The 90,103-nt window shown below is 46.2% G+C and carries 76 protein-coding genes, 1 other RNA gene, 1 pseudogene and 1 riboswitch; of the genes and pseudogenes, 27 read left to right on the top strand and 51 right to left on the bottom strand.

The window, feature by feature from the left end; translation table 11 throughout:
- Nucleotides 1-837: IS3 family transposase (locus tag SOHN41_RS01625; RefSeq protein WP_139058312.1), on the top strand; the 837-nt coding region annotated here is incomplete at its 5' end.
- A 62-nt stretch (nucleotides 838-899) separates the two neighbouring features.
- On the opposite strand, the gene lgt is transcribed toward SOHN41_RS01625, so the two are convergent.
- From lgt to SOHN41_RS01605, 4 genes are all read right to left on the bottom strand, one after another.
- Nucleotides 900-1,679 (bottom strand): prolipoprotein diacylglyceryl transferase, encoded by a 780-nt coding sequence (gene lgt / locus SOHN41_RS01620; protein WP_007644851.1) that lies wholly within the window; start codon nucleotides 1,677-1,679, stop codon nucleotides 900-902.
- Between the two features lie 191 nt (nucleotides 1,680-1,870).
- Nucleotides 1,871-2,353, bottom strand: coding sequence for a cupin domain-containing protein (locus SOHN41_RS01615; protein ID WP_007644849.1), 483 nt, complete (start codon nucleotides 2,351-2,353; stop codon nucleotides 1,871-1,873).
- 127 nt (nucleotides 2,354-2,480) lie between these two features.
- On the bottom strand, nucleotides 2,481-4,661 hold the full coding sequence (locus SOHN41_RS01610; protein ID WP_007644846.1) for an OsmC domain/YcaO domain-containing protein: 2,181 nt from the start codon (nucleotides 4,659-4,661) through the stop codon (nucleotides 2,481-2,483).
- A 178-nt stretch (nucleotides 4,662-4,839) separates the two neighbouring features.
- The gene (locus SOHN41_RS01605) at nucleotides 4,840-5,082 is read right to left on the bottom strand and encodes a hypothetical protein (protein WP_007644844.1); all 243 of its coding nucleotides are present in this window, start codon (nucleotides 5,080-5,082) and stop codon (nucleotides 4,840-4,842) included.
- Between the two features lie 279 nt (nucleotides 5,083-5,361).
- Here SOHN41_RS01605 and SOHN41_RS01600 point away from each other — a divergent pair, with 279 nt between their 5' ends.
- From SOHN41_RS01600 to SOHN41_RS01590, 3 genes are all read left to right on the top strand, one after another.
- Nucleotides 5,362-6,054, top strand: a complete 693-nt coding sequence (locus SOHN41_RS01600; protein WP_007644842.1) for a hypothetical protein — start codon at nucleotides 5,362-5,364, stop codon at nucleotides 6,052-6,054.
- Nucleotides 6,055-6,101: 47 nt separating this feature from the next.
- Entirely contained in the window at nucleotides 6,102-7,046 is a 945-nt protein-coding gene (locus SOHN41_RS01595; protein WP_007644841.1) for a hypothetical protein, read from the top strand.
- A gap of 130 nt (nucleotides 7,047-7,176) precedes the next feature.
- A complete protein-coding gene (locus SOHN41_RS01590) occupies nucleotides 7,177-7,422 on the top strand; it encodes a DUF3297 family protein (protein ID WP_007644840.1) in 246 nt (81 codons plus the stop codon).
- Between the two features lie 91 nt (nucleotides 7,423-7,513).
- Here SOHN41_RS01590 and thrS read toward each other — a convergent pair whose 3' ends face one another.
- The gene (gene thrS, locus SOHN41_RS01585; RefSeq protein ID WP_272941513.1) at nucleotides 7,514-8,713 is read right to left on the bottom strand and encodes a threonine--tRNA ligase; all 1,200 of its coding nucleotides are present in this window, start codon (nucleotides 8,711-8,713) and stop codon (nucleotides 7,514-7,516) included.
- A 947-nt stretch (nucleotides 8,714-9,660) separates the two neighbouring features.
- On the opposite strand from thrS, the gene SOHN41_RS01580 reads away from it, so the two are divergent.
- Nucleotides 9,661-10,518 (top strand): DNA adenine methylase, encoded by an 858-nt coding sequence (locus SOHN41_RS01580; protein ID WP_007644838.1) that lies wholly within the window; start codon nucleotides 9,661-9,663, stop codon nucleotides 10,516-10,518.
- 16 nt (nucleotides 10,519-10,534) lie between these two features.
- On the opposite strand, the gene SOHN41_RS01575 is transcribed toward SOHN41_RS01580, so the two are convergent.
- The 8 genes and pseudogenes from SOHN41_RS01575 to SOHN41_RS01540 form a co-directional block, all read right to left on the bottom strand.
- A complete protein-coding gene (locus tag SOHN41_RS01575) occupies nucleotides 10,535-11,914 on the bottom strand; it encodes a DNA double-strand break repair nuclease NurA (RefSeq protein WP_007644837.1) in 1,380 nt (459 codons plus the stop codon).
- A 3-nt stretch (nucleotides 11,915-11,917) separates the two neighbouring features.
- Complete coding sequence (locus SOHN41_RS01570; protein WP_007644835.1) at nucleotides 11,918-13,990, bottom strand: ATP-binding protein; 2,073 nt, start codon at nucleotides 13,988-13,990, stop codon at nucleotides 11,918-11,920.
- Nucleotides 13,991-14,615: 625 nt separating this feature from the next.
- Nucleotides 14,616-17,504: an aminomethyl-transferring glycine dehydrogenase gene (gcvP, locus tag SOHN41_RS01565; RefSeq protein WP_007644827.1), complete on the bottom strand. Its 2,889-nt coding sequence runs from the start codon at nucleotides 17,502-17,504 to the stop codon at nucleotides 14,616-14,618.
- Between the two features lie 122 nt (nucleotides 17,505-17,626).
- Nucleotides 17,627-18,016, bottom strand: a complete 390-nt coding sequence (gene gcvH / locus SOHN41_RS01560; RefSeq protein WP_007644826.1) for a glycine cleavage system protein GcvH — start codon at nucleotides 18,014-18,016, stop codon at nucleotides 17,627-17,629.
- Nucleotides 18,017-18,041: 25 nt separating this feature from the next.
- Nucleotides 18,042-19,136, bottom strand: coding sequence for a glycine cleavage system aminomethyltransferase GcvT (gene gcvT, locus SOHN41_RS01555; RefSeq protein ID WP_007644824.1), 1,095 nt, complete (start codon nucleotides 19,134-19,136; stop codon nucleotides 18,042-18,044).
- A gap of 397 nt (nucleotides 19,137-19,533) precedes the next feature.
- A pseudogene (locus SOHN41_RS01550) lies at nucleotides 19,534-20,756 on the bottom strand (FAD-dependent oxidoreductase).
- 42 nt (nucleotides 20,757-20,798) lie between these two features.
- A complete protein-coding gene (gene ubiH, locus SOHN41_RS01545; RefSeq protein WP_007644821.1) occupies nucleotides 20,799-22,022 on the bottom strand; it encodes a 2-octaprenyl-6-methoxyphenyl hydroxylase in 1,224 nt (407 codons plus the stop codon).
- 120 nt (nucleotides 22,023-22,142) lie between these two features.
- Nucleotides 22,143-22,718 (bottom strand): UPF0149 family protein, encoded by a 576-nt coding sequence (locus SOHN41_RS01540; RefSeq protein ID WP_007644819.1) that lies wholly within the window; start codon nucleotides 22,716-22,718, stop codon nucleotides 22,143-22,145.
- Nucleotides 22,719-22,953: 235 nt separating this feature from the next.
- Here SOHN41_RS01540 and SOHN41_RS01535 point away from each other — a divergent pair, with 235 nt between their 5' ends.
- The 3 genes from SOHN41_RS01535 to SOHN41_RS01530 all read left to right on the top strand — a co-directional run bounded on the left by SOHN41_RS01535 (nucleotide 22,954) and on the right by SOHN41_RS01530 (nucleotide 24,211).
- A complete protein-coding gene (locus SOHN41_RS01535) occupies nucleotides 22,954-23,256 on the top strand; it encodes a cell division protein ZapA (protein ID WP_007644817.1) in 303 nt (100 codons plus the stop codon).
- A gap of 117 nt (nucleotides 23,257-23,373) precedes the next feature.
- Nucleotides 23,374-23,554, top strand: a non-coding RNA gene (gene ssrS, locus SOHN41_RS19700) — 6S RNA.
- Nucleotides 23,555-23,563: 9 nt separating this feature from the next.
- Entirely contained in the window at nucleotides 23,564-24,211 is a 648-nt protein-coding gene (locus tag SOHN41_RS01530) for a 5-formyltetrahydrofolate cyclo-ligase (RefSeq protein ID WP_037457803.1), read from the top strand.
- A 94-nt stretch (nucleotides 24,212-24,305) separates the two neighbouring features.
- Here the strand turns inward: SOHN41_RS01530 and folM are convergent, their stop codons facing one another.
- Nucleotides 24,306-25,052 (bottom strand): dihydromonapterin reductase, encoded by a 747-nt coding sequence (gene folM / locus SOHN41_RS01525; RefSeq protein ID WP_007644811.1) that lies wholly within the window; start codon nucleotides 25,050-25,052, stop codon nucleotides 24,306-24,308.
- Between the two features lie 267 nt (nucleotides 25,053-25,319).
- On the opposite strand from folM, the gene SOHN41_RS01520 reads away from it, so the two are divergent.
- On the top strand, nucleotides 25,320-25,718 hold the full coding sequence (locus SOHN41_RS01520; RefSeq protein ID WP_007644804.1) for a thiol-disulfide oxidoreductase DCC family protein: 399 nt from the start codon (nucleotides 25,320-25,322) through the stop codon (nucleotides 25,716-25,718).
- 81 nt (nucleotides 25,719-25,799) lie between these two features.
- Here SOHN41_RS01520 and mdh read toward each other — a convergent pair whose 3' ends face one another.
- The gene (mdh, locus tag SOHN41_RS01515; protein WP_007644795.1) at nucleotides 25,800-26,735 is read right to left on the bottom strand and encodes a malate dehydrogenase; all 936 of its coding nucleotides are present in this window, start codon (nucleotides 26,733-26,735) and stop codon (nucleotides 25,800-25,802) included.
- Between the two features lie 294 nt (nucleotides 26,736-27,029).
- On the opposite strand from mdh, the gene argR reads away from it, so the two are divergent.
- Nucleotides 27,030-27,500: a transcriptional regulator ArgR gene (gene argR, locus SOHN41_RS01510; protein ID WP_006080175.1), complete on the top strand. Its 471-nt coding sequence runs from the start codon at nucleotides 27,030-27,032 to the stop codon at nucleotides 27,498-27,500.
- Nucleotides 27,501-27,647: 147 nt separating this feature from the next.
- Here argR and SOHN41_RS01505 read toward each other — a convergent pair whose 3' ends face one another.
- Nucleotides 27,648-28,280: an NAD(P)-dependent oxidoreductase gene (locus SOHN41_RS01505; protein ID WP_007644787.1), complete on the bottom strand. Its 633-nt coding sequence runs from the start codon at nucleotides 28,278-28,280 to the stop codon at nucleotides 27,648-27,650.
- 105 nt (nucleotides 28,281-28,385) lie between these two features.
- On the opposite strand from SOHN41_RS01505, the gene SOHN41_RS01500 reads away from it, so the two are divergent.
- A complete protein-coding gene (locus SOHN41_RS01500) occupies nucleotides 28,386-29,288 on the top strand; it encodes a LysR family transcriptional regulator (RefSeq protein ID WP_007644785.1) in 903 nt (300 codons plus the stop codon).
- Between the two features lie 78 nt (nucleotides 29,289-29,366).
- Here SOHN41_RS01500 and SOHN41_RS01495 read toward each other — a convergent pair whose 3' ends face one another.
- The 5 genes from SOHN41_RS01495 to SOHN41_RS01475 form a co-directional block, all read right to left on the bottom strand.
- Complete coding sequence (locus SOHN41_RS01495; protein ID WP_007644783.1) at nucleotides 29,367-30,302, bottom strand: Dyp-type peroxidase; 936 nt, start codon at nucleotides 30,300-30,302, stop codon at nucleotides 29,367-29,369.
- Between the two features lie 228 nt (nucleotides 30,303-30,530).
- Entirely contained in the window at nucleotides 30,531-32,243 is a 1,713-nt protein-coding gene (gene ggt, locus SOHN41_RS01490; protein ID WP_007644781.1) for a gamma-glutamyltransferase, read from the bottom strand.
- 142 nt (nucleotides 32,244-32,385) lie between these two features.
- The gene (locus SOHN41_RS01485; protein ID WP_007644779.1) at nucleotides 32,386-33,435 is read right to left on the bottom strand and encodes an ABC transporter ATP-binding protein; all 1,050 of its coding nucleotides are present in this window, start codon (nucleotides 33,433-33,435) and stop codon (nucleotides 32,386-32,388) included.
- On the bottom strand, nucleotides 33,435-35,066 hold the full coding sequence (locus SOHN41_RS01480; RefSeq protein ID WP_007644778.1) for an ABC transporter permease: 1,632 nt from the start codon (nucleotides 35,064-35,066) through the stop codon (nucleotides 33,435-33,437). The genes SOHN41_RS01485 and SOHN41_RS01480 overlap by 1 nt, the downstream gene beginning before the upstream one ends.
- 83 nt (nucleotides 35,067-35,149) lie before the next feature.
- Nucleotides 35,150-36,157, bottom strand: a complete 1,008-nt coding sequence (locus SOHN41_RS01475; protein ID WP_007644776.1) for a Fe(3+) ABC transporter substrate-binding protein — start codon at nucleotides 36,155-36,157, stop codon at nucleotides 35,150-35,152.
- Between the two features lie 219 nt (nucleotides 36,158-36,376).
- On the opposite strand from SOHN41_RS01475, the gene SOHN41_RS01470 reads away from it, so the two are divergent.
- Nucleotides 36,377-36,799 (top strand): hypothetical protein, encoded by a 423-nt coding sequence (locus SOHN41_RS01470; protein ID WP_007644774.1) that lies wholly within the window; start codon nucleotides 36,377-36,379, stop codon nucleotides 36,797-36,799.
- 14 nt (nucleotides 36,800-36,813) lie between these two features.
- Here SOHN41_RS01470 and SOHN41_RS01465 read toward each other — a convergent pair whose 3' ends face one another.
- The 3 genes from SOHN41_RS01465 to SOHN41_RS01455 all read right to left on the bottom strand — a co-directional run bounded on the left by SOHN41_RS01465 (nucleotide 36,814) and on the right by SOHN41_RS01455 (nucleotide 38,941).
- Entirely contained in the window at nucleotides 36,814-37,410 is a 597-nt protein-coding gene (locus tag SOHN41_RS01465) for a glutathione S-transferase N-terminal domain-containing protein (protein ID WP_007644773.1), read from the bottom strand.
- Between the two features lie 43 nt (nucleotides 37,411-37,453).
- Complete coding sequence (locus SOHN41_RS01460) at nucleotides 37,454-38,203, bottom strand: ferredoxin--NADP reductase (RefSeq protein WP_007644772.1); 750 nt, start codon at nucleotides 38,201-38,203, stop codon at nucleotides 37,454-37,456.
- Nucleotides 38,204-38,314: 111 nt separating this feature from the next.
- Nucleotides 38,315-38,941 (bottom strand): DUF5610 domain-containing protein, encoded by a 627-nt coding sequence (locus SOHN41_RS01455; protein WP_007644771.1) that lies wholly within the window; start codon nucleotides 38,939-38,941, stop codon nucleotides 38,315-38,317.
- Nucleotides 38,942-39,119: 178 nt separating this feature from the next.
- Between SOHN41_RS01455 and SOHN41_RS01450 the strand changes: the two genes are divergently transcribed.
- From SOHN41_RS01450 to SOHN41_RS01440, 3 genes are all read left to right on the top strand, one after another.
- Nucleotides 39,120-39,725: a histidine phosphatase family protein gene (locus SOHN41_RS01450; RefSeq protein ID WP_007644770.1), complete on the top strand. Its 606-nt coding sequence runs from the start codon at nucleotides 39,120-39,122 to the stop codon at nucleotides 39,723-39,725.
- An 11-nt stretch (nucleotides 39,726-39,736) separates the two neighbouring features.
- Entirely contained in the window at nucleotides 39,737-41,227 is a 1,491-nt protein-coding gene (locus SOHN41_RS01445) for an FMN-binding glutamate synthase family protein (protein WP_007644769.1), read from the top strand.
- A gap of 149 nt (nucleotides 41,228-41,376) precedes the next feature.
- Nucleotides 41,377-41,583: a hypothetical protein gene (locus SOHN41_RS01440; protein WP_007644768.1), complete on the top strand. Its 207-nt coding sequence runs from the start codon at nucleotides 41,377-41,379 to the stop codon at nucleotides 41,581-41,583.
- Between the two features lie 64 nt (nucleotides 41,584-41,647).
- Here the strand turns inward: SOHN41_RS01440 and SOHN41_RS01435 are convergent, their stop codons facing one another.
- Together SOHN41_RS01435 and SOHN41_RS01430 are read right to left on the bottom strand one after the other, a co-directional pair.
- Complete coding sequence (locus tag SOHN41_RS01435) at nucleotides 41,648-41,902, bottom strand: hypothetical protein (RefSeq protein WP_007644767.1); 255 nt, start codon at nucleotides 41,900-41,902, stop codon at nucleotides 41,648-41,650.
- Between the two features lie 71 nt (nucleotides 41,903-41,973).
- Entirely contained in the window at nucleotides 41,974-43,770 is a 1,797-nt protein-coding gene (locus SOHN41_RS01430; protein ID WP_007644753.1) for an ABCB family ABC transporter ATP-binding protein/permease, read from the bottom strand.
- A gap of 435 nt (nucleotides 43,771-44,205) precedes the next feature.
- On the opposite strand from SOHN41_RS01430, the gene SOHN41_RS01425 reads away from it, so the two are divergent.
- Entirely contained in the window at nucleotides 44,206-44,382 is a 177-nt protein-coding gene (locus SOHN41_RS01425) for a hypothetical protein (RefSeq protein WP_007644750.1), read from the top strand.
- Nucleotides 44,383-44,446: 64 nt separating this feature from the next.
- Here SOHN41_RS01425 and aroG read toward each other — a convergent pair whose 3' ends face one another.
- The 5 genes from aroG to SOHN41_RS01400 all read right to left on the bottom strand — a co-directional run bounded on the left by aroG (nucleotide 44,447) and on the right by SOHN41_RS01400 (nucleotide 49,249).
- Nucleotides 44,447-45,514 (bottom strand): 3-deoxy-7-phosphoheptulonate synthase AroG, encoded by a 1,068-nt coding sequence (gene aroG / locus SOHN41_RS01420; protein WP_007644748.1) that lies wholly within the window; start codon nucleotides 45,512-45,514, stop codon nucleotides 44,447-44,449.
- Nucleotides 45,515-45,850: 336 nt separating this feature from the next.
- Nucleotides 45,851-47,041: a tetratricopeptide repeat protein gene (locus SOHN41_RS01415; protein WP_007644746.1), complete on the bottom strand. Its 1,191-nt coding sequence runs from the start codon at nucleotides 47,039-47,041 to the stop codon at nucleotides 45,851-45,853.
- A gap of 156 nt (nucleotides 47,042-47,197) precedes the next feature.
- Nucleotides 47,198-47,491 (bottom strand): hypothetical protein, encoded by a 294-nt coding sequence (locus SOHN41_RS01410; protein WP_086017335.1) that lies wholly within the window; start codon nucleotides 47,489-47,491, stop codon nucleotides 47,198-47,200.
- Nucleotides 47,492-47,649: 158 nt separating this feature from the next.
- Complete coding sequence (locus tag SOHN41_RS01405) at nucleotides 47,650-48,900, bottom strand: ammonium transporter (RefSeq protein WP_007644742.1); 1,251 nt, start codon at nucleotides 48,898-48,900, stop codon at nucleotides 47,650-47,652.
- A gap of 10 nt (nucleotides 48,901-48,910) precedes the next feature.
- Complete coding sequence (locus tag SOHN41_RS01400) at nucleotides 48,911-49,249, bottom strand: P-II family nitrogen regulator (protein WP_006080143.1); 339 nt, start codon at nucleotides 49,247-49,249, stop codon at nucleotides 48,911-48,913.
- A 299-nt stretch (nucleotides 49,250-49,548) separates the two neighbouring features.
- Between SOHN41_RS01400 and SOHN41_RS01395 the strand changes: the two genes are divergently transcribed.
- The gene (locus SOHN41_RS01395; protein ID WP_007644725.1) at nucleotides 49,549-50,091 is read left to right on the top strand and encodes a hydrolase; all 543 of its coding nucleotides are present in this window, start codon (nucleotides 49,549-49,551) and stop codon (nucleotides 50,089-50,091) included.
- Between the two features lie 91 nt (nucleotides 50,092-50,182).
- Here the strand turns inward: SOHN41_RS01395 and nrfA are convergent, their stop codons facing one another.
- On the bottom strand, nucleotides 50,183-51,586 hold the full coding sequence (gene nrfA, locus SOHN41_RS01390; protein WP_007644723.1) for an ammonia-forming nitrite reductase cytochrome c552 subunit: 1,404 nt from the start codon (nucleotides 51,584-51,586) through the stop codon (nucleotides 50,183-50,185).
- A 240-nt stretch (nucleotides 51,587-51,826) separates the two neighbouring features.
- On the opposite strand from nrfA, the gene narQ reads away from it, so the two are divergent.
- Complete coding sequence (gene narQ / locus SOHN41_RS01385; protein WP_037457815.1) at nucleotides 51,827-53,635, top strand: nitrate/nitrite two-component system sensor histidine kinase NarQ; 1,809 nt, start codon at nucleotides 51,827-51,829, stop codon at nucleotides 53,633-53,635.
- Nucleotides 53,628-54,257 carry a response regulator gene (locus SOHN41_RS01380; protein ID WP_007644719.1) on the top strand — a complete coding sequence of 210 codons (630 nt, stop codon included), beginning with the start codon at nucleotides 53,628-53,630 and terminating at the stop codon, nucleotides 54,255-54,257. Before narQ ends, SOHN41_RS01380 begins: the two co-directional genes overlap by 8 nt.
- 92 nt (nucleotides 54,258-54,349) lie before the next feature.
- On the opposite strand, the gene SOHN41_RS01375 is transcribed toward SOHN41_RS01380, so the two are convergent.
- Nucleotides 54,350-54,724, bottom strand: coding sequence for a YacL family protein (locus SOHN41_RS01375; RefSeq protein WP_007644717.1), 375 nt, complete (start codon nucleotides 54,722-54,724; stop codon nucleotides 54,350-54,352).
- Between the two features lie 197 nt (nucleotides 54,725-54,921).
- Between SOHN41_RS01375 and SOHN41_RS01370 the strand changes: the two genes are divergently transcribed.
- Entirely contained in the window at nucleotides 54,922-55,887 is a 966-nt protein-coding gene (locus SOHN41_RS01370; protein WP_007644716.1) for a zinc transporter ZntB, read from the top strand.
- Between the two features lie 55 nt (nucleotides 55,888-55,942).
- Here the strand turns inward: SOHN41_RS01370 and SOHN41_RS01365 are convergent, their stop codons facing one another.
- The 3 genes from SOHN41_RS01365 to SOHN41_RS01355 all read right to left on the bottom strand — a co-directional run bounded on the left by SOHN41_RS01365 (nucleotide 55,943) and on the right by SOHN41_RS01355 (nucleotide 59,286).
- Nucleotides 55,943-57,064, bottom strand: coding sequence for a succinylglutamate desuccinylase/aspartoacylase family protein (locus tag SOHN41_RS01365; RefSeq protein ID WP_007644714.1), 1,122 nt, complete (start codon nucleotides 57,062-57,064; stop codon nucleotides 55,943-55,945).
- Between the two features lies 1 nt (nucleotide 57,065).
- Nucleotides 57,066-58,421 carry a lysine-sensitive aspartokinase 3 gene (gene lysC / locus SOHN41_RS01360; RefSeq protein ID WP_007644712.1) on the bottom strand — a complete coding sequence of 452 codons (1,356 nt, stop codon included), beginning with the start codon at nucleotides 58,419-58,421 and terminating at the stop codon, nucleotides 57,066-57,068.
- A 150-nt stretch (nucleotides 58,422-58,571) separates the two neighbouring features.
- Nucleotides 58,572-58,746: riboswitch (Lysine riboswitch) on the bottom strand.
- 105 nt (nucleotides 58,747-58,851) lie between these two features.
- Nucleotides 58,852-59,286 (bottom strand): DUF3293 domain-containing protein, encoded by a 435-nt coding sequence (locus tag SOHN41_RS01355; RefSeq protein WP_007644697.1) that lies wholly within the window; start codon nucleotides 59,284-59,286, stop codon nucleotides 58,852-58,854.
- 586 nt (nucleotides 59,287-59,872) lie between these two features.
- On the opposite strand from SOHN41_RS01355, the gene arcA reads away from it, so the two are divergent.
- Entirely contained in the window at nucleotides 59,873-60,589 is a 717-nt protein-coding gene (arcA, locus tag SOHN41_RS01350; RefSeq protein WP_007644695.1) for a two-component system response regulator ArcA, read from the top strand.
- 173 nt (nucleotides 60,590-60,762) lie between these two features.
- On the opposite strand, the gene SOHN41_RS01345 is transcribed toward arcA, so the two are convergent.
- On the bottom strand, nucleotides 60,763-63,078 hold the full coding sequence (locus tag SOHN41_RS01345) for a S9 family peptidase (RefSeq protein ID WP_007644670.1): 2,316 nt from the start codon (nucleotides 63,076-63,078) through the stop codon (nucleotides 60,763-60,765).
- A gap of 254 nt (nucleotides 63,079-63,332) precedes the next feature.
- Between SOHN41_RS01345 and SOHN41_RS01340 the strand changes: the two genes are divergently transcribed.
- The 3 genes from SOHN41_RS01340 to SOHN41_RS01330 all read left to right on the top strand — a co-directional run bounded on the left by SOHN41_RS01340 (nucleotide 63,333) and on the right by SOHN41_RS01330 (nucleotide 67,041).
- Nucleotides 63,333-64,325, top strand: coding sequence for a class 1 fructose-bisphosphatase (locus SOHN41_RS01340; RefSeq protein ID WP_007644668.1), 993 nt, complete (start codon nucleotides 63,333-63,335; stop codon nucleotides 64,323-64,325).
- An 819-nt stretch (nucleotides 64,326-65,144) separates the two neighbouring features.
- Nucleotides 65,145-65,987, top strand: coding sequence for a hypothetical protein (locus tag SOHN41_RS19560; RefSeq protein WP_139058307.1), 843 nt, complete (start codon nucleotides 65,145-65,147; stop codon nucleotides 65,985-65,987).
- Between the two features lie 16 nt (nucleotides 65,988-66,003).
- Nucleotides 66,004-67,041 (top strand): hypothetical protein, encoded by a 1,038-nt coding sequence (locus tag SOHN41_RS01330; protein ID WP_007644665.1) that lies wholly within the window; start codon nucleotides 66,004-66,006, stop codon nucleotides 67,039-67,041.
- A 567-nt stretch (nucleotides 67,042-67,608) separates the two neighbouring features.
- Here SOHN41_RS01330 and SOHN41_RS01325 read toward each other — a convergent pair.
- The gene (locus SOHN41_RS01325; RefSeq protein ID WP_007644664.1) at nucleotides 67,609-68,178 is read right to left on the bottom strand and encodes a DUF7010 family protein; all 570 of its coding nucleotides are present in this window, start codon (nucleotides 68,176-68,178) and stop codon (nucleotides 67,609-67,611) included.
- A gap of 379 nt (nucleotides 68,179-68,557) precedes the next feature.
- On the opposite strand from SOHN41_RS01325, the gene SOHN41_RS01320 reads away from it, so the two are divergent.
- Together SOHN41_RS01320 and SOHN41_RS01315 are read left to right on the top strand one after the other, a co-directional pair.
- Nucleotides 68,558-69,046 (top strand): TIGR00645 family protein, encoded by a 489-nt coding sequence (locus SOHN41_RS01320; RefSeq protein WP_007644663.1) that lies wholly within the window; start codon nucleotides 68,558-68,560, stop codon nucleotides 69,044-69,046.
- 397 nt (nucleotides 69,047-69,443) lie between these two features.
- On the top strand, nucleotides 69,444-69,914 hold the full coding sequence (locus SOHN41_RS01315) for a hypothetical protein (protein ID WP_007644661.1): 471 nt from the start codon (nucleotides 69,444-69,446) through the stop codon (nucleotides 69,912-69,914).
- An 80-nt stretch (nucleotides 69,915-69,994) separates the two neighbouring features.
- Here the strand turns inward: SOHN41_RS01315 and SOHN41_RS01310 are convergent, their stop codons facing one another.
- The 13 genes from SOHN41_RS01310 to nudF all read right to left on the bottom strand — a co-directional run bounded on the left by SOHN41_RS01310 (nucleotide 69,995) and on the right by nudF (nucleotide 88,520).
- Nucleotides 69,995-71,701 (bottom strand): methyl-accepting chemotaxis protein, encoded by a 1,707-nt coding sequence (locus tag SOHN41_RS01310; RefSeq protein WP_007644660.1) that lies wholly within the window; start codon nucleotides 71,699-71,701, stop codon nucleotides 69,995-69,997.
- A gap of 323 nt (nucleotides 71,702-72,024) precedes the next feature.
- On the bottom strand, nucleotides 72,025-73,269 hold the full coding sequence (locus tag SOHN41_RS01305; protein WP_007644659.1) for a dicarboxylate/amino acid:cation symporter: 1,245 nt from the start codon (nucleotides 73,267-73,269) through the stop codon (nucleotides 72,025-72,027).
- Between the two features lie 402 nt (nucleotides 73,270-73,671).
- The gene (locus SOHN41_RS01300; RefSeq protein ID WP_007644658.1) at nucleotides 73,672-74,544 is read right to left on the bottom strand and encodes a DUF7281 domain-containing protein; all 873 of its coding nucleotides are present in this window, start codon (nucleotides 74,542-74,544) and stop codon (nucleotides 73,672-73,674) included.
- Nucleotides 74,532-75,752 (bottom strand): hypothetical protein, encoded by a 1,221-nt coding sequence (locus SOHN41_RS01295; RefSeq protein WP_007644657.1) that lies wholly within the window; start codon nucleotides 75,750-75,752, stop codon nucleotides 74,532-74,534. Before SOHN41_RS01295 ends, SOHN41_RS01300 begins: the two co-directional genes overlap by 13 nt.
- 48 nt (nucleotides 75,753-75,800) lie before the next feature.
- Nucleotides 75,801-76,454, bottom strand: a complete 654-nt coding sequence (locus SOHN41_RS01290; protein WP_037457810.1) for a hypothetical protein — start codon at nucleotides 76,452-76,454, stop codon at nucleotides 75,801-75,803.
- Nucleotides 76,455-76,462: 8 nt separating this feature from the next.
- Nucleotides 76,463-80,137 (bottom strand): ATP-binding protein, encoded by a 3,675-nt coding sequence (locus SOHN41_RS01285; RefSeq protein WP_037457795.1) that lies wholly within the window; start codon nucleotides 80,135-80,137, stop codon nucleotides 76,463-76,465.
- A gap of 429 nt (nucleotides 80,138-80,566) precedes the next feature.
- Nucleotides 80,567-82,843, bottom strand: coding sequence for a DNA topoisomerase IV subunit A (parC, locus tag SOHN41_RS01280; protein WP_007644650.1), 2,277 nt, complete (start codon nucleotides 82,841-82,843; stop codon nucleotides 80,567-80,569).
- Nucleotides 82,836-84,011 carry a PQQ-dependent sugar dehydrogenase gene (locus tag SOHN41_RS01275; RefSeq protein WP_007644648.1) on the bottom strand — a complete coding sequence of 392 codons (1,176 nt, stop codon included), beginning with the start codon at nucleotides 84,009-84,011 and terminating at the stop codon, nucleotides 82,836-82,838. The genes parC and SOHN41_RS01275 overlap by 8 nt, the downstream gene beginning before the upstream one ends.
- 52 nt (nucleotides 84,012-84,063) lie before the next feature.
- Nucleotides 84,064-85,950, bottom strand: a complete 1,887-nt coding sequence (parE, locus tag SOHN41_RS01270; protein ID WP_007644646.1) for a DNA topoisomerase IV subunit B — start codon at nucleotides 85,948-85,950, stop codon at nucleotides 84,064-84,066.
- Nucleotides 85,951-86,006: 56 nt separating this feature from the next.
- On the bottom strand, nucleotides 86,007-86,582 hold the full coding sequence (locus tag SOHN41_RS01265) for a YqiA/YcfP family alpha/beta fold hydrolase (RefSeq protein WP_007644644.1): 576 nt from the start codon (nucleotides 86,580-86,582) through the stop codon (nucleotides 86,007-86,009).
- Nucleotides 86,583-86,608: 26 nt separating this feature from the next.
- Nucleotides 86,609-87,448 (bottom strand): 3',5'-cyclic-AMP phosphodiesterase, encoded by an 840-nt coding sequence (gene cpdA, locus SOHN41_RS01260; protein WP_007644637.1) that lies wholly within the window; start codon nucleotides 87,446-87,448, stop codon nucleotides 86,609-86,611.
- 15 nt (nucleotides 87,449-87,463) lie between these two features.
- On the bottom strand, nucleotides 87,464-87,904 hold the full coding sequence (locus SOHN41_RS01255) for a DUF1249 domain-containing protein (RefSeq protein WP_007644636.1): 441 nt from the start codon (nucleotides 87,902-87,904) through the stop codon (nucleotides 87,464-87,466).
- 13 nt (nucleotides 87,905-87,917) lie between these two features.
- On the bottom strand, nucleotides 87,918-88,520 hold the full coding sequence (nudF, locus tag SOHN41_RS01250) for an ADP-ribose diphosphatase (RefSeq protein ID WP_007644635.1): 603 nt from the start codon (nucleotides 88,518-88,520) through the stop codon (nucleotides 87,918-87,920).
- 243 nt (nucleotides 88,521-88,763) lie between these two features.
- On the opposite strand from nudF, the gene tolC reads away from it, so the two are divergent.
- Nucleotides 88,764-90,071: an outer membrane channel protein TolC gene (tolC, locus tag SOHN41_RS01245; RefSeq protein WP_007644633.1), complete on the top strand. Its 1,308-nt coding sequence runs from the start codon at nucleotides 88,764-88,766 to the stop codon at nucleotides 90,069-90,071.
- The last annotated feature ends 32 nt before the right edge of the window (nucleotides 90,072-90,103 follow it).

Below are 90,103 nucleotides of genomic sequence, written 5' to 3'. Positions count from 1 at the left end.
AAAGCCATTGAGGCGAAAGACATCACGGGATTAACCGTGACCAAGGCGTGTCGCTATTTGGGGATGTCGCGCCAAGCTTACTATCAGCAAGGCGCTCGCCAGCAGAGGCAAGCTCTGCATGATTCAAGCGTGCTGCACTTTGTCCGCCATGCACGTCTGAGCCAGCCGCGCATCGGTTGTCGAAAGCTGAAATACTTGATGGCGCAACACGCCTTGTCGATAGGTCGAGATAAGCTGTTTACCCTGCTGCGCGTGCATCGGCTATTGGTTGCAACCAAGCGTGCATATCATCGCACCACGAACAGTCATCATCGGTTTCGTTGCCATCCTAATTTACTGAAATCAGGGTATAAAGCGACCAAGCCGGAGCAGTTATGGGTGGCAGATATCACCTACTTACCGACGCAACGCGGTGAAAGTTACCTGAGTTTGATAACGGATGCCTACTCACGCAAAATCGTGGGCTTCCATGTGGCAGATAATATGCGCACGGCGTCGGTGAAACAGGCGTTTACACAAGCACTTAAGCAGCGGCGTGGAGCAGAAGCGTTAATTCATCATTCGGACAGGGGCTCGCAGTACTGCTCGGATGAATATCAGCAACTGCATCGACAATATGGTGTCCGATGTTCAATGACCGATGGTTATGACTGCTATCAAAATGCCCTCGCAGAGCGGGTTAACGGCATCCTCAAAAACGAGTATTTACTGAGCCAACCCAAGGATTTAAGGGAGGCGAGGAAAATGGTTGCAGAGTCGGTGGCGATATATAATCGCAAACGGCCGCATCTGGCCTTAAAATACAAAACGCCCGATGAAGTACATCAGGCGTTTTAAAGGAAATAAGTGTCAACTTATTTCAGGACTAGACACTTGCTCTTATACCAATCCCATTAAACTTAGGCGCGCTTGTTTCGATACGCCAAGAACAATAGGACTATCCCTACGGCTAAGAAAGGTAGGCTGAGAAGTTGCCCCGCACTTAAGATAGTTTCAGCATAGGCCGCTTGGCTGACTTTAATCGATTCAATCGCAATGCGCGCACTAAATACCGACACCAGAAACAGGCCAAAGATTGCGCCATGCTTTTGTTTAACTTGAGTAAAACTATAAATGGCATACAGGCCAATAAAGATAGCTAAGTAGGCAAAAGCCTCATAGAGCTGCGCCGGATGCCTTGGCAGCATATCAACACGGGCAAAAATGATCCCCCACGGCTGGGTGGTTGGCTCACCTAAAATTTCCGAATTGGCAAAGTTGGCCATACGCACAAAAAAGCCAAAAATGGCCGTGGCAATCGCCAACCGATCCAATAGAAACAGGAAAGGGAGTTTCACTTTACGCTGATAGTAGTAAAGCGCCAGAATCGCCCCTAAACCGCCACCATGGCTGGCTAGTCCGCCTTCCCAAATCGCCAAAATCTTAAGCGGATGGGAGAAGTAATAGCCGGGATCGTAAAAAATACAATGGGCCAGTCTGGCGCCAACAATGATGCCAACCACACAATAAATCAATAGATTATCAAGGGATTCAAGGTCGAGCCCCTCCTTGATATAAATCCGCTTCATCACCTGAAAACCAGCGGTGATAGCCACGGCAAACAAGACTCCATACCAATGTATTTTGAGGCCCATAAACGAGACCAATACAGGATCGAGTTCCCACACTAAGTGTTCCAAATTCAATTACTCCATAACACTTGGTACATAGAGGTACACTAAAAGGCCTGTTTTACGTGGTTAAATGCCAATAGACAAGCCCCATTTAGCCACGGCGCCTAATCATTCAACAGCGTCGGGCGAAGGTTAACGCAACAACTGTAAATGCAACCGCTGTTAACACATCTGTAGCTAACATCAGTGCATTAAGTTTAATCACGCTCACTTTTACTCAGGCGCAGAATAATATCCCTATGCAGGGGATATTGCGCTAATAAATGTTCTTGGCTAAATAACTCAAAGTCATCGAAGGTAAAACCGGGCGATACCATACAACCTACCAGTGAAAACCCTGGCTGATTCATGGCCGAACCGAAAATACAGCCCTTAGGCACTAAAAATTGTGGCCGCTCGCCCGCAGCCAAATCTAAGCCTAATTGCGCCGTTGTCAGCTCTCCCTCGGGGGAAATCATATAGATAGTCAACGATTGGCCCGCATGGAAATACCACATCTCGTCGGCCGTGAGTCGATGAAAATGTGACACTTCGCCCGTTCGCAGTAAAAAATAAATGCTGCTCCAGAGGGCACGAGTCGAGTCGTGCTGCATAGCGGAGCGGTAGGAAGATCGATAATAGCCCCCCTCGATATGCTGCTCTAATTCTAAAAGCGTAATAAAATCATCGGCTGTGTGCATACTAAAAACCTAAATAGAAATAACATCCTAGGAACGAGTTCCTCAGTGTACTCGAAACTCAACCATTAAAAAGCGAACCCTTAGGTCCGCTTTTAGTGCAATATTTCAGTAAAATCACTGCGTTAGTTTACAGTTTTGCCCTTCGAGCCTGATGCAGTTTCTTATAGCTTTCAATTAACCTTAGGTGTGGCTCAATCCCTTCGAGCTGCATGCTGGTCTTAGTTAAACCGCTGAAACGCACTTTGCCAGTAACGCTGCCGACCACTTGTTCCATCACTTCCTCGCCAAACATGCGGGTAAAGTTATGGCTAAAGTCTTCGAGCGCTAAGTCTTCATCAAGCGTGACTTCCAGCACCGCACTCATCGCTTGGTAGAACAGGTTGCGCTTCACGGTATTGTCGTTAAATTGCAGGAACTCACCGACCAGTTCGAGTGCCTCTTCCTGTTCGCCAAGCGCTAGATAAATCAGGATCTTAAGTTCGATAATGGTCAACTTACCCCAAACGGTGTTTTCATCGAAGACGATGCCAATCAGGGTGCGAATATCGGTGTAGTTATCGAGCTGACTCTCCTCTAAACGATTCACTAAACTGACCAATTGCTTGGTGCTTAAGGAATGCAGATTCAGAATATCTTCACGGTAAGCCAGTGCCTTGTTGGTGTTATCCCAAATCAAGTCTTCAACTGGATAAACCTCTGAGTAATCAGGGACTAAAATTCGGCAAGCCGAAGCATCTAGGTCAGTAAACTCGGCGATATACGCCTCTTTACCTAGGTCCTCTAAGATACCAAATAACCGATCCGCTTCCTCTTCGTTGGTGCCCGAAAAATCCCATTCGCAGAACTCATAGTCATGCTTGCTGCTAAAGAAGCGCCAGGAGATCACCCCCGTTGAGTCGATAAAGTGCTCGACAAAGTTTTCAGGCTCACTCACCGCCATGCTGTTAAAGGTCGGTTTTGGCACATCGTTTAAGCCTTCGAAGCTGCGGCCCTGTAGCAACTCGGTTAAGCTGCGCTCCAGTGCCACTTCAAAGCTTGGGTGGGCACCGAATGAAGCGAATACACCGCCGGTTTTGGGGTTCATTAGGGTCACACACATCACAGGGAACTGGCCGCCGAGGGAGGCATCCTTCACTACCACAGGGAAGCCCTGCTCCTCTAAGCCTTTAATGCCAGCAAGAATACTGGGGTATTTTTCTAACACTGCCATTGGCACGTCTGGCAGCACAATTTCCTGCTCGATAATTTGGCGTTTAACCGCGCGCTCGAAAATTTCCGATAAGCATTGTACATGGGCTTCGTTAAGGTTATTCCCCGCGCTCATGCCATTGCTTAAGAATAGGTTTTCAATCAGGTTCGATGGAAAATACACAGTCTCGCCATCGGATTTACGCTTGTATGGAATCGCACAGATACCACGGTCGATATTGCCCGAGTTAGTGTCGATCAAATGCGAGCCGCATAGCTCCTCATCGGGGTTGTAAATCTCGAGGCAGTAGTCATCTAACAGGCCCGCTGGCAAAGCGTCATCTTCCTCTAACGCAAACCATTTTTCATTGGGATAATGCACAAATTCGCTATTGGCGATTTCAGTACCAAAGAATTGATCGTTATAGAAAAAGTTGTTATTTAACCGCTCGATAAACTCACCGAGGGCCGAGCACAACGCGCTCTCTTTAGTCGCGCCTTTACCATTGGTGAAACACATGGGCGATGCGGCGTCGCGGATATGCAGTGACCAAACATTCGGCACAATATTGCGCCAGGATGAGATTTCAATCTTCATTCCGAGCTTGGCGAGCATGGCCGTCATATTGGCAATAGTTTGCTCCAGCGGCAGATCTTTACCCAGAATATAGGTGCTCGATGTGCCATCGCCCTGCCCCATCAGCATGGCATTGGCGTCTGAATCGAGGTTTTCAACGATTTGGATCTTAAATTCTGGCCCTGTTTGCACCACTTTTTTCACTGTGCAGCGGTCAATCGAGCGCAAAATACCTTCGCGGTCCTTGTCCGAAATATCGCTAGGCAACTCAACATTGATCTGGAAAATCTGATTGTAACGATCCTCAGGATCGACAATATTATTCTGCGACAGGCGAATATTATCCGTTGGAATATCACGGGCGTTGCAATACACCTTGACGAAATAGGCCGCGCAAAGGGCTGACGACGCTAAGAAATAATCAAAGGGACCAGGGGCAGAACCATCACCTTTATAACGGATCGGCTGATCGGCGGTGACGGTAAAATCATCAAACTTGGCTTCAAGTCTAAGATTGTCGAGAAAATTAACTTTGATTTCCATTGAATATGATTTCCACTAAATATGCGAGTCTGTGCAGCCCATCGACCAACCTGCGGGATTGATCATGAGTGAGAATGGTGAATTATCGGTGTTTTTCGCCCATTAGTCTTGGGTTAATTATGTTAAAAAACTACCAAAGGGAAGTTTAATGCTTCAAAAGGGAGTCAATCAGCCTAAGCTAAGACTTTGCACCATCTTGCTTATTCGCCTCTCGCCTCATCAGTAAAAAGGTGAGATACATTTTAGTCGGTAAAGATAACACCATGCCTAAGGCCACACACAGGGCGCTGATAATAATCCCCTTTACCCCCATGGCTTCGACGGTCTCATTAAAGTTATGCAGGTAAATGCCCAGCAAAATTAGGCAAACACCCGCACTAATACACACTTTAAGGAGCAAAATCAGCCTGTCATTCGTCACTATTGCGCCCTTACTCTTAGCCGTTATTTACATCAGATTTAACGAATATAATGAGCTTATTTTTCGAGTGAAGCCTTGATTAAGATCAAAGTAAAACCCGCGTGTGCTAATGCTATTTCCCGCCTTAAATAAATATACAACTCATAATTTCACATTCAAAAACAAATAATTAGAAAAATATAATTAACCAATTTCGAATTATTACATTAACTTTACAATCTGCTTTTATTTGAATTACTATGCCGCTGCTAACAAAACATGTTCAAACAAAGGAATAACATGAACAACAAATCGATTCTCCTCGTCCTGACTTTCGCCACTATGTTACTGGGTGGTTGTGCCACAAAAATGCAAGCCGTTGTCCCCCTAGACGCCAATATGCTTAAGAATAAAGAGAGTAAAGTTGGTGTCATCATGTCCGATGTTGCCACTCCTGAAACCTTTATTACAGGAGCAAATTGCCTACTTTGCTATGCGGCAGCAGCTGCGGCCAACTCTTCTTTAGATAGCCATCTCAAAACGATTCCCGTCGATGACATTAAAAACTTAAAAGCAGAAATAACTCAATTACTGCTTGAAAAAGGGGTAACCGCAGTCGCCCTAGAGGGTGAGATCGATGTCGATAAATTAAAGAAGACTAAATCGAAGGAGCTAAATATTGCGCCAAGGGACTTCTCAAGTTACAAGGCTAATGGCATCAATTATCTATTGGTGATAGAAGTCACTCAAGTTGGGGCATATAGAGCTTACTCATCGTATGTGCCAACCATGGACCCGGTTGCAACCTTCTCAGGCTTGGCCTACATAGTCGACTTATCGAACAATAAATATATCTTGTACAAACCTTTTAATAATAGAAAAGCCTCAGATCTAGAATGGGATGAGCCACCGACTTTCCCTGGACTCACCAATTCACTCTATGAAGTGATTGCAACGGGTAAAGATGCTATCAAGGCAAACCTAGCACTCTAATTTATTAAGGGGGGCTTGCCTCCCTTTCTCTTAACAGTGGCCATCCCATGATTAGAATTCTATTAACCTGCTGTATATCGTTCATTTTATGCGCCTGCAGCACACATACACCTAAAGGTTATGTCAAGCTCATCGACAACCGAACTGCATTAAAAGAAAACAGCCAGCTGTATGTCAAAGTACCAGAAGGTACTGCCATTATCATAGGTAAAGCAGAACCCAATGCGGGTAATGTCGATCACTCCAGTATTCTTTATCCTGCAATTACCCCTGTCGATTTTTTTGCCGCTGTTATCACCCATGCAGCCATTACCGAATCAGTCAAAAATAATAAGAAAAATCAGGCGCAAGATGAAGCCGATATGGTCGTTATCCCCTACCGCCCTTTTATTAAAGATGTCGCTAATCAAGCATTAATCACGCAGCTGTCAGACATCGCACTCTCACGCGGCTTTCACCTAAAGCCTTACCAAGAAAGCCAATCTGATAATGATATAGTGCTCGACATAACACCTATTTATCTGCTCAATCAAAAACAAAATACCCTGACCCTAAGAACTCAATTTTTGGTTTATCACAGGAAAAATGAAACTGTCGCCCCACAGAAGCGAGCAATGTTATATCAAAATCAGATCGAGATTTTGTCTCCTATCATACAGAGTGACAATCCTGCCGATTATTGGCTAAACAATAATGGCGAGAAACTTATCGAGACCATGCGTAATTTGCTTTCTGAAACCTTGGCCCTAGGCGCATTTCAAATCAGCTCCAACGAGCAAGCCATTAACAAGGGTAACGAGCAGAATTTTCGTTATGATGATGGTGATATAGTCGCCTTTGAACGAGCAAGCATAGTCGCTGAAGACTGTGAGCATATCGTCATTCACACCCTTAGGGGATGGCTAAAATCAATTCCCACTGGACGTATTCAAGGGCCGCACCCTTGCCCAAACAGCCAAGAAGCGAAAATCAATACACCTATGCTTAACTAATACCTACGGATGGGAAAGAGAATCCGTATTTCCCAATGCAACGAGTTGGGGGATTCCTGCTTGAGCAAGGCCACTGTATTGCCTACAATAGCGCACGCTTTTTCACTATAGACAACGACAGATAACGACCATGACAGACACAACTTCACTACCCGCTTTACCGGATCGCCTTTCGGTCAATCCACGCAGTCCACATCATGTTGCAGAAATTTTCGAGCATGACATAGGTATTAGAGTCAACGGCAAAGAGCGTTTTGATGTCGAAGAGTATTGTATCAGTGAAGGTTGGGTAAAAATCCCCTCTAAATCCTTGGACCGTCGCGGCCAACCACTGCTGTTAACCGTAAAAGGCACAGTTGAAGCGTTTTATCGTTAAGCTTTAGCGCAAATAGCGAGATTATAAAATGAGTAAAAGGCTAGCTATGGTAAATAGCTAGCCTTATGTAACAAACTCAGTCTTCCTTAGGTTATTGTTTGCGAACTAGTTTATCCGCAAGATAATCAGCTAATTCAGCAAGAGGGATGTGAGTCATAACACCGTCTTTGCGGCACTTAACTGCAACCCTATTTTCAGCCTCTTCCTTATCTCCAACCGTTAAGATGTAAGGCACCTTTTGCTTATGAAAGCGTTTCATTTTGCGGGCAACTGAGTTTTGACTGATATCAACCAACACTCGCATGTCTCGTGCTAAACATAGTGCCTCTAGCTGGCGGACAAATTGGCTGTTTGACTCATTCACTGAGGCGATAGCGACAGGTACAGGATGTAACCAATCCGGGAGATTGCCCTGTGATACTTCCAAGAGAATACCCATCCAACGCTCGATAGAGCCATACATAGCTTGGTGCATAATCACTGGCCGTTCGAATTCACCTTGCTCATTGGTGTAGTGAACATCGAATCTTTCAGGCAAATTAAAATCAAACTGGATAGTGCCACACTGCCAGCGTCTTCCTATAGAATCTGTCAGTGACAGTTCAATTTTGGGACCATAGAAAGCCCCTTCGCCAGCTTGATACTCGGCATCAAAGCCCTCAATCTGGCAGGCTGAATCCAGTAGCTTTTGTGCTCGGCTCCATTGCTCATCGCTGCCTAATGCCTTCGCAGGTTTAGTCGATATTTTCACTTCTAAATTATGGTAGCCGTAATCAGCATAGACCTGCTTTGCCCGTTGGAGAAAACCACGTATCTCCTCCTCTGCCTGAGACCAACAGCAAAAAACATGGGCATCATCCTGAGTGAACTGGCGGGCGCGCAGACAACCATTTAACGAGCCAGAGGATTCATTACGGTGCACTAAGCCAAACTCAAATAGCCGCAGTGGCAAATCTCTATGGCTATGCACCCCGCGCTTAAACAACAAAATATGGGCAGGACAAGACATAGGTTTTAACACATATTCATCGATGTTTTCCTTGCCACCACCGAAAAACATGTTGTCTGCAAACATGTCCATATGCCCAGACGTTTGCCATAGCTCCTTCTTCATAAAAACAGGTGTGTTCACCTCTTCAAAACCATTGCGGCGGTACACGCGCCTCATGTGCTCTTGAATATCTCGGAATAACGCCCAGCCATTAGGGTGCCAAAAAATCATGCCTGGCGCCTGCGGTTCAGAGTGAAACAGGTCAAGTTGTTCTGCAATTTCGCGATGTGTTTTCATCATTCTCTCCTGAGTTAAATCTGAGCGAAATACAAAACCAAGGTATAAAAAAACCCTCTGGCGATTTCGCTCAGAGGGTTTTTTTAAAGACGCAAAAAACTACCCCCCGAGAATTCTCGTGGTGGTAGTGGTGGTGTTAATTGCGCTTACGTATATTTTGTTCATGGGCCAGTAATAACAAATCAACCCTATCGCAGCAAGCATTTTGTTTATAAATGCCACAGTATCACTGTTGGCCTCTAGTCACTTGCCTGTCGTCCATAGACATAAAGAGAACAGAGTGAACTTAAATCGCTCTAGCTAATGACACTGGAGTAAAAACAGTATGGTGAAACGGGATCTGAACCATCTTTTATGCTTCATCACCAACACGAAGCTAGCTTTACCCTAATCGCAGGCCGCCCTCCCCTCGCTTTTGCATAGTCGCTAACGCACTGCGTTTAAGCTAAGACAGCCTCTGCCACAAGTCATTCTTTAAAATCAGTTTTGTGATAAAACGCATTGATTAAACCGCATAGAGCAGGTTAAAGTGAGACCACTAAGGAAAAGCAGAGCCACACTCGGACGCCAAAATCGAGCACGCTATTTAGGGAAGAAGAAGCAAATCAACAATCTGCATCTAAACTCTTAAAAGTCATCCTGTCACCACTTTCCAAAGTTTATAAGTTAATTTTATTCGCGGGTTATATCATTGGATTGACTGTTAACCCGCTTTATTTCAGGGACGTAAATGGCAGACTTCGGCAGCAATCTTTTATCCTAAGAGATACTTATCTCAGGTCTTTTTGTCGCCATAGCGTTTTTCCTAGTGTAAACAATCAAACCATCATTAAGGTAACATGTTGAAAAAATGACTCTATATAACAAGAACGGAAAACAGCTTAGGTAACGAGTTGGATTGAAACATATCAAAATGTTAAGATAAGACTCTAGTTATCATGGAGCAATAAATGCCAGTTACACAAACTCCTCTTCGCTATCCTGGAGGAAAAACAGCAATAACCCCAATGGTTAACACTTTTATTCATTACAACGGATTAAAAGGCTGCCATTATGCAGAACCCTATGCTGGAGGGGCGGGGTTAGCTTTAGCTTTGCTATTCAAGGGAGCTGTTTCTCATATTCATTTAAATGACTTTGATCGTTCTGTATGGGCATTTTGGCATTCCATTCTTTATCGTACCGATGAGTTTTTAGAGTTGATTGATACAACAGAAATAACAATTGCAGAATGGCATAAGCAAAAAGCTATTCAAAATGATAAAGAACACATTGATGAGTTAATTCTTGGCTTCTCTTCATTTTTCCTAAACAGAACCAATCGTTCAGGAATTATAGATAAGGCAGGAGTCATTGGAGGGTTCGAACAAAAAAGCAAATATCCATTAGACTGTCGTTTTAACAAAGAAAATTTAAAAGCTAAGATTAGAAAAATAGCCTCATACAGAGAAAATATTCATATTTACCATTTAGATGCATTAGAGTTTATTGAAAAAATTGATTTAAAAAAAGAAAATGTATTTTTCTGTATTGACCCACCATACTTTGTGAAAGGCCAAAGTCTTTATACAAACTTCTATGAACAAAATGACCATATCTTTTTAGCCAAAAGAATTGCTAAAATAAAGTCAAAATGGATACTTACATACGATTATACTGACTTTATAAAATCACTTTACACCTCATTCCGTCAGTTTTCATTCAGTTTAAACTACAGTGCTGCTAATAAAAAGAAAGGCACAGAGTTACTAGTTGTAAGCAAGGGTTTTAAAGTACCTGATGAGTTAAAATTAGAAAAAGCGGCTTAATTGCCGCTTCTCTGTTTTAAATCTTAAGCCCTTTCCTCGTTAAGATATCTAACACCTTTCCTCCAGGAACTAAGCTAATCGAAGCGTGGCGGTGAGCCAAAGCTATTGGAACTATAGCGTTATCATATAGTTCAAGCTCGAAGTGAGAAATGACTTTCATGGCTTTACCTAGGTTTTTGTAGTAACGATCTACTTCAATCTTCTTGCTTGCAAAAGAACTTTTTGTTGCTTCTGAAGAACTCTGAGACTTAGATTCAAATGGATAAGGTAATCCAAACACAAAGACCTTTCCGCTGTCAGTCCTGTATATAAAATCCTGTCCATAATATGTTTCATGTCCAAAATTTTCAGATTTTTCTGACCTCGCTGCTATATATTTGTGTCGATACTCATCATCAATGACTCGGAAAGTACCTTTTTCAATATAACGTCCTAAAGCCTTTGCATGTTCAACTGCGGTCCCAGTTTTTTGTATACCTAGCAGCAGTGGAGGCTCAAGGTTCTTTTCTTCCATAAACTTTACAACGGTATCATAAAGTTTCATCAACCTAGCGTGAGTTTTAGCCGGTTGTCCAAATATAGCTAGAGGCCCATCGATAATAAAAGCCATATGGGAAAGAAGTTCAGGATTATGCTTACCAAGCATTCGAATAAACGAGGCTATAATCAAATGCTCCACAACATTCATAAAACGAGTCATGGCTGAGTTGTTTTCACCATGCTCTGAGATTTGCTCATGAATACGGAGACTATCAGTGATGTATACATCCTCACTGCACTGATTACATTTCATAACTTCTTCGTTTCGTTTAAATGCGAAAAGTTGTTCATGTTGGCAAGAAGGACACTTTTTTAATTCGACTTCGTTATCATCTATCGCTAGCAAAGTTCCGACGACATTATATGTCTTGTCATTGGTAAAACTGGTTCTTAAATCAGAAAGCTGCTCATACACCGCTCTTCTAAAGCCATCTTGAACCGTTTTTGCTCCTTTATATCTGATGTTACTACCAGGTAATGTAAAAGATATGGGGTCGCCATTGCGGTGTAGCTCAGCAACTCTAAAAGGATCTACATATCTAGAATTGATTGGCTTTAATCCATCGTAATTATTTACATCGATAATAACTAAGCTATTTTTTACATAACCTATCTGTGTGCTTGGGAACAACCCATTAACAGGTTCAGAATATGGACTAGCATCCGATGCTACAACATGACTTGGCATCCATTCACAACCTTTCCCCAGCCGCATAAAATCAGCGACTATTTTCTTAGCCTCTTCCTCACTTGGAGTAGTAATGGGGTCACAGTTATCTAAGAAGCTTTGCACGTCAGGGTTTTTAATTATATCTGAATGCCCACCTTTACCCGCAAACTGATTACTATATGGCATATATTAGTTTCCTTTCAGTTTGGTGTACTCAGCCTTTAAATCCGCAGGTGTAAATCTGTCTATCTGAGTAGGGATCACATAAGGTGAGGAAAGGGTCTTTATTCTTGCAAAACCAACGTCTTGAGCTGTCTTTAACGATGCATGAAAGTCAGCAAAATCATAAAACTTGCCCAAAGCTCTCAACTCATCTTCATTATTCAAATGCGTTACAAACCAGTTCTCAGTGTTGGCCAAGATATTCGGATGAATTGAAGAAGGTTCTTGAGTCGCGTACACGAATGATATTTTAGCCTTTGCGCCTTCTTTTGCTATTCGTGGCCACACATCCGTAAGCTCACCTTTCTTACCAATTAAGTTATGCGCTTCTTCAACATAAATAACGATGTTTTGAGGAGTTTTACCCTTGTTCATTTCACCAAATGAATTATCAAAAATACGTTGAGCTATTCTTCGAGATAACACTGTCCTTACATCTATAGGGCCAACTGACAAGTCTAAAATGACTATCTTGCCATCTTTTATATGACCAAGGATTTCTTGAATAACATCATTTTGTCTTTTCGGAGAGTGATACTCTACAAATGGAACTATTGCCCGGTACCCTCTAATATTTGTTCCAGTAGCATTTTTCCTCACAAGCACATTCAAATATGCTTCTAAGTTACTATCAATCCAAGATTTTTTACCATCTGTACTTAGTCCAATCTCAGATTTTTTATTGTCATGCTGCTCTCGTTTTAAATCGTAATGGCACTGCCTCGCACTTTCAAACCATGCGGTTGCTTCATCTAAACCAACAGACACCCACGAAATAGTTCCTCTTTTAAAGGTATATGGCCTTTCTGCTCCTGTTACGGCATCTAAAACTTTACCGCTTACGGGAAATTCAACTTTGAAGCCAGACGGAGCCCTATATCCTGCTTGATGCAAAATACAATGAAATACTGCAAGTCTCACGCTCCAGCGAGTCATCGGTGAAGGACCATCTTCCACATCAGGCTTTTCTAGACCGCTTTCAATAAATTGGTTTAGATCGGTCTGACTACTATATGGATCGTTTCGAGTGAGTTGGTGCAACAACGTCAACCCTGCCGCACTGTCCAAATAGAAGTTTGTTCTTAAGTCTTCAAATCCTTCAGTATCAACTGTGCGATATCTTACGCATTCATCTCCGAACACTTCTGCTAATGAGCTTCCATCGTCTTGGTGGTTAGCGTTTGCATATTCACCATTGATATCAAAGATTAATTGGCCGACATCGATCCCATCTTTCGCAGCAGACAAAGCAACAGAGGAGATAGTGTACTTAACGGTATTTGACTTACCCGTTCTGGTCATACCTAGAATGGCCGTTCTTCTTGCTAGAAAGTCTGTAGGTTGAATATAGACTGGAACTTTTTGTTCTGTTTGTGAACGGTGTAATCTGTCGGTGGAAGTATATCTCACAGTGCCAATTTTTATTGGAGAAGGCATTCCTTTAAAGCCAGACTTCTCTGCCTCTTCTTTAGCCTTGTTTTTTACTTCGTCATTTACATGATTAACTATTAACTGTAGAGCTTGGCCCCTTGGCTTAAACACACGTAGTTTATTCGAAGACATATAGTTTTCGACATCACTACCCAAGCGAAGAGAACCTTTTGAATCAATGTAAAAGGTTCCAAGAATTCGGCACTTTAGGCCTCCAGCTTGCAACTCTGAATGAGTTAATACATCCAATCCATCGAGTGAATCGTTAGAGTACCTTTCGTCTTCGGTTCTACGCTGATGGTTCTCAATTCGTGTTTTAATAAAATCATCTTCAAATGGTAAAGTAGATGGTCCCAATACTCGTAGTAGAATTACCTCACGGTCTAGGTCTGTACTATTAGCAATATTTTTAGGGTTGATTGAAGTAGCGACTAAAAAGCTATTGTGGGGTATCCCCGCGACACGCTCTTTAAACGAATCATTGGTAAGTATGGAGGCTTCATTAAAATTCATCGAATATACGTAACCGACGAAGTTATCATCAGGTGATTCCCCTAATAGTTGTACTAACTTGTCGTTAATACCTAACGAATTAGTTATATTTTTCATGCAACTTCCTTAATCAATTATTTATTATTCCCTACTTCAACAAACTCTTCACCTCAGAAAAATTCCATAGTTTATAAATCAAAAGTGAATGTCTATTATTGAAACTATGGTGCCAAAAAATACAATATAATTAAAGACTTTTCTCTTAAGGACTTATGACGTTTTTCAAGGTAACGGCGTATAACTCAACTCGGCAGAGCGCCATTCTTCTTGAACAAGTTAAGCGAAAAATCACTGGCAATAAAAAAGCGAACCGCTAAGCGAAAAGACAGGACAGGCATTACTCTGTGGTCAATTTCATACTGAAAAATAGGACAGGCATTACTCGTCACTCAACGGTTACACCAGATTAAGCATTGTTGCACCAGTGACCTTCTAAAACATAAGCACGGCGTGTCACTGGTGTAGCGAATATAAGAGAATGCGAAAGCCTGCGGCAGGCAACAAAAAAGCGACCTTTCGGTCGCTTTTTTTATGCTTAAAACTCGCTGAAGCCGAAGAATAATAATGGCGTTACTGCCGACGATAAGGCAAGGAAGCCGATGCTTTTCGCCACGGAGTTGACTGGTGTCAATGAGTAGCGAAAAGTGTTGGCTGACGCCGAATTATCTAGGCCAAGTAGCCATTATTCGTAGTCTTCCATCGGCGCACAACTACACATCAAGTTACGGTCGCCGTACACATCGTCGATACGATTCACGGTTGGCCAGAACTTGTTGTGACGTACTGCTGCACTTGGGAACACGGCGACTTCACGGCTGTATGGGCGTGAATCGAACGCTGGGTCCATAATATCGGCCATAGTGTGTGGCGCGTTATGCAGCGGGTTGTTGTCCGCTGGCCATTCACCCGATTCCACTTTGGCGATTTCGGCACGGATTGACACCATAGCGTCGATAAAGCGGTCTAGCTCAACCTTAGACTCAGATTCCGTTGGCTCAATCATCAGAGTGCCCGCAACGGGGAAGCTCATGGTTGGTGCGTGGAAACCGTAGTCATTCAAACGCTTAGCGATATCCATCTCGGTCACGCCTGAGGCTTCTTTCAGTGGACGCAGGTCGATAATACATTCGTGCGCGACGCGATCGTTACGGCCACGGAACAGTACTGGGTAGTGTTCTGACAGCTTTTTCATCACGTAGTTAGCGTTTAACAGCGCAGTTTGAGTCGACTTTTTAAGGCCCTCTGAACCTAACAGCTTAATGTACATCCAGCTGATGGGCAGAATGCCAGCGCTACCGTAAGGCGCTGCCGATACGGCGCCGTTGTTATCGCTTTCGCGGCCCGGTTTAACCACTACGTGACCGGCTACAAACGGCGCTAAGTGTGCTTTCACGCCGATTGGGCCCATACCTGGGCCACCGCCGCCGTGTGGAATCGCGAAGGTCTTGTGCAGGTTAAGGTGCGATACGTCGGCACCGATAAAGCCAGGAGAGGTTAAGCCTACCTGTGCGTTCATGTTGGCACCGTCCAAGTACACTTGGCCGCCATGCTGGTGCACGATATTGCAGATTTCGCGGATAGATTCTTCGTACACACCGTGGGTCGATGGGTAAGTGATCATGATGCAAGACAGGTTTTCAGCCACTTCGGCGGCTTTGGTCTTCAGATCTTCTAAATCGACGTTACCTTGCTTGTCACAGGCTGTCACGACCACTTGCATACCGGCTAATTGTGCCGATGCTGGGTTAGTACCGTGGGCAGATTGCGGGATCAAACAGATATTTCGGTGGGCATCGCCACGTGACTCATGGTATTTCTTGATGGCTAACAAGCCAGCGTATTCACCTTGAGCGCCGGAGTTTGGCTGGATACACACGGCATCGTAACCCGTGACATTCACTAACCAAGTAGACAGCTCTTCGATCATCTGGGTGTAGCCTTTGGCTTGATCCAGTGGGCAGAAGGGGTGCATGTTGGCGAATTCTGGCCAGCTCACGGGTAGCATTTCAACCGCTGCGTTTAACTTCATGGTGCATGAGCCCAGTGAAATCATCGAGTAGTTAAGTGCTAAATCTTTATTTTCGAGACGTTTAATATAACGCATCATCTCGGTTTCGCTTTGATAGCGATTGAAGGTTGGGTGAGTCAGAATCGCATCTTGGCGCACGAGTGCAGCAGGAATCGATTGGCTACCTTGGCTTACGATTTGCGCGTCTAATGCGGCAACATCTAAACCATGGCCAGCACCTAAGATCACATCGAACAGCGCTTCGATATCGGTGCGCAGCGTGGTTTCATCTAAGCTCACGCCCACAATGCCATCGGCATCGAAACGTAGGTTCATTTCAGCGGCCAGAGCGCGTGCATTCACGGCAGCAACATCTAAGCCTTTGATGCTAATGGTATCAAACCAAGTGCTGTTGACTAAGCTCACGCCTTTGGCCTGTAAACCTGCCGCTAAAATATCGGCGAAACGGTTAATGCGAGCAGCGATGGTTTTCAGGCCATCTGGACCGTGGAATACGGCGTAGAAAGACGCCATGTTCGCTAATAAAATTTGCGCGGTACAAATGTTTGAGTTGGCTTTTTCGCGGCGGATGTGTTGCTCACGGGTTTGCATCGCCATACGCAGGGCGCGGTTACCACGGGCATCCTTTGACACACCAATGATACGGCCAGGCATAGAACGTTTGTGCTCGTCACGGGCAACGAAGAAGGCCGCATGTGGACCACCAAAGCCCATTGGCACGCCGAAACGCTGGGCACTACCGAAGACCACATCGGCGCCCATGGCACCCGGTGACTTGAGTAACACTAATGCCATAATATCGGCGGCGACAGTCACAACCACATTATTTGCACGCAGGGTGGCGAATAATTCGGTGAAGTCAGTGATTTGACCGAAACGGCTTGAATATTGGAACAAGGCACCAAACAGCTCGTGGTTAACTGCCTCAGATGCTGGGCCAACCACCACGTCAAAACCAAAACACTCAGCGCGGGTTTTCACTACGTCTAAGGTTTGTGGGAACACATCATCGGCAACGAAGAAGGTATTGGCTTTTTTGGCCTTAGAAACACGCTTAGCCAGCGCCATGGCTTCGGCAGCCGCAGTCGCTTCGTCCAGCAGTGAAGCTGAGGCTAAGTCTAAACCCGTTAGGTCCATCGACACTTGTTGGAAGTTTAGAATCGCTTCTAAACGGCCCTGGGCGATCTCTGGCTGATAAGGGGTATAGGCCGTGTACCAACCTGGGTTTTCCAATACGTTGCGCAGGATCACGTTTGGCACTTGTGTGCCGTAGTAACCCATACCAATGTAGCTCTTAAATACTTGGTTTTGTTGTGCTAAACCACGAATATAAGCCAGACCTTCGGCTTCGCCGCAGGAATCACCAATACTCAATTCTTGGCTTAAACGGATCGACTCAGGCACGATTTGCGCGGTTAGATCGTCCAGAGACTCAGCACCAACATAATTCAGCATGGCTTGCTGTTGGCTGCTATCTGGGCCGATATGACGACGTAGGAATAAATCGTGCTGTTCTAACTGAGTGAGGGTTTGCTTGGTCATGATAAACCTTGTTCCAGATTTGCCGTAACTCAGGACTGTAGGGTACTGATTAACGGGCTATTGTTATGTCAATCTTGCGCTAAAACAAACGAAGCCCCTTAGGGCTTCGTTAGCGTCGACGATTATTCTTCGTCGATTACAGCTTGGTAGCCTTCGGCATCCAGCAGAGCGTCGACTTCTGATTCGTCAGAAGGCATCACGCGGAAGAACCAGCCTTCGCCATAGGCGTCGCTGTTAACGAGTTCTGGAGAGTCTTCCAGCGCTTCGTTCACGGCAATCACTTCGCCAGAAATAGGAGAATAAATATCAGAGGCCGCTTTTACTGATTCAGCTACTGCGCAGTCATCACCCGCAGTGACAGTGTCGCCAACTTCTGGAAGCTCAACGAAAACCATGTCACCCAATAATTCTTGGGCGTGCTCAGTGATACCTACTGTGTAGCTGCCGTCTTCTTCCTTGCGGATCCATTCATGTGAAGAGGCGTACTTCAGTTCTGTCGGAATATTGCTCATTGTTCTTGTTCCTTGTTCCGTTTTTTTAAAATGCTTGTTTACCGTTGCGCACAAAGTTTGGCGCTACTACTCTAACAGCCACACGCTTTTTACGCATTTCGACTTCCGCCGTATCCCCAATAGCGTTAGGAACACGCGCCATCGCAATAGAATAGCCCAATGTTGGCGAGAAAGTACCGCTGGTAATCACGCCTTGGTGTTCTGTGCCGGCTGCATCGGTGAAAAATACTGGCATATCATGGCGTAACACGCCTTTTTCTTCCATCACTAGACCGACTAATTTGTCAGTTCCGGCATCGCGCAGGGCTTCTAGGGCTTTGCGGCCGATAAAGTCACGCTCAGTCGGTTCCCATGCGATGGTCCAGCCCATGTTGGCGGCCAGTGGGTTGATGGTTTCGTCCATATCTAAGCCGTAGAGGTTCATACCGGCTTCGAGACGTAATGTGTCGCGCGCACCTAAACCACAAGGCTTAACACCTTGTTCTAATAGGGCTTGCCATAGAGCTTGGGCTTCTTCTTCTGGGACGATAATCTCGTAGCCCACTTCACCCGTGTAACCCGTAGTGGCGATAAATAGCGAACCCGCTTGCTTGCCGAAGAATGGCTTCATACCTTCGATGGCGGCGTTTTGCTCGGCGCTGAACACGGCGGCGGCTTTTGCCTTAGCGTTAGGACCTTGAATGGCGATCATCGCCAGCTCAGGACGCTCGGTCACAGTGACATCGAAACCTTGGGCTTGCTTGGTTATCCAAGCTAAGTCTTTTTCGCGGGTCGCAGAGTTGACCACAACACGGTAGAAAGTATCGGTGAGGTAGTAAGTAATGAGGTCGTCGATGATGCCAGCATTTTCATCTAACATACCGCCGTATAAGGCTTTACCTGGAACTTTAAGCTTAGCCACATCGTTTGCCAGCAGCTTACGTAAAAATGCACAAGCGTCGCTCCCCGTCACATCAACCACAGTCATGTGGGAAACGTCGAACATACCCGCATCTTGACGAACTGCGTGGTGCTCTTCGATTTGTGAGCCATAGTTGAGGGGCATATCCCAACCGTGGAAGTCGACCATCTTAGCGTTTGATTCTAAGTGCTTGTGAAACAGAATAGTTTTATTAGCCATTGTTATCCCTTTTTTGCGGCCTTTTTCAGGTCTCTGCCTAGTGTAGGGTAATGCCAATTGTGTTACATATCTGCAATTCAACCTTGGACTTTCGCGTTGCATCAACTTAAAAGGATGACCTTTCTGCATCAATGCGCCTTGAATTGAAGCGCCTGATTGGTTCTGAATTCATCAGATATCTATCGTGATTGGTATAATACTAGGGTCTAAAATGCGGCGAAATTATACCTTGCGTCACAAATTTGTATACAGGAGATTTTTCTAATCCGAAGTCTGTGCCATTAGATTTTCTCATCTTTAACATGTAATTTTTTTACATACAAAGGCCAGATTTGCACAGCTTGCCGCCAATATGCTGATATTAGCGGCAATTCTTATCACATTAGCGCAACCTAGGCTAACGGCATAACTTAGGCAGCGTCGGCTTATTCCCCATGGCCTGTTGCATGAACACTGTTTTCAGCCCAGCGACATTATCGACTAGGTTTAATCCGAGATCGCGCAGTGCTTTTTAACCGGGTTTGAACCTTCGAACAGGCGCTTAAAGCCCTCCATCGCTGCGATCATCTCCATGGCATCGGCCTTGCGCCAACGTTCAAGTGAGCGCAGCTGGGCATAATCACCGATATCTTTACCCGCATCGTGCAACTCGCTGATCACTTCAATAATGCTGGCCGCATCTAAAAAGCCGAGGTTCACCCCTTGGCCTGCGAGCGGATGGATAGTATGGGCGGCATCACCTGCTAACACTAAACGGTGGCGGGCAAAGTGACGGGCGTAGCGCATCCGCAATGGAAAGGCTTGACGCTCGCTCTCAAGCTGACAAATCCCCAGGCGGCCGTCGAAAGCCGCCGTTAAACTGCGCTCAAATTGGACTTTGTCCATCGCCAATAACTCGTCGGCGCGCTCGGGCGGTACCGACCAGACGATGGAGCAGAGATTGTCTTCATACAGGGGTAAAAATGCCAAGGGGCCATCCTGCAAAAAGACTTGTCGGGCGGTGGCAAGGTGCGGCATTTCGGTGCGGATAGTCGCGACGATCGCATGGTGGCCGTAATCCCAAAAGGTCAGTGGGATCTTGCATTGCTCACGCACCCAAGAGTTGGCACCATCGGCGGCAATAACTAATGCTGCACTCACACTTTCTATTTCAGAATCGGCGCCATTGGCTAGGGTCAACCAAGCTTCACGCTCACCAAAGGCGATGCGCTCTAAGCGTTGGTTTTGGATATGGGTGATATTGTCAAACTCACTGGCGCGTTTGGCGAGGGCAAAGCTGATGGCATCGTTTTCGATAATCGCACCTAGGCTGGTTTCACTGATGCTGTTGGCATCAAAGGCAATTTTGCCGAAGCCGTCTTTATCCCACACCGCCATTTTTTGATAGGGCGTAGCGCGGGAAGTGTCTAGATAAGCCCAGGCACCTAAGTGTTCCAATAAGCGCTGGCTCGCCTTATTGATGGCACTCACCCGCAAACGCGGCTCACCGCTAACGGCCTCGGTATGGCCTGCATCGATAACCACAATATTAAGATTGGCCTGTGCCAATCCGATCGCGGTGGCGAGCCCCACCATGCCGCCACCCACAATGGCGATGTCATAGGCTTGTGAACTTAACATGGGTACATCCTTTTCGCGTTACGATACCAGTAAATTGCAGGGTTATTTCCAGCCCATTGCCTTTTGAGCGACGGGGGTTTTCAGTGGCGGGAACCAAGACAATAGGCGCAGCCCTAAGTTACGCCCTAGGGCCAAGGGCCAGTATTGGTTGGAAAAGCCACGGACTAAAAATTCGATATTGCGGATAGTGCTATTTCTATCCTGCTCGCGGGCATTGAGATAAGCATGGGTCACGGCGGCGCAGCCGATATCCTCACCCTGCGCTAGCGCCATTTTTAGCACCTCAAGCAAGCTCACTACGTCCCTTAGCCCTAAGTTAAAGCCTTGTCCCGCAATCGGGTGTAGCGTCTGCGCCGCATTGCCGATAAACACACATCTATGGTGGATTGGCCTTGGCATATAGGACAAATTCAGCGGATAGGCATGGCGGGCACTGACATCGATAAACTGGCCAGCACGGTAACCAAAGGCCTGCTGCAGCGCCGCTAAAAACTCCGCCTTAGGCGCAGTTTGCATCTGTTTAGCCCGCGCGTCATCGAGTGCCCACACGAGGGATAATCGAGGTTGACCTTGGCTATCGCCCATAGGCAGCAGGGCTAAGGGACCCGTCTCGGTGAAACGCTCATAGGCCCAGTGCTGGTGCGGCTTATCGGTTTGAATATTGGCGATAATCGCAGTTTGCTCGAAGGCCACTTGGATCTCGGGCAGATGAAAACTATTGCGGACTTTGGATTGCAGGCCATCGGCGGCGACCACGAGTTTAGCCTGAATGCGTTCACCCGAATCCAGCACGAGCGTGTGACTATCGATGCCAGCTTCTACTTGGGCGAGCTTGGCGGGGCAAAACAGTTTTACCTCGCTCTTATTTAACTCGTTAAACAATACTTGGCCGACACGCTCAAGCTCCACCACTTGGCCTAGGGCATCTAGATGAAACTGCGCGGCATTGAGTTCTGTCATGCCAAAGTGGCCGCGATCCGACACATGGATATTTTCAATCGCCGTGCCCAAATGGGCGAGCTTTGGCCATAGGCCTAAACGGGATAATTCGAAGATAGAGCCATGGGCGATGGCGATGGAGCGTGCATCGAATCCTGGGTGGCTTTTATCGGGAACATGGGCCTCGATTAGCGCCACCGAGACAGGGGCAGACGTTTGGGAAAGACGCGCGAGCGCTAACGCTAAGGTCGCCCCCGCCATCGCACCGCCTACAATGGCAATGTCGACGTTTTGAACTGAAGTATCCATGTGATTTATGGCCGTCATGGGGATCTCATTCAAGCTATGGCATGGCTATTCGAATGTGTTAAGCCATAAAAATAGTGCACGTTGTCAAAGACTTGCATCAGGCCCGCCTATTAAATCCGTATCGCAACACCGCGGTGCTCAGTGGATTACCGCCGCATCTTCCTGCTCACCGAGCGGGATCTCTGGGCCAAATTCCGAATAGCACATGATGGCTGCGATGCGCACAAACTCCAGTAATTCGATGTAGGCGGTTTCGGATTCTTCATCGTCGGCGACATCAAATTCTACTTGGGCGATTTCGGCGAGATCTTTGATCACTTCCCGCACCTCGACCGAAGCTTGATTGAGTTTAGGTTGAATAATTGCAATTCCCGTTAGGAAGCTTTGGGTCCAGAGGGACAAAGCCTCAACGCGCTGGCTGAGGGGCTCTTCTTCTTCGGGTAATAACGGCATAAAGCCAAATTCAAAGTCCACTAATCGGGCCACAGAATCTTGGAATAAATCACACACCAACTGATGCAAGGGCTCGGGTAATGGTTGACCATCATTCATCAGGTCAAATAAAGGTTTTATCCAGATATCACCGGTTTGCTCTACACCGCCGCAGATTAAACCCACTAAGGCGCCGTGAACTTCTACCGGATGTTGGCCAATTTCAGCCGCATCTAAGGCGAGTTTTAAGCTGTCGATACGTAACGAAGGAGGGGTAGCCATATCAGATCCCAATAAGAATTTTCCAGCTGCAATGCTAGCAGAGATAGAGACTTGAACCAACACTGAATCCCAATAATGGCGAAATCGGCCACACCCTGATAGAAAATTATCCAACTGCTCACACAAGCAGCAAACAAAACGGTGGATAGCCAATCCGTTTGCGGCTTACCTTGCACTTTTAATATCAGCCCTATATAGTCCGCCCTATCGCTGCCAACAAAAGGATCTTTCGCGAATGAGTAACAGTGCTGTTGAAATTACCCTACTCGGGCGCACCTACTCTATCGCTTGCCCGAAGGGTCAAGAGGATGCCTTGCGTACGGTTGCCCAAGGGGTTGAACAACAACTCACTTCGGTGAAAAACCGCACGAATAGTTTGAGTCGTGAAGAAATAGCCATTATGGCGGCGCTGAATATTGGACACGAGCTGTACCAAGAAAAGCAGAAAAATAAACATTATATGAAACAAATGGATGACCGCATCAGTCTGTTGCAGTCAACCCTAGAAAACGCCTTAGTTGAGCGTTCAACTAAATAGATTTAAACTGGGCAACTTGGCAATTTAGCCACTCGTTTTCGAACCAAGGTTGCACAGTGAATGACTAAACTTGCCTATACTTAGATAGCCAATATTTTAGTGATTCGATACCGTTTTTGCTCCCTGGGGTGCAGGCCAACTGGTAATGTCCCTGTGCCGATAATTTTGATCTCAGGGTGAATGCTTTACCGACATTGAGCATGCTCGGCTCGTACCGAGAAGCCTTAGGAGGTAATCATTTACCCGCCTTGAACCTACGGTTCAAGGGCTACACCGGTAGCGGCATTCTGGGGAGCATCTTATTACTATGGTTATTTCTTCCAAGACTTCTGACTCTTCTCTTCCCACTATAGGAGCAAGCCTGTCCACTGCGGATAAGGTGAGTCGAGATCAATTAAGAAAAATGATCCGCAGTACCCGTAAATCCCTATCCACCATAGAGCAAAGCCAAGCAAGCTTAAACGCTTGCCAACGTATGCTCGATGAGTTGAAAGCTAAAAAAGTTCAGCATGTCGCCCTGTATTTAACCCACGATGGCGAACTCGCTACACCACCGCTAATCGAAGCGCTGTGGCAATTGGGTATTCAGACCTATCTCCCGAGATTGCACCCCTTCAATGCAGGGCAATTAGTGTTTATGCATTACACCGTAGATACACCCATGCAGCCCAATCAATTCGGGATCTTAGAGCCTAAGCTTGATGTGCGCGCCGTGATGCCGATAGAACGCCTCGATGTGGTTATCACACCCTTAGTGGCCTTTGATTTAATGGGAAATCGCATGGGGATGGGCGGTGGCTATTACGATAGAACGTTGGCGAACTGGCAGCAAAAGGGTAAACCGCTACCTATGGGTTACGCCCACGACTGTCAGCAAGTTGCGAGTTTACCCTGCGAGCATTGGGATGTACCTTTGCCCTTTATCATTACCCCAAGCCGCGTGCTGACGTTTTGAAAAAGAAGGTGCTAGGTGCTAGGTGCTAGGTGCTAGGTGCTAGGTGCTAGGTAATTAGATTCTAGGGCCTAGCACCTAAAATCTAGATTCTTTTTTACCTTAAATGCCGGCCACCATCGACATTATGGCTGCGCCCAGTGACATAACGACTCGTTAACAGATACTCGACTAGAGCAATAATCTCTTGATTTCCGGCTTCCTTTGGCAGAATGGCCTTAGTTAAAGTCCTTTGCCTATAGGCTTCATCATCGTCTTGATTAAATAGGATCATCGCCGGTGCAATCGAATTGACTTTCACCTCTGGCGCAAATTTGGCGGCAAAGGATAACGTCATATTGTGCAGCGCGGCTTTACTGGCGGCATAGGCAATATGTTTGGCACTGCCCTTCTCTGCCACATAATCCGTAATATGAATCACATCACTCGCACCTATCTCACCTTCGGCCCCCGCCCGTAACTGCGCTTCTAAGGCTAAGTTCAATTGATAGGGCACGCTTACATGCACTTGCATCATACGCTGCAACACGTCGCTCGGCGCAAAAGAGGCACGCTTTAAAGGTTCATCCTTTGTCAGAACAGGATCCGCCAGCCAATCCGAGGCATTATGAATAATGGCGCGGATTTGAGGCTGTTTAGCTAACGCATCAATTAAGGATTGAACTTGGGTATCATCATAAAAATCGCAGGGATAGAGGGTCGCACCTAAGGCGTTAAGCTCATCTATGCTGGCGTAATGGCTGCGATAAGTACCAATCACCTGCTGACCTTGGGCGAGGAAATGTTTGGCTAAGGCGTAACCGATACGTTTACCCACGCCTGTGATTATGATGGGAGATGTCATGCCTATCCTTTTGAGTCGTTATTTGTCAGGCTTTATGTTGTTCACTTAAAGTTAAGCAATTAAGTTAAACTAATGAATAACCAAGATGTTACTGCACTCATTTGAATTTAACCTAACAAAAAGCCAAATGGGACATGGATTAGATTTAAAAACAGCTTCAATTTAAAATCAGTTGAGATCTAAAACCTTTAATCTGCGTATAGGGTAGAAGACAAAGTTTAACGATTCACACTAAGTATTGTGATCAAGTGATCAGAGGTGATACCGATGGAACTGCGGATTTTTTACGATGGTAACTGTCCATTATGTCGCGCCGAAATGCGACAACTAAAAGCGCGGGATCCCAAGGACTTGATTGTACTAGAGGACTTAAATACACCTGACTTTAGCGAGCGTTTCAGCCATATAGATAAAAATTACGCTAACACCATTCTCCATGGCGAAACCGCTTCGGGCAAACTATTACTCGGATTGGATGTCACCTGTAAAGCTTGGGCGTTAACTGGCACACGTTCTTGGGTGCAACTATTGCGTCTGCCTGTCGTTAAACCCATTGCCGATTGGGCTTATCTTAGATTTGCAACCCACAGATATCGCCTCTCCTATCTACTGACGGGTAAAGCCCGCTGCGACGATAATTGCCAACTGCCCACTAAATATCACTGAATTAATGTTAAGCAATGCGAGACGCAGAGATAAAAAAACGGAGCTTATGGCTCCGTTTTTAATTCGTATAATCTAAAAAGATTACTTAACGAAATCAACGCCTAGTTTGATATCGCCTTTCAGCGTATCTAACATAGAATCACGGGCGTTAGCTTCGAATGCACTCACTTCACCGTAAGGCAGTACTTTTTCAATACCGTTTTTGCCTAACAGCACAGGTTGTGCGAAGAATTCTGCGTGCTCGCTGCCGCCGTCAACATAGGCGCATTCAACCACACCTTGCTCACCTTGCAGACCACGAACCAGAGACAGACCGAAACGGCAAGCCGCTTGACCCATAGACAGCGTCGCGCTACCGCCACCGGCTTTAGCTTCAACCACTTCAGTACCCGCGTTTTGGATACGAGTCGTCATAGTTGCCACTTCTTCGTCGCTGAAAGTCACGCCTTCAACTTGAGACAGTAATGGCAGAATGGTCACGCCGCTGTGGCCGCCGATCACATTAACTTTCACATCAGCAACATTCAGGCCTTTTAATTCGGCGATGAAGGTTTCTGAACGGATAACGTCCAGAGTCGTTACACCGAATAGACGATTCTTATCGTAAACACCCGCCTTTTTCATCACTTCTGCAGCAATAGCAACAGTCGTGTTCACTGGGTTAGTGATAATACCTACTAAGGCTTTAGGGCAAGTCGCAGCCACTTTCTCGATCAGGTTGCGAACGATACCCGCGTTGATATTGAACAGATCTGAGCGATCCATACCAGGCTTACGCGCAACACCAGCAGAAATCAGCACAACGTCAGCACCGACTAGGGCAGGCGTTGGATCTTCACCAGCAAAACCTTTGATTTCAACCGCAGTTGGGATGTGGCTCAAGTCAACCGCAACACCCGGAGTTACCGGTGCGATATCGTATAAAGACAATTGAGAACCCGCAGGCAGTTGAGTTTTTAACAGTAGGGCAAGAGCCTGGCCGATACCACCAGCAGCACCAAGTACAGCAACTTTCATAGTTATCTCCGTTATTTCTCGGATATGTGTGACATGGATCTGATTTACGTTGGCGTCACATTACTGGAATGTCACAACAATTTCAATTATCCCTTAGTCGTGGGGCAAAAGAATTCAGGAATAACTTAGAAGCAATGTAGAACAATGACTCAAATTGATATTTTTAAGCCCCAAGCAAACGCTTAAACACAGGGGGGCAGTGAATTTTTATTCAACCAATCTGGTTATTTGTTGACAATTTTTCTAAAAATATTCAAAATGGGCCTGTTTTTTTGAATAACGAATAATAATATTATGCAAACGACCAAGAATCAGGATGACCTTGTTAGAATTTTTAAGTCGATTTTAAAAGAAGAGCGCTTTGGCTCTCAGAGTGAAATCGTCACCGCCTTGCAAGCTGAAGGCTTTGGTAATATTAACCAATCAAAAGTATCACGCATGCTCAGCAAGTTCGGCGCAGTGCGGACTCGCAACGCTAAGCAAGAGATGGTGTATTGCTTACCCGCCGAGTTAGGGGTGCCCACCGCAGGTAGCCCGCTGAAGAATTTGGTGCTCGATGTTGACCACAACCAAGCTATGATAGTGGTACGCACCAGTCCTGGAGCCGCCCAATTAATTGCCCGTTTATTGGACTCCATTGGCAAACCCGAAGGGATTTTGGGTACGATTGCCGGTGACGACACTATCTTTATTTGCCCATCTAGCATCCAAGATATCGCCGACACCTTAGAAACCATCAAATCTTTATTCAATTACGCAGAATAAAAAAACAGGTCAGCTTGCTGACCTGTTCTATTTCATCTGTCCTCATTTCAGTCCAATTTTGCGCTGATTATTTGGTCATTGTCCCGATTACGTTACAGATTACAGCACAATATCTAACTCACCATATCTAACTCAACTGTAGCGATATCAGTAAGCCACGCTGATACGCTGATTTGCGTGAGTGCCCTGTTCGGCTTCGTCTAACATGGCTTTAGCGTAATCGGTAACAGAAATGCGGCTGCGACCATTGGCATCGGTAAAGAAGCTGTCGCCCCCGAGGCGATATGGGCCTTCACTCTCGCCAGGATAAATCTCAGCGGCTGGGCTCACAAAGGTCCAATTGATTGCAGTTTGTGCCGCGCGAAATACCTTCAAAGCTTCACCCTGAGCTAAGGCCTCATCTTTATATGCTGCGGGGAAATCAGGGCTAGAGACCAGTGTCACACCCGGCGCCACTTCTAAACTCCCCGCACCACCGACCCACAATAAGCGTGGTACTTTTGCCTGCGGCAATACCGCTAACAGATTGTGCACTGTCTTAGCCACTAGGCTGTGGTTCTGCTCGGCGCGGCCACCCACGGCCGCAATCACTAAGTCGACTCCGGCAAATGTTTCTGCGTTTAAGGGTTGTGCGAGATCGACACTGCGCACCTCTGCCGTGGTCGCGCCAAGCTTACTCGGATCCCGCACTAAAGCGACAACGTTATGACCACGACTCAAGGCTTCATTAAGAATGGTGCCACCAATCCAACCGGATGCGCCTAATACTGCAATTTTCATTTTATAAGTCTCACTGCTGATTTAAATTGTCACCAGTTTACTTGCAACAGATAGCGTGATAAATATCGATAAATGAGCATGATTGTTTCAGACTGAGATACTAATATGGATAAAATTGCCGCCATACGTAGCTTTGTCGAAGTGGCAAACTGTGGCAGCTTCACCAAAGCTGCAGAACATTTAGACCTCAGTCGCCTGCAGGTGTCCCGCCATATTCAAGAAGTCGAACAGTGGCTTAATCTACGTTTATTGCACCGCACTACCCGCAGTGTGAGCCTTACCCTGCAGGGGGAAGAAGCACTTCATTTTTGCCAGCGCGTCTTAAGTGAAGTCGCCGCCATGGAGAGCCGAGCCCATAGCCATAATACTGAACTGGTCGGTAGTATTCGTATCGCTACACCCATAGGCCTTGGGCAGCACAGCTTGTTCGATGTCGTCGACCGATTTATTAAGTTGCACCCTAAAGTGAATATTCAATTGGTGATGTCCGACAGCATGGTTCAATTGGTGGATGAAAGGGTCGATGTGGCATTACGTTATACCGAGAGACCCGATGACAGTCTTATTGCACGGCGGCTGATGACCATTGACGCAGTGCTGTGCGCCGCCCCACATTACCTCGCAGCGATCTCTCCACTCTCGGTTCCCACCGATCTGCTCGAACATAATTGCCTTATCCATTCATCACAGCAAAATTGGCATTTTCTGAAGGAGCAGCAAACTGAGTTAATTAAGCCTAGGGGGAATCTAAAAGCAAACGATATGGGCGTGCTACTGAGTGCCGCCCTGAGAGGACATGGGATTGCACGCTTGCCCTGTGACTTAGCCAACCAATACCTTGCCAGTGGCCAACTTGTAGAGGTATTGCCTGAGTTTACCGCACCCGGTCAAGCACTGTGGGCCGTGTATTTATCCCGCAGCTATCAACAGATTTTAGTCAGAGCCTTTATTGATTTTACCGCCCAGCAATGGCAGTTTGATATTAAAAAATGGACCCATGCCAGTTAACTTTACCCACAAAAAACGCACTGGGGCAAAGTAGCCTAAGTGCGTCATTCTTAAATAATAAATCGATTTAGATCTGCCTTACTCGTCAAATTGCAGCATAAAATCCAAGGTGGGTGCAAAGAAGGACGACCCCGTCATCGCCTTAGTGAAATGCATTAAGTGATCATGATTCCCTGCGCCATCACCAAACATCATACTGTGTAGCATCTGCTCAAAATGATCCGGTGTACGGCAGTTAGAGATAAACATGAGTCCCTGCTCTTTAAGCGAGCCATAGGGCATGCTTTGACGCAGGATTTCAATCGAGTTGCCATCGGCATCCTTAAGATTCACACGTTTAATATGGCTCGTTAACGGCTTATCTTCCGACTCATATTCAATATTATCTTGCTTAGTGCGACCGATGATATCTTCTTGCTTTTTAAGCGGTAATCTATGCCACTTACTCAAATTGTGGGCATATTTTTGCACATGGATATAGCTGCCGCCCTTAAACTCAGGATCTTCATCCCCCACTAAGGCCACTTCTTGACGGTGACGGCCTTTGGGATTTTCAGTGCCGTCAACAAATCCGGTCAGATCACGGCTATCCATAAATCTAAAACCCCGTTCTTCTTCGACTAGTTCCACTAAGTCTTCAAACATCTGGCTGATTTCGTTAGCGACTAAATGCAGAATATCGTAGCGGTCGCAGCGGATATGCACGAATAAATCATATTCGATCGCAGGCGCTTCACGGCTACCTACTTGCATGGCTGGGAAAGGTTTAAGCATTTCGGGGCGAGAATCGGGATACAGGCTGTCCCAATAATTAGCGCCTATTGCGACAAAACCGTTGAAGGCACTATCGGAATACTGATCTGTCAACTCATAAATATACTGCGCTACGTTGGCAATACAGGGACGTAATTGCGACTCAACATTGTCATTGGCGTTAAACATCAAGTAGACACTATGTAAGTTCCCCTCTGCACACACACCCAACTGTTCACGCGGCATATTTTGAATATCCATCTGGTTATCACCCCTATCTAAACTCATTTTCGGCAATATTATCCGCAACTTTACCTAAAAATGACATTAACTAACGCACAGTTTGCTTGGTTATCTCTATGATAATGCTAATTGTGGGGCTTTATCGCCCCGACCCTCAAATATAAAAAATTGACGAGACCATGAAAGTCTCGTCAATTAGCTTACCCAATATAGGGCGAATACGACTAGCGCAGGTATTATGTTGCACTAATATCCCGCAGCATGCCCATCTTTACGGCTCTCGGAGGCGCCACGGTAAACCCCTGTTTCGGCATTAAATCCAATGGCTTGATAACCACCGAAATCCCCTAGGCCATCACGCAGCACATGGCCCTTCTTGATAAGCTCACGACGGGTTTCCACCGGGAAACCCGATTCCAGACTGACGTAGCCGCCATCTGTCATCACTTCCCCCGTTGGCTCGGTTGAACCCATATGCAAAATTCTGGGGGCATCGCCCGCTTCTTGCAAGTTCATTTTAAAATCAATCAGATTCATTACAATTTGCGCGTGCATCTGTGGCTGGGTTGCGCCGCCCATCACCCCAAAACTCAACCAAGGTTTACCGTCTTTGGTCACAAAGGCGGGAATAATGGTATGGAATGGACGCTTGCCCGGTGCATAGGTATTAAATCGTCCCTCGGTTAAATCGAACATCTGACCACGGTCCTGTAATACAAAACCTAAATCCGGCGGTGTCATTCCTGACCCCATACCACGGTAATTACTCTGGATAAGCGACACCATATTGCCGTCTTTGTCGGCGGTAGTCAGGTACACAGTATCACCGTGTTGCAACGCTGGATTACCCGCATCGACACTCTTAGCGGCTTTATTAGGATCGATTAACTTAGCGCGATCATAGTTGTATTGCTGTGAGATAAGCTCTGTAACTGGCACTTTATTAAAGGCCATGTCGGCATAGAACTTAGCCCTGTCGGCAAAGGCGAGCTTTTTAGCTTCGACAAATAAATGCACATATTCGGGGCTATTAAAGCCCATGGCGGCAACATCGAAGGGTTCCATGGTTTTTAGGATTTGCAGCGCCGCAATCCCTTGACCATTGGGCGGTAATTCCCACACATCATAGCCACGGTAATTGACTGAAACTGGCTCAATCCAGTCGCTGCTATGAGTCGATAAGTCTTCATAACTTAGATAGCCACCTTGGGCCTTCATGTATTTATCGATGCTTTTGGCAATATCCCCTTTGTAAAAGGCATCTCGGCCACCCTTGGCAATTTTCTCGTAGGTGTTAGCAAGTGCAGGATTTTTAAAGATTTCCCCTACGGCTGGCATCTTACCATTGGGCATATAGGTTTCTTTAAATCCGGGGAATTTAGCGAGTTTTTTACCGCTCCCTTCAAGGTAATAGGCAATCAGTTCTGACACAGGGAACCCATCGCGGGCGTAGTGAATCGCTGGCGCTAAGTTATCGGCCATAGGCAATTTCCCGAACTTATTATGTAATTCATACCAACCATCGACGGCACCGGGTACGGAAACAGGCAGAGGGCCGAGTGGCGGTAGGTAATAGAGGCCTAAGGATTTAAGCTTTTCTAAACCCAAAGATTTTGGACTGCGCCCCGAGGCATTAAGCCCATAGAGACGTTTATCTTTCGCACTCCAGACGATGGCAAATAAATCGCCTCCGACACCCGAGCCTGTGGGTTCAACTAACCCTAGCATGGCATTAGCGGCAATAGCCGCATCCACCGCGCTGCCGCCCTGTTTGAGTATGTCGATGGCGACTTGGGTGGCTAATGGTTGGCTGGTCGCCGCCATTCCGTGGGTGGCATAGACTTCCGAGCGGGTTGCAAAGGCTTTACCTGTGATCCTATCCATGGCCAGCACTCCCGATGACGACATTGCCGTCGCCACTGTGACTAAGGTACAAATTGATTTTATTGTTTTTATCATAATTCCTCCAAATCTGAAGGATTAAGGTAGCAAGGACAGTCGAAAATATCATCAACCAATACCGCATAGACCCAAGTTAAACGTAAGCAAAAATGTCATACTTTAGTTGGCAATGCTGATTAACTGCAGATGAACAAAATACCTAAGATTCAAATAATACGAGGGAATGCGGCTCGGCCGTTAATTCTACTTTTTGACCCACACTGAGTTGCATCATTTGACTACGCACCTCCACATAATGGGCGTGGGAGGCGGCTTCAATTTTGACCCAATAATGACAAAAGGCACCGAGAAAACGCCGCTCGGTAATAGTGCCGACACCCTGTTCATCGGCGCTGAGAGCCAATTGCTGGGGTCGCAAAAATACCGTTGCGCTAAACTCGAGCGGCAAAACCAACGGCGTGAGGCTCGTTAAATGGCCTATCGGGGTACTAACCCTATGTCCATCGATAACTGCGGCGGGTAAGTAATTACCGCTGCCTAAAAAATCAGCCACATAGCGACTATTCGGTGTCGCGTACAAGGCTTCTGCACTGCCCTGTTGCACTATTATGCCTTGATTGAATATGGCTAATTTATCAGCAAATACAAAGGCTTCATCCTTACTGTGGGTCACAAATATCGCGCTGACATTTCGCTGTTTTAAAATGCTGCGAATTTCAGCCATCATCTCGTAACGCACTTGGGCATCAATATTGGAAAAAGGCTCATCGAGCAAGAGTAACTGCGGCTCATAGGCTAACGCCCGCGCAATGGAAACCCGTTGCTGTTGACCCCCCGATAGCTCGTGGGGGTAGCGTTTAGCCAATCCCTCAAGTTTAACTAAGGTAAGCATTTCAGCTAACCGTGCTTGGCGCTGCGCTGCTGACAATTTAGCCACCCCAAAGAGAATATTTTCCGCCACTGTTAAATGGGGGAAAAGCGCATAGTCTTGGAAAATCATCCCGATACCGCGCTGCTCGCTAGGCACAAACAGCTCATCACCACTCACGACACGGCCATTGATCTGGATTTCACCTTGGCTAATGGCCTGTAATCCGGCAACCGCCCGCAACAGGGTCGTTTTGCCGCAACCACTCGGGCCCAGCAGCGCAAGGATCTCCCCTTGGGCTAGGTCTAAGCTCAAGCCTTTGAGCACCTGTTGCCCCTGATAATCACTATGAACTTGCTTAAGCTTGAGCATGCTTGTCATCAGCTGTGTTGCTCCAAAGAACGGTTTAAATAGAGGAGTGGTACTAGGCCTACGAGTACAATCACTATCGCAGCGAAGGCGCCGTGCTCAAGTTTTTCATCGGACACAAACTGAAATACATAGGTCGCAAGGTTCTCAAAGCCGACGGGGCGCAGTAATAAGGCGGCGGGCAGTTCCTTCATGCTTTCGATAAACACCAATAAAGCGCCCGCAAACAGCCCCTTAGCAAGTAAAGGAAGATGTACTCTTTGCAGCAACTGTCTTGGGCTTTGACCCATAGTCAAACTCACCATATCCAGTGACGGCGAAATCCGCTTGTAACTGCTCTCGACGCTACCAATGGCGATAGCGACAAAACGTACGCAAAAGGCAAAAATTAATGCCATAACACTCCCTGTCAATAACAACCCAGGCCCCTTTAACCCTAAAAGATCCGCAAAATCATTAATCGCAAAGTCGAGCATAGTTAAAGGCACGAGCACACCAATGGCGAGCACTGTACCTGGTAGCGCATAACCCGTCGAAGCTAAACGTGAGGGCAAGGCATCACTCCCCCTAGGACTAATACGGCGAATAAATATCAATAATAAGGCGACTAAGCAGCAAACTAAGCTAGTGATCAGCGCAAGACTTAAACTATTAAAACTCAATAGCCAGAAACGTGGTTCCCAACTTTGTTCAAAATAACCAATAGCATAGGATAATAAAATACCAAAGGGCAGCCCAAAAGCTAACAGCAAGAGTACCCCACAGAAGCTGAGTGCCAGAATGGTTTGCCTAGTCGAGAGCCGATATAAATCACCGACTCGAATGTGCGACTGTTTTTGGAAGAGTTGCTGTTTACGGCGGGCAAAACGTTCAAATCCAATCAGGCTAAACACCACCAACAGCATAATTGCCGATAACTTAGCGGCTGCGGTTAAGTTGCCGTAGCCAAGCCAAGTATCGTACACGGCCGTCGTTAAGGTAGGCACCGCAAAATAACTCACTGTGGCAAAATCGGCGGCGGTCTCCATAGCAACTAAGGCGATACCAACGGCGAGCGCTGGCCTTGCCATAGGCAAAGATAGCCGCCAAAAGCTCTGCCAAGGTGAGCACCCCATGATGCGTGAAGCATGCGCCAAGCTTAAGGATTGCTCGGTAAACGCAGTACGTGCCAACAGATAAATATAGGGGAATAACACCAGCGACAACACACAGGCCGCACCGCCTAGGGTGCGGATATCGGGGAAGAAATAATCCTGCGGCGAGTTCCAACCAAACAAGGAACGCAGGCCGCGCTGCACTGGGCCCGCATAATCGAGTAAATCGGTATAAACGTAGGCAACAATATATCCCGGCATGGCCAGTGGCAGTAATAGTGCCCACTGCAAATAACGTCGACCGATAAATTCACAGCGCGCCACCAGCCAAGCGCAGGGCAACGCGAGCAAAAGCGCCCCTACACTCACCCAAAAAATCAGCAATAAACTGTTGATGATATAGGTGGGTAGCACAGTTGCCATTAAATGCCCAAACACGGCTTCATCGGGCTGTAGAGCCTGAAATATCAGTGCAAATAAAGGCAACACAAATAATGCGCCCATGGCATAACCAGCAAGCGACCAGCTCCTGGCTAATCCTAAAATCATGTCAATCCTTAAAAGCACGGCGCCAATCAATGGCGCTGATAACCTAAATCTGCATTTTGTCGCTAGCACTGTTACACAATGAGCTAGAGATCAAACTGGACTTCATCTAACAACTTAACCGCAGCCTGATGATATTCAGCCAATTTAAAGATAGGCAATTGATCTGACTTAAACTCGCCCCATGAGGCCACTAAGGGTGAAGGTGGCACATTGGCTTTTACCGGATATTCCATATTCACTTCGGCATAGGCTTTTTGAGCAACATCCGCCGATAAGAACTCCATCAACTTGATTGCATTCGCCTTATTAGGTGCATGGCGGGTCAACACCATACCAGACACATTCACGTGGGCACCGCGATCGGCTTGGTTCGGGAAATTAATGACTACCGCTTCTGCCACCGTTTTTTGCTCTGGGTCCTGCAACGTATTGCCATAGTAATAACTGTTGCCTAAGGCGATATCACACACCCCTTCTTTCACCGCAGCAATTTGCCCCCTATCGTTCCCCTGGGGTTTACGGGCCAAGTTATCCTTAACGCCCTGCAGCCACGTTTTGGCTTGCGCCTCACCGTGGTGGGCAATCATCGAAGCAACCAGTGCAACATTGTAGGGATGTTTACCACTGCGGGTACAAATTTTACCTTTGTATTTGGGCTCAGCTAATGATTCATAGGTCAATTGCTGCGACCCTAAACGATCTTTCGCCGTGTAGAGATTTCGTACCCGCATCGTCAGGGCATACCATTGACCTTCAGGATCACGATATTGTTCAGGGATGTTAGAGTCTAACTGAGAGCTGTTAACCGGAGAGGTGAGATCTTTATCAACCAACTCAACCAGACGTGAGAAGTCCGAGGTCAATACCAAATCCGCTGGAGATAAACGACCTTCCCTAGCGAGCCGTTCGGCAATACCATCTTTAGCAAAAACCACATCAACACTAATACCAGTATCTTCGGTAAAACGAGTCAAAATTGGCTCGACTAAGAAGGCTTGGCGATAGGAATAAACCGTTAACTTATCCTGTGCACTCGCAGAGTGTGCAGCGGACATTAACCCAACAAAAACAGCACAAGTTACCCATTTCATTACCGATGTCTCCCCAAGAATATGACACGATGTGCGCGAATCGACCTAAGCCATTAATGATAATAGTTATCAATTATGCAAGGGTAATAGATAGATAAGCCGAGGGCAACATAGAATTTAACTTTTTGTTTTAAAACAAATTAAATTCAAAACTGGTGATTATCTCAAATCAAACTAAACTGAACCTTAATTTGCATGAAATGGCTATAGGGAGGCGTTATGTTAACTATGCTGTTGGTTATCGTAGCCACTCTTACAATATTTGGGCTAGTCAAACTGAGGAGTGGCAAGAAAACCCGTAAACATTATTTCAAAAACCTAAGTTCAAATGAGCGTAATACAACAAACCAGAGTATTGAAGGTCATCGCTTTCACTGTGTCAGCATAGTGAATAAGGGGCATTGCTGTGAGCAAGTTAATGCCATCACAGGTAAGCGTTTTTTGTCGAAAGAGGCCCCTGCGATCCCCATGGAAGAATGCACCATGCCACATTGCGAATGTCGGTATCAACACTTCGAGGACAGACGCCAATCAAGTAATGAACGCAGAGTAGATTATGGTGTTACTCGGGAGCTTTTCGGTGTTTTTGGTGAACAAAATCGCCGTGATAGATCAAAGGGAAGGCGCACAACTGACAATTGAGCGCCTCTAATGGGCTATTGGGGTCGAGTTTCAATGAATGCGGGGAGATTACGCATCTCACTAAACCAGAGCGCGGTGGCTGGAGCCACTTTTCGCCAATCTAACTCTGGATGCCTAAAATCAACGTAATCCAGTAAACAAATCAAGGCCAATTGTGGCGCCTGAATCGTAGCTTGAGTGATCACACTGAGGTGTTCCATCTGCATTAAACCGCGCAATAATGCTTGCTCAAACCGCGAAGTCCAAAAGGCAGACCTCACGCCCTCCTCTTCACGCATTTGCTCCTGACGTAATTTTACCGCGCTATCGATAAGCCCTTTAATCATAGAGAAATGTCCCTGCAATACCCAGTTATCCCTATGAGCGCCAAACATCTGCTGCTCGCCTAACTCAGCATCCAGATAGCGCATAATCACTTCGCTATCAAACAGTGGGATACCGTCGTTGGTAATAAGGCAGGGGATCTGACCCAGCGGATTTGCATCTAGTAATTCAGCCGTATTTTCGAAGGGATTCACGGTAACTTCTTCAATATCCTTAATGCCTAAGTAGTGAATCAAACTTCTAACACAGCGGGCATAGGGTGATGCCTGAGAACAGAGCAATTTCATTAATCAATCCTTCTATAAATATCTCATTACAAAAACTAAAGGGTTACCAATATTTTTCAACGGTTATCTGCCCAGGGGCACGGCGTAAATTTTTAGCAAGGCCTTTATCTATCAGTGCCGCCTGAGCACCATTTATCATGCCTGGATTACCGCAAATCATGACTTGGGAGTCAGCCGCACATAGGGTTAACCCTACTTTACGTTCTATTTCCCCAGAGGATAAACCATCGGGAATACGGCACTGCAATGCCCCTTCAAAGGGTTCACGGGTCACACTCAAACACAAAATAAACTGGTTGGGGTACTGCTGCTCGTAGGCTCGCAGTTTATCGAGGTAGGCCAGATCCTTAGCTTCCCTCACACCATACACTAATATGATCTTCTCAAAGCGTTGCCAAGGTTCATCGGTATCGAGCATAGATAAGAATGGCCCTACGGCTGTGCCTGTGGCTAAAAACCACAAATGCCGACCTTGCAACTCACCCTTGGGAATTTCATCTAAGGTCATAAACCCTGTTGCTGTTTGCGTCACGTCAATTTCATCACCGATAGCAAGATTTTGTAACTGTGGCGATAATTGCCCATCTTCGACCGCAACAGCGAGCACTTCGGCATAGGCTTTATCGGGGGAATTAACGAGGGAGTAGGCTCTGGCAACGCGTTTATCATCACGAACTTGGCTTAACTTGATAAACTGGCCGGGAATAAAAGGTGCAAGGTCGGTGACAATCCGCAGCGAAAATAACTTATCACTCCAATCAATACGTTCGATAACTCGTCCCCTAGTCCACATAACTTGTCCCCAAGTGCAACGTTAAATAGGCTTCTAGCATAGACTTTTATCGACGCAACAAAAACCCCTTATCAAAAGGGGCTTAAGTTTACGAATCTGATGATGGCGGAACTAAGATGCAGTAGATTGAGTCTCATCTGGCTTTTTATTAAAGCTATCCCTGAAGGCTTGCAGCCCCTCTTGCACTAGGCTGTAGGTTTTATCTACGCCATCGGCAATATCCCCCTGCAATACCTTAAGACCCGACAAAATATCCCTTGCTTCCTGAAAACCGCTATCGATAGCACCACCGATAATGGTCATAAAGCTGTCGAGCTGCTCATCAAAATCCATCCCTGAATTCTGCTGTTGATGAATACTAAAAAACTGGGTTGCAAAACTCACTATGCGATCGGCCGTGGCTTCTGGGGATGTATCGACACCATTGTCGTAGGCGGTTTGAATCGCGTTCTCCCCCATGGATGGCGCTAATTCTTTGTTGATCGCTTCGATTGCGGCGCGATAGAGCAAGACCATAGATTCATCGCCAGTCTTGATATTTACATCCTGCTGCGCCGATAGAATCGCTTGATTCATCAGCTGTTTACTCGTTTGCTGTGCGGTTTGTGCAGAGCTAGCTTCGACGGCTTTCGCATTCTTTGAATCACTCGCTTCCTCCCCCTTTGCAGCCATATTCTCTGCATATTTTTTGTGTGATACAGGTGTTTGCGACAGATGCGGGGATTTATTGATTTCCATGATGGTCATCCATTCAATTTGGGCTGACTTAATTATCGACCAAAATTTAACCAACTTTAGTAATTTTTAGATTTACAGTACCATCATGCCGCAACGCTATGGTAGAAACGGAATAATAAGATCATTCTCGGCGACTCCCTAACCCATAGCATAAGCCTACCTAAAAGGATGTAACACAATGGCAGCAGATCGCAGTTTACACTTTTCCCACTTTAGAGCCTTGACTGGTCCCCATAGGCGCTTTCCCACGTCACCTGCATTACTGCTATACCTATTGGCCAATCTAGTGGTATTTATCAGCCTTGGTTTAACTCCGATTAATTACGCTATCGCAGACAATAGGCTGATTATTTTAGTTAGACATGCAGAAAAAGCCGAGTCTCCAGCGGCGGATCCGTCATTATCTCCTGCAGGGGAAATACGTGCTACGGCCCTCATTAGTACCCTAAATCGCACGCCACTATCCCAACTTATTGCGACACAATATCAACGAACACAACAAACATTAACGCCAATAGCCCAAGCCCGACACTTGCCCGTCACTGTTGTGCCAGCAACCAAAGCGATAGCGACACATGTGCAGCAAATCGCTGAACAAGTGTATGCGGTCAAAGGCAATACCCTCATTGCAGGGCATTCCAATACGGTACCCCTTATCATCAAAGCCCTTGGGGGACCTGAAATCCCAGCGATAAACGAAGATGATTACGGCCAACTGTTTTTACTCTCCCTCAATGAGGGCCAGCCTGCGAGCCTTATTTCGACTCGGTATGGGCAAGAATAAAGGATAACAATATGAACGAACTCAATTGGTTTATGTGGGGGCTAGATCTATTCTCTGGACTCTTTTTGATTCTTATTGGTCTCGGTGTACTTGCCATTGTGTACATGTACATTGCCGATAAGATGCAAACGAAACAAGCGGTGAGGCACAACTATCCCGTTATAGGTCGTTTTAGATATCTATTCGAAAAACAAGGTGAGTTTTTTAGACAATACTTTTTCGCTCAGGACAGGGAGGAACTGCCCTTTAATCGTGCCGAACGAAGCTGGGTGTACCGCGCAGCTAAAAATGTAGATAGGACCATCGCCTTTGGCTCGACACGTCCCTTGGATAGCGCCGGCACTATTATGTTTATGAATACGGCCTTCCCTACCCAAGATGAAGATATCACGCCAATTCACCCACTCACTATTGGTAGCCACTGTCGCCATCCCTACACAACACAGGCCATCTGCCATATTTCTGCGATGAGCTTTGGCGCACTATCGCGTCCAGCAATCACCGCCCTTTCCCATGGCGCAGCTCAGGCGGGTTGTTGGTTGAATACCGGCGAAGGCGGGTTAAGCCCCTACCACTTAAAAGGGGGGTGTGATCTTGTCTTTCAAATTGGCACAGCGAAATACGGGGTACGTAACGAACACGGCCATTTAGACGATGAAAAACTGAAGGCGATAGCAGCGCATCCAGAAGTCAAAATGTTCGAAATTAAAATGAGCCAAGGGGCTAAACCCGGTAAAGGAGGCATATTACCCGGTATTAAAGTAACCGAAGAAATTGCCCATATTCGTGGTATTCCCCAAGGGCAGGACTCTATCAGCCCCAATGGTCACATTGAATTTAGAAATGTGGGGGATATTCTGGACATGATAGCCAGAGTACGGGAGGTCACAGGTAAGCCGACTGGCATTAAAGCCGTACTTGGAGACGTACAATGGCTCGAAGATTTATGCGATGAAATCGAGCGCCGCGGCGAGGATTCAGCCCCCGACTTTTTTACCTTAGACAGTGCCGATGGTGGTACCGGAGCCGCGCCGCAACCGCTGATGGATTATGTCGGTTTACCGCTGAAGGAAAGCCTTCCTATTCTGGTGAACATTTTGATCCAACGAGGATTGCGTAAACGCATTAAAGTCATTGCCTCCGGTAAGCTTATCGTGCCTTCACGGGTGGCGTGGGCGTTAGCATTAGGTGCCGATTTTATCGCATCGGCCCGTGGCAATATGTTTGCCCTCGGTTGTATCCAAGCCTTACAGTGTAATAAAGATACCTGCCCAACGGGCATCACTACCCACAATAAGAAACTCCAACGGGGATTAGATCCTAGGAATAAGTCGACCCGAGTCGCCAATTATAATCATAATTTACACCACGACTTAGCTTTGATCGCCCATTCCTGTGGTGTCAGCGAGCCAAGACAACTTAAACCTGCGCATGTGCGAATCGTACTCGATAGTGGTCTGTCACTCTCCCTCGACAAATACTATTCACACATAAACCAATAGCGTTAGGGCCAGTGGTAGCAACCTACCACTACTTTTGTCTATACTGGCTAAGGTAAGGTATATTTGAATGCATATCACAAAAGAGGTAAGATCTGTGAGGTTAGCATTAATTGAATGTCTTAACGGTACAGAAATTTAAGGAAACACTTTTGAACTCAAGCTATGTAAGCCAACTGCCAGTCAGTAAAACTGTAAGCACGAGCTGTAAGAGCTGTAATCGCCTGACCGAAATCGAAGGCGAGCTAGTGTGTTTTCGTGAAGGCGAAATTATTCGGCTCACTCTCATCGACGAATCGACAACAAAATTAAATTTGTTGTGCGAAGGCTGGAAGGCGGGAAAAATTAAGGGAATATGATCAATGAATATTCCCTTTAACTCTGTAGATCAATAACTTATTCGTTAAATTATCCCCCACGCTGTCATATTCCCTGAGCGTCGCCCAGATAAGTCCCCACCTCACGAATAATACTGGCCAAGTTCATATCTTGATGTAATTTGGCCAAGGTTAGACGCCGAGTCGTCACTTTCAATCCTGCATTGAGTTCCGCGTGAATTCGCTGAAGAGAATCACAGTCAACACCGCGTTTTTTTAAGGTCGCCATGATGGCAAACCAATCCGTGTCGACCTTTTCTTCCCTGCCTTCAATATTCACTCTTAACGTCATATTCTCCATGCAATGCACCTCTTATGATTGTTAGATGGCATTTGAGTATAGAGAGCCGAAGCTGAATAAAGACTGAACTATTAATGGCCTAAGGGTGCTTCTGACTGCTCATTTTGTATCCTCCACAATTTGGCATATAAGCCATCCATCGCTAATAGCTCAGTGTGGTTTCCCTGCTCGACTATCTCTCCCTGACTCAATACGACAATCTGATCCGCATCTATGATAGTAGAGAGCCTATGGGCAACGACAAGACTGGTGTGCCCTTTAGCGACTTCCCGTAATGCCGACAAGATCGCCTGCTCGGAACGACTATCAAGGGATGATGTAGCCTCATCAAATACCAGCACGGGCGAACCTTTTAAAATCGCCCGCGCAATGGCAACCCGCTGCTTTTCCCCACCCGAAAGCTTTAAACCACGCTCACCGACTTTGGTATCCCACCCTAGGGAAAGTGAGGCAATAAACTGCTCTAAATGGGCAAGTTTGATGGCATTTCGAACCTCTTCATCGCTCGCGTCTGGGCGGCCATAACGAATATTTTCAACCAGTGAATCATTAAATAGCACTGTATCCTGTGGCACTATGGCGATGGCACGTCGCAATGCATCCTGAGTGAGGTGACGAATATCTTGCCCGTCTATCCTAATAGCGCCCCGATCCACATCGTAAAACCGGAACAATAACTTGATCAGCGTCGACTTACCGGCTCCACTATCCCCCACTACGGCAACTTTTTTCCCCGCTGCAACTTTGAAGCTGACATCCCGCAAAATTTGCCTGTCATCATAGCTAAAGTTAACATTCTCGAAGCAAAGTTCGCCCTTAGACGGTTGAAAATCTAAGGCATCCGTCGAATCGACAATGCTAGGATGTTTATCCAACAGACTAAACATTCGCTCAATATTTGCTAGGGCGCCACGAATTTCACGATAGACGAAACCTAAAAAGTTCAATGGTATAAAGAGTTGCATCATAAAGGCATTGATCAGCACAAAATCCCCTAAGGTCATTTCACCGTAGGTTACTTTATAGGCCGCCAATGCCATCATAGCTGTCATCGCCAGCGCAATAATCAACGCCTGCCCGCCATTGAGCGCAAATAGAGACAAGCGGTTTTTTCGCTTAGCGATCTCCCACTGTTCGAGTGCTTGATCGTATCGAGCCGATTCATATTGCTCATTATTGAAGTACTTTACGGTTTCATAGTTCAGTAAACTGTCGATGGCACGGGTATTAGAAAGCGAATCGGCTTTGGCCGCATCGCGCACATATTCAGTGCGCCACTCGGTTGCGATAATAGAAAACAAGATGTAAGCCAATACCGAGAAGAAGGTGATAGTCGCAAAGGCAATACCGTAATTAAAGAAGAAAATACCGATGACCATGGCAATCTCCAATAATGTTGGCACTATATTGAACACCATAAAACGCATCAAAAAGCTCACACCACTGGTGCCGCGCTCTATGTCACGGGATAAACCGCCTGTTTTACGTTCCAGATGAAAATCCAAATCGAGTCGGTGCAAATGATCGAATACGGCAAGACCTAAACGTCGAATGGCGCGCTCCGTGACACGGCCAAATAAAGTGTCACGGATCTCTCCCGTAATGGCCGTCAATAATCGAACTGTGCCATAGGCTAAGACTAAGCCAACGGGCACACTTAGGAGCTGCACCGTTTTATCCGCATCTAAGGTATCGACCAAATTTTTAAGAATGAAGGGAAGTCCAACACTGGCCAGTTTTGCGACCACAAGACAGAGCATAGCGAGGATGATGCGACCTTTATATTCAAGTAAATAAGGCCAAAGCAACTTGATCACATGCCAGTTGAGTTTATCGACCGGACCTTCAAAATATAATGTGGGGCGCATATGTCTTAACCTTTACTGAGTTGGGGCAATTGTAACAGCAGACTGCAACATTAAGCGAAGTCAATTAAGTAAAGTTTGAATAAAATCAACCAGATTAATCTGACAGTGCTAGGGTTACCCACCAGGTAAAATTTACCTTCAACAATGATAAAAATGTCATGCTTATGACTTATAATCACAAACCTACTCCACCGAGTAAAAAAACAGGGTAGAGGGGATTTATCGGTATGAAACACGTTAAAATAGGTAGCAACATTGGGGCTTCTAGTGTTGATTATTTTTTCTGTTTTACCCAAAATGCCCTAGGGATGAGTAATGTAAAATTGCAGCATTAACGAGTCTCTCAATATTAGTGAGTATGATGAAAACACTGTAAACACCTACCCCATAATAACATTAAGATTATTCAATTAAATCAAGATCAAAGGAAGCTTTATGTTGGATTCCGCTAAAGTTCAATACCCACCATTACCACTCATCCAAACTTGGGTGTGGATGATGATAGAATCAGGTAATCCAGAGATTCAGGATAAAGGTCGAAATAACCTGATTGCTGCCTTTGGCAGCTTAGCCAAAGCTAACGAATATCTAGCTGATATGAGCAATAAATAATAAAAACAAAGGCGCAGGGATAGCGCCTTTGTTTTTGTACCGCTAAGCGATAATAACACCTCGCTCAGTCGAATGACTTACCGCGACGGCGCTCCACAATGCTCTGATTTAACACGGCAAGAAGGCGCTCTGTGTCTTCCCAACCGATACAGGCATCGGTAATACTCTGGCCATAGCATAACGCTTGTCCCTCCACGAGTTCCTGCCGCCCTTCCACTAGATGACTTTCAACCATCACCCCAAAAATCGCTCGATTCCCAGCACCAACTTGTTCGGCCACATCTTGCGCCACCACCATTTGACGCTGATATTGTTTACTGCTATTGGCATGACTGAAATCGATCATTATGTTATCGGCCAGCTTGGCTCTTTGCAGTTGTTCACTGATCTGAGCAACATGCACTGCGCTGTAGTTTGGCTCCCGGCCACCACGCAAAATAATATGACAATCGGGATTACCCTTAGTCGAGACTATGGCTGAATGGCCAAACTTAGTGACCGACAGAAAGTGATGCGGTGCATTGGCGGCCCCGATCGCATCGATCGCCACTTTTATCGTACCATCCGTACCATTCTTAAAGCCCACGGGGCAGGAAAGCCCTGAGGCTAATTCGCGGTGCACCTGAGACTCAGTGGTGCGCGCACCTATGGCTCCCCAGCACATCAGATCTGCCACATATTGCGGCGTGATCATATCGAGAAACTCCCCGGCGGTTGGCATACCACTATCGTTTAAATCGACTAATAATTTTCGGGCAGTACGTAAGCCATCGTTGAGTTTAAAGCTGTTATCCATATAGGGATCATTAATTAATCCCTTCCAACCGACCGTCGTTCTTGGCTTTTCAAAATAAACTCGCATCACGATTTCAAGTTGATCTTGGTAACGCTCCCTCAGTGCGACGAGGCGCTGCCCATATTCCAACGCAGCTTGGGGATCGTGAATAGAGCAAGGACCAATCACAACTAAGAGGCGATCATCATGTTTGGCCAGAATATTGTGTATGCTTTGACGCGCGTTAAACACAGTTGCAGAGGCTTTTTCGGAAGCAGGAAATCGTTCTAGAATCGCAATAGGTGGAAGTAACTCTTTTACTTCTTTAATGCGAACGTCATCGTTTTGGTAATACATAATTTACTGCTCCAACTCTGGTGTTTTAGACTATTTTTTATCGCTGCAATAATGGATCTCAACTGCAATACTGAGTTCAATTTATCCAGTCTGCCACGTTAATGCAACCAAGTTGTCTCTATTTCAATAAATCAAATATAACTTATTGTTTTAATATATTTTTAAAAATAATAAATTCAAATATACGATTGAATTCACAGTCTGATTAAACAAAATCGAATACGACGGATAGAAATAATTGACGGGAGTGTTCTACTAAAATGAATAGTGTCAGCGCTAGCCACAAAGCTGGCTAGCGGGATTTTTGCAGTGAATCAAAAGAAAGCGACAACGGCTCTAATGCCGTTTCATCGCCTGCAATTTTGCCTGATAGCGGTGTTTATCACTCTCATCAGCGCTCAATGCCATAGCTTTTTCCATATTGAGCTTAGCGCGTTTTTCATCTCCTAACGCCCAGTACGTTTGGGAAAGGCCAAAGAAAAACTCATGGCGATAATCCGCCCGCGCAAGCGCCCTTTGATACCATGCCAAGGCTTCATCATATTGATGCTCATCAAAGGCTTGCTGCGCCATATCATAGTAGTAATAGGGGTTACGAATTCGGGCCAATTCAAGCACTTTATGAACCTCTGCCCATTCATCTAGCCGGCCTTGGTTGCCTAAAATCACCGCTAAGTTATAGAGTGTTGTCATGTTATTCGCATCGAATTTTAGAGCGTAGCGATACACTTGCTCAGCGCGCTTTTCATCCCCTCTATGACGGTAAATAACCGCCAACGTATTGAATGCTGGAACAAATTGCCCCTCTTTTAAGCCGACTTTAATGAGTGCATAGGCTCGGTCTAAATCACCATCCACTAGAGCCTCTGCAGCCATATTATTGTAAAACATGGTAATTAACGTCTGCCGATTAATTTGAGTTTTATCGTATCCTCGCAAAGTCCGTTCTGGCATAAAGTCAACGAGTATGGCATGGGACGACACATACACAGTGTGCGTATTTTCCGGTGGCAATAAGCGTAGATTCACATGACCATTGATAAAATAGAAATCCCCTTGTTTATCCCACACGGGCTCAATGGCAATATCTTGAAATTCAGTCTCAATATTAAAAATATCCGCTAGGGCTGATGTCATCACCACGAGCGACATACAGTTACCCGCCCGCTGAGCGTAGGTTTCACTGGCGACTTGCGTCAGATTATCTTGATATCGGAAATTACGCTGGGTACTGGTTTGATTGGCATTGATATAGTTGGCCAGCCATTCATGCGCGGCCAAAGTGTTATTGTGGGATAGACTATATCGTTCGAATGCACGCCTCACTTCAACCACGGCATCCGGTGGTAAGTAGAAAATGTCCTCGCTCGAAGGTATATCCGTCACTGGCGTGAAGAGGCTATCGACGAACAAAGATTCGACCTCATCGGCTCTTGGCACAACAGGGCTTGAGCTACATGCCCACAATTGGCAAAGCAATACACCATAAATGGCACTCGAATAGACGGCTCGGAATAGTGTCGACATACATCCTCCCAGACCATACGCTCTTCATTGAGCTTATAACAAATGGTCAGAAAGGCATTATAAAATGGTTACAAAAAGTGAATGCCGTTGAAAACAGTGTGGCAAACGGTCGAATCCAGAGTTAAGTATCCCCCAGCTTACCTGCTTAAACTCCCACTATTTTTGAGGATTATCGACCTTAATATAGACTTCACGCTGCTGATAATTGTAGGGACGATAGCTATTTTCACCACAGGTGTAATAAGGATAAGGTCGCATCTGCGGTATACAGCCTATAGGCAACGCCTGCAGGATCTGAATTTGTTCCTGTCTTCTGAGTGACTCTTGCCACTCAAAATCCTTCAGCACTTGATCGCGCACGGCAAACGCATTGAAATGTTCACTAGAACGCGTTACCACCACTTCACCGGCCAATACTGGCATGCTAAAGCACCCGCCAAGAAACACCATAAGTCCCAATTGATGCACTTTGTCGGTAAATAAGCCCATAGGTCGCTCCTTAGTGGGTAACAAAACAACCTCTTTCGAAGGATCAAAAAAGCAGAGCACTAGGCTCTGCTTTACTATCCCGCGATCCACGCTCGGCATCAAGTCATATCAAGATGTTTTTAGCCTGCACTTTTTACGGTCACAAACTCTGGATAAGCATCGATTCCACAGTCAGAGGCGTCCATTCCGTTGTATTCTTCTTCCTCAGAAACACGGATCCCCATGATCATTTTGATCACAAACCATACGGCGAACGATGCACTGAATACCCAAGCAAAAATTATCGCAGCACCCGTTAACTGGGCCGTGAGAGTCGCATCTGCATTCGATAAAGGCACACACATTAATCCGAGGAAACCCGCCACACCATGCACAGAAATAGCACCGACGGGATCATCGATCTTAATGCGATCTAAGCCCACGATAGAGAACACAACTAAGCCACCGGCAACGACACCTATCACACCCGCCATCAATAACGAAGGAGAGAGTGGATCGGCGGTAATCGCCACTAAGCCCGCTAGAATTCCGTTAAGAATCATAGTTAAATCCGCTTTTCCCCAAATCATCTTACAGACGATAAGTGCTGAGATAGCGCCAAACGCCGCTGCGGTATTAGTGTTCACGAACACTTTAGCCACTGAACTCGCATTCGCCGCATCGGACACCATCAATTGTGAACCACCGTTAAAACCAAACCAGCCCATCCACAGAATAAACATACCTAAGGTTGCCATCGGCAAGTTAGAGCCAGGAATTGGATTGACTTGGCCATTCGGGCCATATTTACCTTTACGAGCACCCAATAACAGCACCCCTGCGATAGCCGCAGCTGCGCCCGTCATATGTACGATGCCGCTGCCCGCGAAGTCCACAAAACCGAGTTTAGCGATAAAACCTTGACCCCAGGTCCAATAGCCTTCCACAGGATAGATAACCGCAGTCATCACTATCGAGAAAAACAGGAAAGCCCAGAGCTTCATCCGTTCGGCCACTGCACCTGAAACAATAGACATCGCCGTTGCAACAAACACCACTTGGAAGAAGAAATCCGACTCCAGTGCATGGCTCGCATCCGAGGATTGTGAACCTATCAGCGTCCCGATAGAAGGTAACCAACCACCCTCCGTATTATCGACGTACATAATGTTGTAGCCGACGAGCAAATACATTACACAGGCAATTGCATAGAGAACCACGTTTTTAGTTAAAATTTCAGTGGTATTTTTAGAACGAACAAGACCAGCCTCGAGCATGGCAAACCCCGCCGCCATCCACATCACCAAGGCGCCTGAGATCAAAAAGTAAAAGGTATCGAGTGCAAAGCGCAGCTCAGAAACTGTCACACCTAATTTTGTTAATTCTTCCATCATCTGCCCCTTATAGCGCTTCAGTATCGAGTTCACCCGTACGAATACGGATAGCCTGTTCTAAGTCGACGACGAAGATCTTACCGTCGCCAATTTTTCCCGTATGAGCCGCCGTCGTAATGGCTTCAATCAGCATGTCGAGATTTTCAGCTTTAGTGGCAATTTCGAGTTTTACTTTCGGCAAAAAATCCACCTGATATTCAGCACCACGATACAACTCTGTGTGCCCTTTCTGACGGCCAAAACCTTTAACTTCGGTCACCGTCATACCCTCAATACCAATTCCGGCAATAGCTTCACGGACATCATCCAATTTAAATGGCTTGATGATAGCGCTGACTAGTTTCATCCTGACCTCCAAAAAAACGCGATTGTTATTAACTTGTATCAAGGGTAATTCAATCATCGGGCCAGAAATTCAATCAATTGATTTATAAAAACTTTTAGATAAACACCTATAATGTTGCGCTCAAAAATGCACCACAACTGTGCATATAGCAGAGCAACGCACTCTTTTAGTGAGCAATTTAAGTGCACTTTTTATTCGACCTTATTCCTATTGGTAACAGAACTGATTTGGGGTTTACTTACATGGCCCCAAAATGCGGGGTCACTATTTAATCCAGTGCAGAGCAGAAGGAATGCCCGATGTTAAAACCCGAAAAATGCGTGCTTGTTATCGTCGATGTACAGGGAAAGCTTGCTCAAATCATGGACAAAACAGAGAAGCTGCACCAACAATTACAGACCTTAATCCAAGGTGCACAGCTATTTGACATCCCTATTTTATGGTTGGAGCAACTGCCCGATAAACTTGGCTCAACCAGCCCAGAGCTGAAAACTTTGCTTGAAAACACGACGACACCGATAGCAAAGCAACACTTTAGTGGCTGGCACTGCGAAGCATTTGCACAGGCATTAATTAAGACAAATCGCCAACATGTCATACTGGCGGGTATTGAAACCCATGTTTGTGTTTACCAAACCTGTTGTGACCTTATAGAACAACAATATTCGGTGCATCTAGTCGCTGATGGTGTCTCGTCCCGCAGTGCCGATAATAAACAACTCGGTATTCAGATGATGACAGCTAGGGGTGCCCTATTAACCAACGTGGAATCGCTGTTATTTGAATTACAACATCAAGCCCAAGGCGAACGCTTTAGGGCGCTGATAAAACTGATTAAATAACCAGTTATATAGAAAAAGCCCTCGCATTCTGACTCTGCGAGGGCTTTTGTTTGTATGAGGGTTGGTTACCTCATAGGGTGAATTTCACGCCTTATTTGTAAGTGGCTTCGCGTTTTTTCGCTTCTTCATCCCACTTAGGTAACATGTCTTTCTTAAATGCGTCTTTCTCTGCATTCATCTTATTCATGTCCATACCTATTGCAGCTTGTGCCTTAGCTTTAGTAGAGATATCAGGCATAGCGACGGGATCTGTGATGCCTTTTTTCGCTAACAGTTGTGCTAACTTAACTCGGGCATCGGCTGCTTTATCCACCGCAGTACCTAGGATACGCAGTGCTTCTTCAGGAGCGTGGGCCGCAACACCGTGAGAAGCAATCGCGTAGTCCCAACGCCATTGAGCGTGACGGATGTCAGTCAGGATGGGCTTCATTTCGGCTTCAGTCGCACCGACTTCCCATGCTTTAGCCGCTTCGAAGTGCGCTTTCACTAATTGACCTTCGGCACGACCTTTTAGCTCTTTCACTTTCGCTTTACGCTCATTAGTCAAACCGACTAAGAACTCTTTAGTTTGGCTATGGCAAGTTGCACAGGTTTCTTCGAAACGATCGAATGGATTACCCACTTTATGATCAGTGTACTTACGACCTTTATCGTTCGTCACTTTAGGCATATGGCAGTCAACACAGCTCACGTCGTTCTTACCGTGAACACCTAGCTTCCATGTTTCATAGCCTGGGTGTTGTGCTTTCAGCATAGGGGTTTTAGACAGTGCATGAGTCCAATCGGAGAACTCAATACCGTCGTAGTAGACTTCCATTTGCTCAACGGTTGTGCCCATATCCCATGGGAATTTCACGAAGCCTTTACGGTCGTCTTTCTTCTCAAAATAGTATTCAACGTGGCACTGACCACACACCATAGATTGTTTGTCTTTCTTCGAAGCTTTGTCGAATGGGGTGCCTAATGCTTCCATGCCACGTTCGGCAAATGGACGTGAAATGCGTAGTTTTGGGGTGCCTTTTTCGTGGCAGTCGCCACAACCGATAGTGTTCACAACTTCTGGGCCGCCTTTAGCCCATTTGCCTTTGAAGTAACCGTCTTCACCTTGCTCTTCAATTAAGCGAGGTACGTCAGGGCTCTTACAGCTCCAACATGCCATTGGCATTGGACCATCTTCCGCATTGGCTGGAGCACCGGTACGCAGGGTATTACGCACATCTGTCACGGCATACATATGGCCACGTGGTGCATTGTAGTCTTTAGCAAAACCATAACCAGCCCACAGCACGACTAGGCTCGGATCGCCAGCTAAAGCATCGGTGATCTCTTCACTTTTCGCGGTGTCATGCCAACTGTTATATTGATTAGCAAATTTATCTTTATAAACTTCGTTGCGAGGTTCGGTTTTATCACTCGCCATTGCGCCCGCTGCCATGAAGCTGGCGGCAACCAATGCACTCAGTGCAAAGGACTTACCTGTCATCTTCTTCATCATCTCATCTCCGTGTTGCATTATTTTAGTGAATCACGACATCCCAAGGCCAAGTTAGTGACTTAATACCTCCAAAAATATACCTCTTATGGGGTATCTTGAGCGAAGTTTGCGCTAGATCAAAATGTAATAGTGTTGTTGTTCACACTTTTATGTTTTTGTTAATGTAGTACATTATTTTCTAATGTAAAAAACACAGCTAAAGTTCCGCCCATGGATGGCCATCAACTGGATAGCAAACACATGAAACAGGGCAGCCTCACCTCTAAAATATTAGGGTTAATGTTAGTATTGATTTTGCTTTCTAGCAGCCTTGCCATCTTCGCAATCATCAATTTGTCTTACAGTTTAGGCGATGCTAAGGCCATTAATGCGTCGGGTTCACTGCGAATGCAAAGTTATCGGCTGATGTTTTATGCGAATTCAGGCAGTGAGGCCGCACAGGAAAAAATCCTCGAATTTGAAGCAACGCTGCACTCAGAAGAATTGCAACCCTCCACGGGTTGGCTCAGCCCCAAAAAGATAGCCGACCAATATCAGCTCGTCATAGACAAATGGCTGGTGATGAAATACTACATTGAGCAGGAAAACTCCCGTGACTATGCGACTTCCCTAAAGGATTTTGTCGATACCATAGACTTACTGGTACTGGAGATGGAGCACCATGCCGCCTTTAAGTTGCGACTACTCGCCGCCAGTCAGATTTTTGGTTTAGGGTTGATGCTCATCATCGCTTTTCTGGCCGTACGTTTTACCAAGCGCAAAGTGGTTGTGCCGTTACAACAATTAATGGAATCGGCCAATACTATTTCTAAGGGCAACTTCGAGATTGAAATGCCCGAAACCGAATATATAGAACTCACCGCATTAACCCATGCACTGCAAAAAACAGCCAAGGAATTGGCAACCCTCTACAGTAACTTAGAATCACAGGTCACAGAAAAAACCTTAGCACTGACAAGGGCAAATAATGAGTTGGCCTTTTTATATGATAACTTATTGACATTAAATGCAAATAAACTCGACTACAAGGCATTAAAAGCCGTACTGAATCAATTGAAAGACTATGAGTCACTCGATTACCTTAGGCTTATTATTCAGTATCCAGAGCAGGAGTTAGAGATTATCCAAGCTGATGGTGGTTGGCCGAGTGAACCCATCAACAGTACCCGCTTTCAGTTACAATTTGAGCAGGCGGATCTCGGCTACTTAGAACTGATCTCGGCACAGAACCCCAATACCGCGCTGTTTAACAACTTTGCCATCATGCTCACCCGTTCCATAGTGATCCACAACGCGACGGAGCAAAGGCAACAACTGGCACTGATGGAAGAGCGCGGAGTGATAGCACGGGAGTTGCACGACTCCCTCGGCCAAGTATTGTCCTTTCTTAAAATTCAAATTAGCTTATTGCGCAAAAACTTAGATTACAGTTGCCGTAGCCCTGCGGTTGAAGATCAATTAACGGAAATCAATGAAGGTGTGAGTACTGCATATGTGCAGCTAAGGGAACTGCTCTCAACCTTTAGATTAACGATCAAAGAACCGAATTTGAAAAACGCGCTCGAGGCCATGCTAGAGCAGCTCAGGACCAAAACAGACATACAAATCAACTTAGATTACAAACTTGCCCCCCAATGGCTCGAAGCTAAACAACATATCCATATTCTGCAGATCACCCGTGAAGCGACGCTAAATGCGATTAAGCATGCTAATGCGAGCCTCATTAATATCCGCTGTTATAAGGATGACAAGGGAATGGTCAATATTAGTGTTAGCGATAACGGGATTGGGATTGGATACTTAAAAGAACGTGATCAACACTTTGGCATAGGGATCATGCACGAGCGAGCCAGTAAATTAGCGGGTTACGTTGTATTTAGTAGTAATAACTCCCCTGTCGGTTGCCAGACAGAGGCTGCACAGCAAACACAGATCAATCAAACACAAAGTGGTACTCTCACTACCATGACCGACAGCGAACTAAGCCTTTCACAAGGAACAAAAGTCACGCTGATTTTCCCTTCTCAACAGGAGCCTGTAAATGGGTAAACCTTATTCCGTACTGGTGGTCGATGATCATCCTCTCTTACGTAAAGGCATCTGCCAACTGATCGCCTCAGATCCAGACTTCAGCCTCTTCGGTGAGGCGGGCAGTGGCTTAGACGCCCTGAGCGCTGTCGCTACGGATGAGCCCGATATCATCTTGCTCGATCTGAATATGAAAGGTATGACAGGTCTAGATACGCTCAACGCCATGCGCCAAGAGGGCGTGACTTCGCGCATAGTGATCCTTACCGTTTCCGATGCAAAACAGGACGTTATCCGCCTGCTACGCGCGGGAGCCGATGGCTATTTGCTCAAAGATACCGAGCCCGATTTACTGCTTGATAAACTCAAAAATGCCATGTTAGGCCATAGAGTCATCAGCGATGAAGTCGAAGAGTATCTCTATGAACTAAAAGATGCAGCCGATGAGCAAGAATGGCTGTCGAACCTCACTCCTCGGGAGCTACAAATTCTGCAACAGTTAGCAGAAGGATTAAGCAACCGTATGATTTCAGAGCATTTACATATCAGTGAAGGCACGGTCAAAGTACATGTAAAAAACCTACTGCGTAAGGCAAATGCCAAGTCGAGAACCGAAATGGCGGTAAGATACCTCAATCATTAAGCCCAAGAGCACGCCAGAAACAATAAAGACAATCCAATGATTGTCTTTATTGTTTCTGGGTAGAACCTACAACGGAAAATCGGATGACTCACCTAACTGCCCTTTTGCACAAACTCATACCAGCTTAATAGGGCTTGTTCGAAGTCCTCTAGGCCACAATAGGCTTCTGACTCCGCATCATAGAGCGACATCGCCTCTTCAAGTTCATATTCTTGCTCAAAACCTAAGGTATTGGCAAAGACACGCGCCTGCTCACGCTCTAACTCTAAGGTGAAATCATTGCCAACGAGGCGCCATGAGATGAGTTTATCGGCCTGAATATCTTCTATTATATCCAACACTTGCTGAACTTTGGCTAACTCTGGCCCCAACTCTTCAGAAAACCACTGGCCTAGCACTTCATGATCCATGCTAAAGGTGGCTAAATAAGAGCCAGTTAAACTGTTACGCCTAAATTCATATTCCATTTTGTGTTCTCTATACGCCACCGCTTGAATTGAAACTAATTTTAACCTATCACAGCGCAAGTTGCTCGGTTTGCCACTCACGAACACCACACTTGCTCAGTGACTACGGGTATTGACATCCTTAGTCGTAGACTTCATTTTCACAGAAAAATCAGTTAGCTTGAATGCCTAGTTGAGTAAAAGAATGGAACACAATAATGCACGATGGATTTATCTATAGCTTAGTGCTGAGTGGCGATCAGGCGGGCTCCACCTTAAGCCCTGCACAAATTGAAACCTGGGATCCCAATAACGGTTTGCTTTGGGTACATCTGCGTTATCGCCATAAAAAAGCTCGTCATTGGGTACTCAATAGTGGACTCAATAAAGTCGAAACCGACGCCCTCCTAGCCCAAGACACTCGCCCAAGGGCTGTCATCGCCGGTGAAGGGGTATTGCTGGCACTTCGCGGAGTCAATCTCAATCCCAACTCAGCGCCCGAAGACATGGTTGCGATCCGTATTTACGCCGATAAACAAAGGATTATTTCGGCCTGTGATCGCGAGCTACAGTCGGCCAAAGATGTAGCTGAACTCATCATAGAAGGAACAGGGCCGACAACGACTGGGGACTTTATCGTCGCTATATGTGAAAAACTGACCACTCACAAGGTCGAGTTTATTGATAAGTTGGAAGAGCAACTATCTGAGTTAGAAGAGTTAGTTGTCTCTGGCAATGTCAAAGATCTCAGGACAGATATCGCCGAGTTACGCCGCCAAACTGTCGCGCTTCGCCGCTATTTAGCGCCACAAAAAGAAGCCTTCTCTAAGCTCCTCGCCGAGCAGTTTATTCTGTTTAACGATCCAGAGCGGCTTAAAATGCGGGAAACCACAGACAAGCTTGTTCGGACTCTCGAAGATCTCGATGCCCTGCGTGATAGGGCGAATGTGACCCAAGAGGAATTACTTAGCCAACAGTCAGAGCAGCTCAATAAACGCTTATATTTCCTATCCTTAGTATCAGCTATCTTCTTGCCTTTGGGTTTTTTAACTGGCTTACTCGGCGTCAATATTGGTGGCATACCGGGTGCAGACAACACTTGGGCCTTTGCCACTTTCTGCGGCATTTTAATTTTACTCGTTGCCCTGCAAATGGCACTCTTCTATCGATTTAAGTGGTTATAACCCCCTAAAAACAACCACGCCAATCCGAATAGATTGGCGTGGTGATATCGAGCGATTACTCTGTGGGTAACTCAAACAAATTTGTCATCACCTTATAGAGTTCGGTCCCTTGGTGTACCGAGGCCGAAGCAAAGTGTAAAATCGGTACGCAGTCCTGGGGCAAACATACCGTCTTTAACTCATCCTGCGTACCATATAGATCCATTCGCAACAGATTCACTAAGGGCTGTCCCGCCGCTAATGGTTCACCCACTGCCGCAAGGTACTCCACTAATCCTGAACTTGGCGCATGGTATTTTTTATAGTCTTTAAGATAGCAACCAAAACGCTGCATCTCAGCTGGGGCAACGGTTTCAGCAATCACCCCTCGGTGACTTAAGTACGCCATAATCCCTTGGGCATCAACCAGAGCATCCTCAAGACAGACTCGCTCCTGACTCGCCAATTCCAACGTTAATGCCGACACCGCAACGGCTAAGTCACGCCCCTGCGTCTTTGCCATCTCACTCAATTGCCACCATGGACAAAACGCCGCTTCATCCATAGCGCCACCAAAACTATTGGGGATAACTAAGGTATAGGGGATCGAAAAAAACTGCGCTGCGGCTAAGTCATATTCAGGGCAATACAAATGCTTGCAGGACTTAGGACCAGTATGCAAATCGAGCACTATGTCGGCTTGGTGGGCCATAGCTTGCAGATTAACCGCGAGTCTATGCCCCGTCGTGATCCCCCAATCACTGCGCAGTTTCTGCTGGCAAGCCTCAACCAGAGTACTGCGATAGGCTTGAATAAGCTCTGCATCACTGAGCTTGGCATGCTCGCTATACCAAGTCGGCAAATCGATAGCATGATTCAAATACTCACGATTCCAATTCGCCCCAGTGATAGGATCGAAACGCCCTAAGGTAAACTCACCACTCTTTTGGTTGATGCCGAGGGGATTTGCCAGAGGCACTAAGGTAATTTCACCGCAGATATCGCAACGTTCAAGTTGCTTCATCAACTGATAGATCACCGCATTACCTTGTACCTCGGCACCGTGAACGTTGGCCTGAATGTACACTTTGGGGCCAGTCGCCTTAACGTCGTTCGGCTTAAAATGGTAAATAGGCAATGTCAGAGCCTGCCCTGCAGCAAGCTCACCAATTTGCAGAGACGATTTTGTCGGCAGCATATTAGGCGCCTTCGAACAGATTTTCGTGCAATGCTTTAACCACCTGCGCCGCTTCCGCTTCGGCTACTAAAACACACAGATTATGTGGACTTGCGCCTTGGCAGATCATCCGCACATTGTGGGGTTCTAGCACTTCAAACACACGGCGACAAATACCCGCTGTGGTCGCTATGCGGTTACCAATAATTGCCACTAAGGCCAATCCATCTTCGACCCGTACTCGGCAATGTTGTGATAATTCCTGAAGCAGTGCCTCACTCAACAAGCCTTGACCACTTGAATCGGAACCCGTTTTATCGAGTGTCAGCGACACATTGACTTCCGAGGTGGTAATTAAATCCACACTGATCTTATGTCTTGCCAATGTGGCAAAGGTTTCAGCCAAGAAGCCCTGTGCATGTAGCATTTGCAAGCTATGAAGATTTAACAGGGTTTGATCGCGGCGCAGCGCCACTGCGCGGAATACTGGCGCATCTTCCACTTGATGACGGATCCAAGTCCCCCCCTTTTCAGGTTCTTTACTAGAACCCACAAATACTTGAATTTGCTGGCGAACAGCAGGGAGAATGGTCGCAGGATGCAATACCTTAGCGCCGAAGGTCGCCATCTCGGCGGCCTCGTTGAAACTGATTTCGGCAATCGGAAAGGCATTGGGCGCAAGGCGAGGGTCCGTAGTATAAATGCCTGCCACATCGGTCCAAATCTCGACCGCTGACGCTGTTAAGGCTTCGGCTAACAATGCTGCAGAATAGTCGCTACCGCCACGGCCAAGCGTGGTGGTTTGCCCTGCTTCATCCGAACCAATAAAACCTTGGGTCACAATCACTTGTTCAGATAACAGTGGCAGTAAGTGCTCACGGGAAAGCAAAGCGATTTGCTCAACCTGAGGCTCGGCGCGGCCAAAGTGACTATCGGTACGCAGCACACGGCGCACATCAAATGCACTCGAGTTGGCGCCTTTTTCACGCAGTACCGCCGCAAATAAGGCGGAGGAGCATTGCTCCCCGAGAGACAATAGCTCATCCATAGTGGCTTTGCTGCGCACTGATGCTAATGCTTCACTCAATACCGCCATGCGACTCAATAATTTATCTAATGCGGCGGCGACATCGTTAGGGCGACCTAGCTTATCTAAAATTGCATATTGAATTTGGGCAATTTGTTTTAATCGCTGCAAACGACCATCGTCATTGATCGATTCTTGAGTCAATTCCACTAATAGATTAGTCACGCCACTTGAGGCGCTGACCACCACTAAACGGCAAGCGGCGTTAGCCAGCACAATATCGGCACAGCGATTCATTGCACCGTAATCGGCAACTGAGGTGCCACCAAACTTTGCGACAACGAGGGACATTAGCGCACCTCCGTGAAACACGTAGGGCAAGGAATAAACACAGATTGAATAAGATATTGATTAACTAACATGATCACACTCCGAACTAACTTCGTTCGAAGAGCCTGGTGCTCAATGATAACGCACCCCAAAAGAAGGGAAACAGCAATCGTCACCAGAAGCTCTCCACCAATTACAGGTGACAATCGTCAGGATTCAGCCTGAGCGACCGACATAAACATGCAGCAACCATATCTATGCCTCGGCGTTAATCTCCCTCATCAATCATCCCAGGAGTTTGTGCTCCTCTGACTGATTACCTAGTTAACGCTCCTCTTCTGTTCCTTTCCGCCGGAAAGAGACGAAAAAAGTAGCAATAAACCCCTAATGAAGTCAATGCTAATTTCACAACAAACACACAATTTAAATAAAATCGCTTAAAAATAGATGATCATGCGTCTAAATCAGGTAATTCATACACAAGCTGCACATAATCACTAAATTTACCTAAACAAACCTCATCCTGCTCTACCAGAGTGCAAGGCACTAAGCTCACTTCACCTTGCTCCACCATATAAATGGCATACTGATTAAATTTCTTGCCCAGTTGTAGCGCCATCGTTCTATCGATAAATACGGCCCAACTTTTTTCCATATGGGATAAATCCGCTGCCGCGCCCACTAAGGCACGATAGGGACTGCCCAATAATTCAATTTCACGGAGAAGTTGGCGATCGAGTAAACGGTTCTGACTGGGAGAAAGCAGCTTTGAAGCGGGATTATGGGCGGTAATAACAGCAAAGGAAAAATCACAGGATAATGCTTGAGTCAGCAAAAACAGTGGTGTTTGATAACACTGCCACAAATCTTGAGTCGTATTGTCCATTGGTAGTCTAATCGAAAAATGAACCCGCGTTAGTGTAGCAGAGTGAGAATAAAATCCAAATAGGCGTGAACTAGCTCACAAGAATCAAAAATACATTAGTTATACTAATCAATAACTAAAGTAAATATCATGGTAAATCTTGGCTTCAGCCTGAATTTTGTTAACATTTCATTTGTTAACAAATGCCTAAAACGAGTACAATGAAGCACTGGCCGAGTTGAGCAATAAGCCAAGATGCTTAGTGTTCAATATAGTTTGTTACATTTATCTGCAGAGATAACATAGGCTGGCTAGACATCTGTTTAAAATGTGTTCTACATTTGATTTATCATTTAAACATTTAAAAAAAACAATAGTTAAGGAACTATTTCTAACTATTGCTTATCGAAGTTGGTACTGGTTACGTTTAATCGCATTACACTTTAAACGTGCACTTTTATATACATCCTGACATGTCGCCGTAAAGATCTTTCCTTTAAAAGCACAGAGCAGTCCAAGGAAGTATCAACATTTTTATGAATATAAGCGTCCGATGTAAGTGGTGCTTATGGTTAGAATAAAATTGGTTAAAATTTAGGTAAATAACATGCAAAATCCGCACATTCTGATCGTTGAAGATGAAGCCGTTACCCGTAACACGCTGAGAAGTATTTTCGAGGCAGAAGGGTATGTGGTAACTGAGGCCAATGATGGCGCAGAAATGCATAAGGCTATGCAGGAAAACAAAATTAACTTGGTCGTTATGGATATTAACTTACCAGGTAAAAACGGCCTGTTGTTGGCGCGTGAATTACGTGAAATCAACAACATCGGTCTGATCTTCCTGACAGGTCGTGACAACGAAGTCGACAAAATTCTTGGACTTGAAATTGGTGCGGACGATTATATTACTAAGCCGTTCAACCCACGTGAATTGACGATCCGTGCTCGCAACCTTCTGACTCGCGTCAATAGCGCTGGCAATGAAGTCGAAGAAAAAAGCTCTGTCGAATACTATCGTTTTAACGATTGGAGCCTAGAGATCAATAGTCGTTCACTGGTGAGCCCACAGGGTGAATCCTACAAACTGCCACGTAGCGAATTCCGCGCTATGCTGCATTTTGTTGAAAACCCAGGCAAAATCTTAACTCGTGCCGATCTGTTAATGAAAATGACTGGCCGTGAGTTAAAGCCACACGATCGTACTGTTGACGTGACTATCCGTCGTATCCGTAAGCACTTCGAAAGCTTGCCTGATACGCCAGAAATCATCGCGACTATCCACGGTGAAGGCTACCGTTTCTGCGGTAACTTAGAAGACTAATCTTCGGCTTACCGTTTGAATAATAAAAACCAGATCCTAGGATCTGGTTTTTTTATATCTGCAAACTGGCAAATTACCTTTTACCGTGTTTATCACAGCCAACCAACTCAAGCTTGGGCATCATTGCCGATCGTTCACAGTGAGTGAGGCATGCGCCCCACCCACATTCCAACTTATTGGCCACTTCTTTTCAGCTGTCTATCCAGGAAATCCGCTAATGAACGGTATAAGTGATTACGCACTTTCTCGCCACGCATCGAATGTTTAGAGCCCGGATAATCAATCATCTGGAATAATTTCCCTTCGTCCTGCAACGCCTTATAGACCCGGGTACTGTTTTCAAACAAGACGTTATCATCGGCCATACCGTGGTACATCAATAGCCCCGATTGATAATTTTTCACATAGGGGAACACGCTGCTGGCTTCATAACCCTGTTCATTGGTTGCGGGATGGGCAAGATAGCGCTCGGTGTAGTGGGTATCATACAAACGCCAATCGGTGACAGGTGCGCCTGAAATCGCGGCTTTAAAGTAATCTGGCGCCTTAAATAAACTCATCAGAGCCATGTAACCGCCGTAGCTGTGGCCGTAAATAGCAACATTGTCGGCATCGACAAAGGCTAAGCTACGCAGATAATCCACACCCACTTTTTGATCATTCACTTCGGCTTCGCCCAAGTGACGGTAAATCACCTGCTCGAACCGAGTACCTCTGTGGGCACTGCCGCGGTTATCGAGTTGAAATACCACGTACCCTTGTTGCACGAGATACTGGGTAAAGTAATCTTGCTCGCTCCAACTATTAGTCACCAATTGGGCGTGTGGCCCACCGTAAACCCGCACTACGACAGGGTATTTCTTGCTCGCATCGAAGGGCATAGGTTTGAATAAACGGGTTTGCAGCACTTGACCATCTTCGGCCTTAAGCTCACCAAACTCAGGAATCTGCCACAGACCCGCATAATCATAGAGTGGATGGCCTTGCTTGACCGCATTTTGCTCGACCCAGGCCAGTTGCTGGCCCTTATCACCGTGCAAACTGATTTGTGGTGGCTGAGATAAACTGTTGAAATAATCGAGATACACACTTTGATTATCGGCAAATACCGGATCGTGCATCCCCGCTTGATCGCTCACGCGCTCAACCTTGCCGCCCGCTAATGGCACACGGTAGAGGTGTTTTTCGATTGGGGTATCTTTGCGGCCAGTAAAATACACCCAACCTGCAGTTTCATCTATATATTCCAACTCATCGACAGCCCACTCGCCCTTAGTCAATTGCGTTTTAAGTTTGCCTTTTAAGTCGAAAAGATACAGATGATTAAAGCCATCACGCTCAGACGCCCAAATAAAAGCAGACTGCTGTTTTAAGAAATGCAGGTCGTTATTGAGGTTTACCCAAGCATCACTGCGTTCTTTGACTAAGGTTTTTGGCTTAGTCAGTGCATCTAACGCCACTAACTGCAAATCTAGCTTATGCTGATCACGGCTCTGCCACTGAAACGACAAGTGTTTGCTATCGGGCAGCCAATCGACACGCGGCAGGTAAATATCTTTGCTCTTGTCTTCGCTATTCTCTTCGCGCAGGGTCACCCAATTGATGGCCCTATCTTTTAGCGTCACCACACCTAATGCGATATCGACGTTATTTTTACCTGCGGCAGGATAACGCTGCTCGGTGAGTTTAATGCCGTCGGCATAGATCTCGTTACGCGTCACTTGCTCAACCGCGGACTCGTCGATACGGGTGAAGGCGATAGCCGATTCATCGGGCGCCCACCAGTAGCCGGTCATGCGATCCATTTCTTCTTGGGCGACAAATTCTGCCATGGCATTTTTAATCGCCCCGCCGCCATCGGTCGTCATAGCTTGGAGTTTTTTCGTCGCCAGATCTAACACATACAAATTTTGATCCCGCACAAAAGACACAAAATGCCCCTTGGGCGATAGGCGTGCATCTGTGGCAAACCCTTCGCCAATCGGTAATTGAGTAACACTGTTGTCGGCAAGGGAAAAGTAATACAGATTGCCAGAAGCCGGGATCAATAGCGCCTTGCTATCGTCCGCCCAGAAGTACTCCATAATGCCTTCGCCATAAATACGTTGGCGTTCACGACGGGCTTTTTCTTCATCGGATAATTCATTGGTGGCGAGTTTATCGGCGTTTAATAGCAGGCTCGACTCAGCGGTTTTGACATCCATTTGCCAGAGGTCGTAAAAACTTTGATTGTCTTTACGGCCAGCAAGATAGGTGACGCGCTGGCCATCGGGTGACAATTTTAAACCACGGGGGCTGGTGCCCGCTAAGGCGGGCGAGGCATTCATTCGCTCAATCGTCAGGGGTTGCTTACCACCCTCAAGGGCATATGCTGGGATAGTTGAAATCATCGCTGTCGAAATCATGGCCATTTGGCTCGCTATCAGTAGGGGGATAGTACGCACCTTAAGTGCGTGCACAGGGAACCAAGTTAACCTATTTTTAATCATTATTATTCCTTGGAAACATATTCGCCTTAGGCTGGCGATTAAAAACTGCCGCCATTGTGCCAGAGGCAAACCCCAAATAGAAATAGCATGCAATATACAGATACAAATTAGGAGCATGCGCCAAGCTCAATCCAAATAAGCCCTAATAATCGTTAAAAGCATCAGCAACATCGCTGAAATTGTCGGCTAACTGAGTTATCATTCGCGGCAAATAACGAAATTGACCTCATTGTTGAACCCCTAAAGGACATAACATGCAGACTCTTGCCCAGCACTTGACCTCACAGGCAGTGAACGACTCTCTCTCCCACTTGATTTTAACCTTAGCCGACACCTCAAAAGCCATTAGCCATGCGGTACGTCACGGTGCGCTTGCTGGCGTGTTAGGTGCGACCGAGCAGGAAAACGTGCAAGGTGAAACCCAGAAAAAACTGGATATCATCACCAACGACATGCTCAAAGATGCGCTCAAAGCCGACGGTACAGTGCGCGGTTTAGCGTCGGAAGAAGAAGATCATGTGGTTGAAGTCAGCCAAAATGGCCAATATCTGGTGTGTTTCGATCCGCTCGATGGCTCATCTAATATCGATATTAACTCGTTAGTCGGCACTATCTTTTCTGTCTTACCCGCCCCCGCTGGCGAGCTGACTGAAACTAGCTTTTTACAATCTGGCCGCGCGCAGTTAGCCGCAGGTTATGTGCTCTATGGCCCATCGACCATGCTGGCATTAACCACAGGCCAAGGCGTGCAACTCTTTACTCTGCACCCAGAAACCAATGAGTTTTTACTGACGAATGCCGCCATGAGCATTAGCCCAGAAACTCAAGAGTTTGCCATTAACATGTCGAACCAACGTTTTTGGGAAGCACCAATGCAAACCTATATTGCCGATTTGCTGCTCGGTAAAATTGGTCCACGGGAAAAATCATTCAACATGCGCTGGATTGCGGCCATGGTCGGTGACGTGCACCGCGTACTATCCCGCGGCGGTATCTTTACCTACCCAACCGACAATAAAGATCCGAAAAAACCCTACAAGCTACGTTTAATGTACGAAGCCAACCCTATGGCCTTCTTAGTCGAACAAGCCGGCGGTAAAGCTTCAACGGGCTATGAGACCATTTTAGATATTACTCCAACACAAATTCACCAGCGTGTTGCGGTTATCCTAGGCAGCGCCAACGAAGTTGACGCTTGCCTAAGCTACCATGGTTTAGACTACAGCGAAGAACCTGATTTAGAGTAAGCCGAATCGCTTAGATTATGATTTTTCAGATGAAAGCCACTGACCACAGTGGCTTTTTTATTGTCGCGGAATGCGACATTCATTTTAAAATGCGGCCTTTCGGCCGAGGTGAGTCAAGATCGTGGGGCTTCACCCTCAATCAATTGTGATGATTTGTTTAGTGTCTCACGAACAAAGTTATTGCTGTGAATCGCGATTAGTAATTGCGGCCTAATGGCCGAGGTGAATCAAAGTCGTGGGGCTTCACCCCACACCCGACCAAGGAGGACTGCTCGTCCTATCCTCCTTGGATTCTCCAAGACGCCCCTAACGGAGTTGAAAGCCCCTTGGGCATTTGGCGTCCTTATGCTATCGCGTCAGACGCTCGTCCCTGATTCGACTGACGCTATCTCGGCATCCATGCCTCGCTCACGCAACGAACGCAAATGCCCTGCGGCAACTCCGAGGGGATGGTGAACTCCTGTAACTTCTGTGTTGGCTGTAAATCCCGGCAGATTTGTGCCTGTCCCAACTTTTCCCTAACGCTTCCGATGGTGCATCCTGTACCCCGAAAGCTACGCAGACGTCCAGTCTGCTTCACGCGATTTTCTTCAACGCCCTTCAGCAACTTCGCAGGGGAAGGTGAACCTCTGTAACTTCTGTGCGAACAATTAATCCCCAAAGATCTGTGCCTGTCCGATCTTTCATTAACGCCTCAATACTCAACAAGATGGCACAGTTTGCCACGGAAAAATGCTAATTCCCATCTATGGAATACCACTAACCAATCTGCTATATGTGGCTATCATTCTGAATTGTTTTTCTTATTGGGAGACTCCTTTGTCAAACACTAGAGATGATTTTACACAGGCAACAAAACGTATGCTCTCGGATAGAGTTAACGGGATTTGCTCTGCTCCTACATGCAATAAATCGACCAAAGGCCCAAGTGGTTCATCTACTGATGCAATGGTATCTATAGGCGTAGCGGCTCATATTTGCGCTGCGACAGAAGGAGGGCCAAGGTACGATCCAACTATGAGCCAAGAGACTCGCAAGAGCATTGATAATGGAATATGGCTTTGTTGTAATCACGCAAGGATGATCGATGTCGATCCTGAGTTTTACACCGTGCAAAGGCTGCAAAAATGGAAGATAGACGCCGAGAAAAGGGCTGCCGCAAGACTAAACCTCAAGCCCATACCATCTCGCAAAGTGGTAGTTTCTATTAATGATTTACAAAGACTTAACTATTTCTCAGGCATTTATTCATCACAATTTCTTGATGACCTAAAAACAGAGCGATTCAGAGCTAAAGTACCAAACTCGCTAATCGATACCTTAACCATAGCTCACGACAAACGGGATGATCCAAAACTGGAATTTGTTAACGAAGAATTGGAGCAAATGAGACAAGAACTTATCAGTGCGATAGAAGCTTTTATGGATCATTTCAAACAACAGTCAGGTGGCAATAAGGAATCTTACGACTATATCGATCTCAATGAGATACGCCGCAAATATCCTCAAAGTGTTGATAAATTCGCAGACATGATTGATAAAACAAGGGAGCTTGCGATTGAAGTAGGTAATGCGGCGGTTAAGTTTGAAAAATTTAGTTCACACCTATGCAATCTGAAAGGCCAGACAGACACAAAATTGCTAGTCAATTACCCCTACTAACAACGTGGACAACTCAATGACTAAAAAAAATATTGAATTTCTTAATGAAAAAAATTTTAAATCTTTTATGTCCCAATATGCTCCAATCGAAGATCTCGACGATATTAAGGATAGTTGGCCATGCGGTAGAAAGATTGCCGACTATGCAATAAGAGATGTTCTAGTCATTGAACTTAAGACCCTCAAAGAAAATCCGACCCTCAAAATGGAAGACTTCTTTCATGAGATAATGGAGCGGCCAGATTTCCCAGCAATCTATGGTGAACTCAACTTTCGAAATGTTGTGAGTCTAATGCCTGATGGAGAAAGGCTAATAAGAAAATTTGAAACGGTTGCATTTCGTCATATTGAAGAAATCATGAGCATTGCAAATAAGCAAATCAAAGACACAATCGAATTGCTCAATATGAATAGTCAAACTGCTGGAGGGCTGATTATTATTAACGAGTTAGCTGACTTTTTTGAACCAGATGTTTTAGTCGATTATATATGCAAAAGGCTACGTCAAAAAATAGGAACTGAGCTAAGATTTTCACACATTAACTACGTCACACTTATTCAAGGCACTCATAAAGTAAAAAATTCGCACCTAAGTGGCCCAGTTATACCGATCTACGGAATAACTAATGATAACATTCCACAGAATCAAGTTAGCAAACAAGCAGCAATGGCTTTGAAGCAGCTTTTTGAGCACTATTCTTACTTTAATAATTGTAACCACAAACTCCAAGATTCTGGTGAAAATGAGTTTGAAATTGAGAAATTGAATCAACCAAAATTAGAAATACCCAAGAAAGGTCAAGCATTTATAGTAGACCAATATCAAAAGAATCGGTATATGACAGATTGGTCAGATGAACAGCTAATTGAGTTCGGCTCTATGGTTATGTCTGCATGCAATGCTACGTTATTAAAAGAAAATCCTTTGGTAGTTGATGAACATAGGAAGATGTATCTTTTTAAAAGCATGATTGAGTTATTTGAAGAAAGCAGATTAAGGCCATTTGACTTAAGAAGGCTCGATATTAACCCCTCAAAATTTTCACCTTTGTAAATTAATAAAACAGTTGTGGACAATATCGCTTAAAAAAAGCGCTCACTAGGAGCGCATCGGAGAAACAATAGAAAGATGGGACAGGCACAAATCTTTAGGACTAACAGCTAACACCAAGGCCACAGAAGTTCACCTTCCCCTGCGAAGTTGCCGCGGGGCGTTGGAATAAATTGCGTGAGTCCGGTCATGGTCGTTCTCGTGCATCCATGCACTTCACGACATTCAGGCATCCTGCCTATCAGATGACCGGCTAGCTTTCGCAGGTACAGGGGCGAATGAAAATCGGTGATTTTCGAGCTTATGAGCGAGAGGCAGGGACTGCCGAACTGGAGTGCTTTACATGGATGTAAAGCGGAACCATCGGAAGCGTTAGTGATTTTCGAATAAGCACGAAGCCACTAACTAATGCATGTAACTTCACTAGGGGCGTCTTGGCTGATGTAAAAACGATAGGCAAGGAGGATAGGACGAGCAGTCCTCCTTGGTCGACTCTTGATTAAAAATCAGGGGGTGAAGCCCCACGACTTTGATTCACCTCGGCCGTAAGGCCGCAAAACCGACTAACAACTAACTTGCAACACAAAGATTTTGCTGAATCTTCCAACGACGTTCCATTAGTGGAATCGAAAACCCATAACATACCACCACAATCAAAGGCTGAAGCTGAAAGCTCAACTCAGGCCAGAGCATGAAGGCAATAACACAGGCCAAGGTGCGCACTATTGCATGCACAATCGCAACCTTTTGCGCCGCTAACACGCCGTAAACCAACCACATTAATCCTGTTTGCACCGCAAGGGCGAAGGGAAGTGCTAAATAGTTTTCCATAAAGAATGGGATGCTGATGGCAAAGGTTAAAAAACTCATGCCCACACCCGCCAGAAACACAGTCTCAAACCAATTACGCTCAGCGCTTTTCTTAAACGAGATATTCTCGCCCGTCAGCCGCGAAATACCCATGGCAAGGTAGATAATAGAACCAGTGCCGATAAATACCACCATCACCAACTGCGAGGGAGGTAAAACAAAACTCAATCCAAACAGTAAGCTCCAGACGATCATGCCAGATAAAGGCATAGCCAAGGCTCGTTGTTGACGGTATTCGATAAGTTGTTGATCCAGTGATTTATGTTGCATGATTAAGCCTCCTTGTTGGTATGGCTTAAGTATCCCTATATCCGCTAAATCACGGCAGTGTGAGTTGTCAGCAATTACGGATGACAAATGTCATTAAAGATAAATTTCTTAGGAAAGATGAGAAGGAGAGAAGTGAAAGAGATGAAAGATGGGACAGGCATAACCCTTTCCGGATCAACAGCCACACACTGGCTATATCGGGTGTGGGGTGAAGCCCCACGACTTTGATTCACCTCGGCCGCAAGGCCGCATAAAGACTTTCATCCCATTATGGAATTGAAAAACAACCCACCGATAGCGCAGCTTTAACCCAATATGTTATTGTTTTGGCTCCATAGATTCGTTTTTTTATGCTCTAACCACTAAGGGTTTACTCAGTATGGAACAAATATTTGAAAAATTGATGTATGCATCACGCTGGATTATGGCGCCCATATACTTGGGGCTCAGTCTGGTGTTATTAGGTTTAGGCATTAAATTCTTCCAAGAGATCTTCCATGTTCTGCCGATCATTTTTGACATGCGCGAAGTGGACTTAGTGCTCGTCACACTCTCACTTATCGATATCACTTTGGTCGGCGGTCTTATCGTGATGGTGATGTTTTCTGGCTATGAAAACTTCGTTTCACAGTTAGATGTGGGCGATGATAGCGAGAAACTCAGTTGGCTTGGCAAGCTGGATTCGGGTTCCCTTAAAAACAAAGTAGCCGCTTCTATCGTGGCGATTTCGTCCATCCACCTGTTGAAAATATTTATGAATGTGGACAACATCGCCAATGACAAAATCATGTGGTACTTGTTAATCCACATCACTTTTGTATTGTCAGCCTTTGCCATGGGATATCTGGACAAAATTACCCGCAAATAAACACCTTATATAACAGTGTCAAAGTACATGCCCTGTTTGAGCATTATCCATAGGCACAGTCACTAAAGTACTGGGTCATAAATATTTAAACTCAAGCCACTGATATCAGTGGCTTTTTTATTTTATAGCCAAAGTAACGCCCTCGCACTTTGGTATTAAATGCATCTCGTCACTGTAACATTATGTTTAAATTGAACTTATTACTTGAAATAATATTAAGCAATCTCGACACCAGTGGTGTCGAGATACAAAATGCGGCTATTTTCCGATTCAGTTAGGATTCCCCCCTAAAAGGTTATTCAGATTCGTCAAAAATCTTTATAATTGCCAATATTTTGACAATATAGTCACCAAAGTGACTGTTTGTATTAATTCGCTGAAATCACAAGGTTGTAAAGTGAAAACAAAGTTACTGGTCCTCATACTTGTCGGCCATTTAGGCTATGCACATGCAAAGGAAGATTTGGCCACAGCACTAGATACAACGGCTACCGGTCCAAAGAATCATAGTATCGATTTTATCGACAAAAATCTTAAACTGGCTTTAGCCTGCACCGTAGGTCAGACTCAGCCAATTTTGAAAGTGACTATGGCGGAATCCTTTGCATTTAGTGGCGACCCCAGTGTACTGATTATTAGCAACGACAATCAGCACAGGGTTAAATTACGGGGCACTGCGACACTGATGAATTTCACCAGTGGAGATAAGACGGACTCAGATTTGTGGGAAAGTTTAAGTCAGTTCCAATCGGCCGAGTTACATCTCGAAGTTATTTCATTCCGTTCAAGTAAATACACCAGTTCGGACTTAGTGGCGACGGGTTTTACCGATGCCGTGGCGAAATTAAAACAAGATTGTATTCAGTAATTAGCCTTATGCTGATGCTCGAGTCAAAGGCGGATAGCACCCGCCACCCTCTCACATCAGCATTGATTGTTATAGCCTCCCTATAATCTAAAGCCACTCAGTGACTTCTTCATATCATTAGCCATTTTCCGTAGTTGATGGCTGGCAGCCGACAATTCTGACGATTTTGCATTAGTGTTTTGCACCGCCTGCGCAATATTAACCATATTCTGATTAATAGTACCCGACACAACGGCCAACTGTTCGGTGGCGCTTGCCAGTTGATCATTGACATCGGTAATACTCGATACGGCACTGTTAATACGGGTTAGTGCCTCACTGGCTTGCTGTGAACAGACAATGGTTTGTTCCGTTTCAGTGCGACTTTGCTCCATCGATTGCACGGCATTGACAGAGTCCTGTTGAATACCTTGAATACGCTTATTGATATCCTGAGTCGACGCCTGAGAACGGCTAGCGAGGGTACGCACTTCATCTGCCACAACGGCAAACCCGCGGCCCATTTCTCCGGCCCGTGCTGCTTCTATCGCAGCATTTAATGCCAACAGATTGGTCTGCTCCGCAATAGCGCCTATAACATCGGTGACGGCCCCTATTTCATCGCCACGTTTAGACAATTGCCCTATCACATCAGAGACTTGCTCCAGTTTCACTTTAAGCGCATCAATTGCTGTAATCGTTTGGCCAACGGACGTCACCCCATTTTGAGCTTCGGTATCGGCATCCCTTGTCGCTTTAGCGGCCATAGTCGCGCTGCGGGCCATGTCCTCACAAGTCGAGGTCATTTCATTTACCGCCGTAGCAACTTGGTCGGTTTGATCCATCACACTTTGTAAAATACGCTGCGTCTGTTGGCTAGTGTCATCAAGTGCCTCAGATTGCTCTACCAGTTGTTCAGCCATGGCCGATTGCTGGGCGATAATACTGCGCAACTGGCTGATGAGGCCGCTTAATGCCGCCAACAGGCTGTCGTTATCCCCAGATCTCAACGCAAAGTTCACCGAAAAATCACCGGCCGCAACCTGCTGCACCAGTGCTTTTGTTGTAGCCAGTTCCCCCCCTAATGCCCGTAATAACCAACGGCGGATAAACAAGGACACACCGACAGTCAGGGCCGTAATGACCACTACGACCAATCCAACTCGCATAGCTACCGCCCAGAAGGCCGCCTTAACATCATCAATATAAATACCAGAACCTAGCACCCAGCCCCATTTGTCATCTTTTGCCACATAAGACAACTTGGTATATCGCTCCTCCGTGACCCCTCCGCCTTTTAAGGGTTTGGGCCATTGGTACTCAACAAAGCCATTTCCATAACGGGCTATAACGTCAACAAAGCTGACAAACAGGTTGGCGTTATTGAGAGTCTGTTGCTGGCTACCATCACGGTTACGCATTAAGGTCGCATGATTAAAGTTTGGTCGATCTAGTACTGTGCCGTCCAAAGCGGATACGGTTGGATGCATAACCATTTTTGGGATAGGCCGACCAGTATCGTTAATCCAAATATATTCAGTGCCATCATAACGAACGGCCTTAATGGCCGCCATGGCCTGCTGCTGTGCCTGCTCAGTGTTTAATGTGCCGCTTTGCTCCAGTGTCTGATAATGTTTAACGATACTCAGGCTGCTATCAATAATCGCCACTACGCGATCTTCCCTTCCTTTAATCAAACTTTGGTTAAGTGCGTTTAGCTCCATGATGCCCAGTACCACAAAACCCAACAATGCCAATAACGGAATGCTGAGTAACCGCCCCCCTACTGTCTGCCAAAATCCAGTCATGGTGCCCCCCTAATATTCCAAATGATTCAAGCTTATAATTCAGTATGGTTGAAGTTTCATTTATTTAGCTACTTTTAATCCGATAAAAACACTCTATGCATCGGCACTTGTATCAACTTGGAGATATCAATTTTTAAGGCTCGGACGATGGTAGTATTTAGGCATAGGAACTAAGCAAACTCACACCAGGCTCAATATTCACTCCTGTAGCAACAGACCAAAGGCAGATGAATGCATCAATGCAGCGGCTGATTCGCTTAATAAAAAACCACTGATATCAGTGGTTTTTACTAATTTATCGGTATTAATTTATCGGTATTAACTTAGCTCTTAGCCAGTTCTACCTGATGCACCTTCTCGGTTTGATCGACTATGGTTAACACGGCGGTATCACCCACAACATTACAGGATGTGAGCACCATATCGATAATACGATCCAATGCCGCCACTATGGCGAAGGCTTCGATGGGTAACCCCATTTGATGGATTAACACGCCAATCATCACCATGCCGCCGCCAGGAACACCGCCCGCACCGACAGATAACAGGAAGATGCTAAATAGCAGCGAAGGCAATTGCTCAGAGGTGATTGGCATACCAAAGGCGTTGGCAACAAAGAAAATTGCGATAGTGATATAAATCGCCACACCACCCATGTTCATGGTCGCGCCGAGGGGCACACCAAAACCTGCTACCGCGTGATTCACGCCTAACTTTTCGGTTAAGGTCCGCATAGTCACTGGAATGGTGGCATTTGAGCTTGCAGTCGACAGTGAAAACAACACTTGCTCTTGGGTCTTGTCACGGAAGGTTTTGGCCGAAATGGGAGTAAAGAACCCCACGGCCATTGGATACACTACAAAAATCCACAGTAACAGCAGCGCGAGGATCAGCACCATATACTCAACGACACTCATAAACACGCCAGCATCTAAGGTCGCGCCAAGCTTAAACATCAGCGCAAACACACCGTAGGGCGCTAGGCTCATGACCACAGAAATCAGCTTCATCATGATTTTATTTGCGGTTTGAAAACCTTGCACTGCGCCAGCAACGTGCTCACCGAGGGACTTGATCACACCGCCCAGCATTAGGGCCATAAAGATCACTTGTAGCATATTGCCCGACATAAAGGCCGCCACCGGGTTGCGCGGCACTATATCAATCAGCAAAGCCATCAGGCTGGGGAGTTCAGTCGCGGTAATGGCGACGCCATCGGTACTGCTCATATCGACCCCTTTACCAGGCTCGAGTAATAACGCAACCAATAATGCGGTCGAAATTGCCACCAAGGTATTGATGATATAAAAACCGAAGGTCTTACCGCCTAAACGGCCAAAGCTTTTAAGATCCTGCAGCTCACAGACACCGCAAACAATACTCACAAACACTAATGGCACCACTAGCATCATGATCATATTGACGAACATAGTGCCAACGCCGCCGGCAAGCTCGACTAAATGACCCGAGAAGAAGCCGATATCGTTTAAGAAGTACTGCACTATGGTGCCGAAAATAAGACCCGCAAACAGACCTATAAAGATCCGCGTCGAAAGTGATTTCATCATGTTTGTGATTTCCCCAGAAATGTCGTTTTTTTGTTATTCATCTTCCATGATGAGCACAATTGCCAATCCCTTTTTGGCTTAGGCAGGGGATAGTGAAACATGCTAGCCGTTAATTCAATGAATAAATTTCATTTTTTCATCTTAAATTAAGCCAACCGTATCACAGAAAGTCAGCACTCAATTGATTTTTAATGATAAATAATAGTTATCTTCAATCAACGAGCAGACTAACGACTTATTTAAAACTCAATTATAAAACACAATGAAAACAAATAAATCACAATGAGAACATATTAAAAACAATCAAAGAGTCAGACTCAGTCTTAATGACTAAAATTTAAATTATAAAAGAATTTAAAACTGGATAATCACAGTAAAGCAGAGAGATGAAATGCGTGATAGCTAAATATATGGCACTAACACTAGTTCAAGCCCGTGGGCTAGCAGGTGTTGCTGTTTGATGCTAATACGGTGTTGAGTTAACCAAAAAGCTAATTTCTGCCAATGCTTTAAATCGGCATGCTGAAGGTATTTGGCCTGTTTCGCTTGTTTGTCGAAATCATAGGTTGAATTAATTTGCGTCATCGCCAACAACTCGGCGGGTGCTGTCAGCGCAAGTTGTGGCACAAGCCAATAAGTCACGCCAGTTAAGGTATGGGCGATTTGTAGCCCTGCGGGATCTAAGTCGGTAAAGGCGATAATCGGCAGTTCATCTGCCATCGCTTGCAAAAAATGCCGCACGCCAATCGGTGAATGATGGCCGCTGCCGCGGTAGATAACCATTACATTGGTTAAATCCTCAGGTAAACGCGCTTGATGAATAACATCAAATACATCCAAATTTTCAACCACTAAGATGGCGCTGACATCAAATTCACGACAGTGCTTTTGTCCTTCATCCAAAGGAATACGTAGCGATGTGCGTGTTGAAATCCCAGTTGGCGATGATTCGAAACCTAGATACTTCATCAAAACGTATTCGGCTTCGGGACGGATCTTAGCGAGCTTCTCATTATGGCTTTTGGCAGACATAGCCATGCGATCGACATTGAAATCAAGCTGCCTTAAATCGAGCCCCATTAGCGCCAACACGCCCTGCCTTAGCAGATCAAAGTCTTTGGGCGCGAAGCACAGATACTTTTCAGACTCGTCTAATTCGCCCACTTCTAACTCGCGGTAAATCGCGCGCCAGTTAGCCGTGAGCTTAACCTTGGGAGAACGCTTAATAAAAGCGTTCTTCAACAGCTGCAGTTGTTGCTGGCCTAGGCGAGCCATAACTCAACATCGCGAATGATAAAGTTACCGCTATAGATGGGATGTGGTTCACCCAAAGGCTCAAGCTCAAAGTAGGCTTTATGTTCATCGGGTAGGCCTTCGTAGCCACCGATCACTTGATAAATCCAACTCTCGGCTTCCCAAGGCAAGGCTTTATCCACCAGATATTCCAGTGCCGATTGCCGCAGCCCAGACTCAATCACATCGACGAAATACTCATCCACCGCCTGTTTGAGCGGATTATCCGGCACATCGAAGTCTTCACTTTGGGTGATAGACACAGACGCATCTCGCTCACGCACCGATGCAATCACGGGATGACGGCTGATGGCCTTGATATGGGCGACGATATTCATTAACTCCAGCTCTTGGCTGGCGTTGTGCACATCGACAGATGCAGGCGCGAGCAAGACTTCGGCGCGATTGAATAGGCTCGGGATCTCCTTGTGGGACACATGGTCCGCGGGATGATAATCCGGATGCAAGTCGGTGTAGAGTAACCAGCCCTTGAGCAAACGGGTACGGCCACGGATTTGCCTAAAGCGACCTAAAAGTTCGAGTAAACGCCCCTGCACTACGCTCAGTTCCTGGGCGCAGTCACTCATGGTTTCCTGCAAAGTCGTCACTAAGAGCTTGCGCAGTTCACGGATATCACCGGCGATTTCGCCTAGCTCACTAAACTGGAACATCTCTAAGCCATTAAGTAATTCAGAGACTTGGCTTTGGGCTAATTCATTTTCGCGGATCTTAGCGTTGATAGTGCCGACATAACCGAACTCGTTATTGATCCGCCCCCAGAGCACACGGATCGAATAACGCAGACTGTCGGCAAAGCTATAAACATGCTCACTCAAATCCGACAAATAGGCCTCGGCGGCGCTGTAATCTGAGCTATGACGCGCCTCTTTATAATGATCGGCCAAGGTTTTAATGGTCGCTAAGGCCGAGCCGACATTAGAGTCGATTTGGCGATTGCGCTCGTCACTTAAGCCTTCTTCGAGCAAGGCGCGCACGGAGCGCTTAAGGCGCAGCTCCTGATCTGGCTCTGGCCGCCACAAAATGCCCGCCTGTTTAAGCTTTTCAACCACGCTTGGATCGTGGGCATCCTCGTTTAAGGAACCCGCTAAATAGGCGTCCATAATGATGTCAGCATGGCGACCTAACTGCTTGAGCAGCTTAACACCCGCCTGATGTAAGTTACTGCTCATCATGGCCTCCTTGGTCGTGGCTTTTACCTAGGTTTAACAGTGCCCACATTAGATTAAGTCCCGTTGGGTCGCCGTTTCCGCCTGCGCTTCTAAGCTTAGGCCTTCGGTTTCGTCGATAAAACGAATGACTTCATACAGATAATCCAGCTTGCCCGTAGCGATATAGATTTGCTTCTCCGCATTGGGTCGTACTAAATAGCCGAGCTCGACTAAGCGTTTGAAGACTAATTTGATTTGCGCGTCACTGTTGGTACTGGTCGAGCCAAATAAACGATATTGGCTGAGTTTGGCTAACTGCTCACGGAACGCCGGCGTGTCCTCGATACGGCTTTGCAGTTCGGTTAAACGCACGGGCGCACCTTCACTCAGCGGCGCATCTTGACCACTGGCCTCTTGCACTAATACCAGCCATTCCACCAGCGGGATAAGTGCCTGACAGATATCTTTAAACTGCGATGAAATCACTTTGCGTTCGCTATCGCCGAGCTGCAAATAACCACAGAAGAACACATCGCCCTCGGCAGCGGACGCCACTGTACGGTTGATCTGGTTTAAATAGGCTTCGACCCGCTCGCGGGTGCTGCTATTTTTAAGGGCACGCCAGCCTTCTTCATTGGTAGTGCGGCAAATAAACTCGCCCTTGAGTAACAGCTCAATCAAAGCGCCGGTGCCGACTAATACGGTTTGGTTCGATTCGTTCATGGCGCTCATTAGATGGCCTCCTTGCTCAGGCGTTTACTCAACATATCGGCAATCGGATTGACTTTAGGCTTCACCACCTGCAACTTCTTGGTTTGTTTGTTGATAATGTAACGGTTGGCGAACAAGTTCAGCACCTCGGACTCTGGGTTCGGGAAGGCGCCCAGCACGCAAATATTGTTGTTTTCGCAGGCGTCGAAAATCTTCTTCACGTTGGTATGGTGTAAGGTGCCCAGCTCATCGATCGGCCAGTGAATGGTCACGTCGCTGCGGCCACGCAGCAAGCGCGTGAATGCCAGCAGGAACTTACACAAAATCAGATACGCCATACCGTGGCTTGAGGATTCGTTAAGCTGTCTGTCGGTACGGATAATCAGATCGCTGTTACCTTCTTTGAGGCGCAGCTCGATTTCCAGCAACTTAGAGATCCCCCCCGTTAATGCGGCGCGGCCGATAATGTCTAAGGCGCGGCGCATGCTGTTGGTGTAATCCTCATCGGGCAAGCCATTAAAGCCATCGTTTTTCCAATGTTTAAAGGCTTTGACGAACTGCTCAAGCTCAGGCCAGAACTCTAACTCGCTGATGCGCGAGCGAATACGCACCGCCGATTCTGACACGCCATCGAGGAATAATTCTTCACCCACTTCGCGGGTAATACGCGCACTTTGGGAGGCGATGCGACGGTCAATATCGGCTAACACATCGTAGAAGGCGGTTAAGTCGACGCCGAAGATCCGCCCCTGTTCCCGCAGCGCGGTAATCGATTGCGGCACTATCACGTTCAGTAATTGCTCGAGCTGCGGCACTAACTTGCGGTAATCCAGCAGACGGATACCTTTGTCATTGATAAAGCTCGATTCTTCACGGGCACGCTCCCAGGTTTCCGCAAGGCCAGAACCTGACTTGCTGGCGATAACCGAATCGAAATGCTCCACATATTGCTTCACTGAGCCCATCAGATAATCGCGTTTCAGCAGCAAATCTTCACCTTGACGCAAACGCTCACCTAGGCTGCCTTGGGCTTCTTCGTTATTAGTCGGTAACTTAAGCTCGGCGAGTTTTCGCATCACGGCGCGTAATTTAGTTAAGTTTTCAGAGGCTTCAACCTGTGCGGCATTAGATGCCTTAAGCTCGGTATCCAATTTCTGCCTGCGGGTCTTCACCTCTAAGGTTTTGGCCTTAAGCTGTTGATCGATTTCCGATACCGCGCGCTTCACATCGGCAAGCTGGGTTTGCAACTTAGGTTTACGCACAAGCCAAGTGTGCTGATACCAATCGTCGAAACGCAATACATCGCTGCGACGCTGTTCGGCACGGCTGATTTTGGTTTCTAACTCACGAATTTGTTGCTTAAGTTTGAGGATATTGTCCTCATCCACACCACGGGATTTAAGCTCGTTTTTGTACCATGTTTCACAGGCTTTCTGTTCGACTTTGGCACTTTCACGGCGGCCTTCAATGGTCGCTTTAATTTGCCCGAGTTGATTGTCGAGCGCGCCGATGACTTCCTGCCAGTAAGCTTGTTTTTCCATGCGCGCTTCTAGCGCTTGCGATTGAAGCTCCTCGAGCCAGAGTTCGTGCTGATGTTTAAGCTGTTTTAGCTCGCCATCGAGTTGGGTCAGTCTCTGCTGGGCATGGGCTTTACGTTCACTCAATGCTTTGTTGATTTTCTCTTGCTCACTGCGTTTTTCATCGAATAGGCGACGCAGATCGTCACGGCTATTTTTGTAAGCGGTGCGAGCAAAAGTCAGTTCACGGCTCAGATTATCCAGCTCGCCGTTAATCGCGATTAATTGTGACTCTGCCTCGGTTTGTAATTCCACGGCACTTTGCAACGCTTCTTCGGCTTTGCTTAACCGAATACGCAGCTCTTGCTCGGAGGCGGCATATTCAGGCACATCGATCGCCTTAAGATCTAAATGTACACCAAAGAAAGCATCTTGCGATTCAGTCACTAAACTGGGGTGTAAATCAGTGCGATGCAGTAATTCAGGCGCGATCACTTTACCTAAACTTTGCTCCCAACCTTGGGCTTCTTTACGCAGAAATTCCAATAGGGTGTGGGACTCGGGGAACAACATATGATGCAGTTCATCCAGTTCGGCTTGGCGCTCATTCACCCTTAAACTGGCGATACGCAAGGCTTCGTTGGCTTGATCGCGCTTAGATCTGAGTTTGCGCTCATCGCTGCTTAAGCGCTCAACCTTGGCATTACAGCTTTCTTGTTCTTCGTCGGCGCGGTGAATCCGTTCGTCGAAAATGGCGAGGCTTAACTTTTCTTCTTCGGTGTAAGTCACGCCATCGACACGCAATTTAAGTTCGGCGGCATTGAGTTTGAATTGGTATTCCTGCTCGCTAAAGCTGGCCTTGCCCGCATCCATTTGATTACGCCATTGCGCTTCTAAGGCATCGATATCGGCGCGCGCCACTTCGCGCTGTTTATCCCGGGCTTCGCGCTGCTTGTCCTGATCGCTATGCAGGCCCTCTAACTCGCGGTTTAACTGATCGCCAATCTTACTGCGACGGGCATTGTAGGCCGCCTCAATGTCTTGGTGCTTCTCGGTTTGTAGCTTATGGCGTTCACTTAAGTTTTCAACATCGGTGCGCCAGTTGGGTAGCATCTCAAGGGCGGCTTTGGCCTCTTCGATATTGGCATCTAAAAAAGCGGCGTGCTGGCCTTCAATGGCATCGAGTTCATACTCACACTTGGCCACATCACCCTTGGCGGCAGATAAGTCTAAGCTCAACTCATCGCGCTGCTCTTTCCATTCTTCATCTAATAAGCGCAGCTTTAAATTCAGTTCCTTCGCTAAGGTTTGCTGAATATCTTGGCGATCGGCTTCCAGTGTTTCATCGTTGCGATAACCGCGGGATAGACTGGATAAACGCAGCTCGGCGCTGAGCAGTTGGTTAAATTCTTGTTCGAGTTTTTCAAACTCAGGGCGAATGACCTCAAACCCTTGGATAAGCTGGCTTTCACGGATCCACGCCTCAACGCGCTGGGGATTTAAGCGAGAGCTGGGCGGATTAACCCCGTCTTCCTCCAAAATGGCGGCGATCATGGATTTGACCGTCTCCATCTTGCCTTCTTTGGAGTGCACCGCTTTGGCGAGTTTTTCAATATGGCGCAACGAATGCTCACCCTCACACAGGGCAAATTGGCGGGCATAGCCGCGCAGTTCGCTGCGATTGCTGCCCGTGCTTAATAGGGTGCGATCGTTTTGGATAATGGCGCGATATTCGCGGGTGTTGAGCAAGTTAGTGGTGGCGATGCCGGCACGTTTTAAATCTCGACCAAGCTCCGCCATGGTATGACACAGTACAGTATCGCCATTTTGCGTTTTAATATAATCGCTTAGCTCAAAACCTTTAGCAATAAAGCGATAGTTAACACCTTTACCATCGCCCGCCGAGGCCAGCACGGCTTGGTACAGTAACCCATCGGCCTTTTGATATTCGTAGATGATGTAGCTTGAATCGTGTGGCAAGTACCAACGCTCGAAACTGTCGCGGGTTGATGGCACCACGCGGCTTGGATATTCACCATAAAAAACAGGGACTAGACGTTGTAATGTCGTCTTACCCGAGGCGTTAGTACCACAAATATTGGTATGGCCATTGAGGGCGAGTTCCACAACGCCCGGAAGGTGCGTATCAATCAACACAATACGAATCAAGCTTGGCATTTCATTCCTTATCCAAACGGGAAAGCTTTATCTTTACGGCAGAGCCTTACCTAGCCGACAAGATAAAGACAATCAAATATGGCCCTATGATGTTTAACTATGATGTTTAACTATGATGTTTAAAAATCATGGCCCAAAAAATCGTGCCCTTAACATAAGGCAATCTCACGGCATTGGCAATTCAGCGGCGCTGCACTAATGCCTTAGCTCACATCTAAGCTCAGAACTAAGCTAATCTCTAGGCCAATGTTAGGTGGCCAATGATACGACAACTTAGTAAAAATAGGCGGCTAACAAAGCGGCAGTTAGCGCGGTAAAAGATAAATTTTAGCGATTTTTATTCGGCCCTATCACTCCAATTGGCCGTAGAAAAAAGCCACCGAGGGAAGACCTGAGTGGCTTTTGTTAAACGGGTTGTTAGGCAAACGGTTACAGGCTTGGCAACACTTCGCCACCGTCACCTAATTCCACACTATCGACCCGTTGTAATCCCCGTGGCAACTTAGCTCCACGACGGCCACGCTCGCCACGGTAATGCTCTAGATCGCTTGGTTTCAGGGTGAGCTTACGCTTTCCGGCCCAAAGTGTCACTGGCGTGTCACTGGGCACTAACTGCAGATGCGTCATCAGCTCGTCACGAGTCTTCGCACGTTCCGTTGGGATCCCAATAATCTTATTGCCTTTACCCTTAGAGAGTTGCGGCAAGGCTTCAAGGGAGAACAGTAACATCCGCCCTTCGTTGGTGATCGCTAGGATAGACATCTCACGATTTCGATCAATAAGCTTAGGCGGCAACGACTTAGCATTGGTTGGTAAACTGAGCAGCGCTTTACCTGCCTTGTTGCGCGACACCATGTCGTTATAGGTGCAAATAAACCCATAACCCGCATCGGTCGCTAACAGGAAGCATTGCTCCTCTTCACCCATGATGACATGTTGCATGGTCTCACCCGGCGCCATATTGAAGCGGGTGGTGATTGGCTCACCTTGGCTGCGCGCCGATGGTAAGCTGTGGCTATCGGTCGCAAAGGCGCGGCCCGAGGAATCGATAAACACAGCGGCCTGATTACTGCGGCCCATGGCACTACAAAGATACTGATCGCCAGCCTTATAGGATAAGGACAAAGGATCAATATCATGGCCCTTAGCACAACGCACCCAACCCTTTTCAGACAGCACGACCGTCACTGACTCACTCGGCGTTAACTCTTGTTCTGTTAATGCGCGGGATTCATGGCGTTGTACTATGGGTGAACGACGTTCATCGCCATAGGTCTGTGCATCTTGGAGCAATTCTTTTTTAATCAAGGTTTTTAAGCGACGATCAGAACCCAGCAGTTGCTCTAACTTCTCGCGCTCGGCCGCTAATTCATCCTGCTCGGCCTTGATTTTAAATTCTTCTAACTTAGCTAAGTGGCGTAATTTTAACTCGAGGATCGCTTCGGCTTGTTTATCCGTTAAGGAAAAACGGGCCATTAACTCGGCTTTCGGATCATCGTGGAAACGAATGATTTCAATCACTTCATCAATATTGAGGAAGGCGATCATCAGGGCTTCAAGGATATGCAGGCGTGAAAGCACTTTATCTAAACGGTATTCGAGACGACGCCTAACTGTATCGACACGGAACTCTAACCACTCGGTTAATAAGGTTTTTAAGCCCTTCACCCTAGGTCGGCCGTCTAGGCCAAGTACGTTTAAGTTTACCCTAAAGCTTTTTTCTAAATCGGTAGTCGCAAACAAATGTGCCATCAACTGATCACAATCGACACGATTTGAACGGGGCACCACAACTAGGCGAACGGGGCTTTCATGGTCTGACTCATCCCGCAAATCGGCCACCATAGGCAATTTCTTGGCCTGCATTTGGGCAGCAATTTGCTCTAGAATTTTACCGCTACTGGCCTGATGGGGCAGCGCGGTTATGATGATTTCCCCCGCCTCCACAGTGTAAACGGCACGCGCCTTTAGTGAGCCGCGGCCCGTTTCATACACTTTTGCAATATCGGCGGACGGTGTAATGATCTCGGCTTCGGTGGGGTAATCCGGCCCAGGCACATAGCTCATCAATTGCTCGAGTTCGAGCTTAGGATCATCGAGCAAGGCCACACAGGCGGAGACTAATTCTCTGACATTATGGGGTGGAATATCCGTTGCCATCCCGACCGCAATACCGGTAATACCATTGAGCAAAATATGCGGTAAACGAGCAGGTAAGACCTTTGGCTCCTTTAAGGTGCCATCGAAGTTTGCGCCCCAATCGACCGTACCTTGGCCAAGTTCGGATAATAAGACTTCGGAGAACTTAGATAGCCGCGCCTCAGTGTATCGCATGGCCGCAAATGACTTAGGATCATCTGGTGCCCCCCAGTTACCTTGGCCATCAACCAATGGATAACGGTATGAGAATGGCTGCGCCATCAGCACCATGGCTTCATAACAGGCACTATCACCGTGGGGATGGTATTTACCTAATACATCACCGACGGTACGGGCAGATTTTTTATGCTTAGATTGGGCCGATAAACCTAACTCACTCATGGCATAGATAATACGGCGCTGTACAGGTTTTAGCCCATCACCAATATGTGGCAGGGCTCGGTCCATGATGACGTACATGGAATAGTTCAGATAAGCCTCTTCGGTAAAACGCCGCAGTGGCATTTGCTCTACCCCATCGAGGCTTAACTTGATTGCGTCACTCATTTTCTTCTAGTTCCTGTGTCTCTTCAGTACTATCGCCATTTTTAAAGAACAAGCGATACACGTTACCTTTTAAATCATCTGAGATGTACATGGCACCATCATCGGCCGATAACAAGGCATAGGGGCGAGCGACGGGAAATTCACCATCGAGGAAACTCACAATCGTTTCACGCCCCACAACTTGCTGGTTTTCAAGCTTAAGCATCACCACTTGATAACCCACTTTGCTTGAACGATTCCAGGAACCATTCTCTGCTACAAATAATTGATTACGATATATTTCTGGGAATTTATCCCCACGATAAAACGCCAGTCCAGTCGGTGCAACATGGGCGGGCAACTCATACACTGGCACGGTAACTTTCAGGTTTTGCGGTTTTTCGTAGGCGGGTTCAACAACGGATGTGGCATGTAAATATGGGAAACCATAGTGGCTCCCCACAACATCGACACGGTTGATTTCATCGGGTGGTAAATTATCCCCCATCCAATCTCTACCCTGATCGGCAAACCATAATTTACCGTCTACGGGTGACCAATCAAACCCAGTCGAGTCACGCACGCCAGAGGCTATCTGCTCACTCTCACTGGTATCAACATTGATCGCAATAATGCCACTATAGGGCGCAGTCGCCTCACATACGTTACAGGGGGCTCCTATGGAGATATAGAGCCTACCATCGGGGCCAAAACGCATTGCACGGGTGCTTTTCTTGTCCGATTCGGGTAGATCACTGTAGATTTCCTTCGGACGACTCGGGCGGCGTAAGCGCTGTTCTATGTCAGTGAAACGCAAGACTTTATTTTCACTGACAACGAAAAGATCACCATTATGAAATGCAAGAGCACTGGGGTATTCAAGCCCTTTAGCAATAACATAACGCTTATCGACACGGCCATCTCGGTTACTGTCGACGAGCGCATGCACTGTTCCGCTTTTATGGGAGCCCACAAACAGAGTGCCATTCGAGCCCATGGCGATCTGTTTAGCATCACCAACATCCGAAGCGTACAGGGATAAACCAAATCCCTTAGTGACGGTAATCATGATCGACTGTGACCCCGCGATGGCGTTCTGGCTGGTTCCAAAAGCCATGAATGCCAGCAGGGGGAAATAGGCAAAGAGTACCTTTAAGTAATTATAATTATTAGTTTTAATATACAACATTGTAATTTTCTTTATGCCTATGTTTTATTGTTATCGGCAATCTTGCACAACACTATAGTAAAGCCATGTCGCCCTTATCCTCGAGCCAAGATTTACGATCAGGAGAACGTTTCTTCGCAAGCAACATATCCATCAAAGAATCAGTTTCTTCAACATCATCAATAGTCAACTGTACTAAACGACGGGTGTTAGGGTCCATAGTCGTTTCACGTAATTGGAGGGGATTCATTTCACCCAAGCCCTTAAAACGCGTTACTTGGACCTTACCTTTCTTATTTTCCGCACTAATACGGTCGAGGATGCCTTCTTTTTCTGCTTCATCTAAGGCGTAATAGACATCCTTACCAATATCGATACGAAACAGGGGTGGCATGGCAATGTAAACATGGCCCTGCTCGACCAGTACACGGTAATGTTTCAGAAACAAGGCACAGAGTAAAGTTGCAATATGTAGCCCGTCGGAGTCGGCATCGGCGAGAATACAAATTTTGCCATATCTTAACTCCGAAATATCACTGCTATCGGGGTCGCAACCAATCGCAACCGAAATATCATGGACTTCTTGAGAGGCGAGCACTTGTGATGCATCCACTTCCCACGTGTTCAGAATTTTACCCCGCAGCGGCATGATGGCTTGGAATTCACGATCCCGCGCCTGCTTAGCACTACCGCCCGCAGAATCTCCTTCCACGAGGAATAACTCACCTCGCATGGGATCTTGGCCACTACAATCGGTTAGTTTTCCCGGCAATGCTGGACCAGAAGTCACCTTTTTACGGGCTACTTTTTTCGCAGCTTTTAAGCGACGCTGGGCATTGTTAATACACATCTCGGCCAAGGATTCGGCCAGTTCGGTATTTGAGTTTAACCACAGAGAAAAAGCATCACGTACTATGCCAGAGACAAAAGCCGAGCACTGGCGGCTAGACAATTTCTCTTTGGTTTGTCCCGCAAACTGGGGATCCTGCATTTTCACCGATAGGATAAAAGCCGCCCTATCCCAAATATCCTCCGGTGATAATTTAATCCCTCGGGGGATCAAATTTCGAAACTCACAGAATTCACGCATGGATTCAAGCAAGCCTTGGCGAAAACCATTCACATGGGTACCGCCAAGTGGCGTGGGAATGAGGTTGACATAACTCTCGTTGATCGACTCGCCACCTTCAGGCAACCAAGTGATGGCCCAATCCGCCGCTTCAATTTGCCCCTTAAAACTGCCAACGAAGGGTTCTTCGGGTAACATCAAGTTATCGCCGACAGCGGTTTTAAGATAGTCAGTTAAACCACTTTCATAAAACCATTCATGCACTTCATTAGTATGCTTATTGGTAAATTTGATCCGTAAGCCAGGGCAAAGTACGGCCTTAGCACGCAGCAAATAAATCAGCTTGGAATTAGAGAAATTGGCCGAATCAAAATAACTCGCATCGGGCCAAAAATGAACGCTAGTACCGGTATTGCGTCGACCACAGGTACCTGTGACTTTAAGATCTTCAACCTTAAAACCATTTTCAAAAGCAATATCATATACTTGACCATCACGCCTTACCGTAACTTCGACCCGGCGAGATAACGCATTGACGACGGAAATCCCCACGCCGTGCAAACCACCGGAGAACTGGTAGTTTTTATTGGAAAATTTACCACCTGCGTGCAATTTGGTCAGGATCAACTCAACCCCAGGAATGCCTTCTTCTGGATGGATATCCACAGGCATACCACGGCCATCATCGGTGACTTCGAGGGAGTTATCTGTATGCAGAACAACTTCAATTTTAGTGGCGTGGCCCGCTAAGGCTTCATCGACACTGTTATCTATGACCTCTTGGCCTAAATGGTTAGGTCTGGAGGTATCGGTATACATACCTGGACGGCGTTTAACAGGATCGAGTCCATTAAGGACTTCAATGGCGTCAGAGGTGTATTGATTCGTCATAGTGTACGCTATAAGTTGTTATATCCGGCCATGTTGCGGCTCTGGATGACTGTTTGTCAAGGTAAGTGTAAAAAGTGGCTTACAGTTTGCAAATACTTCCCATAACCCACAAAACTGTGATCACCACCCGCCTCAATCCGTAATTGGCAATGATGATATTTATTTAGGGCTTCACGGTAGTCCAGCACTTCATCGCCCGTTTGCAATAGTACCAAAAAACGATCCGGATTGCGGATAACGGCGGTATTAAATTCAGCCACTTCCAGCTTATGCTCAGGCAAAACCTGATAATGCTGTCCAGTGTATGGGTTAAACTGTGGCCCCATAAACTCATCGAACAATTCAAAGGGTTTTACCGCTGGATTCACTAACACCGCACGCCCACCGTAATGCTCGGCCAAATAACTGGCGAAATATCCCCCCAAAGATGAACCTATGTAAGTAAGGGGCTCATTTGCCTCTCGCGCAGCCATCACATATTCGAGTAACAGCGACATCGCCGCCTTGGGCGTATTGGGTAACTGCGGCTGATGGAAAGTTAAGGACGGATGATGCTCGGCCATATACTGCGCCGTCATCACCGCTTTATCGGAGAAAGGTGAACTGTTGAATCCGTGAATATAGAGCAGCATAGTTCCTCAAGCTGCGGTCATTCGCGTTAATAACCGCTGGAATCTTTATCGGGGGAAAAATGGTTACCCGGTACGCGATACACATTGGTGCTGATGCTACCATCGGGTTTCAACTCCAGCAAACGATAACCAGGTTGTAGTCCGTCTAAGGCAAAATAAGGTGATAGTGGCTTAAATTGAATACAGGTTGAAGGTGTTGCCATGAGTTTCAGTGCACCATGGGGTCCATCGTAATGGGTATCGATACTCTGGTGTACATGCCCCCAGAGTAATCCTTTGACCTGTGGATATACGGAAACCCGTCTCAAAAACTCGGCACCATTGTCCATACAATGTTGATCTAGCCAAGTGCAGTTAACCAAAATCGGGTTATGGTGCATGACGAGCAGAGTATGGTATTCAGGATGGGTGGTGATGGCCTGTTTAATCAGCTCGAACTGGCTCTCGGCCATACTGCCGCCGGGCTTTCCCCGCACAGTTGAGTCCAACATCAAAATTTGCCATTTACCCGCCAAAATTCGTTGCTGACCAAAGATCTGCTCCCCCTGCATATGCAGAAACATGATCCGTGGATCATCGTGGTTCCCGGGGAGATAATGGCAAGGTAAATTGAGGGGTGTCACTGCTGTAACAAACTGACGGTATGATTCGGCCGAATAATCTTGGCTTAAATCACCGGTTGCTAACATCAGATGCGCAGGATAGTCGACAGCCCTAATCGTATTAAGCACAGCGGCAAAACTTTTTCCTGTGTTGACGCCTAAAAGCTGGGCCTCAGGATCGGCAAAAAGGTGTGGATCTGTGACTTGCACAATACGCACACTTTCTTCTTCAGCTATGGAGTAAGAGACAGCCTCTTTCAGCACATTGAATACCCAATTCTAAGACTGGCACACCAAACGTTGTTGGCAACCAATCTTCAATAACTCTTCCAGGAATGCATTTACCTGGTACTTTTCATCACTATGATACATGCGTAAATTGGGGTAATCATACACTGGGCGTAATTGGTAAATCTGTTGACCAGTTAACACTTCTGCTAATTTAGCATCGTGATAAACTCTCACTAACACCTTGGGAGTATTAACAAACTCTAGAATTTCGAGGGGGCGAGATATCTCAACTAATTGAGTATATTTGGTATTCTCTAAAATACGCACCACTAATATACCAAACTCACCTTCAAGCTGCCATGATTGATCAACGGCAATATCGAGTGGTAACCACTTCAGAATGTAACCATAATTACGACCGCACAGTGCTAAAAAGTCACTGACGTTCGGTTGGTAACGCGGTTTTTGATACGACGTCGAAGTAGCCAAATGTTTTTCCAACTTAAACCAGTTGCTGATAGTTTAATTGCAACCATTGCAATCCAATTACGGTCGATGCATTGTCTATTTCTCCCGCAACCACACTATTATAGGCGTGCTCACGGTCTAAAACATGCAATCGAATATCTTCATGTTCTTCTGCCAATCCATGCAATCCACTGGCGTTGCTGGAGTCCACCTCGGCCCAATAGAAATAAAAACGTTCGGTACTGCCACCAGGGCTAGCCAAGTAACTGTTAACAAAGTGCATATTGCTAGCAACTAGGCCAGTTTCTTCTAACAATTCACGGTGAGCAACATCGAGCGGCGATTCTTCGGGCGCAATCATACCTGCGACTAACTCCATAAGCCAAGGAGATTTAGAGGTTGCTAATGCAGGAAATCGTACTTGCTCAATCAATACGATCTGATCGCGCTTAACGTCATAGGGTAACACTACCACAGCATGGCCACGTTCGAACACTTCACGGGTGACGGGCAGGCTCCATCCGCCAGCAAAGAGCTTATGCTTAAAAGTAAACTGTTCTAACGCAAAAAAGCCTTGATATAATGATTTTTTTTCGAGAACTTCAATATCCATTTGCGAAAAAACAGGGGGGGTCATACTCTATCCTTAAAAGTTGAATTTGCGCCTATTATCAAGGCAATTTGACACATTTTTAAAATAAAATCTGTTACACTTCGCATTTGACTTGAAAGTGTCGGAGTTTTTAGACTCTACGTCATTAAGTTTTAGCTGTATCGGGAAGCGTCGGGAAGCGCAAACCGCCTTGGTAAAGGCATTACTTAGTCTAAACGAAGTTAAAATATTTCTCCTTTGGGAAATTTTGTCTAATAAGGACAGCAAATGAAATTTAAGATCCGTTCTTTATGCGCAGCATTGACTCTCGCCGCTTCCGCTCAAGCGGTACAAGCAGATGATTTACTGCAAATTTATCAACAGGCACTGACTAACGACCCGCTCGTGTTGCAAGCCCAAGCCCAGCGTGATGCATTGTTCCAGAAAATTGAACAAAACCGTGCACCGCTGTTGCCAACCATTAGCGCCAATGTCGGGTATGACAAGGCGTGGAATGATCCTAGGGATAACACTAGCGGTTTAACGGGTAGCATCAAACTTAACCAAGTGATCTATGATCACAGCGCTTGGGTGGGTTTAAGCCTTGCAGAAAAAGCCGCCTCTCAAGCCGATTCAAGCTATGCATCCGCTTTACAAACGCTGATATCTAGAGTCACTAGGGCGTACTTCGATGTATTGACCGCTAAGGATAATTACGAGTTTCAGGGCGCCGAAAAACGTGCGATTGAACGTCAACTCGAACAAACCAAACAACGCTTCGCCGTTGGTTTAACCGCGATTACCGACGTACATGAGGCCCAGGCTCAGTATGACTTAGCCTCAGCTACTGAAATTTTAGCAGAAAATACCTTAGCCAATAGCTATGAGGCCCTGCGTGAAATCACGGGGATCGATCACAAGACATTAAACGTGCTCGATACCAATCGTTTCTCTGCCGTGACACCCGCACCAACGTCTTCAAGCGAATGGTTAAAGATCGCTGAAACAAACAGTGTCGATCTTATGACCCAACGTATTGGCAAAGATATCGCTCAAGAGACTATCAGTCTCTATAAAGCGGGCCATATGCCATCATTGAGCTTAAGTGCAGGCTACAACAAAGGCCTTGAGCAAAAAACCGGTAGCATTAACGAGCCTGATTTTGACGATGTCAACGTTGGTGTTAACTTAAGCATTCCTATCTTTGAAGGCTTTAAAGTCACTTCACAAGTCAATGAAGCGCAATATCTATTTGTTGAAGCAAGTGAAAAACTAGAGCAAACCTACCGCGGTGTTGTGAAAAATATTCGCAATAACTACAACAACGTAGGTGCATCGATCAGCTCAATTCGTGCGTATGAGCAGTCAGTGATTTCATCCGAGAGTGCGTTAAAAGCGACACAAGCGGGTTTTGAAGTCGGTACGCGTACTATCGTTGACGTATTGAACCGTACCCGTGATTTGTACGATTCAAAGCGTAAATTATCCGATGCACGTTACAGCTACATCAACTCAATTGTTGCACTGAAACAAGCTGCAGGTACCTTAAATGAAGATGACGTTATCGCCATCAACAACGGCCTAAAAACCGAGTAAGGTCGCTATACCTGCCCATAAAAAACGCCAAC

The sequence above is a fragment of the Shewanella sp. HN-41 genome (genome assembly GCF_000217915.1).
Lineage (GTDB): Bacteria > Pseudomonadota > Gammaproteobacteria > Enterobacterales > Shewanellaceae > Shewanella.
The sequence above is the reverse complement of the archived record's forward strand: the minus strand, read 5'-3'. Positions and strand labels throughout refer to the sequence as shown.

Bases quoted from the DNA above. Each gene is read 5' to 3' on its own strand.
- SOHN41_RS01615 (WP_007644849.1), bottom strand. From the start codon at position 2,353: ATGCACACAGCCGATGATTTTATTACGCTTTTAGAATTAGAGCAGCAT.
- SOHN41_RS01610 (WP_007644846.1), bottom strand. From the start codon at position 4,661: ATGGAAATCAAAGTTAATTTTCTCGACAATCTTAGACTTGAAGCCAAG.
- SOHN41_RS01600 (WP_007644842.1), top strand. From the start codon at position 5,362: ATGAACAACAAATCGATTCTCCTCGTCCTGACTTTCGCCACTATGTTA.
- SOHN41_RS01595 (WP_007644841.1), top strand. From the start codon at position 6,102: ATGATTAGAATTCTATTAACCTGCTGTATATCGTTCATTTTATGCGCC.
- SOHN41_RS01590 (WP_007644840.1), top strand. From the start codon at position 7,177: ATGACAGACACAACTTCACTACCCGCTTTACCGGATCGCCTTTCGGTC.
- thrS (WP_272941513.1), bottom strand. From the start codon at position 8,713: ATGATGAAAACACATCGCGAAATTGCAGAACAACTTGACCTGTTTCAC.
- SOHN41_RS01580 (WP_007644838.1), top strand. From the start codon at position 9,661: ATGCCAGTTACACAAACTCCTCTTCGCTATCCTGGAGGAAAAACAGCA.
- SOHN41_RS01575 (WP_007644837.1), bottom strand. From the start codon at position 11,914: ATGCCATATAGTAATCAGTTTGCGGGTAAAGGTGGGCATTCAGATATA.
- SOHN41_RS01570 (WP_007644835.1), bottom strand. From the start codon at position 13,990: ATGAAAAATATAACTAATTCGTTAGGTATTAACGACAAGTTAGTACAA.
- gcvP (WP_007644827.1), bottom strand. From the start codon at position 17,504: ATGACCAAGCAAACCCTCACTCAGTTAGAACAGCACGATTTATTCCTA.
- gcvH (WP_007644826.1), bottom strand. From the start codon at position 18,016: ATGAGCAATATTCCGACAGAACTGAAGTACGCCTCTTCACATGAATGG.
- gcvT (WP_007644824.1), bottom strand. From the start codon at position 19,136: ATGGCTAATAAAACTATTCTGTTTCACAAGCACTTAGAATCAAACGCT.
- ubiH (WP_007644821.1), bottom strand. From the start codon at position 22,022: ATGACGGCCATAAATCACATGGATACTTCAGTTCAAAACGTCGACATT.
- SOHN41_RS01540 (WP_007644819.1), bottom strand. From the start codon at position 22,718: ATGGCTACCCCTCCTTCGTTACGTATCGACAGCTTAAAACTCGCCTTA.
- SOHN41_RS01535 (WP_007644817.1), top strand. From the start codon at position 22,954: ATGAGTAACAGTGCTGTTGAAATTACCCTACTCGGGCGCACCTACTCT.
- SOHN41_RS01530 (WP_037457803.1), top strand. From the start codon at position 23,564: ATGGTTATTTCTTCCAAGACTTCTGACTCTTCTCTTCCCACTATAGGA.
- folM (WP_007644811.1), bottom strand. From the start codon at position 25,052: ATGACATCTCCCATCATAATCACAGGCGTGGGTAAACGTATCGGTTAC.
- SOHN41_RS01520 (WP_007644804.1), top strand. From the start codon at position 25,320: ATGGAACTGCGGATTTTTTACGATGGTAACTGTCCATTATGTCGCGCC.
- mdh (WP_007644795.1), bottom strand. From the start codon at position 26,735: ATGAAAGTTGCTGTACTTGGTGCTGCTGGTGGTATCGGCCAGGCTCTT.
- argR (WP_006080175.1), top strand. From the start codon at position 27,030: ATGCAAACGACCAAGAATCAGGATGACCTTGTTAGAATTTTTAAGTCG.
- SOHN41_RS01505 (WP_007644787.1), bottom strand. From the start codon at position 28,280: ATGAAAATTGCAGTATTAGGCGCATCCGGTTGGATTGGTGGCACCATT.
- SOHN41_RS01500 (WP_007644785.1), top strand. From the start codon at position 28,386: ATGGATAAAATTGCCGCCATACGTAGCTTTGTCGAAGTGGCAAACTGT.
- SOHN41_RS01495 (WP_007644783.1), bottom strand. From the start codon at position 30,302: ATGGATATTCAAAATATGCCGCGTGAACAGTTGGGTGTGTGTGCAGAG.
- ggt (WP_007644781.1), bottom strand. From the start codon at position 32,243: ATGATAAAAACAATAAAATCAATTTGTACCTTAGTCACAGTGGCGACG.
- SOHN41_RS01485 (WP_007644779.1), bottom strand. From the start codon at position 33,435: ATGACAAGCATGCTCAAGCTTAAGCAAGTTCATAGTGATTATCAGGGG.
- SOHN41_RS01480 (WP_007644778.1), bottom strand. From the start codon at position 35,066: ATGATTTTAGGATTAGCCAGGAGCTGGTCGCTTGCTGGTTATGCCATG.
- SOHN41_RS01475 (WP_007644776.1), bottom strand. From the start codon at position 36,157: ATGAAATGGGTAACTTGTGCTGTTTTTGTTGGGTTAATGTCCGCTGCA.
- SOHN41_RS01470 (WP_007644774.1), top strand. From the start codon at position 36,377: ATGTTAACTATGCTGTTGGTTATCGTAGCCACTCTTACAATATTTGGG.
- SOHN41_RS01465 (WP_007644773.1), bottom strand. From the start codon at position 37,410: ATGAAATTGCTCTGTTCTCAGGCATCACCCTATGCCCGCTGTGTTAGA.
- SOHN41_RS01460 (WP_007644772.1), bottom strand. From the start codon at position 38,203: ATGTGGACTAGGGGACGAGTTATCGAACGTATTGATTGGAGTGATAAG.
- SOHN41_RS01455 (WP_007644771.1), bottom strand. From the start codon at position 38,941: ATGGAAATCAATAAATCCCCGCATCTGTCGCAAACACCTGTATCACAC.
- SOHN41_RS01450 (WP_007644770.1), top strand. From the start codon at position 39,120: ATGGCAGCAGATCGCAGTTTACACTTTTCCCACTTTAGAGCCTTGACT.
- SOHN41_RS01445 (WP_007644769.1), top strand. From the start codon at position 39,737: ATGAACGAACTCAATTGGTTTATGTGGGGGCTAGATCTATTCTCTGGA.
- SOHN41_RS01435 (WP_007644767.1), bottom strand. From the start codon at position 41,902: ATGGAGAATATGACGTTAAGAGTGAATATTGAAGGCAGGGAAGAAAAG.
- SOHN41_RS01430 (WP_007644753.1), bottom strand. From the start codon at position 43,770: ATGCGCCCCACATTATATTTTGAAGGTCCGGTCGATAAACTCAACTGG.
- SOHN41_RS01425 (WP_007644750.1), top strand. From the start codon at position 44,206: ATGTTGGATTCCGCTAAAGTTCAATACCCACCATTACCACTCATCCAA.
- aroG (WP_007644748.1), bottom strand. From the start codon at position 45,514: ATGTATTACCAAAACGATGACGTTCGCATTAAAGAAGTAAAAGAGTTA.
- SOHN41_RS01415 (WP_007644746.1), bottom strand. From the start codon at position 47,041: ATGTCGACACTATTCCGAGCCGTCTATTCGAGTGCCATTTATGGTGTA.
- SOHN41_RS01410 (WP_086017335.1), bottom strand. From the start codon at position 47,491: ATGGTGTTTCTTGGCGGGTGCTTTAGCATGCCAGTATTGGCCGGTGAA.
- SOHN41_RS01405 (WP_007644742.1), bottom strand. From the start codon at position 48,900: ATGGAAGAATTAACAAAATTAGGTGTGACAGTTTCTGAGCTGCGCTTT.
- SOHN41_RS01400 (WP_006080143.1), bottom strand. From the start codon at position 49,249: ATGAAACTAGTCAGCGCTATCATCAAGCCATTTAAATTGGATGATGTC.
- SOHN41_RS01395 (WP_007644725.1), top strand. From the start codon at position 49,549: ATGTTAAAACCCGAAAAATGCGTGCTTGTTATCGTCGATGTACAGGGA.
- nrfA (WP_007644723.1), bottom strand. From the start codon at position 51,586: ATGATGAAGAAGATGACAGGTAAGTCCTTTGCACTGAGTGCATTGGTT.
- narQ (WP_037457815.1), top strand. From the start codon at position 51,827: ATGAAACAGGGCAGCCTCACCTCTAAAATATTAGGGTTAATGTTAGTA.
- SOHN41_RS01380 (WP_007644719.1), top strand. From the start codon at position 53,628: ATGGGTAAACCTTATTCCGTACTGGTGGTCGATGATCATCCTCTCTTA.
- SOHN41_RS01375 (WP_007644717.1), bottom strand. From the start codon at position 54,724: ATGGAATATGAATTTAGGCGTAACAGTTTAACTGGCTCTTATTTAGCC.
- SOHN41_RS01370 (WP_007644716.1), top strand. From the start codon at position 54,922: ATGCACGATGGATTTATCTATAGCTTAGTGCTGAGTGGCGATCAGGCG.
- SOHN41_RS01365 (WP_007644714.1), bottom strand. From the start codon at position 57,064: ATGCTGCCGACAAAATCGTCTCTGCAAATTGGTGAGCTTGCTGCAGGG.
- lysC (WP_007644712.1), bottom strand. From the start codon at position 58,421: ATGTCCCTCGTTGTCGCAAAGTTTGGTGGCACCTCAGTTGCCGATTAC.
- SOHN41_RS01355 (WP_007644697.1), bottom strand. From the start codon at position 59,286: ATGGACAATACGACTCAAGATTTGTGGCAGTGTTATCAAACACCACTG.
- arcA (WP_007644695.1), top strand. From the start codon at position 59,873: ATGCAAAATCCGCACATTCTGATCGTTGAAGATGAAGCCGTTACCCGT.
- SOHN41_RS01345 (WP_007644670.1), bottom strand. From the start codon at position 63,078: ATGATTAAAAATAGGTTAACTTGGTTCCCTGTGCACGCACTTAAGGTG.
- SOHN41_RS01340 (WP_007644668.1), top strand. From the start codon at position 63,333: ATGCAGACTCTTGCCCAGCACTTGACCTCACAGGCAGTGAACGACTCT.
- SOHN41_RS01330 (WP_007644665.1), top strand. From the start codon at position 66,004: ATGACTAAAAAAAATATTGAATTTCTTAATGAAAAAAATTTTAAATCT.
- SOHN41_RS01325 (WP_007644664.1), bottom strand. From the start codon at position 68,178: ATGCAACATAAATCACTGGATCAACAACTTATCGAATACCGTCAACAA.
- SOHN41_RS01320 (WP_007644663.1), top strand. From the start codon at position 68,558: ATGGAACAAATATTTGAAAAATTGATGTATGCATCACGCTGGATTATG.
- SOHN41_RS01310 (WP_007644660.1), bottom strand. From the start codon at position 71,701: ATGACTGGATTTTGGCAGACAGTAGGGGGGCGGTTACTCAGCATTCCG.
- SOHN41_RS01305 (WP_007644659.1), bottom strand. From the start codon at position 73,269: ATGATGAAATCACTTTCGACGCGGATCTTTATAGGTCTGTTTGCGGGT.
- SOHN41_RS01300 (WP_007644658.1), bottom strand. From the start codon at position 74,544: ATGGCTCGCCTAGGCCAGCAACAACTGCAGCTGTTGAAGAACGCTTTT.
- SOHN41_RS01295 (WP_007644657.1), bottom strand. From the start codon at position 75,752: ATGAGCAGTAACTTACATCAGGCGGGTGTTAAGCTGCTCAAGCAGTTA.
- SOHN41_RS01290 (WP_037457810.1), bottom strand. From the start codon at position 76,454: ATGAACGAATCGAACCAAACCGTATTAGTCGGCACCGGCGCTTTGATT.
- SOHN41_RS01285 (WP_037457795.1), bottom strand. From the start codon at position 80,137: ATGCCAAGCTTGATTCGTATTGTGTTGATTGATACGCACCTTCCGGGC.
- parC (WP_007644650.1), bottom strand. From the start codon at position 82,843: ATGAGTGACGCAATCAAGTTAAGCCTCGATGGGGTAGAGCAAATGCCA.
- SOHN41_RS01275 (WP_007644648.1), bottom strand. From the start codon at position 84,011: ATGTTGTATATTAAAACTAATAATTATAATTACTTAAAGGTACTCTTT.
- parE (WP_007644646.1), bottom strand. From the start codon at position 85,950: ATGACGAATCAATACACCTCTGACGCCATTGAAGTCCTTAATGGACTC.
- SOHN41_RS01265 (WP_007644644.1), bottom strand. From the start codon at position 86,582: ATGCTGCTCTATATTCACGGATTCAACAGTTCACCTTTCTCCGATAAA.
- nudF (WP_007644635.1), bottom strand. From the start codon at position 88,520: ATGACCCCCCCTGTTTTTTCGCAAATGGATATTGAAGTTCTCGAAAAA.
- tolC (WP_007644633.1), top strand. From the start codon at position 88,764: ATGAAATTTAAGATCCGTTCTTTATGCGCAGCATTGACTCTCGCCGCT.